The following is a 115,343-nucleotide window of genomic DNA, read 5'->3' on the forward strand; positions in this document are numbered from 1 at the left end:
TTTAGAAAACAGGGGCTCTATATTTAAAGAGTAAGATTGAATATACGGGTAAAAAGCCGGCATTAGGGCTTTTTACAAAACAACAAACTTTACGAAAACAGCCTTTTATTATTTTCTATTGTAGTTACATATAATCATAAACTGAATCATCAAAATAGAGCCAGTTGTAATATTCAATCTGTGAATCTGTCATTTTAGAAATTTCTTTCTCATTGAATTTTTGTAGCTCCATTAATTTCTGCACTTTTGTATTTCTTTCAACTTGGCTCATTTTAAATCCTCCCTATAATGTGAGAAGTAAGTATGTATTTGAATATTGTTGAAAACGTTTTCTTTTCTTGTTTTTATTATATATCTAAATATTAGATTAAACCAATATCAAATTTAGATTGTTTTTTAGAAAATAATATAGAAATATTATTTATCTACTTACTTTGAAGATGAAAAAGGGTATGAGTTGCAGGCTGTGGATGGTTAAGGGGGGTGAAGTAATGTCAATAAGTTGCACTGGAGAAAAATTAGGGATCAAAAAAACAACTCAGATGAGTTGACAAAAAGTACATACATATAATAGAATTATCTCAGGTTAAAGATATTTGGTTTCGAAATAAAATAAACACTTTATTTTTTTGGTTGTATATCTCGAAATCAAGATAACTGAAATAGAGGAATAATTCATGTGCATATAGTAAGTTCTACATCCTGTCACAGCAATGATCCATATTTCAGAACTTAAAAGGAGGTGAAAGTAGGAAATGGGATTATTAGATAAATTATTTGGAAAAAAACAAGAGGAGGAAGAAACAATGACAAAATTAAACATTGGGATTATTTTAGGTTCTACACGTGAAGGTCGTGTAAGTCCACAAGTAGCTGCATGGGTAAAAGAGATCGCTGACAAACGTGATGACGCAAACTATACCATTATTGATATTGCTGAATACAAATTACCATTACTTGGTGAAGCTGGCGGAGATGCTTCAGGAGCTGCTGCTTGGTCAGAAATAATCGCTAGTCAAGATGGATTCGTATTTATTGTTCAAGAATACAATCACTCTATTACTGGAGCACTTAAAAACGCATTAGACTATCTACGTGTAGAGTGGAACAATAAAGCAGCTGGAATCGTTTCTTACGGTTCAGTAGGTGGAGCTCGTGCGGCTGAACATTTACGAGGCATTTTAGGTGAATTATTAGTGGCTGACGTTCGTGTACATCCAGCACTATCGTTATTCACTGATTTCGAGAATGGAACTGACTTTAAACCACAGGCAGTTCAAGAGGATTCTGTCAATCAAATGCTAGACCAATTAATTCCTTGGTCAAAAGCATTATTCACGATCCGATAATTTACTAGGAAATCTACCTGAAGTATAAAATATGTACATGAGTATTTTCTAATACCCATGTACATATGACCAATCATTAAAGGAGTATGAAGGTTGAGCAGGTCATATTAAGCAAAATTGATAGATGTGCTCAGTAGTTATGCTAATGTGATCCTAATGGTAGGATCGGCAAATAGGTTATTCATCCATTCAACCAAGCGTACTATTAAATCTGAATTTTCTAGGAGGAAAATACAATGAACCAACTTAAAGGAATACATCACGTAACAGCTATTACCAGTAGTGCAGAAAAGAACTATGAATTTTTCACCTATGTATTAGGGATGCGTTTAGTTAAAAAAACAGTCAATCAAGATGATATTCAAACCTATCATTTATTCTTTGCTGATGATAAAGGCAGTGCTGGCACAGACATGACATTCTTTGACTTCCCAGGCATTCCAAAAGGTATACATGGTACAAACGAGATTTCTAAGACATCTTTCCGTGTACCAAGTGATGCAGCATTGGAATATTGGGTAAAACGATTTGATCGTTTAGACGTCAAGCATACGGGAATTAAAGAGCAATTTGGCAAGAAAACTCTGTCTTTCGTTGATTTCGATGATCAACAATATCAATTAATTTCAGATGAATTAAATAGAGGGGTAGAATCTGGTACAGCTTGGCAAAAGGGTCCTATCCCATTGGAGCATGCCATTACGGGTTTAGGTCCTGTCTTTATTCGAATTGCCAACTTTGATTATTTTAAAGAAATGTTGGAAAAAGCGCTATTATTTAAAGAAACGGCTCAGGAAGGATCCTTCCATTTATTCGAAGTAGGGGAAGGCGGTAATGGAGCATCCGTTATTGCAGAGCACAATACGATTCTCCCTCAAGCTCAACAAGGTTATGGCACCGTCCATCATGCTGCATTCCGCGTAGAGGATCGCTCCGTATTGGATGAATGGACAGAGCGATTGAATAGTATGGGATTCTCGACATCTGGTTATGTCAATCGTCACTTTTTTGAGTCATTATACGCAAGAGTTGCTCCACAAATTTTATTTGAGTTTGCGACAGATGGCCCTGGTTTTATGGGGGATGAACCTTACGAAACCCTTGGGGAAAAACTATCTTTACCTCCGTTCTTAGAGCCTAAACGAGCTCAAATAGAAAAATTAGTACGCCCCATTGATACAGTGAGAAGTACAAAGGACATCATTAAAGAATAGTATCGTTTCTTCTTTTTAATGCTCCGTTTAAAAGGAAAGTGTTCTGTTTGTTTGAACAGGATGCTTTCCTTGTTTGTTTTTTTTGCTATACCTTTTTTAAAATTCCTAATGTATCTTCTTTAGTCTTTCTCAATTAAAAGCGTTATAATGTCTTCGTTTGCTTCACAATTGTTTTTAGGTGGTTGATTATTTCTTATTGGTAAAACAACAATTAACCAAGTCTCTTAAGAAATAAGAATGAAGAGAGCGTAAAGGGTATGGCAATTCTAGTTAGTAGTATTGTAATCAAAGGATAATGGATGAGTTCACGCTGTCGATGGAGCAAGAAAAATCTATACCTTTACTAAATAAAATGGTTATATTATTATTAACATAATTAACTAAACATCTTCTACTAGGGGTGCCCTATCTTCGGGCTGAGAGAAAAACGTCAAGTTTTTTAACCCTTTGGACCTGATCTGGATTATACCAGCGTAGGAAAGTAGCCAAGCAGTGAATGAATGTAACCATTCTATAACTAACAAGGCTAGGTCCATTTATTATTGGAGCTGGCTTTTTTGTGTTTGATAGTTTCAGAGTTTTCCTATGTAAAGCTCATCACGTGTTCGTAATAATGTAAATCTGGTTGTTCAGGTACTACATGGTATTGCCTTAAGAAAAACATTGAGTGCTTATTAATAAATAGGAGGATTTTGTAAATGAGAAACACACACAAACTTACATTAACAGCCATGATGATTGCCATTGGGACACTTTCGAGTAATATCTTTTATATTCCAATTGGATTTATAAAGGTATTTCCCATTCAGCATTTTATCAATGTGTTGTCAGCGGTTCTATTAGGACCGTTTTATGCAGTTGCTCAAGCACTATGTGTTTCCATATTGAGAAACATCATGGGAACCGGCTCAGTTTTTGCTTTTCCAGGAAGTATGGTTGGAGCGTTGTTGGCTTCTCTTTTCTTTTTGAAAACAAGGAAGATTTATATGGCCTTTTTAGGGGAGGTAATCGGTACGGGAATCATTGGGGCCATTCTTGCCTACCCAATTGCCATATTAATGCTGGGGCAAAAAGCGACCTTGTTTGGATTTGTCCCTTTATTTATTTTTAGTTCTCTTGTGGGCGCATTTTTTGCTGCTATCATTCTAGCTATCTTTTTAAAGAAAAATATAGCTGTTTTTTTGACAAAGTGAATTAGAAAAAGAATTTAGTAGGGAGTTGTTTACTATAGGTATGGGGGAATTTGCTCTTTTAGTAGCGGCTGGGTTAAAAGAGTTTTCTTCACACTTAATGCCACAGGAAACGGGAAGTCGTCCACTATGTGCTGGAAGGATTACCAAACCTAGACATTGCCAAAAGGCTTTTTATCAGTGAGGTGACAGTAAAAAACACCTAAGCTCCATCTACAAAAACCTCGAAGTGAAAAATCGGAACGAACTACTTATGCTTTTGGTTAGGAAGAATGGGAAGTGAATGGTTATATGGAAGTAATTTTTCTCCACTGATAACGGAATGGCGGGCTAACCTAATTCGCTGAAAAAACCATCCTATTGGATGGTTTTTTACATCTATGTTTTTCCTTGTATCTGTAAGGAATCTCCAGAAACAATTCTTTAAATGTATTATAGAAAATAGCACGTTTAAATAGCCTGCTCTTGCATTTTTGTATTAACATTTTTATCAATCATGGTAATCTATACATAAATGATGTTTCCCTAAGGGAGGAAGAGAACGTATGCGTAGAATTGGAGTCATTGGACCTCCTCCGTCTATCGACCGTATTTTTGAGGTTGCCAATGAATTTGAACATGACATTGAATTTATTCCTTTTCCATATGAGGAAGCACGAGATGCAAAGAGGATTGTAATGGAGAATAATCAGAAGGTCAACGGGTGGTTCTTTTCTGGGCCGATTCCTTATGTGATGGCAAAAAATGTGTTAGATTCTAGTATAGATTATGTGTATTCACCGAATACAGGTTCAAGTTTATATAAGTGCCTTTTGCAATTGCATTACGAGGTGGGTCATGCCTTAGATGGTATTTCAATTGATATGATTGAGACAGAAGATGTTCAACGGGATCTTGACGAGTTAGGTGTTTCAGTAGGAGATGTGTTTATTAAAACATTCAATCATGACTATCTTCCACAAGAATTGATTGATTTTCATTTGGAAAGATACGAGGCTGGTAGTACAAGCGGCGTACTCACCTGCTTAGATTCTGTGTATACTTCATTGAAGGAAAAGGGTGTCCCCGTTATTCGAATTCTAATCACCAAGATGGAAATCAAACAAGCACTAACCATCATTTTGGAAAAGGTCAAAAGCTCCTATTTTAAAGATTCACAAGTCGGTGTGGAAATTATAGAAATTCAGGAATATGAACGAATTGCTGAGAAAGTGAACACGAGAGTGCAACTACAACAGGTAGAGCTGAAAATCAAACAAACTCTTCTTGAATTATGTGAAAAGTTGGATGGATCTTTTTTAGAAATTGGAACGGGACGTTATCAAATTTTTAGTTCTCGTGGAGCCATTGAAAGAGAAATTCTTGTGCTCGGACAAACAATTAATAGGTTAAAGCTGGAGGCGGGTGTCCCAGCAATTGTCGGAATCGGTTACGGGGAAACAGCTGCATCGGCAGAAAATAATGCTTATAAAGCCATCCAGCACTTACGAGAACATAAAGATCATGAGATAAGTATTGTTCAAGAAGATGGAGTCTTCACCGAATCAGTAGGTAATGAAGATGAATTAACCTATTCCTACCGGACAGAAGATAAAGATCTGTTAGATCGAATTCACCAAGCGAATATTAGTATCAAAACGTATCGGAAAATGGAGGCAGTTGTCCAAAGAATGGGTTGGAACGGTTTTACAACGGCCGACATAGCTACTCATCTGTCCATGACCAAACGGAACGCACAAAGAATTGTTGCAAGCCTATGTGAGGTGGGACTTGTGGAATACAAGGGAGAACAGTCCCATATTACTAGAGGAAGAGCAAGTAAGATCTATCAGCTTACTCAATAAATCAAGTTTGATCAGGTGATGGGAACCATCGAGTGGACCCTGTAATAAATAAGAAAGTACTTCAATAAGATGGACTTCTATTAAGGAAGAGATACCTTTTTTATGAGGTGTCTTTTTTTGTTTTGTAAAATAATCTCACAATTCTGTTGATTAAGTCTATTCTGATAGATATAATAACACTAATTACGAAAATGTCGTTTTATATTCGTTAAATAAAGGGGGAGGAAACAACCGATGAACCAACAACTTATCAGTGAGCGGGTACAGTCAGTAATAGATGATGTCATTTCGTGGAGACGACATCTACACACATATCCTGAACTTTCCTTTCAAGAGGAAAAAACGGCACAATTTGTGTTCGACACCCTCCATTCTTTTGGAGACTTTGAGTTGTCACGACCAACTAAGACAAGTGTTATTGCGCGCTTAATTGGACAAGAGACAGGGAAAGTGGTTGCATTACGTGCGGATATGGATGCATTGGCTATTCAAGAAGAAAATGATTTTTCATTTACCTCTAAGTTTCCAGGGGTCATGCATGCATGTGGACATGACGGGCATACGGCGATGCTACTGGGAGCTGCAAAGATCCTTTCACAATTTAGAGATGAGCTAAAGGGGGAAATTCGTTTCGTCTTTCAGCACGCGGAAGAAATCCACCCCGGTGGAGCACAAGAGTTAGTGAAAGAGGGAGTATTAGATGGCGTAGACTGTATGATTGGTACTCACTTAATGTCCAATCTAAAAGTCGGACAAATGGGGGTTATTTATGGACCCGTGACAGCAAATTCTGATCGTTTTGACATTACGATCAAAGGCAAAGGCGGACATGCCTCCACACCTGAATCTGCGATTGACCCGTTACTCATCGGAGCCCAAGTTGTCACCAATCTCCAACAAATTGTCTCAAGAAATACTTCACCACTAGATCAGGTGGTCGTATCTGTGACCAATTTTCAGGCTGGAACTGGAGCTTATAATGTCATTCCTGACTCGGTAAAGCTAAGTGGGTCTGTACGGAGCTTTGGATCAGAGGTAAGGGAGAGTACGGTTGAAGCAATCGAGCGAATCATCAAGGGCAATACACAAGCCCATCAAGCAACATATGAATTGGATTACCGATATGGATATGGTTCCGTTGTCAATGATGAAGAAGTAACAAAGCTTTTAGAAGAAACCATTTTACAAGAATGGGGAGAAGAAAGAGTGAGCTATTTACCTCCGCTCATGGGAGGTGAGGACTTTTCCGCTTATTCTCAAACAGTTCCTAGTTGTTTCGTACTGATCGGTGCCGGTAATGAAGAAAAAGGAATCGTGTATCCTCACCATCACCCTCGTTTTACGGTTGATGAAGATGCGCTAGAGGACGGGGTATCTCTTTTTGTTCATGCTGTCCACAAGATTCTAGGATAAAAATAGATAGATATCATATTTAGGGGGATTATCATGACGAAACATTCATTAGGTGATGGAGTGGTCGAATCAAATGTAGAACAAAAAGGAATCTTGAAATGGATAGAAAAAGCAGGAAACAAGTTGCCTCATCCCTTCATGTTATTTGTATACTTATGTGTCATCTTTATGGTTCTTTCCGCTATTTTAGCAGCTATGAAGATATCGGTTATTCATCCGGGTACTGGTGAAGATACAGCGATTAAAAGCTTGTTAAGTCAAGAAGGAATCGGTTGGCTCCTTACCAATATGTTAGGCAACTTTACTAGTTTTCCAGCATTAGGTCTTGTACTTGGAATGACACTAGGAATTGGTTTGGCAGAAAAGGTAGGTCTAATTCAAGCGGTTCTTCGTGGTACGGTAGTAAAAGTACCGAAACGATTTGTTAGCTTTGCTGTTGTGTTCGTTGGAACACTTGGAAATATCGCCTCTGATGCTTCCATTGCCGTTATTCCGCCAATGGGAGCACTTATTTTCTTAGCCATGGGGCGCCATCCTCTAGCTGGTTATGCTGCAGGGGTAGCAGGTTGGGGAATTGGATTTACCGCTAACCTGTTTATTGCTGGAACAGATGCCTTATTATCAGGTATAAGTACACAGGCAGCAAAGATCGTGAATCCAGAAACTGTGGTCACTCCCGTTGATAACTGGTTCTTTATGTCAGCTTCTGTGTTTATTTTATCGTTTTTAGGTGCGTGGATTACGGATAAAATGATTGAACCGCGGCTTGGAGTATATAAGGGTGATAAAACGATCACGATGGAATCCTTTTCTTCAAAGGAGAAGCGGGCATTAAAGTTCACTGGTATTACCGCACTTATCTATTTAGTGATTATTGCTTTACTTGTAGTACCTGAAGGGGGACTATTACGTGATCCTGAAACAGGGGGAGTTCTTACCTCACCATTTCTAAAAGGAATTATCCCTATTATTCTCTTATTTTTTGTTCTTACATCATCTGTGTATGGAAAAATAGTAGGGGTCATTAAGACTACATCTGATATACCAAAATTAATGGCCGAATCGATTCAAATGATGGCCGGATTTATTGTACTTGTGTTTGCAGCCGCACAATTTGTAGCTTTTTTCAATTGGAGTAACATGGGAATTGTTTTGGCTGTGAATGGTTCCGACTTTTTGAAAAGTATTAATATGACAGGCTTCCCTATTATTGTTCTCTTTATATTATTTGTTACAACCATGAACCTGTTTATTGCCAGTGGTTCCGCCTTATGGGCGATGTTGGCACCTGTATTTATCCCGATGTTTATGCTTTTAGAATTCAACCCAGGCTTTGTCCAAATCGCCTTCCGGATTGCGGATTCTTCTACCAATATGATTTCACCGGTCAATCCGTATCTTCCGTTAGTGTTAGCTTTTTATCAACAGTATAAAAAAGACGCAGGTCTAGGAACGGTCTTTTCAACCATGATGCCGTACACCATTCTGTATTTAATTGTATGGATCATACAGCTGGCCATCTGGTACGCATTAGGCTTACCTATTGGGCCAGGAGTATTTGCTAGATAAACATTTTATCATAAAACAAAAATAGGAGTGGCTAGGATTGGATGTAATTGCATTAAGAAGAGACTTGCATAAGCACCCCGAGGTGGGTTTTACAGAATTTCGAACAGCATCAAAAGTGGTAGAAGAGTTAACTAAATTAGGATTTGATATTATATATGGTCAAGATGCGATGGATGGAGAGTCCAGACGAGGGGTACCCTCCGACGAGGTATTACGTGTGGCTTATGAGAGAGCGATACAAGATGGGGCACCCATTGATATTGTCGAGAAGATGAAGGGCGGTTTTACCGCGGTAATTGGTGTATTAAAAGGAAACCAAGAGGGTCCTACCGTTGCTTTTCGATTTGATATGGATGCTTTACCGATACTCGAAAGCAATCAAATCGAGCATTTTCCAACTCAGGAGGGATTTGCCTCCATGTATCAAGGAAATATGCATGCTTGTGCTCATGATGGGCACACGGCAATTGGATTAGGAGTAGCGGAAAAACTGGCAAACCAAGATTTCTCAGGAACGGTTAAACTGATTTTTCAACCAGCTGAGGAGGGAGTTCGAGGAGCTTACGCCATTGTCCAAAAAGGATTACTAGATGATGTCGATCACATTTTTTGCCATCACCTTGGGACGGATGTTCCTTCCGGAGAATTGTATGGTGGATCAACAGGCTTCCTAGCCAGTACGAAATTAACGGCACATTTTCATGGGGTCTCCTCACATGCGGGAGCTTCTCCTGAAAAAGGGAGAAATGCATTAGTGGGAGCAGCAACGGCCTTGCTAAATATACACGCCATACCAAGGTTCAGTACGGGAGCCACTCGAATCAATGTGGGTGTATTAGAAGGGGGGACGGCGACCAATATCATTCCTCAATATGCAAAAATGATGGTTGAAACTCGTTCCGTATCAGAAGAAACCAACCAAGAGTTGGAAAAACGCGTCCGAAAGATCATCGCACATAGCGCGGCTATGCATGAACTAGAGCACGAAATTGAAATTATTGGCGGGGCCATTCCGATTACATGTGACCAAGAACTAGTCGATTTAGCCATGGAAGAGGCGAAGAAGATTGAAGGGTTTTCTTCCATAAATGGTATTCGTCATTCTGAAGCTCTAGGAAGTGAAGATGCCAGCTTTATGATACGTCGAGTTCAGGATAATGGGGGAAAGGGTACGTATATGGTTATAGGTAGTGATATCCCTGCCCCACATCATAACCCCAAGTTCGATATTAATGAAGAGGATTTGCCGAGAGCAGTAAACCTATTGCACTCTATTGCCAAACGAATACTGAAGTAATCGTATATTCATCCACCTTTCACACAAGTTGAAGGTGGATTTTTTTTAGTAGCATATTTTCAAATAATTTAAGAGGGATATTGGCAGAAACTTAAGTGGCTACCGCACTTGGAACTCTAATGTCATTGTTACTGGAAACAAACAAAAATCCCAAGGAATAATGGTTAATCCTGCTGAAAGCCAATTAATATACTTTATACAAAGTTCCCCTGAAAACATGCAAAAAGCAGTGTGATTTTATACGAGAAACACATTTGATGAAACGATTACAATGTCATATGTACCTTTTAACATTATGGCTGGTTATTTTTCTCGCTATCTTAACACTTGTATTCTTCTATCTGGTTTTATAACAACCTTACCTTATTGATGGTTGCATCACCTGACGAGTGGCTAACTGAAATTTTCTTCCTTAGATGGTTAGGTTACTTTGCGATTGCATTTGTGATCACAACGTTAGTAAATAACAATTGAAAATTACGATTCGGGGAACAGATACTCAATAATGTATTGAAATCTTGTTTGTTAAGTACATGGGCATTCCTTTAATTGGGATGCTTTTATTATTGTAAAATGAGGCTACTGTTGAAGGTGCGCCACATCAATGTTATAAAAATTATACTGTTTATAATGATAGGTTAGTGCATGAACGATTACATATAATGCTATTTACTGGATATTTTAAGAATGGAGAAAACGAACAAAAGGGGATGATGAAGCTATGACAATAAAAATTCAAAGGTTCCTAAATGTTGCTAATATATTACTATCTTGGGCCACATTACCTTTTTTGGGGATACGAAATATAAAAAGATTTCTTACTGCCTCATTACTTATTATCCTAATAGAATTTATCACTACGCTAGTTGGTAAAAGAAGAAAATGGTGGGATTTTTATAATAAACCGAATTCCGTTTTATTCGATGAGTTACCTTTTCTCATTGGACCGTTTTTTGTAGGTTCCCTTTGGATATTAAAATGGACATATGGAAATTTCAAACGGTTTGTATTACTTAATGCAATGGTGAATGCTTTCTTTGCTTTTCCAATGGCAAGATTTGCAAAAAAAATAAAACATTATAAATTAGTTCGGTTAAATGAATTTCAGTTTTTCCTCTATTTTTTTCCTAAAGCATTTTTACTGTATTGGTTTCAGTACGTTATCGAAAATAAAAGAACTAAATTCTAACGAACTAACCCTCATCAATTTTAGGGTTTGATTCTTCAATATTGAAGGAGCATTTTTTTGTCTCACTTAATGAAAGCAGATTGTACCCATGGTTGGTTCACTGGTTATATTAGAGAAAAATTAGGAAACAATTCTTCTTAAAAAATTTATTGATGAAACGAAGAAAGATAGTTGAAATTAACCGCCATTTCTAAGGTCTTCACCAATCGGGCGGAATGTCAGAAGATCACTAGCCAAATTCCTCAGTGAAAATTATTAGGAATTTGGCTTTTCACTTCCCAAAGCCTTGACGTTACATTCATAAAAAGACTCTATTTTGTAGAAAGATTGATTAAAAGGTAGTGGCTTTTATAGAATCATAAATAAGAAAAATGGAAAGGTGGCTATTTTTTGCTCCGTCTATCTGATTTTTACTATGATTTTCCCTTTCGCCCTTCCTGACTCCGCATATTCCATCGCTTTTTGAGCATCTTCAAAAGGAAAAACTTGATCAATGATAGGTTTGATTTTACCAGTTTCAATAAAGTTGGCGATTATACGTAATTGCTCTCCACTTGGCTTCATAAACAAAAACGAGTATTGAACATTATGCTTTTTTTCAAGCTTAGTCAGTTTATGGCTTGCTGCTGAAAACAACAACGTTTTAAAAAATCCAGAACCATATTCTTTGCCAAAACGAGCATTCGGTAATCCAGAAACGGAAACCAGTTTTCCTCCGCTTTTTATCACTTCGAATGATTTTTCGAGTATCTCGCCCCCAAGTGTATCAAATACAGCATCATAGTTTTTCAGTTTCTTTTCAAATTTTTCTGTCTTGTAATTGATTATTTCATCTGCACCAAGAGATTTTACTAAATTCGCACCAGCTTCACTAACAGTTGTTGCAACAGTGGCACCCATCAATTTGGCCAGTTGAATAGCAAAGGTACCAACACCACCAGCCCCAGCTTGGATAAAAATTTTTTGTCCGGTTTGTAATTGTAAAATGTCTGTTAGGGCTTGATAGGAGGTTAACCCAACCAGAGGAATCGAAGCTGCTTCTTCAAAGCTCAAATTATTAGGTTTTAAGGCGATGTCATCTTCATGTATAGCGATATATTCAGCAAAAGTACCGATTTTAGACTTACGTGGACGGGCATATATTTCGTCACCAACTTTAAAACGAGTCACTTTTGCGCCAACCTTTGCAACGACACCAGAAAAGTCATTCCCTAAGATTAGAGGCATTTTATATTTAACTAACAATTTTACTTTCCCATCTCGTATCTTAAAATCAACAGGATTAATACTCGCAGCATGAATTTCTGCGAGTACCTCATATTCACCTATTTCAGGTGTGGGCATTTCTGCCAAACGCATGGGTACTTTTCCATACCTATCAATAACCATTGCTCTCATAGCCTGTACCTCCAATTAATGTGTGTGTAAATTCCATCATTTCTATAAAAGTTCTGCATGAACTTATCAATATCCAGCACGAGTGTTCTTAATAAACTTAATTCGGTTCGTACATTAATATAGTAAAAGTTTTTTGTCCCTTCTTTACGCATTAAAATAACACCAGCATCGCGTAAAACCTTAAGATGATGGGACACAGCAGGACGAGAAAGATGTGTTTGTTCAGTGATTTCTCCCACACGTAATCCCGTTTGACAATCCGTCGCCATTAGAACTAACAAGATTGATTGACGTGTTTCATCACCAATTGCCAATAGTACTTTTTGACAATGAATAAAATCTTCTTTGATTATATTAAGTTGGTCCTGTTTATTCATTCAGTAAAATACCTCCCATAATTAGTTTAATGGTTTAAGTTGATGAACCATATCAATGAATACAACAATATACGATTATTATGTTAGCTGCAATATTGAGAAAGCAAATCGAGACGAATACATCTTAGAGGGAGGCATCGCTGAACAAGACATTTTCCTGGTTTATAAAACTCTTTGTATGTAGCTAGAAAGAAGGGCATTCTAATGATAAAAAAAGGGGGTGCTTTTCTTGTTAGCTCGAAAAATTCTATTGCTACTATTTTGCTCATTTATCTTTTCAAAAGTAACAAGCGCAGAAGTACCATTAACCGCTGCGTTTATTCGTGACAATCAATTATGGGTAAAACAAGGAGACCAAGAAACGCAACTGACTCATTCACGATATGTGCATTCGCCTCAATGGTCCTATGATGGCAGATTCATTGCTTACATTGATGGTGATGAGCAGGGGGAGAAAAATGATTTATACATATATGATTTGGAGAAAAAGGAAAGTTATCAGCCTTACATAAAAGTGGAAGCAATTGATTTCAAATGGTCACCTATACGAAATCAACTAGCCTATAATGATAGGGGCTTACTAAATGTGACCCATATGGAAGATGGACGACCAATGGGTTTTGAAAACGTTTCATTAGGTGTGAGTGGATTTGAATGGTTTCCGAACGGGAAAGAATTTATCGTTTCCTCACAATCTAATTTGCTTCCAACAGGTTGGGGACCAATCGATTTGTATAGGATTCCAGGATGCTAATCTAAAAATTGACAAGAGGAATCATTTGTATACCATTCATACCAATGATGATTTATTTGCGATTAGGACGGATTACTTTAAATGGAGCCATGATGGAAAGTGGATTAGTTTTCTTGGAGAGCCTACGGCTTCGTGGTCTATGGATAGTAATCCGTTGTGTGTAATTTCATCAGAAGGAAAAAACTTTAAAGAAGTAGGAAAAATGCTTGGATATAGAGATTGGTTCAAATGGGCTCCATCTAAGAATCAGTTGGCTTATATTTCTGGAGAAGGAAGATTCTTTGTGGAAAATAAAAGAACAAAGATTGCCGAGATGCCAGTTACTTTGCAGCAGAAAGAATATACCCCAAAAGGTTATGTGGATCTAGACCTGGAATGGTTTTCACCAGAGAAGGTGATTGTGGCGCGTACAAAGGAACATCTGGAGTGGAAAGAAGGACCCGTTCCAACCATGTTTACCAGTCTTTATTTGATTGATATAAAATCTGGAGAACAAAAACTGATTACTTCACCTGGAGAAAATAAGAGAGATGTAAGCCCCCAAATAATCAATGACCGTGTAACGTGGGTTCGCCATAATGGAAGGGAAATAAAAGGGGATGTCTGGATACGGGAGGGATTAAAAGGAAAAGATCAGTTGTGGATCAAAAATGTTGAATATTCACCAGTATTTTATAAAGGGATATAGGGAGCAACCAATCCAAGGATGATTGGTGTTTTCTGATTGCATTTCACTAAATATAGAATAGGGTTTCCTATCCTTGTATGCAGCTCAGTTATTGGATAGATGGCTTCAGTTCACTTATAGGTAACATCAAACCAAGTTGATAAGTCCAACGTAGGGCGAAAACAAGCTGCAAATAATTAGCAGGTTTAGTCCCAACCAAAAAACTTAGTCTAAAGAAAATAATGATGACCTGTTTATAAGTTCTCTTACGATTTGTTCATCAAGCTATCTTATAAACATTGTTGCGCGCGTTTAGGTATTCTTGGAATGCCTCTACCTTGGCGCGATCCACGTTCGCATGTAATCGTTACACAAAGATTTAAACGTTTTTTCATTTTCTTTATAGAAACTTTACCCTCCCTTTATTCAGGTGTAAAAGTCTTAATTTACCCTAAGAGTATATTTGAAGGGAGGGTTTGATATTGTCAAAAATTCAAGTCATGATTCCTCTACTTATCTTGACCCTCTTGATCGTGGGGTCTTTTAAATTGGCAGAAACCAATGCGACTCCATCGTCAGCGAACCAGTATATTGACGTACAGCTTTTAGGTGTGAATGACTTTCACGGTCAACTTGACAAAAATGATACACTCCAAGGGACCCAAGTTGGTGGTGCTGAATACTTGGCAGCCTATTTAAAGAAATATAGGGCACTAAACGAAAACACTCTACTTGTCCATGCTGGTGATATGATTGGAGGTAGTCCTCTTCTTTCTTCTCACTTTCAAGACGAACCCACGATTGAACTACTTAACCTATTAAAGTTTGATGTCGGCACACCTGGAAATCATGAATTAGACGAAGGAGTTAAAGAGATGAAACGTCTGATTTATGGTGGCTTCCATGAAAAAACAGGTATGTTTCCAGGTTCCGTTACCACTTATATTTCTTCAAATATGATCGACAAAAAAACGAACACCCATCTTTTGCCACCATACGTCATTAAAGAATTGAACGGAATAAAGATGGGGTTCATCGGCGTTCTTACAACCGAGACCAAACAAATCGTCCTCCCGGAAAACCGAAAAGAAATTGAAATCATCGATGAAGTACAGGCAATTAATCAAACCGTTGGCCTTTTAAAAGAGAAGGGAGTAAGATCCATCGTTGTTCTTGCTCATGTTGCCGTTACATCTGATTCAAACGGAATGAATGCAGAAGGGGTTTTAGCAGAGATGGCCACAAAGATCGATCATGAGGTCGACGTCATCCTTGGTGCTCATAATCATCGATACGCGAACACGGTAGTGGATGGGAAACTAATCGTTCAATCGTATTCTAACGGGAAAGCCTTTTCTCAAATTCTATTAAGTATTGACCAAACAACAAAGGACATCGTAAAGAAGGAGTCAAACATTGTTCTTACCTCACATGACTCGATCGAACCAGATAAAGAAACATTGGATCTTCTTCAAATATACAGAGATAAAATGAAGAAGTTCTCACATGAAATGGTTGCTGAAATTCCTGAAGGGTTTTCTCGAAAGAAAAATGATAAAGGAGAATCCCCTCTGGCAGAAATCATTGCTGAATCTTCGAGGAATGCCATGGATACACAAATAGCATTTATGCATCACGGAGGAATACGAGCTAGTTTAAGCAAAGGGCCTATCACCAAAGAAGACCTCTACACCGTTTTGCCCTTTGATCATAGATTAAGTAAGCTAACCATGACTGGAGACCAAATTAAGAGAGTACTAGAACAGCAGTGGATGAAGGATAAGGATAATATTTTACAAGCAGTAGGACTCACGTATCTTTGGGATCCGGCTGCTCCGATTGGTAGCCGGGTGGTTGAGGTGAAGGATCGAGAGGGGAGGGTTCTTGAGCCAAACAAGGAATATCATGTCGCCGTGAGTGACTATCTTGCATCCGGGGGAGACGGATTTACGGCATTTAAGCAGGGGCGAGTGGTGGAATCGGGTCCTAAGGTGGTTACAGCTTTTATGGAGTATATTCAACAGGAGTATTCGTATTGATTGTTGGGGTGTTATAAGTATTTGAATAGTTAATCATGAAGAAGGATCCTAATATGGCTCCTTCTTATTTATGTATCTGAGGAAACACGTTAGAGAAGTATTACTAAATAATTTACTCGATGTAAATTTACCATTAATAAAAAAATGCACTATATCAGTGTTTTAAAAAAATGAAATCATATAAATTTTTAGAAAAGTTAGTTTTTATACTTGTAAGCCCTTCCAAATGATGTTATGATTCGAATATAACCGTAAATATTTTAGTAATTGATAGGTAAAATATTTACGGGAGTTGACAAGAACATGAAGAGGGTTATGAGATGGCTACTATCAAGGATATTGCGGACAAGTCCAATGTGTCGGCATCTACGGTTTCACGGGTCTTAAATAACGATGATACGATTTCCGTTCAGGATGAAACGAGGGAACGTATTTTCCAGGTGGCTAAGGAGCTTGGATACGAAACGATTCTAGAAAGACGATTGAAACAAAAACAGCAGACTTCGAAACATGTCGGGATTATCGTTACCCAATCATTGGACGAGGAGATCAATGATCCCTATTTTTTATCCATCCGCCAAGGAATTGAAATGGAACTTGCGAGTCATGGGATCAGAACCGTTACATTTCGTTTACATGAAACGGAGACCAATCAAATGATTGACGGCCTTGATGGACTCATAGTCGTCGGCAGGGTAAAAGAGATGGCGCTCAAGGCCATCTGTAAAGTGGAAAATGTGGTGTATATTAACCATTCGCCTAACGAGGATTTGTATGATGCGGTGGTGATTGATTTTGAAAAGGCCACAGAGAAAGCGATCAAGCACCTATTAGCCACCGGCTACCAGAACATCGGGTATATCGGTGGAAAGGAGAAGGAGCATGGCAAAAATCAAAAGTTCAACTCTGAAGATAAACGTCTCACCACCTTTGAACGCTTGATGAAAGAACAAAAAATGTTCGACCCGGAGAGCGTATTTATCGGTGAGTATACCATGGCACAGGGGTATGAATTAATGAAAAAAGCGATTGATAGGAGGAATTTCCCCGAGGCGTTTTTTATTGCCAGTGATCCGATGGCGATTGGGGCGTTACGAGCATTACAAGAAGCCAATCTCAATGTTCCTGAGGATGTAGCCATTATTGGCTTTGACGATATTGAAGCTGCCTCATTCGCAAGTACACCTTTGACGACCATCAGAGTGCCTACGAAGGAGATGGGGAAAACAGGAGTAAAACTTTTACTAGATCGCCTGAATGGGAGAGAGATTCCATTAACGGTGACCCTGCCGACCACTTTGGTGATCCGGGAGAGCTGCAAGAAACATAAATAACTTTTTAGGAGGTGGTTCTCGGAAATTACGACCATGTATATCTAGTTCAGCGTTTTCATGCCCACCCTGCACAGCATGAAAGCTTACAGGGTGCAAAGTGACTGCCATCACATTGCATTGGGCGAAAACTAACAAACTACTCCACCTATGAACGGGAGCTAATTCTATTATATAGTTGCTCCCAAACGTCAGCAAGAAAATGAACTCATTTTAATAGGTAATTTTACTTATTGTTTAAAAAATGACTAAGGGGGCGTTTATTTTGAAAAAGCTTTTAAAAACGGTGGCGGTTGCAGCCGCATTGACAACGATTGTGACTGGTTGCAATAAGGCTTCCAGTGGTAATGAAGCAAACAGTGACATGACGGTTGTGAACTTGTATTCGACGGTAACAAATGAAGCAGATAAAATCACGCTGCAAAATGTGGTAAAAAAGTTTGAAAAGGAAAATCCTGATATCGATATTAAAGAAAATTATCCTGCTGACGGGTATGAAGGAATGCTGCGAGTCAAAATGGCGGCCAATGATATGCCTGACTTATTCGATACTCATGGCTGGGCGATTCACCGTTACGGGGAATATGTAGAAGATTTAAAAGATATGGACTGGGTGAAGGATCTTGATCCAGCACTGGAGCAAATTTTAAAAGATGAATCTGGAAAAGTCTATGCGTACCCTCTAAATCAGGCAAAAGACGGACTTACATATAATGCAACACTGCTAGAGGAATATGGAATTGAGCCGCCGACCACCTTTGATGAGTTCGTGACAGCACTTGAAACCATCAAGAAAAAAGGAAAGGGCGAAGTGACGCCACTTTGGTTTGCTGGTGCTGATAAATCCGCATTCGGACAGTATTTTGATCAGTTTTCTACACCACTATTAATTACTGGAGAACAAAACTTCCAAAAAGAGTTGCTAGATGGGACGTTTGATTGGTCAAATTATACGTTTTTAGCAGAAAAACTAAAGGAAATGCACGAGAAGAAGCTCCTGAATGAAGATATATTGACGGCCCAAAATCATCAGATGGTCGACTTAATGGTGCAAAACAAAATTGGATTTATCGTTGGCGGCGGAATGCTTGGTCCTTCTGTTGAAGAGGTAAACCCAGAGGTCAAGCTTGGAGTCATTCCCATGCCTGTGATCGAGGAAGGCGACGAGCCGAGCTGGATTGGCGGGGAGCGTCATACCTTAGCAGTTTGGAAAGATTCTAAAGTCAAAGAAGAAGCGAAAAAGTTCTTAGAATTCATTTCGCAGCCGGAGATAGTGAAAGAGATTGCGGAGGGGACGTCTCTTCCAAGTGGTCTGACGAATACGGAATCGAAAAACTATTACTCTGAATACTACGAAAAGTACGCGGATGTGAAAGTGGAACCTTACTTCGACAGAATCTATCTGCCAAGCGGTATGTGGGATCCAATGGGTACTACTGGTCAGGAATTATTGTCCGGAACGATGACACCGGACGAAGTTTCGAAAAAGATGGAAGAGGAATATAAGAGATTGCTAGCGCAGAAGAAATAGTTTTGTGAGGGAGGAAGGTGTTATCGCCTCTCCTCCTAATCTAACATTCTAGGAGTTGGTGACGGTGATAGGAGTGGAGACAAGAAGCAAGTCGATGGCCGGCTCTTCTATAGAAGTGAAAAGGAAGCGTAAAAAGCGGAAGGAATCCTCGCTTTGGTGGATGTATCTTCCCGCTCTAGCTGCTGCCTGCTTTTTCATCCTTTATCCATTTTTAAACGGAATTAAAATTTCTTTTACAAACTGGAACGGGTTTTCACAAACGTACGACTACGTAGGGTTCAGTCAATATACGAGGATGTTGAAGGATCCGGATACGTGGCTGGTCGTAAAAAACACCTTGCTGTATGGTGTGGGCAGTACCATTTTGCAAAATGTGATTGGTCTTGGGTACGCCCTTTTATTAAACCAAAGAATTTACATGAAAAATTTTACGAGGACCATTGTATACCTTCCGGTTATTATCAGCCCGCTGATTATGGGGTATATTTTCTACTTTTTCTTTGCCTTCCAAGGCGGGGCACTGAATGATCTGCTTGTATTTTTCGGATTGGATAAAATTAATGCATTAGGCGATCCAAAAATTAATATTTGGTTGATCGTTTTCGTTAATACCTTCCAGTTTGTCGGGATTGCAATGATTATTTACCTGGCTGGATTACAAAGTATTTCAAAGGATTATTACGAAGCGGCACAAATTGACGGAGCGTCTAGTTTTCAGCAATTTAAAAATATCACCCTGCCAATGTTAATGCCTTCGATCACCATCAACATGGTTATTAACATTATTGGGGGATTGAAATTGTTCGATGTGATCATCTCGCTGACAGGCGGCGGACCGGGTTATGCGTCGCAATCCATGTCTACGTTTATGTATGACCTTTATTTTAATAGACAAGATGCGGGCTATGCAGCGACGCAAGGTGTATTTATGGCTATCATCATTTTGATTCTTAGTTTGGCAGCGCTTGTGTACTTCAAACGGAAGGAGATTGAGGCGTAATGGACTATATGGGTAAAAAGAAAAAGTGGTTACTCTCAGGAGTCGCGCTTTTGATCTCAGCCTTTCACCTAATTCCTTTTTATATTTTGATTACGACCGCGTTAAAGGAAAGGGGAGATTTTAGTTCAAAATGGGTGTTTCCCAAGGTCCTTGCGTTTGAGAACTTTGCGGAGGCGTGGGAAACGGCGAGTCTTGGCAATGCGCTTTCGAATACTTCGATTATTACCTTTGTAAGTGCTTTATTATTGATTGTTTTTGGCTCGATGGCCGCCTATCCCTTGGCCAGAAGGCAGACGAAACTAAATAAATTTGTTTTCATGATATTTATTGCGGTGATGGTGATTCCGCCTTTAACCGCTTTAGTTCCATTATATAAGCTTGTGGTCGACATCGGAATGATGAATACGCTCGAAATTGCCATCTTGAATAATGTGGCGTCCTTCCTTCCATTAACCATATTCTTGTATTCAGGCTTTATTCGCTCAACGATCCCTAAGGAATTGGAAGAAGCCGCAAAAATTGATGGTGCTAGTACACTGGGAATCTTTTTCCGAATTGTATTTCCTTTGTTGAAGCCGGTTACGGCATCCATTTTAATCATTTCATGTGTATTCATCTGGAACGATTACCAATTCGCCATCTTCTTCCTTCAAGCAGAGGAAGTGAAGACCAGTACCGTTGCGCTGGCAGGATTCTTTGGCGAAAATGCCAACCGAATGAATCTTGTTGCTGCCGCAGCCATTATGGCTGTCCTTCCAATGGTCGTTTTGTTCCTACTATTGCAGAAGCACTTTGTTAAAGGGTTGGCATCTGGATCGGTTAAAGGATAATTTATGGGAAAAAGCTTCATATATTTAAACTCACTTAAAAAATTGGAGGTTCACTTATGTCTAAAATTACTTTTCTTGGCGCAGGTAGTACCGTATTTGCAAAAAATGTGTTAGGAGATTGCATGTTTGTTGACGCGTTGGACGGCTTCGAATTTGCCTTATTTGATATTGATGAACAGCGTTTGCGTGATTCCGAGCAAATGCTGAACAATTTAAAGGAAACACTCGGGAAAAACCTAACGATTAAAGCGTATACGGATCGGAAGGAATCTTTAAGAGGCGCGAAATATGTTATCAATGCGATCCAGGTTGGAGGCTATAAACCGAGTACCGTGATCGATTTTGAAATTCCGAAAAAATATGGCTTACGGCAGACGATTGCCGATACAGTTGGGATCGGGGGGATCTTCCGTAACCTACGGACGATTCCAGTTATGCTTGATTTTGCAAAGGATATGGAAGAAGTTTGTCCGGATGCCTTATTTATGAATTACACCAACCCGATGGCTGTCTTGACTGGGGTTATGAATCGTTTTACAAATATTAAAACGGTTGGCCTATGTCACAGTGTGCAGGTTTGTACCAAAGATTTATTTGAGGCATTGGGCCTGGACCGTACAGGTGTGAAGGAGAAAATTGCCGGGATCAACCACATGGCGTGGCTGCTTGAAGTTAGCAAGGATGGCGTGGACTTGTATCCTGAAATTAAGAGAAGAGCCCGTGAATTGCAAAAAACAAAGCATGGCGATATGGTTCGATTTGAGCTAATGGATAAGTTTGGATATTATGTGACGGAGTCATCTGAACACAATGCAGAATATCACCCGTACTTTATCAAATCTCGTTACCCTGAGTTAATTGACCGTTTTAATATCCCGCTTGATGAATATCCACGTCGCTGTGAAAAGCAAATTAATGACTGGGTAGCTATGAGAGAGGATCTGGTTAACAATCATTCCTTGAATCATGTTCGTTCTCGTGAATACGGATCGCGCATTATTGAAGCCATGGAAACAGATGTTCCATTTAAATTTGGTGGGAATGTCTTAAATACCGGAAGACTGATTAGTAATCTTCCAGAGAAAGCTTGTGTCGAGGTGCCTTGTATCGCGGACCGCAGCGGAATTACTCCAACCTATGTGGGAGACCTTCCAGAGCAGCTTGCAGCATTAAACCGTACGAATATCAACACGCAACTCTTGACCATCGAAGCAGCAGTCACGTTGAAAAAGGAATATATTTATCAAGCTGCTATGCTAGACCCACATACCGCCGCTGAGTTATCCATGGACGACATTATCTCTCTATGTGACGACTTAATTGAAGCACATGGTGAATGGCTGCCTAAATTTACAAGTGAGAATGGTGTAGCGATTACATTATAGGTCCTAGTCGAAGTTTGTCTATCATAAAGGAGAGGGTGTCCCAAAAGTATAACTAATGGGCACTCTTTTTTTAGTATAAAAAAATAAGAAAATCGCTCTCTTTCTTCCTCGCATGCAAAAATATACCCCTTAGGATATTTGTCATCAGGTTTGCCTTTATCAACCGAACTAATTAAATCATTTAAAGAGTCAAAAGAGAGCGGTTTATCTAAAAGTAGATGTAATTATGGCAATATAGAGGCTGAATGAAGAAAACTGCACTTCTAAACAAAATATTTACAGGGTTATATAATATTGGAACCTCGAAGGCCATGAGGTCGACTTCAATCTTCTTGGGTAATCCAAAATTAAACAAAAAGATCTTACTTCTAAATTGAACAAAAGCCCTACTAGATCCTATTCGCTAGTAGGGCTTTATCACGCGCAAAACTTCCGATTGTCCCCTTAAAGAACCGTCCACTTGGTCTCCCCAACAATTGAATTTTTATTAATAAGTAAAGCGTCTTGTTACTGTTAGTGACCATATTTATGACCTTCAGACACTATTTAATATGACTTTTCATGATTAATGTAAAGGGGATAGAAAAATTAATGATAAGGAAGGGATTACGTATGAAAAAATATTGGATTCTGTCACTGCTTATTGTCTTTATAATTACAGGTTGCTCGGTTGAAATTGAGACTTCATCTTCAAAGTCTGAGGAGTTTGCCTCCACTGCCGATGAACTCTCAAGTACTTTCGTGGATGTGAAAGATAAAATGGAGTCCTTGGTTGTTAAAAAAGAATTATCTTCCGAAGATCAAAAACTAATTGTTAAACATGTAAATGACCTTACTATGGAAATCCAGAAATTTAGAGATGAAGAAGCGCCATTTATGGCAAAAAGAATAAAGAAAATGGCATTAAACGAACTGAACAAAAAAGAAGATATCCTAGTAGATGTCAAGGAAAAAGCCGAAAATGATATGGCTACTGTGGAAGATGTAGAAAAGATCATAAAAACAATTTCCGATGATTTTGAAATTAATCTATTTAAATAACTATACCTTTTGGAGGTTTATAATGAGTAAAAAAATTAGTTTGTTTCTTTTGGCTATTAGTTTTTTCATCGGTCTCTTTTCCACTAATGTAACAGCAAAAGCTGAAATTTCGAAGGAAAATCTAAATAATGTTAAAGCGTATATAACGCAACAATTTCTAAACGCAGGAATTGTTGGTGGGTCCTATGCGATTGTTTCGAACGGTCAAGTAATTGATTCTAGCGGGGTAGGTTACAGTGATGTGAAATTAGAAAAAAAGGCAACTGCTGAAACGATATACGCAATCGCTTCTGTAACAAAGTCATTAACAGCAACAGCAATCCTTCAACTTCAGGAACAGGGAAAGTTAAATGTGAATGATCCTGTTCAAAAATATCTACCCTGGTTTACTTATAAAGATAGAGAAAAATCAAAATCAGTAACAATCCAACATTTATTAACACATTCAGTTGGTGTAAATCGAATAGATGCCGATGGGGCGATATTTACAGATGAAAAGAGTAATAGAAATTCATTAGATGATTCGATAAGAGCTTTAAGAAACGTTGAAATGATAGCGGATCCTGGCGAAAAAGGTCAATACTGTAATTCCTGTTTTAACACACTGGGCTTAATTATTGAGGAAATCACCGGGATTAGCTATTACGACTATATGAAAAGCAAAGTATTTCAGGTATTAGGGATGGACCATACAGCTTTTGGTCAAGACCTTAAAACGATTGATTCCCAAGATATTGCCAAAGAGTATAGCTGGTTTTTTGGTTTGCGAAATACGAATTTATTAAACCATCAAACATTTGGGAAAAGTCAGGACCCTGAAGGCGGGATCTATACAAATAGTGTAGATCTAGCTAAATATGTTTCTTCCATTTTAGGCAATGAGCCCAACCCACTTTTAAGTCAAGCAACCTTAAAGATGTCTTATGATGGGGTAGTTGCAACTGAGCATAAATCCTGGGAGTATACAAATGGGGGTTTAGAAGTAGGTGAGCTTTCGAATCAAACACTTCTTTACAAAGGCGGGGATGGAATTGGATCATCTGCGGTGATAATGATGTTACCTGATGAGAACTTGGGTGTTATCCTCATGATTGGAGAGTCGAATTCTGAACCTAAAAAAGCAATTGCAATGGGTATGCTGCAAATTTTAATCGGTGAGGAGGCAACTCTTTCCGATTTTCCTCCGCCCCCGTTTAAGATTATTGGGTTCATGATGTTATTTTTGGTAGTTGCTAGTATTGTAATATTAGTTTATTTAGGATGGGCTATTACAAAAAGGCTGAATAGAAAAGATAGAACCATTAAATACCGTTGGCTTAAGATTTGCATTGGTTTATTATGTTTACTTTCTTCCATTATCATCGGTTATTTGCTTTTATTTGTAAGGCCGACTCAAATTGGTTTTTACGGTTTTTTATACGATTGGGCAATTGGTTTAATTAGCTTAGAGATTACTTTATTAGTAGGGGTTTGTTATAATTTTTATTTAGGTATCTTCGGTAAAAAAGGAAATAAAAGGGAGAAGTCTGCTGATGGAAAAAAAACTAGGAATTTATAAGAAAATTACCATGATACATCTTTTATTCTTACTAGTTATGCTTGTTTTTGCAGGTGGATATGCCATGTTTGGATTGCTGGATCATATAAGAACGGATATTACCTTACTACATTTCAACAACATCTTAATGGGAGCAACCTTAACGATCCTTGTATTATACGTATTTAGCAAAAACAATAAGGTATCTGTAAAGCGTTTAGGCTGGCATCTAACTTTAAAGGATCTTAATTTTATACTAGTTGTGTTTTTTGTAACATTGTGCACCTTGGGGTTATTTATAATAGTACTAAAACAAAACAAAACACTAAATGTTACTTTACGATTAGATAGATTCAAAGAGTTTCCTTATTATTTACTGTTACTTTGGGCTGTGTTAGGCTGGATGCTAGCAGCCCTAAAAGAAGAGGTCCTCAGTAGAGGATTTGTTTTATTTAACTTAACACAAATGAACATAGGGAAGATGATTCTGGTATCAGCCGTGGTTTTTATGGTACTTCACATCCCGACGAATGGGTTTGACGTATTTAAAATGTTTAGCTGGTTCATGGGAGGAGTAGTGTATGCCTATATTTATATAAAAAGCGGTTCACTCTCTGTGGCTACGATCATACACATGATCCATAACTTTTTAAATGATTGGGTAATAGGTAACAATAGTCAATTTGCAATTGTTGAACTTAGTCAGAAACTAGCTCCTGATGATAAATTAATTTATGAGTTAATACTAAAGGTAGTCATCCTCATATTTACCATTGCCTTTTATGGAAGAAGTGGATTAACTACTCCTGCACCGAATCTTAAAGAATTGTGGTTCAAAAATGACCGTAGTAAAGTTGATGCAGAAAGAAGCATAAACCCATCTATCTAAAAGGTTTATCAATGGCGAGGTTATAAAAGCCTGCACATATATGCGTTTCAGCTTGTAGGCAAAAGGCAACCGAATGATCCGATTCAGTTGCCTTTTGTCATTTTTTAATCTATTGATATTGAATTTCTATTAAACTAGATTAATCCGTTATTTTCATCACATTCCTTCACATTCCTTGATAAATATTATTATAAAAGGATGGATCATTGCGATCCATCCTCAAAAATAGCTTTTCCTAGACGTGGAAGGTGCCTTTTTCTTCGACACTAGATTGAACATTATTACGATAAAATACATTTGTTAGAAGGATTGTGATGATGGAATAGAAAAAGATAAAGATTAAATTATACACTCCTAAATCACTGTTGTATTTCAATAGTGCAATATCGCTGTTTCCCACAAGATGTGACGTAGTAAAATTAAAGATCAAATGGGCGAACGTACCAGGAAGCAAGGAACCACTTCTTAAATAAACATAAAGGAACACACAACTTATAACCATTAAAATCAAGATACTAAAAATATCTAATCCTTTAAAAATGTGAAAGATCATAAAGATGAAACTCGTCATAAGATACAATTTTTTTGTTGGAAGGAAGCCTAAATTGGCTGTAAAATAACCTCTAAATAAAAGTTCTTCATAGAAAGCAGCGATAAACCAGGTTGCAAATACCAATATAACTGAAAAGTAAAAACTCACCTCTGTAAATGCTCTCGTATTCCATTCCGCCGATATCAATCCTATATTGGATGCAATCATGACGACTATTATCATTAGGACAATCGTCCCTGTGATAGAAGTAATCGAGAACATAACGTCTTTTCTTCTAAACTTGAAACCTAACGTTCCAAATTGTTTCCGATCAATTAATTTATAAAATAATAGGGTAGCAAGGGCAGGGATTCCACTTACCACGATCCCAACAATTCCAAACATTTTAAAATCTGGTGTAGCAATGTACTTAAATAAGCCCAACGGGAAAAGCAATAAATAATTTAGTACAAAATTGATCACGCAAATGCTAATAATTCGAATTAAACCAGTTTTCATTTTCATCATCCTTTTTGTAAATAAGATATTTCTAATTTTATCTACAAAAAGTAATGCTCATAAGTGACATATGGATAAAGAAAAGTAACATTCTAAACATTGCTTGAACATTAAGTTTAGAATAAAATTACTTTTTTTCCAAAAGTCACTTTATCATGTGACTTTTTACGTGTAGATTATAAATAGATTGCGAGCCAAGAAAAAACTTGGATGAAAGAAGATGATAAAAAGTGTTATTAGCACGAGATAAACGAACCTGGAACTGGTTGGATACCTTTTTGTTTTTCATGCGCACGTTATGGATTTACTATAATGCAAGTTGGGTTTTGGGGGTCACGATTAATAATTCAAATAAATGGTTTTTATTTATATGGTTTATCGCTATTTACCTAGTTCCGCTTATATGTTATCGCCCAGGATATATTAATCTCGTATATTTTTTTATTTTAGAAACAGTGTTGACGGGAAGTATGTTTTTTTTCATGATGAAGCAATTTCAACTAATTGGTGCCTATGACTTCATATATTTACCGCTTATTATGATTGCATACGTCTGCCAGGTTCGACCATTAATATGGCTTGGTCCATGCATAAGTCTAATCATTTTCCTCATTGGTACATGGTTAGGAAATCAATTCACAAATAATTTCATAGATATCCTGATTAATACACCTCTGTATTATATGATTGGAATCTGCCTAGGCAGGGTAACATTCGTAAACAATAAAAAGAAAGAATTAATAGTATCGATACAAGAAAAAAACAAAGCCTTAGAACAATATTCTAAACGAATTGAAGAACTTACGATAATGGAAGAAAGGAATCGTGTATCACAGGACTTGCATGACACTGTCGGACATATTTTAACTTCTGTCATTACAAGCTTGGACGCACTTCCATTCATTATGAAGGCCAATCATGAAGAAGCAGAGACTAGTATAAAGGAAATTTCTAATCTTGCTAGAAAAGGGTTGAGCGATGTAAGAATAACTATACATCAGTTATCACCTATTGAAGACCATCTACTCTTATCTCAATCCTTTCAACAGGTAATTGACGAATTTAGGAAGCACACCAGTACAAACGTTGAATTTTTGATGGATGGGAAAGAAAGAAATCTTGGAGAGAGGACTAAATATGCATTGATTCGATGTCTACAGGAAGGGTTGACGAATGCAAAAAGGCATGGACAGGCAACTCATATATCTGTGAAAGTAACCTTTAAGGCAGAAGAGCTTGCCCTACAAATAAAGGATAACGGGGTAGGAGTAGATTCACTCCATCTAGGATTTGGCTTAGAAACCATGAAGGATCGGATAACATCACTTAGCGGGTTATTAAGCATTGAATCAGAATTGAATGAAGGAACGGTAATTCGTTGTTCAATCCCTTTAGCAAAGGAAGTGTTAGCATTATGATTAAAACCATTATCGCGGAAGATCAAGAGTTGATCCGCAAAAGTTTAAAAATTGTTTTGGAGAGTATTTCGGATATTGAAATTATCGGGATGGCTGCGAATGGGGTAGAAGCAATTCGATTATGTGAACAAGAAAATCCTGAAATTGTATTAATGGATATTCAAATGCCAGTGATGGATGGGGTAAAGGCAACTGAGGAAATAAAAAGGCGTTTTCCTGATGTTAAAGTGATTATCTTAACCACCTTCCAAGATATCACACATGTAATGAATGCTTTAAATGCAGGTGCAGAAGGATATATATTGAAAGCAGTAGACCCTCAGTTTTTAGTAAATGGTATTAAGTTGGTCTATCATGGAGGATCCCTAATCCCACAAGACCTAGCAAAAGAGGTTTTTCAATCGACTCATTATCAGCCTGTCAAGGAACCAGAATTTATGGTACTATCTCCCACAACCAACCCTTATGAATTAAATCAACAAGAATTGAAGGTATTGAAATATTTGGCACAGGGACTTTCCAATAAGGCAATCTCTGAAAGAATGTTTTTATCGCTAGGAACTGTGAAAAATTATATCTCGAATATTTATTCCAAACTAAATGTAAAAAATCGTACCTCAGCTATTATGAAAGCAATTGAAGAAAGTATCATCAAGGATAAATAATGACTTTTAGTCACTTTCCGATATGACTTATTATCAATACCATTATAAGTAATAAGGAGGGCTGATTTTAGTTGAAAATACAAGTGTTATATTTTCTTAAAGGTTTAGTATTCGTGTCTCTAGGTTCTATAATTTCGGGTTTTGGTTTTGTGGGAGTTGTGTTGCTTGGAAAAGTAACATCCCAATTATTGGGGGGGAGTACCGCTTCTCTGATTGAAGTAATGTTTACACTAATTTATGGATCGTATTTATTCCTTCTGTGTTGGTTGGCAGGGAAATATATTGTTCCTCTTTATACTGTAAAGATAGCAAAATAGATGGGCTAAAACCACTTGCAAATATGATAATGCTGGTAAGAGATCATATCTTTATATCTTTAATAGATTGCCGTACTGAGTGGACAGTTGAACAGGCATCAGATGAATTGAAACAAGCAATAAAGGATAAAGTGGAAGTTCAATATTCATAAAAACATATGATCCTTTATTAAATGTTTACCTATAGAATGGTGGTAGAATTGTTGGAAATTCTACCACCTTATTTTTTGCTGTCCGTAATAATTACAGAGTCTTTTTAAAAATTAAATATCCACCTTGCAGGTCTATCGAAAAGGATGCACCTTCAAAAAGTTACTCGCATGATTCTCAATCTCCTGAAGGCGGAACTCCAGTACACTTTCTGTGGTGCCAAATTCATCCGCTAGAAAGAATAACTCAATGTTTAATAAGAAATTGTAAATTTGTAACGAAACATTCACATATTTTCCTCGCGAAAATCGCTTTAAAACCACCCAATATTGAGAATAACATCCTTTTAAAAAGATAGAGATAGAAAAAATTTTAATTATTCCCTTTACAATAAATTTTCAAAATATTAGTGGTCCGTATAAGGTTGCTTAATATCGATCTTTTACACTTACTTTAAGAGTTTGGAGAGGTGGTTGAGATATTGGGATTTACATATCCACTCTGAGTATTTGGACGAGCAGTTGTCACCAGAGAGAAAGATGAGCTTCAATCATTAACAAACCTTTTAGATACGAATGATTATGGGAAATTAAATCAAGGATATGTCAGGATTTCTCCTATTACACTTCGAAGCTTTGAAAAAAGAAAAATCGACCAAATAAGAACGATGGTTTAAACATTTCAAAACACAAAAACAACATTCTTAAGGAGGAAGTAAACATGAATAAAGTAAAAGGTGGACTACTATTAGGTCTAGTATCATTTGTACTTGCTGGCTGTGGTAGTGAGGAAAGTAATACAACTAGTGAAGGTACGGCTGGAATTGAAGGAGATTTATCTTTTTACACCTCACAACCAGATGAGGATGCTCAAAAATTAGTAGATGCGTTCACAGAGAAATATCCGGATGTAACTGTTCAAACGTACCGTTCAGGAACAGAAGAGGTCATTAGCAAAATTAAAGCGGAGCAGAAAGCGGGAGATGTTCAAGCAGATGTCTTACTAGTAGCGGATTCGGTCACCTTTGAGGATTTAAAGGAAGAAGATCTATTGCTTGAGTATAAGTCAGAGGAGCTCAGTGAAATACCTTCTAATCTAGTCGATCCTGATGGCATGTATGCTGGGACAAAGGTGATGGCCACAGCCTTAGTAGCAAACACAGCAAATGTATCGGAAATGCCAGACTCATGGGATGTTTTAACAGATGAGAGTTCTAAAGGGGAAAGCATCATGCCAAGTCCCTTTTATTCAGGTGCTGCTGCTTATAATTTAGGTGTGTTTACACGAAATGACACCTTTGGCTGGGATTATTTTAAGAGTTTAAAAGAAAATGAAATGACGGTGACAAAAGGGAATGGAGCGGTTCTTCAAGCGGTTGCAGGTGGTGAAAAATCATATGGGATGGTTGTTGACTTTATCGTCGCACGAGCAAAAGCGGAAGGATCTCCGGTTGAACTGATCTATCCAAAAGAAGGGGTACCAGTGATCACGGAGCCTATTGGAATTATGAAGGATGCGGAAAACGAAGCAGCAGCCAAGGCGTTTGTTGATTTTGTTTTATCAGAAGAAGGTCAAGAATTAGCTGCGGAAATCGGCTATACACCTATCCGCAAAGGGGTGGAAGCTCCAGAAGGCTTACAAACGATTGACGAAATGAAGGTGATGGATGCCGATATTAGCGAATTATATCAAGCAAGAGAAGATGATAAAAAGGAATTTGAAACTATTTTTGGACAATAAAGTTCTTCATATCGATAAGGCTGCTCTAATACTTACATTGAGCAAGCCTTATTTTATAAGGTCATAATCATCTAAGGAGAGAAATCCTGAATGTTGCAAAATGTTATCAGTCGAGTTCCAAACCAAAATAAATGGTGGTTTTTCATTGGTGTCGTATTCGTTGTGGTCTTTTTTGTTCTACCTATCTTTAGACTGGTTTTTCTAAGCTTTTCTTCCGAGGGTGGCTTAACAGTAGGAAATTATACGACCGTCCTTCAAGATCGTTCCACATGGAAAACAATTGAAAATACGTTATATGTGGTTGGAGGTTCGTCAATTATAGCAATCATCTTAGGGGTGATCATGGCTTGGGTTGTGGCGTACACCAATATTAGGTACAAAAAGCTGCTTCAATTATTCATCTTTTTGCCTTTTATCATTCCGTCCTATATCACGACATTAGCATGGACTCAGTTCATGAGCAAAAATGGATTTCTCGCTTATCTGTTAAGTATGCTTCCGGGATCAGTCGAACCATTGAACATGTATAGTTTACAAGGAATCATCCTGGTCATGGGATTCTCCCATTATCCACTTGTCTATTTATTAACGGTGGGTGTTCTTAGAAAAATTCCTCGTGATCTAGAATATGCAGCAAGGATTTCAGGATCAAGCAAGTGGCAGTCTTTTCAAAAAATCACCCTTCCGCTAGCATTACCTGGAATAGCGAGTGGTGGGTTTCTAGCCTTTATTGCTAGTTTAGATAATTTTGGTATTCCTGCGTTTCTTGGAATCCCAGGTAATATCAGAGTGCTAAGCACGTATATCTATGAGCAAATCGTAGGGCTAGGGCCAAATTCCTTTGAACGGGCAGCGACTTTATCGGTTATATTAGGAGTCATTGCCTTAACAGGTACTTTTATTCAGTGGTTGCTGTTAAAGAAGTCTAAACATACGGAAACAGCGGTCGAGGATAAAGAACCAAGATTACTGTTAACTAAAGGGCCCCGACTTACGATTGAACTGCTTTTATGGAGCTTTTTGCTAGTAACAACCTTGGTACCGCTTATATCTATGCTTTCTGCCTCACTGATTAAAGCGTATGGGTTGCCGTTTGCTCCAGAAAATATAAGTTTAAAAAACTATCAATTTGTGTTGCTAGAGAATCAAAAGGCCATCACTTCTTTAAAAAATAGTGCCAATTTGGCGATCATCACGACTGTTTTTTGTTTGGTGATAGGTACGGGAATGGCTTATGTTAGGACAAAAAAGCCCTCTATGATCTCAAAAGGTTTAGAAATGATCATTGGAATTCCTTATGCATTACCTGGTACGGTTTTAGCGTTAGCGATGATTTTTGCTTGGATGGAACCCATCCCGGGTTGGAATCCCGGAATATACGGAACCATCACGATTCTATTCATCGCTTATGTGACACGTTTTTTAATTTTACAGGTTAGGGGAAGCATTACCGCGTTTATGCAGGTTGACCCTTCGATTGAGGAAGCAGCGAGAGTAAGTGGTTCGAATGGATTTTTTAAATGGAAACAAATCTTGATGCCATTGATTTTCCCTGGAGTCATCAGTGGTGCGTTTCTCGTCTTTTTAACCGCATTAACGGAACTAACGGTTTCCTCCCTTTTATGGTCTAGTGGAACGGAAACGATCGGACTTGTGATCTTTAATTTTGAACAAGCAGGTTATTCCACTTATTCCACTGCTTTCTCAAGCATCATTGTTTTATTTATTTTGTTAGCTTTTATAATGGTAGCTGTTTTGCAAAAGGTATGGGATAGGAGGGTGCTGCATCATGACCACTCAAATTAAGAACGTAAATAAAAGCTTTGGTTCATTTCAAGCCTTGCGTCAAATCAACTTGGATATAAAAGAGGGTGAGTTTGTTGCGATTCTTGGTCCATCAGGCTGTGGGAAAACCACATTGCTTCGATTATTAGCTGGTTTTGATTCACCCACTTCAGGAGAAATTTTGATGAATCATAAAGTAATCGCTCATTCAACCTCCTTCTTGCCACCTGAAAAGCGGAATATCGGGATGGTGTTTCAATCCTTTGCTTTGTGGCCGCATATGAATGTCAGGGATCATATTCGCTTTCCACTAAAACATCATCAATTTTTAAGTGAAGAAAGTAAAACAAGCATCGATGATAGAGTGGACGAAGTGTTAAAAATGGTAGATATGCTTCATCTAGGAGAAAGAATGCCAAGTGAACTATCAGGAGGTCAAAAACAAAGGGTGGCTTTAGCACGTGCAATCGCTCCTAAACCCGCCTTATTGTTAATGGACGAACCACTTAGTAGTTTAGACGCTGAATTGCGAATGGGGATGCGAAAGGAGATTCAGCAACTACACGAGGTGACAAAGGCTTCGATTGTGTATGTCACACATGACCAAAGTGAAGCACTGGCCATGGCGGATAAAATCGTTGTCATGAATAAGGGGGAAATTGAACAAGTAGGGACGCCAAAAGAAATTTATAGCTCCCCAACCTCACCATTTGTTGCCTCTTTTGTTGGGCAAGCGAATTTAATAAAAGGGAGATGGGAAGGTGCAACCTTTTATCCTTTTCATCATCATTCCATTAAATGGGATGGAACTGGGGTCACCTCAGAATTAAGAGCGAAAAACATCTTTCCAGCTCGTCCTGAACAACTAGAAATCTCATTTAGTGACGATGGTGTAAAAGGAAGGATCACGAATGTGCAATATCAAGGAAAAGAAATTCACTACACGGTTACGGTAGAAGGGGAAGAGTGGGTGGTTCATCAAGATATTTTTGCTGAATTTTCCATCGGGGATGAAGTGTATGTTCATTTGAAGGAGTGGACATATGGAAAGAAGATGGATGAGAAAAAAGAACTTCATTTTGCATGAAAGAAAAACAGGGCTGACTTAAGAAACCGAATGAGTCTGGCCTTGTTTTATTTTTTACCCTAATCAGAAGATGAACAAATTTGAATTTCAAAAGATAGGTCTAAATGTAAGAGAGATTTATAGTTTTTTTGGGCACATCCTGTAATAGATAAGGAATATAGTAAAAGAAATGAATGTCACATCGAGCGAGATCACAGGAAGAGCAATCTTTCTGTGCAAAGTGCTAGATTTAGAGAATTCATAAAATAAAAGTGACTTTAGTCATTGTGTGCGTTTTCAAACACTGGTATTGTGTAGGTGTATAGAACCACGGGAGGGACCGACATGATATTACAAGAATTAATTCAATGGGCCAAAGATGAATATGAATCAGCCAGAAAACAGTATATGAAAAATGGAGATGATTACTGGTTTGGTCGTATGAACGCTTTTAAAGAAATACTTAATCATCATCGTGTCGAACTTTCAGACACGTCTAAATATTGTTGCAAGGTGATTAACTAACAAATATTTTAATTTTAAATATGTAGGAGAACGATCACTTGTTATGTTTAATCAGCTATAGACATTATTAGAATTTAGCTGAATTTCCCACTTCAATAACTCAAATGTAAGACAATATACATAGTAAATAACCATCGATAATGGCAAAAATACTGAAAAATAAGGACGCAAAGCTACGGGTCTAAAGCTTTAGTTTAGCAATGACGGCTGGGTTTCCGAAAAGGGTTGGAATAATTTTACGGGGAGTCTGCTCCATTCTATTAAAGTTCACCAATTTTGGTGAGCTTTTTTACTAAATTCCTAAATCTTAAACTTTTCGAGAACTATTAATAAATTTAATACTGTATAGGTGAGAAAAATGGCTATGGTTTTTTTACCAACTTAGGATAAAATATAACTTTATTCATAGTCATTCATATAAAACACCTATGAGGACAATGATAAGACAAACGATTTATAACAAACATAGAATTTAAAGATTTTCATTAATAAATTTAGAAGGTGTAGTCATGCGATGGTCCACTAATTATACATACCTAGTCTTATTTATATACTTTCTGATGATGTTTCTAACTATCTTTCTTGACCACATAATCATTTACAACCTATCCCTGGCTCTAGATATCCATTCTTGGATATTTCAACTTGTTTTGATGTTTATGTCTAAATTCCGTTGTATATCTTTTTAGAGTATGTGAAGAAACAACAGTTAAAATATTTTGCTTACGAAGTGGAAATCGAAAAGTATAAACTAACACTAGAAAATTCGACCATAGCTGCTTATATCTATAAAGATAATGCTTTCCTATACGTTACTCCTGCTTTTGCTGAATTATTCGGTTATACACGAAAAGAAATCTATGAAAAACCAATAACCTCGTACGATTTATTGACTGAGGATTACCACGAAATAGTTTCTACAAATGTCAAAGATAGGCTTGATGGAAAAAAGGTAAGTAGCAATTATCAAGTGAAAGGGAAAAGAAAGGATGGTATTGAACTCTACTTGGACCTTTATCCTTCTTTACAACCCTTTAATGGGCAAAATACAATTGTGGGAAGTGCGGTTAACGTCACAGAAAAGCGTCAAATCCAGAATGAATTGGAAAAGCGTGAAAAAGTGTTATCACAGGCCCAAAAGATTGCAGGCATTCTCTACTGGGAATTTGACAATGTGAACAATAAGTTAACCTGGCCCCCCCAGACTTACAAACTCTTCGGGTTGTCTCCAAATATCAATCCTACGTTTGAGTATTTATTGTCTAAAGTTCATTCTGAGGATAGAGATACTTTAATAAATAGTAGAGAAAAGGAAATAAAAGGGGATAACGTTACGAATATCTACCGCATAATATTAGAGGATGGAAGTTTAAGAACACTACATTCAATCTCTCAATGCCTTCTCAATGATTATGGGCAGCCCATTCAAACAATTGGAACGATGCAAGATATTACAGATCGCCTTGTAGAAGAAAATAAACTAGAACTAACTGAAAATCGCTATAAATCTCTATTTGATAACAACTTAGATAGTGTGTTCTCACTAGATCTTGAAGGAAATATCATCACTGTTAACGAGATGGCCATTCGAACATTTGGGTATTCAAGGGAAGAAATGATTCAACAATATAATTGCACCTGAATTTAGAAATGAGGCAGAACAATTATTTGTACAAGTTTTGTCAAGTAAACCACAACGAATACAGATTCAAGCATTTCATAAAGAAGGCCATACGGTCGACCTTGATGTCACGGTAATGCCTATCATCGTCAAATCAATCGTAACAGGTGTATTTTGCATCGCAAAAGATGTTACCAAGGAAAAAGAACATATAAAAACCATTGAGCAACTGGCCTATAATGACTATTTAACAGAATTACCAAACCGTAGAAAATTATTAGAACTTATGCATTGTCATATACAAGAAGCCAAAAAACATGGATCCATGATGGGGATCTTGTATATTGACTTAGATGACTTTGGTGATGCAATGTTCATCGAAGCAGGAAACCGAATAGTAAGCTGTATAAGAAATGAAGATACACTTGCCCGAGTAGGGGGGGACGAATTTGTCCTGATTATTCCGAATATCAGCGAGTTTGATTTCACAATTAACATTGCTAAAAGAATTATAGAGGCTTTTAAACCCGGATTTTATCTCGAAGAAAAATTATTTCGTACGACAGCTAGTATGGGAATTAGTGTATTTCCTACTCACGGAGAAGATATTTACGAATTACTTCGCAAAGCAGATAAGGCTATGTACTATGTTAAAACAAGGAAAAAAAACGATTACAAAGTTTTTGAAGAATCCATGGTAGAGCAAGAAGAACGAAAATTCCTAATTCAAAATAGCATCGAATCGTCTTTATCTAAAGGAGACTTTTTTCTTGAGTACCAACCAAGAATAGATGTGAAAACAGGAAAAACGTCAACCTTTGAATCATTGCTAAGGTGGAAACATCCTGATTTGGGTTTGATTAGCCCAGAAGAGTTTATTCCTTTGGCGGAAGAATCGGGAGACATTGTTCTCATTGGTGAATGGGTACTTAAAGAATCTCTACGAACCCTTAAGCATATTCACTTAATAGGAAATACAGATATTCGAGTCTCTGTTAATGTCTCTGTTAAACAATTGTATAAATCGACTCTAGACCAAGCCATTAATACTATGTTACAACGATATAAACTTCCTCCCAAAACTTTAGAACTAGAATTAACAGAAAGTATTTTGATTAGTGACGAACAAAAAATACTTGATATACTAAAGAACTTGAAAAGCTTGGGTGTTCTTTTGTCCATTGATGATTTTGGTACAGGAAATTCTTCAATTACTTATCTAAAAAAATTGAATATGGATATTATTAAAATTGATCGCTCCTTTGTGAAGGGCGTTCCCGAAGCAAAAGAAAACGCAGCAATCACCTCAGCAATGATTAATTTAATACATGACCTTAATATGAAAGTTGTTTGTGAAGGAATTGAGACAGACGAAGAACTTAAATACATTATTGAAAAAGGGTCGGATGAAATCCAAGGTTATTATGTTTCCTACCCACTACTAAAAAATGACCTCTTTCAATTCCTGCAAAGAGAAGCTATAAACGGACCAAGGCTACAATATCAATCCAAAACAAGTTGGAAATAGACGATAGACAAATTGATAGAATTAATGTTAGCTATAAAGAGATACAGATGCAGGCTTCTTCGCGAAAGTGGAAGTCTCCAAGATATAAACTCCCCCCCTTATTGTCAGATATTTATCTAACAATAAGGGGGGGTTATATGGCTGAATTTACAAAAGATGATAAATTCACAGCTGTTTATTTGTCCTTTTTTTCAAATACTTCTGTTTCTTAGTGCCTCTCTGTCTACATTTTGAGGAGGTTGTTCTAACCAATTGTTTTCAATCATTAATTTAGTACCGTCGCTAGCATACTGCATTATTTCTGCCATTAACCTCGTATAATGACCTACCAGGTCTTTTCTAAGGCTCAATCCCATTGCCACCCCATAACCCCCGACGCTCACTGCACTAAGATTCATAACATGGAACATCATAAGTTTATCAGAAAATGGTGCATCGATGGATTGTGAAATGGTTGAATCCCATGTGCTTGGCATTGGTACTCCCTCTTTCTGCAATAGATCCCTAAAAACCGCTTCCTGCTTTAAAGCTATTTCTGCTCCTCTCTCCATATATTTCCTAACATTAGATGATTGAGCTGTTTGTGAAAGCCCAGACACAAATGTTCTTCCAATTGAATTCGTTTCAGTATTTTTTGAAATATGTGCAAGTTCAACAGCGGTTAAAGGTCGATGTGTCCCAATTAGTCCCGATAAAAACGATTCGCTATGTATATATTCCGCCTTTTCCATCGGTGGTATAGTAGGGGAACGGACAAGAACACCTTTTTTCAAAAGTAAATCACATGAATCATTGAAAAGCTTCAAAAAAATCTCTGATATTTTACTGAAAAGTTTTCTAATATCATCCCTTGCTAAAACTCCCATCAAAAGTGAGGCTGCGGCGGTGCCTGCTGCTCCCATATATTTAATATATCTTAGTGCAAATATATCTGAATAGACTCTTTTTGCTTTTAAATTCACATCTTCTTCCGTAAATCCAATGGGAACTGCATGATTCTCCAATTGAAATATTCTTTTCACTTCATTCATTACAAATTCACAATTTGATAAAGCTAATTGAGTAATCTTTGCAATATCGTGGTCTTCATTTACCGATTGCATATGTTGAACAACGCAGTAAGTCATTGAATTTTCCATATATGCGGCCCATAGTGCGGCTATCTCTGATGAAGTAAGATTTGGATTGTGTGCCATATTTTATGTCATCCTTTTTTTCTTTTATTATCTGTTTTATTAATGTTTGATATACTAAGCGATAATGATATGTGCAATTAAATACATATCACTGATCTATTAGAAAGGAATCTAAACACAGAAGAATTAGTAACTAACAAGTAGATAGATGCTTACTAGAATATTCAAATTTCTCTGTCAGAATTAAGCGTTATATGGTGCGATTTTGTGATATCGTTTGTACATAAACAAATCTTTTACTACTGTACTTAGTTGAATTATCAAATTCGTTAATATGAAATGAAACTAGAAAAAGGAGATTGCTTAGCAAGATAGTGAGATTTATAGTAGATATAATAGATAAACAAAGTAATAGTTAGATATTGTCTAGGAGGGTATATGAAGCGATTTCTTTCTATCAGTTCCATTCTTATCATTCTCTTGTTAGCGGGGTGTACAGGAAATGAATTAGATCAATCTCTCAAAAAAGAATATAAGATTGAACTTGAATTTTTTTCACCGAAACCTGAAACAGAAGTGATCCTTAATGAACTCATTTCAGAATTTGAAAAGTTGCATCCTAACGTTACGATTAAGCAGGTCATTGTACCTGAACCGATGACCGTGTTAAAAGCAAGAATTGCAAGAGGTGATATTCCAGATCTATTTAATACTTATCCGATCGAACAAGATTATAAGGTAAGAGCTGAAAAAGGATATCTGCTTGATTTATCAAATGAACCCTTTATTAAAAATATCCAACCCACTATCCAAAATCGTTATCTTATAAACGGAAAGATGTACGGTGCTGCCATAACTCAAAATGCAGTAGGTGTTCTATATAATAAGGATCATTTCGAACAATTAAATTTATCGGTTCCTAACAGTTGGAATTCGTTTGTGCAAGTTTTGGAAGAGTTACAGTCTAATGGAAAAACAGCTTTACTCATGCCAAACAAAGATGCAAATCAGGCGAGTATTTTTAATCTAAACTTAGTAGCAAATGAATTTGAAACGAGCTATTGGGAAAAGGATGAGTTTTCAATTGTATCTGATCCGAGGTGGAGGGAAATATCAGAAAAAACCATTACTATGCTGTCATATGTGCAGCCAAGTTCTTTTGAAGACAGCTATTATGATTGTAATAAAAAATTTGCAAACGGTGAAGGTTCTATGTACATTATGGGAACTTGGGCGTTAACGATGATCGAAAAGTCGAATTCCTATTTAAATTATGGTATTTTTCCATTTCCAGCATCAAATCAAAAGGATCAAAATGTATTGGGAGGAGTTGATATCGGTTTTGCCATTTCAGCTGATACAAAACATCCTAAAGAAGCGAAAGCGTTTTTAGCATTTTTAATAAAAAAGGAAAACGCTCAAAGAATTTCTGATTTTGAAGGTTCGATCAGTGCTGTTAAAGGAGTTACAAACACCCATAAAGAAGGTCATATAATAAGAGAAAAAATTGCAAGCGGGCAAGTAGTAAATTGGCCAAATCATTACTGGGCAGGAGGAACTGCTGCAGAATCCGAGTTTCGAAAATATACGGCACAGTTTTACTATGATCAAAATATGGATGTTTATCTTAAGAATATAGAAAAGATGTTTAACCGCTATTCGAATGCTAATTAAAAGAACTAGGTGCCGATATGATAAAATTTCAGCATAAGTTAATTATAGCCTTTATCTGTTTTGTATTAATTCCGATTATCATACTAGGGATTGTTTCTTACAAAATTTCATCCACCACATTACAAAAAAATATTAGTGAGCAAATGATCCAAACGTTAAAGGCGGTTGATCGAAATTTATTAGCCGCTGTTTCTGAAGTGGATTCCTTTTCTGACTACGTTGTTTCATCAAGTGCCATTCAGGATTATTTAAATATACAAAATACGTCCTCAATCTATGAATTTTACAGCGATCAGCAGGAAATCGCCGGAAAGATGTATGGAAATTCACAGATTGATAATCTTGTTCTTTATACGAATGATGGGAATGTGATTACTTATACCGATGATATGGTTACAAGCTTAGAGGCGCTTCGCTCAAGTTTGTTTTTGGATGAAGTTTTACAGCAGAAAGGTCGTCCGGTTTGGTTAACTCCATATGAAAATCAAAATCTTTTTTTTAGTCAGAACTATATTCTAACACAATCAAGAGTCGTAAAGGATCTTAACACGCTTGATAATTTAGGGTATTTAATACTACATGTAAAACTAGATTTATTTGATCCGATTTTTAAAGATATTTATGGAGGTCCCAGCCATGAATTGATTGTAAATAAAGCGGGGACCGTGCTTTATTCATTAAATCGAAATTTCATTGGTAAAACTCTGGACATTCAAAGTTTTTCTGAATTTCCAACAAATAAAAGTGGTTACCTCACTGATGAATGGGACGGTGAAAAAAGTTTGATTACTTATATGCCGTCTAGTTTTGAAACGGGAGGTAACTCACAGCTCATCCTAGTATCAATAAAGCCTATGAAGGCGATTTCCAGTGAAATCGTTAATATCCGAAACACCATGTTACTCGTTGTAGGGTTTACGGTGTTAACCGCCGGTTTATTTAATTTTTTGTATTTAAAAAGAATTTCTCGTTTTATTCATGAACTGTTAATTAGCATGAAACAAGTCGAAAGCGGCAGGCTGAGCAAACGAATGGGGAGATTTGAATTTCAAGAATTACAAAACATTTCGCAGGGCTTTAATAACATGATCGGAAAACTTCAACAATTGATGAGTGACATTGAGACAGAACAGGAACGCAAGCGTGAGGCTCAGTTTAAAGTGCTACAGCAGCAGATCAATCCTCATTTTTTATACAATACACTTGAATCTATTAATGCACTCGCCGCTTTGAACGGGCAAAGGGAAATTAGTAAAATGACAATTAACCTCGGTAAGCTGCTGCGCATCAGTATTAATGGAGGTTATGAAGTGAAAGTAAAAGATGAGATCCGTCATGTGATCAGCTATCTGGAAATACAGAAAATAAGATATAATAATCGATTTTCTTTTGAAGTTGATGTAGTGGAAGAACTGAATCATTATCCCGTCCTTAAACTAATTCTACAGCCACTCGTAGAAAATATTTTAATCCATGAGTTTTCAAAAAGAGATGATGAAGAAGGGTTGATTAAAATTAGAGGTACGGTTTCAAACGGCCAGGGCGAGTTATGGATTGAAGACAATGGTAAGGGTATTGATGAACGTGTACTAATGGAATTAAATAAGTGGAAACTAGAAAATCATCATACTCAGATAAGTAATGGTCACGGTGTACGCAATGTTGATGAGCGGATAAGACTTTTTTATGGAGAGAAATATGGTCTCATCATTTGTTCGACGAAAAATGAGGGTACATTAATTAAAATTTCATTTCCGATTAAAGGTGATTAAATGAGATATAAAGTAGTAATTGCGGATGACGAAAAGTTAATCTTAAAAAATCTTGCACAAATCATCGATTGGCACGGATTAGACTGTGAAATCATTGGGACAGCTGAAAATGGACAAGAAGCCCTGGGCATCATCGGAAATCATGGTGCAGATCTTCTATTAACAGATATTTCAATGCCTGAAATGAGCGGGATTGATCTGTTAAAGACATTAAATCAGATCGATCATAAACCAATGGTTATTTTAATAAGCGGTTATGATGATTTTGAATATGCAAAAGAAGGAATTAAAAATAACGCGTTCGACTATATTTTAAAGCCAATTGATTATGACGAATTGGAAGATTGCGTTAAAAGAGCGCTTAACAAAATAAAAGAGCAAAAAGTAAGTATGTATGAGCATGAGAAATATGCGATTTATAAGCTGATTACATCAGGGAAAGTGGACGCACAAATCAAGAACAAACAAGCTCTTTATTTCTCAGTGATTGTAAAAAACTATAAGGAAGACATTGAATTAATTTTTACAAAAAATGCAGAGTTCCTTTCTAAATGGAATGCGAACCTATTTGTTTACAAGCTGTCAGATAGAGAAGGGATGGTAGTCGTTGAAATGGCAAAACACTTCATCAATCAAGCAACAGATATTACGGATGCATTTTCACATCAGCTTCTTCATGCAGTCTCTGATCAATGCATCATCTCGGTTGGTAAAGTCGTTGAACAGTTATATGAAATAAAGCATTCCCTTGATGCTGCCAAGGAATTACTAAAGTATGAAAACTATATAAGTGGCAATGTTTTAACAGAAGAGCGATTAAAGAAAGAATATAAGCCCAGCCAATCAGCAGCCGATATGATGGAAGAGGCGCTCGACTATATCCGAAATAACTTTCAATCAGATCTTGGTATGGAACAGACAGCCGAACAAGTAGGATTAAGTGTTAGCTATTTCTGCCTGCTTTTTAAACAAAAAACCGGTCTTACATTTCTTGATTATTTAACAAATGTCAGAATGGAATATGCCTGCCTTTTCCTGCAAAATACAGATCTTAAAACATATGAAATTGCCGAAAAAGTCGGCTATACCGATCAGCGCTACTTCAGCCAAGTATTTAAAAGGAAAATGAAAAAAACACCAAGTGAATATCGTAAACTAGTAAAAAATAAGTAAGCCCTCTCCCTACTAGGTGATGAGGCTTTTCTTTTTCAATAATAAGAATTTAAACATTTTTTAGAGAAATGCCTCATTTTGAAAGCGCTTTAAGCACTATATTATTAACTTATGAAAGCGCTTGATTATATATTAAGAGAACGAGGGGGAGAAGTATGAAAAAGTTAATATTGTTTGTTTCAATACTGTCTTTAGTCTTTTCGTTAGTAGCATGTAGTTCAGACAAAACTAGCGGCAGTGACAAAATTGTAGTTTGGACACAAGCCGCAGCAGATCATCCAGAAGGAAAGATGTTTGCTGACCGAGTAAAGAGCTATAATGAGGCTCATCCAGACGGACCTAAAGTCGAAATACAAAACATCACTCGTGCAGGAGCTGGTTCAGGATACATAGATAAGCTGAATGCAGCAATTACAGCAAATGACATGCCTGATATTTTTACATTAGACGGACCTGATATTGGGGCTTACGTTGATTCAGGATTACTTGGTGAACTAGATGGATACATGAGCGAAGGATTCAAAGATGGATTCACGCAAGCGATCATCGACCAAGGAACAGTGGACGGGAAATTCTACGGAATGGGTTATTCAGACTCAGGCGTAGCCATCATGTATAACGAAGATATGATCAATGCACTACCTGAAGATGTAAAAGCATTAGTTCCTTCACTTGATCAAGACTGGACATGGGATCAATTTATTGAGTTATCAAGAAAAGTGGACGAGTTTGCAAAAACGTCAGATGATCCAGTGTTTGCAAATTATGAAGCGGCTGTAAGTTTATTACTAACAGATATTACTGCAGGTGCCTATGAATTAGGAACATACTATTTCACACCACTTCTTTGGGGGAATGATGCAAACATCGTCGATGAAGATGGTGTCACAGTTGATGGCGTCTTAAACAGTGACAAGAGTGTAGAAGCATTAACAAAGTATGCGCAATTATTTGCTGAACCAGCACTTGCTAGTGCGACAGAATCTGAAAAAACATTCCATACAGGAAAATCAGCACTATCAGTTAGCGGATTCTGGTATGTAAATGAACTGATCAATAATTATCCTGACTTAAAATTCAAAACCGTTCGTTATCCGAAAATGAGTAAAGACTTTGATGGGTTATACACACCATCAGGTTCTTGGGCATTTGTACGTAACGGACAAGAAGAAGACGAAGAACGCATTAAGCAAATCGTTGAAGTCATGGAATGGTTAACTAACGACGAAGCATCAAAAGAATATTTCGCTAAAAACGGTTCTATTCCAACGAGAATCAATTCTGTTGACGCGATTGATACAAATACAGACAACCCATCTCACAACGATGCTTGGACCGTATTAAAGTATCAAGTGGAAAACACAAACAAATCTCGTCCGGTATCACCTGGATATCCTTATCTTTCTGAAACCTTTGCAAAAGACGTTATTCTAAAAATCGCTCAAAACAAGGCGACAGATGAAGCAACGATCAAGAAATATTTAGACGATGCAACGAAGAAAATCGAATTAGAATTTGCAAAGTACAAAAAATAATCGTTTGTAAAAAGTAAGAGGTGAGGCAATGACCTCACCTCTTACTCTTTTTTTAAAAGGGGTGTGAACCATGAAGAAATTGATCAAACGTATTGTAAAAGTGAGAAATACAACCGAACACCTCAGACAAAGTGAACATTATAAAACAAAAGATATCGTGACAGCTTATGGATTTTTGACACCTGCTTTAATTCTTGCGATTCTCTTTATTGTATTACCAATTATTCTAGCGTTTACGTACGGGTTTACGGATTACTATTTATTGAAACCAAACGACAAAGAATTTATTGGACTTGAAAACTTTAAGCGAATGATAACAGATGAAGTGTTGATCCAAAGCTTTAAAAACACGATTAAGTTTGTGGTATTTGTTGTTCCTCTGCAACTGTCGATGGCACTTGGACTTGCGCTCATTGTTAACAAAAAAATCAGAGGCGTAGGGTTCTTCCGTACCGCGTATTTTTCACCAGCTGTTTTATCTCTTGTTGTCATCTCCATTCTATGGACGGTCATGTTAAACCCAACATCGGGATTAATTAATGAACTCCTTGCGAATGTTGGGATTTCTAAGCAACCTTTCCTCTCAAGTGCGTCTCAAGCCATGTATACGATCATTGCAATCTCTGCATGGTCAGGGTGTGGGTATCAAATGATGATCTTTTTAGCAGGACTAAAAAATATTGATGGCAGCCTTTATGAAGCAGCGGACATTGACGGTGCCAATGCATTCCAAAAGTTTTTATTTATTACCATTCCGTCATTAAAACCCATTCTGATGTTTTTAGTGATTACCACCACGATTCAGGCGTTTAAACTCATTGTTCAACCGATGGTTATGACAGGTGGAGGTCCAGATTACTCAACGATTACCATTTTGCAATACATTTATGAGTATGGATTCCGTCACCGAAACGTAGGATATGCAAGTGCCATTACATTAGTGTTCACGATTTTCTTAGTCGTGATCTCAATCATTATTAAAAAGCTATTTAGAGAGGAGAAAGTAGCATGAAAATTGTAAAGAAAACCTTGTTCTATATCTTGGCCTCTCTTTTGGCATTACAATTTTTACTTCCTCTTATTTGGATGATTCTTTCCTCATTTAAGATCGATGAAGTGATCTACAAAGATATGGATACAATCTTTGCGTTTGTTCCAAGATTTTCTGATCTTTCGTTTGATTCTTATGTGGAGTTATTAGGTTTTTATAACATTTTTAAGAACGTAGGAAATAGTTTGATTTATGCGTCTATTACAGTGGTTGTAGGACTAACCATCAATTCATTGGCAGGTTATGCTCTAGCAAGATTTAAATTTCCATTGAAGGATTGGATATTAATTTTTATTATTGCACTTATGATTGTGCCGATTGAAGCGACTATTCTTCCATTGTTTTTAGTGGTAAATGAGATGGGATTAATCAACACGATTCCAGGTTATTTGCTGCCATTTATCATCAATGTGATGAACATATTCTTATTCAGACAACATTTCTTATCCTTCCCTGGTGAATTGATTGAATCTGGAAAAATTGATGGACTAAGTGAAGTAGGATGTTTCTTCCGAATCGTCATGCCGTCAAGCTTAAATATGTATATTACGGTTGGGATTTTAACGTTCTTGGCTTCGTGGAATGATTTTTTATGGCCGGTTATGGCGTTATCAAACGCAGATTTGATGCCAATTCAAGTTGCCCTTAATGCGGTTTTTGCAGATACGTATAACATTTTCACAAGTCACATGATGGCAGCATTAACCATCGTAACGATTCCAATTGTTATTCTTTATATCATTTTTCAAAAATACATTGTGGAAGGTTCCATGCAAAGTGGAATTAAATAGAAGAGGTGCCCTATGAATCGACTACAAAAAGCAAACAACTATATCAAAGAAAACAAACATAAAACAAATAACCGCCCCCTTTTTCACTTTTCACCAGAAATCGGATGGATCAATGACCCAAATGGTTTTTCCTTTTACAAAGGGAAATACCAGCTCTTTTATCAGTATTACCCGTATGACATCGTATGGAATGACATGCATTGGGGTCATGCAACAACAAATGATTTTGTCCATTGGGAATACCTCCCCGTAGCGATGGCCAATGACAAAGCGTATGATGCAAACGGATGTTTTTCTGGAAGTGCGATTGAAAAGGATGGGAAGCTCTATCTCATTTACACAGGCCATATTGATCCTAACTTAGGGTTTGATAAAGATGAATCACAAATTGCTGAACGTCAGTGTGTGGCAGTATCAGAGGATGGTATCCATTTCGAGAAATCCAAATTAAATCCCGTGATTGGGGAAAAAGAATTGCCAGAAGGGTATCTCATTTGTGATTTCAGAGACCCTAAAGTGTTAGAGCGCGACGGGGTATATTACTGTGTAGTAGCGGTAAGAAATGCGAAACGTCGTGGTGAAATCATCATGTTCCAATCAAAAGATTTACTTCAGTGGAGCTTTCATTCTTCAATATTTCAAATGTCATTTGAAGAAAATACGTTACTAGAATGTCCAGATCTCTTTCACTTAGACGGGAAAGATGTGCTCATTTTCTCAGAAATGCCATGCGACCCTGAATTTGAGGGAGAAGTCGAGAAAAAGACGTCTTATGTAATTGGGCACATGGACTTTAAAGACGGAGCATTCACTCCTGAGGCAAAGGGCTTGTTAGATTATGCAACGTTTTACGCACCTCAAACAACGGACGGTCCAAACGGAGAGAGGCTGTTAATTGGATGGATGCATCGCTGGTCAAAAGCAACACCACCAAAAGAGTACGGCTATAACGGCATGATGAGTTTACCAAGAAAGTTACACATCAAAAACAACACTTTGATTCAACAAGCTTATATTAACCATGACGATTATTTCACACCCGTTGCTTTCCATGCACATGTTTCATTACATGAGGACTTGCACATTGAAAGCGGAAGAACAGGATATTTATCCCTATCACTATTATCTAAGAGTGAATCGTTTGTTGTTGAATTAAACAAGGAAGATAAAACAGCAACACGCGTGAGTGTGGATCCATCATCCAATTCTGTTGTGATTACTTCTGATTATGGAGATAGTGAACCAATTACCGTACGTGACTGTTTTAACAATGAAGAAAACACACTAGAAATTTATTTGGATCTTCATTCAGTTGAAATCTTTGTGAATAAGGGGGAAAAAGTCGTAACATTTACGGCATATGAAAAAGAAAAAGGAACAAGCATTGTCCTTTCAGGAAAAGGAGCCCAATTAAAAGAAGTTCGTTATGAGGCGTTTCGTTCTTAATAAACGAAAAAACATAGCTCTGTTTAACAACAGGGCTGTGTTTTTACTTAAATACTATCTTCTTCTCCCTGTACGTGATAGATTCTATTTAAAAAGGATTTTAGAATATGATGAAAAAATATTTATCCTATATTGAAGAAATCGTACCTTTATACTTCCCAAATGAAAAATGGGAGATTGTTCCCGGGCCAAGTGGGGAAAACAATACAACCCTATTTATTCTGGCAAACGATGAGAAACACGTACTGAGAATTTACGAAACCCATCAAGATGAAGAGAAGGTACACTTTGAACATGCTGTTTTACTAGCATTAAAAGAACGACCTCTTTCCTTATCCATTCCAGTACCGATAAGAACAAAAGATGGGGCAACTACTGTCAAAACTGGGTCCGGATTTCTTGCAGGATTGTTTCAATTTATCGATGGGACAAATCCTCCCCTAGTGGACTTTGAACAAATCTATTCATTTGGTATGGCAGCTGGTCAACTTACTGCAGAACTTGCCGAGGTCAGAGTAAATCTACTTCCCGTATATAGACCGTATTATGATATGGATCATACGCACCCAAGATGTTCATTGGATCAGATTAAAAATTTTTCCCTAAATCCATCTGAGGACTTTGTGGAATTAGCTCAAGAATTATTAATTATCTACAAACAACTAGTTTCATTTCAATACAGAGTTCCATTTTTAAAAAGACTTCCTCACCAGCTTGTCCATGGAGATTTAAATGCTTCCAACATTCTTTCGGCTGGGGATGGGAAGATTTCCGCCATTCTTGATTTTGAATTTGTTACCCATGATTTACGAGTCATGGAAGTTGCGGTTTCTATTTCCGATTTTATAGATGATGAAGAGGATGAGACCATTATTTTTAAAAAGATTTCTGCTTTCCTAACAGGATATGGAAGTAGAATTAAGCTGACAAAAGAAGAAATTCATGCCCTTCCTCTCCTCATTCAGCTTCGAAGTTTAGATGTATTTATCCATTTCCTTGGCCGTTATTGGGACGGGGTGGACTCGATTGATACAGTCAAAAAGTATATTCGAAAGGCTGCACGAAGAGTTTCATGGATTTTAAACCATCAAGAAAAGTTTATCAAATACAGTGAAAAATAGTTTGATGTCCGCAATTTTGTTGGCCCTGCGGAAGATGGATTTACTTTTTCTAAACCACATAGAAGATCCTTCTTCATCTCAGGTTAATCCTACAAAATGGTGCACAAATTGTCGGGTGGATACATTCATTTCCTGCTAATCTATTGGTAAAGGAGGGGTATAGTAGTGGATTCTCTTAAGAACATGAATGATGCAATGAAGTATATTGAGGAAAACCTTACAAACGAAATTGACTTCAAAGTGGTGGCAAGGTTAGCTCATTGTTCCGAATATCATTTTAAAAGGATGTTTTCTTTCCTTGCGGGTATTACCTTATCAAAATATATCCGCCGTATAAGACTTAGTTTAGCAGCATTTGAGCTTATAAATAGTAACATAAAAATAATTGATTTTGCGATTAATTATGGTTATAATTCGCCGGACTCTTATACTAGAGCTTTTCAAAATCTACATGGTGTAACACCATCCGAAGCAAGGAATAATGGTAAGCAATTAAAAGTCTATCCACTCATGTCCTTCCAATTATCAATTAGAGGAGGAAATGAAATGAATTATCGAATTGAACAAAAAGAAGCATTTAACATTGTTGGAATTATGAAAAGAGTACCAATTATTTTTGAAGGAGAAAACCCAGAAATCACACAGATGTGGAAGTCCTTGTCAATGGAGAAGATCATTCAATTAAAAAACCTCTCTAACGTTGAACCAAAAGGGATGATCCAAGCATCTATAAACTTTTCAGAAGGACGTATGGAGGAAAAAGGAGAGCTTGATCAGTATATCGGAGTTGCAACAACACAAGAATGCCCTGAAACCTTTTCAAAACTTGAGATTCCAGCATTAACCTGGGCGATATTTGAATCAATAGGTGCCTTTCCTAGTACGCTACAGGAAACTTGGGGAAGAATCTATTCTGAATGGTTTCCATCTTCCAACTATCAATTAACAGAAGGACCCGAAATCTTGTCGATTAAAAGTAGAGATTTAACTGCACCATCAGTGAAAAGCGAAATTTGGATACCTGTAATAAAAAATAATCCTTAATTTTATTTTAGATTTAGACTCTATGCGCCTCAATCTGAAACGGTTCTCATTTTGGACCAATTCTTAGATCAAAATAAAGTTTCCATAACCTCATTAAGAGTGTTTAATACAAAAAAGGATCGATCGAGCAACTTTACTTGCTCTTCGATCCTTTTAAATTTATAAAGTTATACGAGTGTTTTCATTGATTCTTATTTCGCAGAAAGCTCACTTTCTGTTACCCATTGATGATTGGTTACTTTTTCTCCACCTGATGTCGGAGTGTAATCCACCATGTATACAGTTGTTTGTTCAGCTGAATCAATTACTGCAGTTGCACCTTCCATCCCTTCCATATGGTCAGCTTCTACGGTAACCTCATCACCAGGTTGATAAGGTTGGTCACCAGCATCTTTAATTTCTTCGTGAATAATCCATTTGTGATTCGTTACTTTTTCTCCGCCAGTTGTAGGTGTATAAGATATAGTATAGACGGTTGTATCATAAGCACCAACAATGGTTGCTTCAGCGCCGTCCATCCCTTCCATATGGTCTGCTTTCATAATCGCTTGACTACTCAGTGCAAACGTTGGATTTTCAGCATCTTGTAGGCCTTCAGGAATTTCCCCTGATCCAGAATGATCCATTCCTTCATGACCTCCGTGACCTTCACTGCTAGTATCTTGTTCTTGTCCTGTTTCCTCATTGCTGTTATTCGAATTGTCTTGTTCATTCTCCTGATTATTGGAACATGCTGCTAAAAAAACTGCGAAAATCAAGGAAAATAGAAAAAAGATTGTACGTTTAATACTCACTATAGCAACCTCCTTTATATTATTTACAATCATACTACGATAAAAATTTGCAGAAATTGTGGAGAATGCCAAACGATATTTGCGATCTCCTTAAACCTTTAAGGAAGTTACATCATATTTTCATACCTTATTAAGTTCACAAAGCTGTCAAACTCTTAGTCGGATTCCGCAAATTTTCTGCACGAGTATTTACTATAGTGAACTTACCAAAGATAAGGAGTGTTTAAAGATAAAAAAAACTATTTTTATAAGCTTTTTATTATTATTTAGTATTACTCTAGCTGCATGTGGTAATACAGCAAATAATGTGGTGGAGGAGAAGAGTACCGACACGATAAAAGATAATAAATCCAATCAGGAGGGAAATGAGCAAGAGAAAGCTTCGTTCTACTATACCGCGGAAAAGGTAGGCATCACAAAAATCGATGCTACAACTAACAAGTCAGTGAAATCAATTGAAATTGAGGGTTCGGTTCATAATGTTCAACTTTCACCAAACGGAAAAGTAATAGGAGCTACAGTTGTTCCTGAAACTGGTGAACATGGGGGAAACGATAGTGGACATGAAGTAAAAACAGCAGGACTGGCGCTGTTTTATGATGCGGAAACAGATGAATTAATCAGTCAAGTGGAAGTCGGATCTCATCCTGCTCATATTGTGTTTACTGAGAATATGAACTATGCATTAGTAACAAACAATGATGATAATCATGTATCTGTAATAGATGTAGCAACATATAAAGTGATTCAAAATATTTCAACAGGAAATGGACCACATGGTTTTAGAGTAGCAGCCGATAGTAAAACAGCTTATATTGCAAATATGGGAGAGAACACGAATCGAACTACAAACCAGAAAAAGTGGTGGCAACCATTGAAGTGGGCGAAGGTGCCCATGAGATTGTGACGAGTGAAGACAACCAGTTCGTTTATGTAACCAATATGTATGATCATACAGTAAGCGTAATTAAAAATGATGATAACCAAGTAATTGCAACGTTAGAAGTTGGAGAGGAACCAAATGGGATTACCATAAAATGATGATTTTTTATATTAAAGCAAATTCACGTCTAATGAAATCGCTCTTTTAGGTGAAACCGATATAGGTGGTGTTAGAAACGAATCACCATCACTCTCAGAATTAATTACCAGGTCTGTATCGATATTCGGCACATAGATATAACAACGAGAGTTGACAACCAAGACATATCCAGCAAATCGATGCTGCTTGAGTTTAGCGGTGTTAAAACTGATGCATTTTATATTAAGTTTTAATAGAAAAATATAAACATGGTTTATATTTTCTTGGAAACAAAAGACCTCTCTTATTTGTCAAAGCCACATGCTTTGCAGGAATTAGCACCTTTTTAACAAATCTGTTAAATGGTTGCTGGGCTTCATAGGGCCAGTCCCTCCACCTCTCTGAATAAGAGTATTTTATATTTATATGTTTGTACTTGTTAATCATATTAGTATGTTAAATTCAGCCTGTAAAAAAGAATTTTGAAAATTCTTTGAATCAACCATTACACTAGAACTGTCAATCGATTTTTATTTATTTTAGCATTATCTTCCTTTTAAGTGAAAAGGGCATATTAATATTAGTCTTATAATAAATCACTCTATGACTTTTATCGCTTTGGGAAATTTTGATATTTGTTATAATAATCACAAATAAAGTGAAAGAAGGATAACAAATGCCAAAATGGACATTGGTGGTACTATCTTTAATCATTCTATTCCTGCTGTTATTAATTGTTGTTCCAAGAATAGCTAGGGTTTTGTTTGTAAAGAATGGTGAAAACCAAGTTGCTACTTTGTTTAAAGATATTGATAAGCAGAGTACAAAAACAATTGTAAGAGAAGACATTAAAAACCTTCCCTCTCCCGTTCAAAAGTGGTTAATACATTCCAATGTAATCGGAAAGGAAGAAGTAAAAACTGTTCGTCTTAAACAACAAGGTAGAATGAGGACAGAAAAAGGTGGCAAATGGATGCCTTCCAAAGCAGATCAGTATTTTACCATTAATGTACCAGGATTTATCTGGATTGCGGATGTTCAAATGGCACCTCTAGTGCAGTTATCTGGAATCGATTCTTATAAAGAGGGAACAGGTAAAATGAAAATTAAGCTCTTCTCTTTATTCCCAGTTGTGGATGCAGAGGGTCCTGAAATGGATTCAGGCACTATGATGCGTTTTCTTGCTGAAATGATGTGGTTTCCATCTGCTGCATTAAAACCTTATATAAAGTGGGAAGAAATTGATGAGGGCTCCGCAAAAGCTATCATGGAATATAAAGGTATTTCCGTCTCTGCTATCTTTTATTTTAATGAGGAAGGCGACATCCTCCGTTTCGTTGGAAAAAGATATAGAGAAGTAAATGGTAAGTATGTATTAAGCGATTGGGGAGGAATAAACAAAGAATTTAAAGAATTTAATGGAATTCGAATACCTAGTAAATCGGATGTTACATGGTTCGAGGAAGAAGGAGAATTTAGATGGTTTGAGGTGGAGATCACCCAACTCCAATACAACGTTCCTTCAATGTATAGGTAACTATAGGAATTATTCATTTAAATATTTTAAATTGAGCCCTTACTCAACCAGTAAGAGGCTCGTTTTGTTATGCTTGCGAGAATACAACTCTATCACAAAGATGCAAAAAATGTTAATAGTGGGCACCTTTTGAACTTTCGATTTTTTTTATTACTGTAATTTTAAATATGATGTTAAGTGACCTTACACGAATAATGAATTTTGTTAATTGTTAGATTAATATTTTTTACAACAAGGATTTCTGTATTGTCGACAGTCGACAATGCAGAAATTTATCTCAAGGGAGGATTAAGAATGAACAATGAGTTATTCAATAATAACGCATTATCAAACTTGATTAAAGAAACAATTATGAGAGATATTCTTTTAGGTAGCTTGATTCCAGGTGAAAAATTGGTAGAAGCCCAATATGCTGAAGCGTTTGGTACCAGTAGGGCACCAGTTCGTGAAGCATTCTATTTGTTAACGCTTGAAGGAATTGTAAAAAGAATTCCTAGGAAAGGAACCGTAGTCCGGGGGTTTTCTTCTGAGGAAACAAAGGATTTGATCGAGATTAGATGTTTCCTAGAAAATATGGCTCTCGAAAAATTACGGAATAAAAATAATGAAAACTACCTCCAAACTATGGAGGATATTATCATTAAAACAAAGGATAAACAAAGTTATGAGTATGCGGAACTAAATTACCAATTTCATCAGCAATTGATAGTAGCAAGTGAAAGTGAAGTTATTAAATTGAATTACGAACGTTTAGGGAATATCTTGTTATCTATTCAAAATGTAGCATTTATGAAAGAGGAAGATGTTAGAAAATCGATTAGTGAACATGAACAATTAGTTAAATATCTTTATGAGAAAAATATCGATGATGCGAAAAAGTTACTTGATTCTCATAACCGAAGTGTCTTTGACAGAGTCGAAAGAAATGTTCAGGGTTACAAAGAACATATTGAGAGCTAATCAATTAATTACAATTAAAAAATTAGGAGAGTAGAATGGAGAATATCTTATTGCTGTTAATTGGTATGATTGCAGCTATTTTTGGTTCACTGGTTGGGCTTGGTGGTGGTTTTATTATTGTCCCTAGTTTAGCACTTTTATATAGTTATCCCGTTGCGGACATTGTTGGAACATCCATGGCTGTTTTAGTGTTTAGCTCCCTCACGAGTACGTTTGTATTTGCTAAGCAAAAAAGAATCGATTATAAAAGTGGTGGCTTATTTGCATTCGCTATGATACCGGGTTCAATCCTTGGAGCTTGGATAACCGATTTTATTACAAGTAAAGCTTTTTTTATATCTTTTGGTGTATTCATGTTATTGATGGCGATCAGCTTAATATTAAAGCCTAGTAAGGGAATATCCTTCAAGCCGACAACGAATAGAACAATAATAGACTCAACAGGTAAGGAATATTCATTTTCTTTTAATCTAAAGGTGGGTACCTTTATTGCCATCTTGGTTGGATTCTTATCGAGTTTATTTGGTATTGGTGGGGGATCGGTTATGGTTCCAACGATGGTTTTATTACTTACCTTTCCTGTGCATATTGCGACTGCAACCTCGACATTTTTTATTTTGATTACAGCGGTGATTGGATCCATATCTCATATGATGTTTGATCATATTTTATGGGGAAAAGTTATATTTTTAGCACTTGGTTCATTAGTAGGGGGACACTTTGGAGCAAAGCTAGCAGCCAAACTCCCAGAAAAAACAATACTAGGTGTTTTATCTACTTGCTTGATCGTTGTAGCGATACGATTGATGTTTAATTAACTATGGTAGCCATGGGATAAAACCTAACAAGATATTGACAAGAAAAGATGGATTTATAGAAAAATATGTAATTTAATCTTACAACTATGTAGATGGTAAAAAAAATATCTGCTAGTCTAATAACAAGTTAAAGGAAAGCTGAAGTTATTCAAAAGAATTCGCTTGATCTCTAGACAGTAATAATGACTCGTATGATTAAGTAGATTAGTCAAATAAATTGTCGACAATCGACATTCTTAAACCAAGTTTGAGTTTAATAAAAGAAAGGGGCTGCTCATGTGACAAAGGACATTTGTTTTGAAAGTGCACGAAGTCTAGCGAGTAAGATTCGTGAGCGAAAGCTTTCCGCTCGAGAAGTAGTCGAAGCTCATCTGGAACAAATTAAGCAGATAAATCCTACAGTAAATGCCATTGTTTCACTTGATGAAGAGCAACCGTTGAAGTCAGCTATGGCTGCAGATGAAAGGTTAGCTTCGGGAAAAGATATTGGTCCCCTACACGGTTTACCTATTGCCATTAAAGATACCCACAATGCAACAGGATTTCTCACTACATATGGATCTCCTATTTTCCGTGAGAACATGGCTTCTGCAGATGATCTTATTGTTGAACGATTACGTGCAGCCGGAGCTATAGTGATTGGAAAGACAAATGTCCCCGAATTTGCTGCTGGCTCTCACACTTTCAATAAAGTCTTTGGTGTTACTCGAAATCCCTACAATCCTAAAAAAACAGCGGGAGGCAGTAGTGGTGGCGCAGCCGTAGCCGTAGCCTGCGGAATGATTCCGTTAGCAGATGGAAGCGATATGGGAGGATCCTTGCGATATCCGGCTTGTTTTAATAATGTTGTAGGCCTTCGAACCTCTCCTGGGAGGATTCCATATCCTAAGGCAGCGTTATACTCGCCGTTAGGAGTACAAGGCCCTATGGCAAGAGATGTGGACGATGCTGCTTTCATGCTGTCAGTCATTGCTGGACCGGATTATCGTTCACCTCTATCCATTGAGGAATCGGGAAGCGTATTTTCAACCAACTTTAATCGTGATTTGAAAGAATTACGAATTGCTTGGTCAGCCGATTTAGGTGGTATTCTCCCCGTTGACACTGAGGTGAGAAGAAACCTTGAACAACAAGTTCGTATTTTTGAAGAAATGGGTTGTTATGTTGAAGAAGCTTGTCCGGATTTAGCGAATGCTGAAGAAGTATTCCAAGTCTTACGTGCATATGAATTTGAGCTTACCTATTCAGATCTTTTTGACCGCTTCAAAGAAATGATGAAACCAAGTTTCATTTGGAATGTGGAAAAAGGCCGTAGCTTGAACGCCATTAAGATGGGTCGCGCCGAAAACCTGCGCTTCCAACTTTACAATAACATGCGTGCTTTCTTTGAAAAATATGATGCGTTATTATTACCGGTCAGCCAAGTTCCAGCCTTTGATGCTGACCTTGAGTACCCAGCAAGTATTGATGGCGTTCAAATGGAAAATTATATTGATTGGATGCGGTCTTGTTATTATATTTCTGCTACCGGGAACCCTTCATTGTCCGTTCCTAGTGGTTTTACAAAAGAGGGACTTCCTCTTGGGATTCAAATTGTTGGCCCACATAGAGGAGATTACGAAGTATTGAGAATAGGGGCTGCTTATGAGCAAGCAACCGGATACGGGAAAAAGCGTCCTGCACTGGCTTTAAGGCAGGATGTAGAAATAACTTAGGTAATATTGAATTGAATAGAAAAAATATCTTTTTTATTTTCTGATAACTAATAATATTCAGATTAATGAATGTTATTGGTTTAAATAAATTTTTGATAAAGGGAAGGTGCATTCATATGTTAGATAAGCTTTTTGACAGATTACAAGAATTATATCCAGAAATGGTGAATTTTCGCCGAGATCTTCATATGTATCCCGAGCTATCACATCATGAAGTCAATACACCTAAAAAGGTTGCAGAGTACCTGACCAAATTAGGAATAGAGGTCAGAACTGAAGTTGGAGGAAGAGGAGTTGTTGGGTTATTAAGGGGAGGAAAGCCAGGAAAAACCGTTGCGCTTCGTGCTGATTTTGATGCTCTCCCCATCCAGGAGGAAACGGATGTTGAGTATAAATCACGTGTTCCTGGAGTCATGCACTCTTGTGGCCATGATATACATACGGCTGCATTACTAGGGGTGGCGACCGTGTTAAGTGAAATCAAAGAACACATTCCAGGAAATATCGTATTTCTCCATCAATTTGCTGAAGAAGTCATTCCTGGCGGGGCAAAGGCAATGATTGAGGATGGCTGTCTAGATGGGGTAGATGTGGTATATGGTGCTCACGTTTCTTCCATTCAACCTCTAGGAATCGTAGGAATCAAAGAAGGGGATGCAATGGCGGCCGGAGATACGATTGAAATAGATATTTTCGGACGAGGGGGACATGCGGCAACTCCACATTTAACAATAGATCCTATCACAGTTGGAAGCCAGTTGATTGTGAACTTGCAGCAAGTAGTAAGTAGAAAAGTAGACCCTGTGAAACCAGCTGTTGTCTCTATTGCTGCTTTCAACGCGGGTTCAGGATTTAACGTAATTCCAGATAAAGCGAAGATTACAGGAACGGTTCGAACATTTGATGAAGATGTCCGTGATATGATTGAACAATTGATTGGCGATATCGTCGAGTCAACTTGTAAAGGGATGGGTGCGACAGCTTCGTATCGATATGTAAGAGGCTATCCAGCTGTTAAAAATGATCCAGCTGAGACAAAAAGGCTGGAAGGGTTGGCCAAACAGCTATTTGGAGAAGACAATGTTCATGCATTACTACCACAAATGGGGATGGAGGATTTCGCGTATTATTTACAAGAAAAACCAGGGACCTTTGTTTACGTTGGCGGTGCTTCAGAATTAATTGAGGAATACCCGCATCATCACCCGAAATTTAATGTTGATGAGCGCTCGATGATTGATATTGGAAAACTGTTTATCTCTGCTGTATTTGATTATTTAACAGAAAGGGAAAGTAGCCAAACAGAATTAGTTCAAACCTCAGCAAAGTAAATCTTAACAGATATTGAGAAAAGGCAATTACTATTTTTTTTAAAACGTCAAGGTAAATGGATAGCTTCCGATTACCTTGAAGTATCAAACAGAAACTAGATTGCAAAAAAGTAGTTTACTATTAAGGAGGTCATAGAATGGAAGAGGTATTAACTTTAGCAAACAGTACCCCGGTATGGATTATAGCTAGTGTATTTGCTTTCATTGTCATTTTCCAAGCACTGATCTTTTTGCGTATAACATCAAAAACAGCTCCAAGTATTGGAATGACCTCGCTTGAAACGAAAAGAGCGATAAGGACCGGATTTATAAGCAGTCTTGGTCCATCGTTTGGAATTGTTGTTGTTATTATTTCGCTTATTGCAGTCCTCGGCGGTCCGATGACTTTGGCACGAATCGGAATCATTGGGTCAGCGGCAACTGAATTAACGGCTGCCGGGATTGGAGCGAATGCCTATGGTGTGGAGTTAAACTCATCTGAATTTGGGCTAGTAGCATTTACTAATGCAGTTTGGACGATGTGCCTCGGGGGAACGGGTTGGCTCATTTTTACTGCACTTTTTACAAAATCCCTAGGGAAAGCACAGAAAAAGATTGAGAAGAAGAATGCGACCATGATAACAGTTGTTTCTACTGCAGCCATGCTTGGAGCCTTTGGTTATCTTGCCAGTCAACAAATGGCAAATGGTTTTAGTGAAACCTTAACAGTTATTATCTCAGCGGTCATGATGATGATGATCTTAACGTTAGCGAAGAAAATGAATATTCGGTGGCTTTCTGAATGGGCATTGGGCATTTCACTTGTGGTCGGTTTGACCATTGGTTATCTATCTACGCTTATTTAATAATAGGAGGGATGTAACAAATGGCGGTTACAAGGTCTGTAGAAGTTGAAGTGACGAGTAGAAGTGTTGAATTTAGTTCTGACACAATGGGGATGGAAACCTTTCATAAACAGTCCGATTTTTGGGGACGGCTAACTTTATGGACACTTATTGCCGTGTCGTTTGTTCCCCCATTATATTTTTCCTTTATACTAGGCTATCATCCGGGGTGGTCAGCTATTCTTGGAGGTTTAGTCGGTTATGCTGCCTTCGTGGGTGTTATGTGGTTTTTAGAACCAATCACCTACTACCCAATTTTAGGGAAATCCGGTACGTATATTGCATTTCTCACAGGAAATATTGCCAATATGTGTCTTCCTTGTGCAGCAGCGGCTCAAGAATCTGTTGGTGCTGAGCCTGGAACGAAAAAGGCGGAACTCGCAGGTACTTTAGGGATCGCGACCGCGTCATTAACCAATATTATCGTGGTCATTGTATCCGTTTTAGGAGGAACGTTCCTTCTATCTATTATCCCGCAATCCGTTCAAGACGCTCTTCAGTTTATCCTTCCGGCTATCTTTGGGGGCGTTCTTGGTCAGTTCGCTATGAAAAAACCATTATACGGCCTTATTGCACTTTTGATTGGGATGGCCGTTTTGTTTTCTCCAATCATGGCTTTATTTAAACTCGTATTATGCGTTGTCTTAACGGTAGCTGTTGTGCTTTTCATGGAAAAATTAAAAGGCACTAAAAATGCCTAAAAAAGTATTTTAAGAGGTCTGTCATTTTGGCAGATCTCTTTTTATAGGTAACATTACAGATGTCTTATTTTAGAAATTCCTAGTGCTCCATTTTTCCATAAAATGTTTTCAACTATATGCCACTGATGCTGTTCGCACCGTATCATTAAAACAATTTCTGATGAAAAAGATTTTGTTTCGCTTTTAGTTCTTTTTATTAATAACATTTTTATTAAAAATCCTATAAGTAAACCGCTAACTGCGCCGATAATGCCCCATATAATGGGACCCCATTCTAAGACATAGCCATATATCGCTCCTAATAGCATCAAACATGTACCTAATATGGCGGCACCATCAAACAAACTAAATCCATCTGCTTTATGAATCGTATCAAACAGTTGTCCAGGTTCCATTTTTTTATCAAGTGGTACTGCTAAGATCTTATCATTTGTGATTTCATTTTGTTCCAATTCCGTTATAGTTAATTCAATAATAATTGAATTTTCAAAGGTAGCAATGACAAACAAAATTTTCACACTCCTTTTATATGGGAGGTTTAAAATTCTTATTTTGGTATTTATTTCGTAAGAATAAGGACATTTCTTTTTCAAATAGTTTGTTGTGCTCAACTGCCGAAACATAAGAATCATAAACGACAAAAAGGTATATCGATGGAAAGTATAGTGTCCATTGCATATTAAGGACCTCTTTAGCTTGTACAAAATTCCCCAACATTGAAAGGTGGATGGCATGCAGAATATGTCCAAAATAACATATTGCTACAGTATAAATAAAAATGAAAAAACCAGATATGACATTATGAAGGTAAAGATGCCCAAGACCTGGGAATAGAACTGACCATACTAAGGCAACCCATGGTTTCCGTTTATCTAAATAGTTCATGTCCCAAGTACCCATTTTAATAGGTAAAATAGGTGCATCTTCTCGGTCTGCTAATATATATTGTTTATTTAAATCGATGGTTGTACGATAACTATCCCATATACCAAACATATAAATAGACACATATAGCATTAACCAGCGTTCATCTAATACTTCTTTTGCTTTGTCAAAGTTACCTAATAATGAATATAGGATACCAAGGTTTACATTAGCCATTTGATTGATGAATGTTTCCCATAAAATCAAAATAAAGGCAGCAGCATACCGGTGGTGCATTAGATGCCCGAATCCTGGATAAGAAAACGAAAAAAAAGCTACAACCCATGGGTTTTTTAAATGAATTTGACCCGTTGTTAATTGAGATAAAAAAGCCCTTTGTCTTCGGTAGGGGGGGATTTGATTCATAATATAATTCTACCTCGCTGGTCTTTGCATATTCGATAAGGATAACTGTAAATTTAACCCCTTATATGAACTGATTTATTCTTACTCAATTTCTCTATATTTTTCCATTTTCTGTTTCTAAAATACTCCGTTTTTAACTTTCCCTACTAATAAATTCCTAGTCAGACAACGTTCAATTAAATTTGATAACAAAGTGGGCGATATCGATAAAAGAAATCGATTAGACGAAGCTCCATTTAGCTACAAAATTACTAAAAATAATACTGTTCTATCGATTATTATGGAAAACAAGTAAAATTATTAAAAAGGGAAAGATACTGAAACAATTTTAGAAAAAATTAAAATAGCTGAAAATGTAAAAGCAGTGCAGCTTATATTTGGCAAAGATAACAGGGAATTTTAAAAGAGGAAATAAACGTATGATGAACTCTAAGAATTTGTGAAGATGATGAACAAGTTATTTAACAAATGATATCGTTTGTGATTGCAGGAGCACCTTACCTCGTGGTGCTCTTTCTAAAATTAACGTTCCGGGCTTTCTCAAGCCGATTGTCTTTTCTTATAATGGTTTATAATATACTGCGCCATCCCATAAGCAATCATTGAAATGGTAAAATCTAAAAAGAATAGGTGAACAATGGTAAGCCCCTTTGTGATGGAGACAAGACCTACTAAAATCTCAATAGGTGCAAAACCAAAAGCAAATAATGCACTAAGTCCAGCCGTCCATAAAATGAAAGGTTTTTCTTGATTTGTACAATATTGATAAAGAAGCATAAAGGATACAGGTAAAATGGATGCTGTTATCCCAAAAGCTTGTGGCAAAAAGGGCATGAGGAAATAATAATGGTCAATATAACCTTGTCTTATAAGTGCTAGATCTGTATAGGTCCATAACATATGTACGGTATAACCAAAGAAAAGAATTTTAAAAGTTCTATTTCGGTCAAGCTTAATCAGAAGCACAACCAGTGGAACTAGTAAGCAGAGTAGTAAGACCCAGAACTGCCAGTTTCCCCAGTCAGAATGCTCATGCCAATAAGAATACATTAAAGAGGTAACACTCTTACTCGACTCGTTTATTTCCTTCCAATATTGCATAACTGGCACACTAACACCTCATTTTAAGCTGAAAAGCTACAATATCCGAGTTACGGGGAGCCTTTCCAATTTCCTGCTTCAATCACATGTTATTAAATTAGCCAAGGACTTTCTTTTTATGCAAAAATACGGTAAAAGCAGAGGATAATTTATTTAAGATCAGTTCTAAACAAACGGAGAGTGTTGTGAAAGGGAACTTTTTACATAGTAGTTCGTAGTAATTAAATATAGGAATATTTTGGGAGGTGCATGAATGTTTAGAGTAAAACCTCAATGCTCAAATTGCAATAAAGAAATAAAAGGAAATGAAGTAGTTTATGTGAAAATGCGTTACCCAGAGAGAAAAGGTATGACGGAGATAACGGCCTTTTTACGAAATGAGGGACAATTAATTTGTGAAGATTGTTTTAATAAGAAACCTTATTAATCAACTATCCGACTATTGAAGGTCGATGTTATAAAGGACATTGAAGAGATCTGGGAAAGGTGTGGGATAAACATTGTCTTATCACATTTGAGTTAGAGCAGGTGCAGTAATAATACAAGATGATTCGATTCTCTTAATTGAATTTATTGACGAAAACGGTCTACATTATAATTTGCCAGCAGGTGATGTTGAACCGAACGAAACGATTATAGAGGCTGTTCAAAGAGAAGTACTCGAAGAAGCGTCTATTGATGTAGAAGTTGGTCCATTAGCATTTGTTTACGAGTATGCACCACACCTCAACTCTAATAGATACGGAAAAACGCACTCACTGAGTTTAATGTTTGAATGTAAAATGAAAAAAGGCTCAAGTCCGAGATTCCCAACTAATCCAGATCCAAATCAGACTGGTGTCAAATGGGTTAAGCTAACTGATTTAAAGAATGTTGTTTTGTACCCAAACATCAGTGAACATATCATTAACTACATGGAAAATAAAAAAACTTTAGAGATAATTGAAGAACATTGCTTAGAAGAATACGTTTGATCGACTGGTACATACAGCTGCTTAATGCAGCCTTTTTTTTTCGCCTCCTATATAGAGTATAAATCTCCTGCTATTCAAAATAATAATTAAAAAGGACGGTGCATAGGTGAAAAATGAACAATTAGACTTGCTTGATAAAATCATGAATGCCGAGATAAATCAGAACACTGGATGGATAGAATATTGGGAGACATATTCTCATTTTTTCACCTGGCAATTTTGGGTTGCCCTCGCTATGTTTATATTTCCATTGATCATAGTCATCTTATTTATTGACCGAAGAAAAATATTCCAAATTGGCTTTTATGGATATAGCGTTCATGTATTTTTCACCTATACGGATATAATAGGAACGAGTAATGGGCAATGGATATATCCTTATAAACTTCACCCTTTTATCCCAGCAAGTTTGACACTTGATGCTTCATTAGTACCAGTAATCTACATGATGCTTTATCAGTATACATTAAATAAAGGGAAAAATTATTACATATGGATAACAGTTCTATGCCTAACTTTAGCCTTTATATTTAAACCACTTTTGGTGGGAATTGGTCTATTCCATTTTCGTAAGAAAGAAAATTTCTTCATTCTATTTATAGGTTATGCTGTTGTTGCTCTTATTTCAAAATGGATCACAGACCTATTTATCTTTTTGAAGAAAACATCAAAATTTAGTTTGTACCGAGGGTAGTAATTCAATAGGTGTTATTGATTTCCATATATAAAGAATTACAACGGGAATAGACTTTCTTAATCGCTTCATTTGAGGCGATTATTTTATTTTCTTCTATACTAGATGTGAAAGCAGGAAGTTCATGGAAAATATTCTTGCGTAGGACTTCCACTTTTTTGCTGGAACAGGTCCATACGTCAGTTATAGCTAAAAGTTATAACAAGAGATAGATATATAGTGTTACGTTATAGTGATTATCCTATGCTACACTTACCTTAGATCAGAAAATTAAGAGTATTTAAAAGAAAGAGGGAGAGCATTTATGACAAAAACACTAGTTAAAGCACCATTTCGAGCGGATCATGTAGGTAGCTTATTACGACCAGAGAGAATTCATCAGGCAAGAAGAAATTTCCAAGCAGGCCATCTTACTGCACAAGAACTACACGAGATTGAAACGGAAGAGATTAAACACATCGTTGACAAGCAAATTGAAGTCGGGCTACAAGCGGTTACAGATGGAGAATTTCGTCGTAGATTTTGGCATACTGATTTTCTTGAACATTTACATGGGGTAGAGGGATATGTTCCGGACCATGGTTTTGCCTTCAAAGGGGAGGAAACGGAAAGATACGATGTGCGTGTGACCGGGAAAATCTCGTTTAATCCAAATCACCCTCATATCAAAGAATTTATCGAATTTAAAGAAATCGTTGGGGACCGTGCGGTGGCGAAACAAACGATCCCAAGTCCAAACCAATTATTTAATGCCGGTATTCGGAATCTAGACATTTATCCAGACCTTGAAGAATTTACAAATGATGTGATTCAAACTTATCGTGATGCCATCAAAGCGTTTTATGATGCAGGCTGCCGTTACTTACAATTAGATGATGTATACATTGCGGGTCTCAATGCACCGAACATTCCCTTTAATGATAGTGGGTATTCTCGCGAGGAATTGATAGATTTAGCTCTACGTGTGGTGAACGGAGTATTAGAAAACAAACCGGAAGATCTCATTGTAACCACTCACCTTTGCCGTGGAAACTACCGTTCAAAATGGGCCTTTGAAGGTAGTTACGCAAAAATTGCCCCAACCTTATTTGCAAAAGAAAAAGTGAATGGGTTTTTCTTAGAATATGATGATGATCGTTCAGGTGATTTCGGACCCTTGGAATACATCCCAAATGGTGGAGCACAAGTCGTGCTAGGTGTATTCACCTCAAAACATGGGGAATTAGAAGATAAGGAAAATATTAAAGCACGTATAGAAGAGGCGACAAAATATGTGCCATTAGAACAATTATGTATCAGTCCTCAATGCGGATTTGCTTCTACGCATCATGGAAATATTTTAACAGAGGAAGAGCAGTGGGCGAAGCTGAAATACATTGTAGATATTTCTAAAGAGATCTGGGGATAAGATTTAAACGAACACCTTTTGGCGGGTGTTCGTTATTTTATAATATCGGAAAGGGCATTTAGTTCATCTTATCTATGCTTGGACCTGTAATTGTCGATGTAAGAATTTACAGTCAAGAATGAACCGATCAAGAATAATATTATTCCCGATATACTAGTAGGATACAAGAGTTCCCACATTTTAACCCCTCCTTGTTTATATCGTATTAAGATGCTTTGTTATTTAAAATCATATCATGTTGAGATATAATTAACAACATAAAAAGAGTGGATTCCCTGTTATCAAAAAATGCTTTGATTCGGGTAATCTCAAAGGGTTTAGAGTGATTAGAGAAACGGCAACTAATGGTGCATTTCCAAATTTGAGGAGGATATATTGATGAAACATTTAATTGATGAGTATAAAGAAAGTTACAACAAAATGGTTACAGAAATTGAAGGGTTAACACAAGAGCAAATCTTATATAAACCATCTGAGAATAGCTGGAGTATAAGAGAAATCGTCATACATGTTACGGATGCAGAGTTAGTACATGTTCATCGAATGAAGTCCGTTTTATCAGAAAATAATCCCATACTGACTGCCTTTGATCAAGATGCATGGACATCTAAATTGCAAACACAATCCCTTGATCATCAGCTGTATATTTCATTGTTAGATGCTATGATTAACAGTTTTGTCCCTATTTTAACTAATCTAGGCGAGAATGATTTTTTGCGCGTAGGTACCCACAATATAGAAGGAGAATTTACGTTTAAAGAGTTGTTCGAACACTCGATAGAACATATCCAAAACCATGTGGAGCAGATTCGAAAGATAAAGAAAGAAATTCTGTGAAAATTTGATTCTAATCAAATCCCTTTTTAAAAGAAAGGTATAGAATATAGCTATTAACATAAAAGGAGGTACAACAATAGGGAGAAAAAACTATAAATAGACCCGAGTAAAGTCCATTAATTAGAGTCTTGTAGAAATGCATCCCTCACATTTTTACAGTAACTGCCTTGTAAGTTTAATGCTTTCAGGGCTTTTTTAAAAATTTTGTGAAAACAGAGATTCATTTCTTTCTAATAATTCAAGGGTGGTGTGAAATAATGTTATATCAAGTAACTTTATATGTTCTAGGAATCTGCTGTTTAGATAAGTTATCATCCATTCAGAAAGAAGTGGAGGGATTAGTGGGGGTAATTTCCTTTAAAGGGTATTCTCCAAAGGGAAAGATAGTTATTGAATTCAAACCTCACTCCTTATCCACTTCGGAAATTGTTGGTAAGGTCGAAGATCAAGGTTTTGCGGTAATCAAGAAAGTGCAGAGAGAATTTTTCCAGGAAATATATAATTAATTGAAGTTTGTCTTATAATGAAGTAACTAATGCTTCTTTTTTAAATAAATGGAAGGAGGCTACTTTCATGCCATTAGAAATAGTCCGCAACGATCTGACAAAGATGAAGGTTGATGCGATTGTAAATGCTGCAAATACCGAATTAAAAATGGGTGGAGGCGTTTGTGGGGCGATTTTTCGTGCCGCTGGTGTGAAAGAGTTATCACTAGCCTGTGATGTTTTAGGAAGATGTTCCGTTGGAGAAGCAGTCCTTACAGAAGGATTTAGGTTACCGGCAAAATATATCATACATACGCCAGGGCCCATTTGGAAAGGGGGGGTTCATCAAGAATCCAAGCTGCTAAAGAATTCATATGAACATTCTCTAAAGTTAGCTAAGAAATATCAATGTAAATCCATTGCCTTTCCACTCATTTCGACAGGGATCTACGGATATCCAAAAGAAAAGGCCTTACAAATGGCTGTTTCTACCATTAGTCAATTTCTCTTACATCATGACATGCTTGTTTATTTAGTCGTGTTTGACAGAACTTCCTTTATGTTAAGCCAAAAGCTTTTCTCATCTATCTATGAATATATTGATGAACATTATGTGGAAGAAGTAGAACTGACTTTTCATCGCCGACAAGACCGCTACATATTTGAACAATTGCAAGAGTCTGTGACTTTACCAGAAGATTTTTACGAAAAAAAGAACGAGCCCCTACTAGAAAATAGTCTAGCGCATCTCGTAGATGAACTTGATGAATCTTTTTCGGAACGATTACTTCGCCTGATTGATGAAAGAGGGATGACGGATGTGGAGACCTATAGAAGGGCGAATATGGATCGACGCTTATTTTCAAAAATACGTAATAAAGTAGATTACACTCCTACCAAAAAAACAGCCCTTGCCTTATCCATTTCTTTGCATCTCAATGTACACGAAACCAACGATTTGCTGTCAGCAGCCGGATATACATTGTCGAGGAGCAGTAAATTAGATGTTATAATTGAATTTTTTATCCAACAAGGCAATTATAATATTCACGAAATCAATGAAGCACTATTTGCTTTTGATCAACCGTTACTAGGTGCGTAAAGGTCGCTTTCGAAGCGACCTTTTCTTTTTCTAAACTTGATATCCTTCATATATAAATCATGAAGTGGAGGATTCTAAGAATGAAAAAGCATGTAACAGAAGTAGTGTTTATCCTAGACAAAAGTGGGTCAATGGCAGGGCTTGAAACAGACACAATCGGTGGATACAATTCGATGCTAATTAAGCAAAGAAAAGCGGAAGGAGAAGCTTTCGTAACAACTGTATTATTCAATCATCAGTATGAACTCTTACATGATCGAATCAATGTAAGAGGCATATCTCCCATCACCGAACGTGACTATGAGGTAGGGGGAACGACAGCCTTACTCGATGCCATCGGTTTTTCCATACAAAAAATCGGTAATGTCCAAAAATACACAAGTAAAGAAGAGCGCGCTGATAAGGTCCTATTCGTCATCACAACAGATGGCATGGAAAATGCCAGTCGGGAATTTACCCCTGAACAAATCAAGAAGATGATCAAACATCAAAAAGAAAAATATGGATGGGACTTCATCTTTCTAGGGGCGAATATCGATGCCATTTCAACGGCTGCACAGTTTGGAATTGATGAAGACTTCGCGGTAGACTACCATGCCGACAACCTTGGAACAAAATTAAATTATGAGATGGTAAGCGAGGCCGTAGTGAAGGTTCGAAGCGGGAAGAACATTGATCGGAGCTGGAAAGAAGGGATTGAGAGGGATTATCAGGGGCGATTGAGAAAGAATTAGGGAAGTTCTAAAATTGTCGTTTTTTGCATAACCTTATATAAATTTTTCCGGGGTAGGGACAAAGGAGAAATCTGAGACTAAGTCCCTACTGATTTTAGGTTTTTACTAATTTCTTAGAGTTAGACATAGTTAGGAGCGGTTATTCATTTTACATTACAAATTGTTAATAAAATCAAGAGCCTCTTCCAGCTTAGCTTCCAATACCATATTCTTTAAAGTGATTGATTCGATGAGATTATTGGTGTTCTCGTTGGCTTGAATTAAATCGTTAATAATATCTGTAGACATGTTTGAAATATTGCTAATTGAAGAGTTTAAGCTAAATGATACTAAGACAATTAGATTACCCATGGCTTCCTCTTCAGATGCGATTGAATTTATAATATTGCTCAAGTTTGTTTCGATTTGTAGAATTTGAGTTTCATTTAATTCAACTTGTCGTAATAAGAAAAGAACATCTTCTAGTTTTGCTTCTAAGATAATGTTTTTCTGAACGATTGCGTCAAAAATACTACTTACACTATTATTCATTTCGAATCTTTGGGCCGTCGTAGGTCCAAAATTGCCGGCTCTATTTATTTTTTGAGCTTCACTATCAATTAGAGTAGCCAAACTTGTTTCTTCATTGCTTATAGCATTAATTAATAATATTAAGTTATTGATAACATTTACAATGGTGACCGGTAAAACAACCCCTACTGAAATTAGAAATTCGATAAACTGAATAACATCTCGGAGTTTCCGTTGTAACACAAAGTTTTTCTGAACGATTATTTTTATGAGGGCCCTTACACTTTGATCCAACTCTAATAATTCCTCTACAGAAGTGGCAATTGGAAGAGCGGTATTTATCTTTGTTGCTTCTGCATCAATTAAATCAGCTAGTGCATTTTCTTCATTAAATATACTACCAATAATATTGGCAAATTCAATTAGTAATTGTTGTACCGAATAAGATCCTACATCTTGTTGTCTCAATGTATTTAGTACATCACGAAGTTTTCTTTCTAATATAACGTTTTTCAATAATACATTTTTCATTGTTCTGGTTACAGAGCGGTTAATTCTTATCAAATCGTTTATTGTAACACTTTCAACCTCAACGGCCGCTTGTATTTTATTAACCTCTGACAAGATTAAATTCCGCAAACCAATTTCTTCAGTTGCAATTGATCCAATGACATTGATTAGAGTTGAACTTTGTAATTGGTTGATTTGAATAGGCTCATCATTTTGACTATTGGTCATAGTAAACACCCTTTCGAATTTATTACTATAAAGTATTCAATTTATAAAAATATTGAACGGCGCTTGTCCTACTTATACGGTATTTTTGTTAATTCATTAAGTTTTATTATAAAACATTTCATCCGAATGAACTTTAAGTGATCAGTGGGTGAATATTTCTGCTTAAAAGTTGGATATATTGTGTCAAATACAGGAGTAAATATCTATAAAAGAAAGTAGGATGGTATAATCAAACGTGTAGAAAGAAACAAGGGAGTGAAACAATCATTGAAGATCAGTAACTATCTAGCGATTCTACTAACCATAGCGGTATTAGTTGGATGTAATAAAGCTGGCACAAATGAGGAAGCTTCTTTAAAAGAAAAAGAGCTTGAACAGATTAAAGAATTGGTGCGTGATTATAGTTTAGGCACCATTAAAAACGAATCTGCTTCGATTACTTCTGAACATCTGATTGTGAAGAAAAGTAACGGAGATGAGGAAATCTATGACTTGCCCGAAGATGAATTTTTCGTTTCAATTGCTCCTTACGTGAATGAAACCCATCCTTGAACGAATCATAGCTTGACAGGTTGTCAAGGTGAACTAGTTGAAGAAACGTTTGATGTATTTATCGAAGATATGGACGGCAATGTCGTTTTAAATGAAGAAGTACTCTCTCAAAGTAATGGTTTTTTCGATTTATGGCTTCGGCGTGATCAAACCTATAAAGTGAAAATTGAACATGATGGAAAAATAGTAAAATCCGAAATATCTACTTTTGAGAATGATGGTACTTGTATTACAACGATGCAGTTATACTAAGTCACAAAATTTGATACTTCGCACTGAAAATTAGAGAGCAGAGGATAATCCTCTGCTCTTTCCGTTTCTATTAAGACATCTTCCGTGTGTTTTAATCCTGCATGGCTCCTGCCTCTCTGGAAGTCATTGCACCTTTCCCTTGACTTACATCTTTTTGTATTTCTTCTTTCACTTTGTGTGCATCTGTACCAGCGTATTCTGGTCTCATAATATTTTTAGACTGTTGGTTCTGTTGCAAAAAAGTTCCTCCTTTATATGTTTATTATTGGGAAAGTCTTAAGCCATATTATGTTGTGCATTTAGGGATATACTACTTCTGAGAATCATTGGAATCGAGGCTCTAACCAAAATCTGCGTATTCTTTATGGTGATGATGAAATTCTTCAAAAAATTTATGTATTCTAATCATTTTTTCGCTTTTGTCTTTACGTATCACCTGTCATAAATTTGGTAACTTTATTGTGTAAAAAAATAAATAATTCTCCTATTCTGGGACATACTCTTTTTGTTATCGTTTTTCCCGTTCAAGCTATTTTTCCATTAATCATGCTACATCAATTGATAGAGGTGGGACTTTTTGAAATGTTCACAATGTGATTACGCCAATCCAACTGGTTCGAAGTTCTGCTTAAGCTGTGGCGAAAAGTTCCTTAAAATGAATACACCACAGGATGAAAGCAGCTTTTTTTATGAGTTTGCTAATTATGTAAATGTGGTACCAAAGGTGGAACGGTCGGTTGAACCAAAATTTGTCAATATCTTTTCCCGTGTTTTTGCTGATCATAGTGAACTAGAAGCGGAACGCTTGTTTATTGTGGGAACAGCACTTACTACACCAAAAATATCGGAAGTAAAAGATACATGGCCCAAACCTTGGCTATTTGCGAGGTTATTCATTATTGCACTACTAGTTTTTGCGGGATTTTACGTAGGTGCGAGTTACTTTGGAAATGCAAACTTTCTTCCGGGCCTGATCATTGTTGGTGCATTTGGGGTTCCGTTGACCACGTTAATTTTCTTCTGGGAGATGAATGTACCGCAGAACATTGCAATTTACCGTGTGATCTATGTGGTGTTAGTTGGCGGTATTCTCTCCATGTTAATTGCACTCGTGTTTTTCGACATTCTGAAGAAAACCATCAATCCGATTACCATTGGAATCATTGAAGAGCTTGCCAAAACCATCATCGTTATTACGTTTGTTCACTACAGAAGGTACAAATATATTTTAAACGGTTTGCTTATCGGTGCTGCAGTCGGGGCAGGTTTTGCCGCTTTTGAAACAGCAGGGTACGCACTTAGAGCACTGCTTTCGGGAGATGCAGTCAGTCTGTATGGAACGATCCTATTGAGAGGCTTCTATGCTCCTGGTGGGCATGTTGCGTGGGCGGCTTTGACCGGTGCTGCGTTCTGTAGAGTACAAAAGGACCAACCTTTTCAATTTAACATGCTATTTCATTATCAATTTTTACAAGTGTTTATTTTAGTAGTGGGGATACACGCTTTATGGGACACATCGATTCCTGGAATGTTTCCCTTTGGACATGTCATCTTAATGGCTATGTCATGGCTTGCTGTTTTTTTGTTCATTCGTGCTGGTTTGAAAGAGATAGGCGAGAGAAAATTAATGTCTTCTAAGTAATTCTTAATAAAAAATGCTGATTTCATCTTAGAAATCAGTATTTTTATTAAGAATTTCTGTTTCTGTAAACGATTTTAAGCTTATTTTAAGCTTTAAATCTGAAAATGGACAAGGATGGTCTTAAAACAGATATAGAGCAGGAGGAAATTCATTGTCCATTTCAATTTCAACAAACGGTTATTCCAATTACATGGTTAAAAACCAAACGGCTAACAAAGTACAAAACCTTCAGTCAAACAACAACCTATTAGGGGTCAATTCAGATTCCCTCATGATTAGTGCAGAAGCGTTAGCCAACTTGTCTTCTACCGCAAATACAACGATTCTACCTTCAGGAAACTACACCAATACCATACGTACCGAACCACTGACAACCGAAGAAATGAGTTCATATTTATCTAGAATGATAGAAAGACTTAGCACAAGAAATTTAGAATCTGAAGAGAGTGAATCAGCAAGTAAAGGAGCCTCTACTATTTCTACATTGAAGGAAACGCTAGCAGGGGTTGATTTAACGTCTGCAAAAGATGAAGAAATCGAAAGCCTTTTCACCAATGTCACAAATATATTTAAAGAGTCTCGACCTCCGAAAGAACCTCATGACCTACCACCAATCGAAATTATGGAGGGAGTGACTTCAACATTATCTAATGAAGAAAATAGCAATTTACTTTCAACTATTCTCAACTATTAACTTCTTCAGAGGACAATGCCGAATCTACTTTACTCAAACTACAAGAGGCACTAACAGGAGTTGACGTTTCAACAGATGAGGATGTTGAGTCTGTTTTTAATATTGTAATGGAAGTGTTGGATGAAAATATGCTAGTAGATAATCAGGCAGCAACATCTACTATATTTGAAAGTGCAGCGGATTTAACTACTGAAGAGAAGAAGTCTTTCTTAATGGAGATTATCAATAGTTTCCAATTGAGTGAAGAAGAAACAAACACAGTGTTATCTGTTTAAAGTTTATGATAGATGTCCCTCTAGAACAAAAAAAGTACTGGCCAAATATCATTTCGGCCAGCTTTTTTTAATAAACTTCTATTTATATTGTTCCAACCTATTAAAAAATTCAATAAGAAACTGATAAAAATTCCTCTCAGCCGGAGCGAGGTCCCGGTGCTTCGGTATAATCACCCCAACCGTACGCATTGCTTTAGGTGTCTCAATCGGTACTTTAACAGTAAACCGGGGAGTAGAGTCATAAAACGTGCTCTCAGGTAAGAGACTGACCCCAATTCCAGCAGAAACCAATCCTTTTAGTGCGTCCATGTCCTCACCTTCGGACGTAATTTCCGGTTCAAAGCCTGCTTCGCGACATGCTTCCACGGCAAGTTTGCGAAGAACATATCCTTTAGGAAATAAAACGAACTTGTCTGAGCGCAAATCACTTAAAGGAATCCTTTTTTTCTCAGCCAACGGATGTAGTGAAGGAATCAAGGCCACGATGTTTTCCATAAATAAAATCTTCGTGTCTAAGTCTGGGTCATTTGTTGGAACTGGGCCAAGAAACGCTAAATCAATTTCCCCGTTTTTTACGGCATCAATTAAGTTCGCATAAGATCCTTGACGCAGATGGAAGGATACATTTGGGAAATCATTCTTATAGGCAGAAATCACCGTTGGAAGCCAATATCGGGCGAGGCTGGTTGGATAGCCGATTTTAATCGTGCCTGCTTGTGGATCAAGATATTCATCTATTTTTTCTTTTGCTTCATCCAACTTTTTTAAGGAACTTTTGACATATTTCAAAAAGATATATCCAATCTGTGTGACCTTAATGTTTCTACCCACTCGTTCAAGTAGTTTTACCCCTAGCTCCTCTTCAAGCTTGGTTATTTGATAGCTCACTGCTGATTGGGCGACATTTAAATTATCGGCTGCTTCGGTCATATGTTCTCGTTCAGCTACTTCTATAAAATATCGCAATTGTCGAAGCTCCATTTTTGATTGTCCTCCCACTCATATTGATTTACGATTAATTTAATATAAATTATATATTGTTTATATGATTTTGAAAACATAAAATGTTGTTATATGAATTTTTCGACAACAATCGGCAGGGAGAGAAGAATATGACATATCATCAACTACCAAAAGCACAAGGTCTCTACCGTCCTGAATTTGAACATGATGCATGTGGAATCGGCTTATACGCTCACATAAAAGGGAACGCCACACATGATATAGTGGCAAAAGGACTATCAATGCTTTGTCAATTAGATCATCGCGGAGGACAGGGAAGTGACCCGTTAACAGGTGATGGCGCGGGACTAATGGTTCAAATACCGGATCTGTTTTTCAGACAAGTATGTTCTGACATGAACTTACCTGAAAAAGGGAAGTACGGTGTAGGAATGCTATTTTTCTCAAAGGATGACAAAGAACGGGAAGAAATAGAAGCTTATATTAATAAATGTATCGAACAAGAAGGTCAAACGGTGCTAGGCTGGAGAAATGTTCCAGTCGATGCAGGAAAAATCGGAGTTACCGCACAGGAAAGCTGTCCGGTTGTTCGCCAGGTATTTGTAGGGGACAACGAAGGTGATTCACTAGCGTTTGAAAGAAAATTATACGTGATTCGTAAACAAGCAGAAAACTGGGCAAAGGGTTCTGACTATCGTTTTTATTTTGCAAGCTTTTCAAGCAGAACGATTGTTTATAAGGGACTATTAACTCCTGAACAAGTGGATCAATTCTATTTGGATTTACAGGATGAGAGCTTTGTGTCGGCGTTCGCTTTAGTGCATTCACGCTTTAGTACAAATACATTCCCAAGCTGGGAAAGAGCACATCCAAACCGTTATTTGATTCACAATGGTGAAATCAATACGCTTCAAGGAAATATTCATTGGATGAAGGCACGTGAAACACAATTCATTTCTGAAGCATTTGGATCTGATTTAGAAAAAGTATTGCCGATCCTTGATACAGATGGAAGTGACTCGTCGATTTTAGACAATGCGCTTGAATTCATGGTTCTTGCCGGCAGAAAGCCAGCGCATGCTGCCATGATGTTGGTGCCTGAGCCGTGGTCTAATAATCCGCACATCACAGACGAAAAGAGAGCTTTTTATGAATATCACAGCTCATTAATGGAGCCATGGGACGGACCATCAGCGATTTCGTTTACAGACGGAAAACAGATCGGTGCGATCTTAGACCGGAATGGACTTCGACCAGCTCGTTATTATGTAACGGAAGATGATTATATTATTTTCTCATCTGAGGTTGGTGTCATCGATGTAGAACCGGAAAAGGTGTTATATAAAGAGCGCCTTCAACCAGGGAAAATGCTTTTAATTGATTTAGAAGAAGGACGTATTATTTCAGATGAGGAAGTTAAATCTGAGATGGCTCAAGCCCAGCCTTATCAGCAATGGTTAAATGAAGAGCTTGTTCGATTGGAAGATAGTGTAGAGTCTGAAGGAGAAGTTCCAGAAGATTTTATCGTTCGTCAAAAAGCTTTTGGATATACGTATGAAGATATTCAAAAATACATTATTCCAGCAGTGAGTGAAGGCAAAGATCCACTTGGAGCGATGGGGAATGATATGCCACTAGCAGTCTTATCTGATAAGCCGCAGAATTTGTTTAACTACTTTAAACAATTATTCGCGCAAGTAACGAATCCTCCGATTGATGCGATTCGTGAAGCCATTGTTACTTCAACGGTTTCTTATTTAGGAGCAGAAGGGAATTTGCTTCATCCATCAGCAGAAAATTGTCGTCGCATTCAGTTAGAAACTCCGATTTTGACAAACAGCCAGCTAGAAACATTAAAAGATGGAAAAGAGTTCAAAACTGCTGTTATTAACATGGTGTTCGAGGACGATTTAGAAAGCAGTCTGAAAGATATTTGCCGTCAAGCAGAAGAAGCGATTGCAGGTGGAGCGAGCTTACTAATTCTATCTGACCGTCATATAAATGAAACTACGATTGCGATTCCATCTTTGCTTGCAGTGAGTGCCCTTCATCAGCATTTGATTCGTGAAGGATTACGTACGAAGGCAAGTATTATTGTGGAATCTGGGGAAGTAAGAGAAGTTCATCACTTTGCTGTGTTGATCGGATATGGAGTGGACGCGATTAACCCTTATCTTGCGTTCTCGATTTATCAGCAAGCCGTTTCTGAAGGATCATTACCATTCACATACCAAGAAGCGGTGAAAAAGTACATTGTTTCTATGAATGAAGGCGTCGTGAAGGTTATGTCAAAAATGGGGATTTCAACGGTGCAAAGTTACCGCGGGGCTCAAATTTTTGAAGCGGTTGGAATCAGCTCTGATGTGATCGACCGTTACTTCACTGGAACGGTTTCACAGCTTGGAGGAATTGGCTTAGATACGATCGCGGAAGAGGCGAAGCTGCGTCACGCAGAAGCTTACTCTCCATTAACAGATGATACGTTAGAATCTGGAAGTAACTTCCAATGGAGACATGACGGCGAACACCATGCCTTTAATCCAGGAACGATTCACACGTTGCAATGGGCTTGCCGCAACGGCGATTATGAACTATTTAAAAAATATTCGACACTTGCCAATGAAGAAAGACTAGGATTTTTACGTAACCTATTCTCTTTCAATGGTTCTAGACAACCATTACCTATTGAAGAGGTAGAAAGCGTGGACTCAATCGTTCGCCGTTTTAAAACAGGCGCGATGAGCTTTGGATCCATTAGTAAGGAAGCACACGAAACCTTAGCAATTGCCATGAACCGTTTAGGTGGAAAAAGCAATAGCGGTGAAGGCGGAGAAGACGCTAGCCGATTTGTACCTGATGAAAATGGTGACAACCGAGGAAGTAAGATTAAGCAAATTGCTTCTGGTCGTTTTGGCGTAAAAAGTCATTATCTGGTGAATGCTGAAGAGCTGCAAATTAAAATGGCTCAAGGAGCGAAGCCTGGTGAAGGCGGACAATTAATGGGTAAAAAGGTGTATCCATGGGTAGCAGATGTTCGTGGTTCAACACCTGGTGTGAGCTTAATTTCACCTCCACCACATCATGACATCTACTCGATTGAAGATTTGGCTCAGCTGATTCATGATTTGAAAAATGCTAATCGTCAAGCTCGCATTAGTGTGAAGCTTGTATCGAAGGGCGGAGTTGGAACGATTGCTGCTGGGGTGGCAAAAGCGGTAGCGGACGTGATCGTCATTAGCGGATACGACGGCGGAACAGGTGCATCACCAAAAACAAGTATTCAGCACGCTGGATTACCTTGGGAACTTGGATTAGCAGAGGCACATCAAACGCTTATGTTAAATGGATTGCGTGACCGTGTGGTACTTGAGACAGACGGAAAGTTAATGACAGGTAAAGATGTAGTAATGGCTGCTTTACTTGGTGCCGAGGAATTCGGCTTTGCTACTGCACCATTAGTAGTTCTTGGCTGTGTCATGATGCGTGTGTGTCATTTGGATACATGTCCGGTTGGGATCGCTACTCAAAATCCAGAGCTTCGTAAAAAGTTCACAGGTGAAGCAGATTATATCGTGAACTACATGCGCTTTGTGGCACAGGAAGTTCGTGAGATGATGGCGGAGCTTGGCTTTAGAACAGTGGAAGAAATGGTTGGGCGTACCGATGTGTTAACGGTAAGTGATCGCGCTAAATCACACTGGAAGGCACAGCATTTAGATTTAACAGCACTACTGCACAAGCCTGAAGGAGCAACAACCTTTAAACATCCACAAAATCATCGAATTGACGAAAGTCTTGATATAAAACACATCTTACCGGCTGTTCAAAGAGCATTAAAAGACGGAACACCAGTAGTAGCAAGCTTCCCAATTACAAACGTGAATCGCGTAGCGGGTACGATTGTTGGAAGTGAAATCTCAAAACGTTATGGTGAAGTGGGTCTTCCAGAAGATACGATTACGTTAAAGTTTGACGGATCGGCTGGTCAAAGCTTTGGTGCGTTTGTACCGAAGGGAATGACACTTGAATTAACGGGTGATGCGAATGATTATGTTGGAAAAGGTCTTTCTGGTGGAAAAATCGTCGTGAAAGCGGATGAACATACAAAATTCGCTTCAGGTGAAAATGTAATCGCAGGAAATGTTGCCTTCATTGGAGCTACTAGCGGTGAAGCCTATATTAACGGACGTGCCGGAGAACGTTTTGCTGTTCGTAATAGTGGCGTACATGTAGTCGTAGAAGGAATTGGCGACCATGGCTGTGAATATATGACAGGTGGACGTGTCGTTATTTTAGGCGATGTAGGGAAAAACTTCGGAGCTGGTATGTCCGGTGGAATTGCCTATGTATATACAGAGAACGAGGAAGTATTTAAAAATCTAACCAACCAAGAATTGATTGAATTTGAAGCAGTATCTTCTCCTGCTGAACAGGATGAGCTAAAAACATTAATACAAAACCATTACCGCTACACAGAGAGTGTGAAGGCGAGTTGTATTCTAGAAGACTGGGCAAAATGTGTCAGAAAATTTGTCAAAGTCATTCCAAAAGATTACAAACGAATGATCACTTTGATCGACGAGCAAAAACTAGCAGGGTTATCGGAAGAAGAAGCCGTCATGAGCGCCTTTTTAGCGAATTCCGGAGCAACATCAAAACCATCGAAACAGCAGGAAGCTGCCATCCGCTAAGAAAGGGGAGTAAAAAAATGGGAAAAGCAACAGGATTTATGGAATATGCTCGCGAAAAAGCAGCAGAAAGAGATCCATTACAAAGACTAAACGATTGGAAAGAACATAAACTTCCTATTTCAGATGAGAAATTAAGCACACAGGGGGCGCGCTGTATGGACTGCGCCACTCCCTTCTGTCATATCGGTATGGAGATTGGGGGAGCTACTTCTGGGTGTCCAATTCATAATCTGATTCCTGAGTGGAATGATCTTGTGTATAAAGGGCGTTGGAAAGAAGCGCTCGATCGCCTGTTAAAAACAAATAATTTCCCTGAGTTTACGGGAAGAGTTTGTCCGGCACCATGTGAAGGTTCTTGTACAGTGGCCCTGTACGACCCGGCAGTTACGATCAAAAATATTGAACAAGCGATCATTGATAAAGGTTTTGAAAACGGCTGGATTACTCCTCGTATTCCTGCTTCTCGCTCTGGAAAGAAAGTGGCAATCATCGGTTCGGGCCCTGCTGGTTTAGCAGCAGCGGACCAGCTGAATCAAGCCGGCCACTCGGTGACTGTATTTGAACGTGCAGACCGTCCAGGAGGCTTGCTCATGTATGGAATTCCAAACATGAAGCTTGAAAAAGAAGTGGTTGAACGCCGCATTCGTTTATTAACACAAGAAGGAATTGACTTTGTAACGAATACTGAAGTGGGGAAGGACATTCAAGCGTCTGAACTTCAAGCACAATTCGATTCGGTCATCCTTTGTACAGGAGCACAAAGACAACGCGATTTAGTCATTGAAGGCCGTGAAGCAAAGGGCATTCACTTTGCGATGGATTATTTAACACTTGCGACGAAAAGTCTATTAGATTCAAATTTTGAAGACGGGAATTTCATCGACGTGGAAGGCAAAGATGTCATCGTGATCGGTGGTGGAGATACTGGTGCCGACTGTGTGGCAACTGCTCTTCGTCAAAAATGCCGCAGTGTTGTTCAATTTGGTAAGCATCCACAATTGCCATCTGAACGTACGTCTGATAACTTATGGCCTGCATATCCCAATGTGTTTACGATGGATTATGCGTATAAAGAAGCAAAAGCAAAATTTGGCGAAGATCCACGTCAATATTCCATTCAAACAACAAAAATCATTTCTGATGAGAATGGAAATTTGAAAGAGCTCCACACGATTCAAATGGAAAAACTAAAAGATGAGAACGGACGTTTCTATTTTAAAGAAATTCCAGGTACGGAAAAGGTGTGGCCAGCTCAGTTTGTGTTTATCGCGATCGGCTTTGAGGGAACAGAAATGCCTCTGTTAAGCCAATTCGGAGTAGAATCGGTTAATCAAAAGATTAAAGCTGCTAAAGGTGATTACAAAACAAACGTTGAAGGCGTATTTGCTGCAGGTGATGCAAGAAGAGGACAAAGTCTGATCGTTTGGGCAATCAACGAAGGTAGAGAAGTGGCTAGTGAAGTCCACAAATACTTGATGGTGTAAAATCGTAAACAGGTAGGCTGCTTTGGCAGCCTATTTTTTTCTATCATTCCTGTAATCAGTTAATCTAATAAACTACTAATTCCTTGCATTATGGAATTCGCTTATGTTAAAACTATCAGTAAGCAATTTTAGAATTGCTAGAACATGATTAATAGAGGTACATCATATGAACAAAACAGATTTAATCTACTCGATAGCTAAAAAATGTGACATGCCGAAAAAACACTCAAGAAAAGTAGTAAACATTATAATAGATCGAATTTCCTCCTCATTAGCAACTGGTGAACAGGTACAATTATTAGGCTTTGGAAGCTTTGAAACGCGTGAACGAACGGAGAGAAGAGGAAGAAACCCGAAAACGGGGGAAGAGATAACGATTCCAGCAACCAGATATGCCGTTTTTAGTCCTTGTACTGAGTTTAAAGACGCCTTGAAATAAAAGTAACCACACAGGGAAAACACTGTTGATGATTAATCTCCTCAATCTTTTTGGTGTGCCACCATTTTTAAGAGAAGCATTTAAGGGGATTATCGTTATCACGGCTGTTCTTTTACAGAAAAAGGAGAAAACCTCTTATACGATCACAACATAATCGTTCGAATCCAACCTCTACCTTTGGCTAGAGGTTTTTTGTTATATTCATCCTTCCATTGCCTGATGATTTAGTAGTGAATAGATAGAACTAGTTACTAAATAATAAAAACAATAATAATAAATAATTACAGATACAACTAAAAAAATACAGAACAATAATCAGCGGAATATTCTGATTTTATTTAATATTAATGTAAGCGCTTTAATTAAACTTTGAAAAGAAGAAGGGTGTGTGGGGGAAACATGTTAAAAAAGCTCAAGAAAAACAAAAGAAAAAAGTTATTAGCATTGGCCATGGTATCAACGATCGCGTTATCGGGAATCTCAACCATACCGATTAGTGCAGCAGAGAATAATTCGAATACGGTTCAATCTTCCGTCATCGCAGCAACACCCAAACTAGTGGATGAAAAATCAATTGATGCAGTTATTGCTGCGATGACACTTCAGGAAAAAGCATTTATGGTTGTAGGGGGGAATAAAGGTGGTTTGGTAGCGGAAAACGGAGAAGTCATCGGCGGTCAGTCTACTAAGGTACCGGGGGCAGCCGGTCAGACACAGGAGATTGAACGTTTGGGCATTCCGGCTATTGTCATGGCAGATGGACCAATGGGAGTTCGGATCTCTCCGACAAGGGAAAATGACAGCAATACCTATTATGCTACTAAGTTCCCTTCTCCAACCGTTCTTGGTGCCTCCTGGGACAAGGAGTTAGCAAAGAAGGTCGGCGAGGCGACGAGCCAGGAATTGAAGGCTTTCGGAATTGACCTTCTGCTTGCACCAGGAATGAATATTCAAAGTTACCTTCTTAACGGCAGAAACTTTGAATACTTTTCCGAAGACCCTGTCGTTACGGGAGAAATGGCTAGTTCGTTTGTTAACGGGGTCGAAGATAATGGAGTGGGAACAGCAATCAAACATTTTGCCGCCTTTAATCAGCGGACAAACAACAATGGAAATATGGTCGTTAGCCAGCGCGCACTTAGAGAAATTTATCTAAAAGGTTTCGAAATTACAGTAAAAGAATCTGATCCATGGTCGATCATGGATTCGTATAACATGATCAATGGAACGTACGCGACTGAAAATAAAGAGCTCTTAACCGATGTGTTAAGGAATGATTTTGAGTTTACAGGGTTTGCTATGACAGACTGGGAGTTTGGCCTGAGAGATATTGCTAAGCAAATGGAAGCTGGGACAAATCTATTGATGCCTGGGAGTGCCGCCCAGTCACAAAGAATCATAGATGCTGTGAATAGCGGGATCCTTGATGAGGCTATCCTTGACCGAAATATTAAGGAAATTCTAAAAATAGTGGTCAATACTCGAACATTCAAAGGAGAAACGGCTACAAATAAACCAAATCTCACGGAAAATGCCAAGATTTCAAGAAAAGCAGCGGCAGACGGAATGGTACTTCTGGAAAACAATAAAGCCGCCTTGCCAATTAGCAATAAGCAAAGTGTTTCCTTATTTGGGGTACCTGTGAGTGAAATCAATACGGGTGGCAGAGGAAGCGCCCTCGTCTATGCACCTTACCATGTAGGGGTGGCTGAAGGACTCCGTAATGCCGGCTTTACACTCAATGAAGAATTGATTCAAAAGAATGACCAATATGTTGCGAAGATGAGGGCCTTAGACGAATACAAAGGCACACCTGGAACATTCGGCTCGGTCGGACCGAAGCTACCTGAAATGGATATCAGTGAAGACGTTATTGAAGCAGCCAAGAATACAGATGTAGGAATCGTGGTTATCGGAACTGCTCCAGGCTCCTATGCGAACGATCGGGCAAAAGAAGACTTCTATCTCTCTGATTCTCAGAAGAAAATGGTCGAGCAAGTATCAAAGGCTTACCGAGCGCAGGGCAAAAAAGTGATTGCTGTGTTAACGGTTGAAGGTCCAATTGAAACCGAAAGCTGGAAGGATCAAGTAGATGGAATCCTGCTTTCTTGGCAGCCGGGACAAGAACTTGGAAATGCGGTGGCAGACGTCCTTACTGGGGAAGTCAATCCTTCCGGAAAATTGGCTCAGACCTTCCCGAAAGACTATGAAGATCTTCCTTACGCAGACCGTTTCCCTGGATCAGCAGACGGTTTCCCTTATGAAGAGGATATCTATGTTGGATACAGATATAATACAACCTTTGACGTCGAGCCTGCTTATGAGTTCGGTTATGGATTGTCGTATACAAAATTCAATTACAGTGGCATAAAAGTTACAGAAGGAAAGAAATTCGATGGAGAAATCAAAGTGACTGTCACAGTGAAAAACACCGGAAAGACATCCGGAAGAGAAGCTGTTCAACTCTATGTGAACGCTCCGGACGGAAAGCTTGAAAAACCTGAACTAGAATTAAAAGATTTTGCGAAAACAAAAGAATTAAAACCTGGAGAAAAAGAAGAAATTACCTTTGTACTCAATGCAAAAGACTTAGCTTCCTTTGATGAAGAGTCCTCCTCCTGGATTCTTGAAAAGGGAACCTATAAAGTAAATATAGGCGCTTCTTCTGAAGATATTAAAGGATCGGCGGTATTCAAGGTGGATAAAACGATGGTCGTTGAAAAAGTAAGTAACGTCCTAGCTCCGCAGGTTGAATTCGAGAGATTGTCACAAAGATAGTATAACCAGTGAAATTAATATAGAGGGAAAATCTAAAAGTAAATACTAATTTTCGGAGACCTCCCAGGGGGTCTCTATTTTTTTAGATGGAATGAATAAACCACCAGGCCAATGGTATAAAACATTTTAGTGAAGTATAATGAAATTAAATGAAAGGGAGGTGAGAAAGATGGAACAAATCCTACAACAAATACTTGATAAACTCCAAGTGGTTGAAAACAGCCAACTAGACATGAGAAAAGATATACATGACATCAAGACTGAGCAAGCAGAGATGAAAGCAGAGCAGGCAGAGATGAGAAAAGAACTTGGTGGATTAAAAGAAGAGCAAGCAGAGACGAGAAAAGAACTTGTTGGATTAAAAGAAGAGCAAGCGGAGATGAGAAAAGAAGTAGCTTTTTATTATGGGACAATGATGAAAAAGCTTGACGAAGTAAAAACAGAGTTAAGCAGTGAAATCAAACACATATCTTCGGTTCAAAAACAACATCAACATGTACTTGAGATTATAAACGAGAAGCAATAACCCTCATTACCTAGACCCACTTTTTCTATAACCTCTAAGTGGCTAAATTCCATATTTTATAAAGAACCCTCTGGACTCTACTAGTAATCAAAGGGTTCTATTTTATACAATTTTTTATTTTTGTACACCTACAATATTTTTAATATAAGTTTACCAAAACTTACAAAGTATTATAAACTCAAGTAAAGAAACTATCGAATGATTTGTTTTTGCTAACAAGTGAGGAGTGTTTATATGGAAAAAATGAACCTGTACTTCGACACCGCCCTTGAAGCTTGGTCCATGATGCAGAAGACGGAAGGCGATGAAGGAGCAGAATGGGCTGAGAGATTTGAACGATACTTTTATGCATTTTTTGATGAATTAAAGGTATGGTGGAACGGTCTGGATGAGAAGCCTGAAACGGTTGAGGAAGCAGAGGAATTACCAGAAATTAAAAGCTTTGCTGAAAGAATTCCTGGTCCTGTTTATATCACCTTTTTAACGGAATTAGAAGATATTTTGGATGGATTTGAGACGACTAGGTTTGATTGAAGATTAAAATATCTATAATATTCTAATGTAAACAATACCGACTTAAATTTACTGGGGAATTCAGGTAGATAAAAGTGTAATTTAACTAGATAAGGTGTGAAAAGATGAACTCAGTAAAAGCGAACAGAACGGAAAATTGGAAAAAGAACATAATATTATTTTTAAGCAGTCAGACCATCTCTCTTTTTGGATCAGCCTTGGTTCAATATGCGATGATGTGGCAGATCACATTACACACAGAGTCTGGAATGATGATGACCCTATTTATCATATGTGGCTTCATTCCAACTTTTATTTTATCGCCATTTGCTGGAGTGTGGGCGGACCGTTATAACCGAAAAATCCTGATCATTTTATCAGATGGGTTAATTGCCACAGCCACATTAATCTTAGCCATTGTCTTTTTAACAGGTTATGATGCCGTTTGGTTACTCTTCCTAATGGCAGCGATCCGTGCTATAGGAACGGGCATCCAAACTCCCGCAGTGGCAGCGATCTTGCCTCAAATCGTTCCAAAGGAAACCCTGACAAAGGTGAACGGAATAAACGGGAGTCTTCATGCAGTCATTATGTTTGTCGCTCCCATGGTGAGTGCCGCTTTATTAACTATGGCTACACTTGAAGTGATTTTCTTTATTGATGTGATAACGGCAGTGATTGCCATATTCACCTTACTAGTCTTCCTTAAAATCTCAGCTCATGAGAAAGCAATTGATCAACAAGCAACTAGCTATTTCGAGGATTTTAAGTTCGGTGTCACGTATATTAAAAGTAACCCATTTTTGAAACAGTTTTTTCTGTTCTTTGGCGTATTTTTTATCTTGATGGCGCCGGCCGCTTTTTTGACTCCGCTTCAAGTCACACGAAGTTTTGGCGACGATGTTTGGCGACTAACGGCCATTGAAATAGCATTTTCGGTTGGGATGATGGTGGGAGGTGGGCTCATTGCCTCTTGGGGCGGTTTTCCAAACAAAATTCATACCATGACATTTGCAAGCCTTTTGATGGGGATCTGTACTCTTGCCCTAGGGATTGTACCGGTTTTCTGGGTGTATTTACTGTTCATGGCTATATTCGGAATTGCTATGCCGATCTTCAATACTCCAACCACGGTTTTATTACAGGAGAAGGTAGATGAAGGGTATTTAGGAAGGATTTTCGGTGTATTTGGGATGATTTCTACTTCGATGATGCCAATCGGAATGCTGATTTTCGGCCCTATGGCAGACGTGATCAAGGTGGAATGGCTATTGGTTGGAACGGGAATATTGATTTTTATCCTTTCCTTTTTCTTAGGAGCGAATAAAGTTTTACTCGAAACGGGGAAGCCCGTAGTAGAGGAACTGGCAAAATAGGAAAATCCTATAAGAAAAAGGCTAAGAGTGTTTTAGCTAAGTGGTTCAGTTTTGTGGAGAAACATTAGAAATAACCTATCAAATCATAACCCCAATCCCATAGTGATTGGGGGCTTAATAAATCTTATTAAATCAACGATTATTGAATTATTCTACATGAATTGACATTTATCCGGATGACAATCTCTATTGTCAACTTGTTTATTAAAGTGCGAATTCTTCTGTTAAAATACTCCTGTTTTGAATAAACCACTTATTCGGACAACTAAAGGTATTCTTCCGTTCTTCCTGTCCGAATCGACCTCGTATTCGGACAAAAATAGGTAATCTCCCGTTCTTCCTGTCCGAATGAACCCCGTATTCGGACAACTATAGGTAATCTCCCGTTCTTTCTGTCCAAATCGACCTCGTATTCGGACAACAATAGGCAATTTCCCGTTCTTCCTGTCCGAATCGACCTCGTATTCGGACAACAATAGGTAATCTCCCGTTCTTCCTGTCCGAATCGACCTCGTATTCGGACAACAATAGGTAATCTCCCGTTCTTCCTGTCCGAATCGACCTCGTATTCGGACAACAATAGGCAATTTCCCGTTCTTCCTGTCCGAATGAACCCCGTATTCGGACAACAATAGGTAATTTTCCAGGTCATCCCGTCCTAATGAACCTCGTATTCGGACAAGAATAGGTGCTAATTAATATGTTCATTCAATTGCTAGATTTACTGTTATTTACTATGTGATTTATAATGTTTGTTTAGTATTTCTCCACGTTATCGGAACTACTTATGTTTAAGCTCTGAGCCTTTTTTTATTTTTATCGATGTTGATCTAAAAGAATAGGATTCCCATCTGGGTCTTCAATAGTAAAGTGTGCCGGCCCTTCACTTGATTCATTCACTCCAGAGATAATCTGGATTCCTTTTTCTTCAAGCTTTTTTCGAAGTTCTCTTACGTCCGTAAAGGATTCTAGATTTTGTGCATTTCCATCCCAGCCAGGATTAAAAGTAAGGATGTTTTTTTCAAACATTCCTTGGAAAAGCCCAATTATACAGCTATCATTCTTCATAATAAGCCAATTTTGAGAAATATCTCCTCCTAATGCTTCAAATCCAAGTTTGGTATAGAACTCCTTTGATTTATGTATATCTTTTACATTTAAACTAATAGAAAAAGCGCCAAGTTTCACTTTTCCGACCTCCTTTTAAAATCATAATTGTTAGATTTATACATTTCCTATATTCAGTATAATGGAGAGGTTGCGAATATACAATTTTTCACTAAGTTATCTAAGATGGTTTTAAGTTTTGGGGAGGTTAAAAAACTAATTAGAGAAGTGATTAGAATGGGGTCGAAATAAGAATAAATGAGTCCAATTGTAACCATAATGAAGGAGTACCCAATTTTTAGTAGAATACTTATTAGATTCGATAAAAAATTCTTTTCAAAATAGGAGGAAATCATGGGAAGACCAATTCATTTCGAAATTCACGTAGATAACATGGATCGCGCGACCAAGTTTTATGGAGAAGTATTTCGGTGGACTTTTCAAGACTGGAGTGAGTATGCAGGAATGCCTTATTTTGGGGCTGTGACCGGCACGGAAGACGAACCTGGAATTAACGGTTCCTTAATGCAACGTCAAGGTCCTCCTCCAGAACCCAACCAAGCGTTGAATGGTTCTGCTCTTACATTGGGAGTGGAAGATTACGATAGCATTGAAGCAAAAATTCTTCACAATGGTGGCAAGGTGGCCTTGCCAAAACACGCACTTCCTGGTATGGCATGGCAGGGTTATTATTTGGATACGGAAGGGAATATTTTCGGAATTCATCAACCAGACGTGAATGCTAAGTAATCGAAATTAATAGGGAACCCTACATGAGGAGAAATGTTCAGAATACCATTTGGAACCATGTTCACTTTTTATGATCAAGAAGATAAATAAGGAATCAATTATTAATAAAGGACAGGAGAAATTTTCCTGTCCTTTACAACCTTTTATACACTTATTCCTTTATCTTCTAAAATACTTGCAGATTTTTCTTTTCGAATCCCAACTATAAGTAGAACTGTTCCCCCTATAACAAACAAAGGCTCCAGCCAATTCGCCTCCGGACCACTAGTAATTCGGTGAAGCTGAAAGATCCAATGAAACACGACAATATCAAAACTCAAGAAAAGACCTGTTGCTACGATAAACCCATGGAAAAAGGATTTTGAAAACAATCGGTAAAACAAAGTCATTAGTAAAAGAAGAATGAGAATCCCGAATCCAACCGCACCAATCCGCTCAGGTCCGGTATCGGCTTTCAATCCAAATGCTAACGCATCTATAATATGAAATAGAAAATCCACTGTAAAAAAACCGACAACTGCTCCTAAAATTCTCATAAGAAAACTCCATTTCTATCCAAAAGTCAAATTTATTATACCTCTTTATCTATTAAGCTGTTAAGGGGGGAAGAAATTAAGTATCAAATGTTCTTTGTCAGAAAATATTACTAGCTTATAGATGAAACGAAAAACATATTTTTATAATAAGGCATAAGCCTAGGAATTTAACATTATGTTAAAAATAACCCCATAAAAAATTAACAATGTGACTAAAGCTAATCACAGCATCAGAAGATATAATTACATCAAGAAAAGTCAGATTAATCAAACAATTAGATAAAGGTGGGAAGTCTATGAAAGTAGCTTTAGCACAATTGAAGCCTGTTCTACATGACAAATCAAAAAATCTCAAAATGATGCTCCACCATATTCAGAAGGCATCCCAGCAGAATTGCCAGCTTATATTGTTTCCAGAGTTAGTGTTAACGGGTTATTTTACCCGGGAGAAAACGAAGGAACTCGCTGAGGACCTCAATGGAGAAAGCATCACCTTACTAAAAGAATGGGCACGTGAATACAACCTAATGATCATTGCTGGTTTTCCCGAAAAAGTACAGGAAGAGGTGTTTAATTCAGCGGTCATCATTGATCACAATGGTGAGGTAGCAGGTACATATCAAAAGGTCCATCTATGGGACGAGGAAGAGAAGTATTTTTCTGCTGGGCAGGAGTTTCCAGTCTGGAAAACCGATTTCGGTACGATTGGGGTTATGATTTGTTATGATACCGAATTTCCGGAAACTGCTCGAATACTAGCGGAAAAAGGGGCAGAAATCATCTTGGCACCAACCGCGAATATGACACCACTAGAGCATTTGCAAAAGACATATATACAAAGTCGTGCAGCGGAAAATCAAGTGTTTGTCGCCACAACCAACCGCATTGGAGTGGAGGAGACCACCCACTTTTTTGGACAAAGTGCTGCGGCCAATCCATTTGGGAAGTTGTTGGTTCTAGGAGATGGCGAGGAAAATCAATACTATGTCGAAGTAGATGTTTCTCAAATTCAAGCAGCTAGGAATGAGTTCTGTTATTTAGCGGACCGAAGACCTCATGTGTACCAGTCGGCCATGATACGAAAGGGGGAAACAATATTATGAACAGTCCAATCATGGGATACTCTGTAATTATTCTCTTTGCCGTTATGATGACGGTCATTACCCTTTTCATCAATAAAAAGGATGGCAATCAAAATGTCGATGATTTGTTAACGGCGGGCCGAAGAGTTCCGTTTGGCCTCGTTGCTGCCAGCGTTTGTGTGGCCTGGATCTGGACGGGCACGATTATGGCTTCTGCGGAAGCGGGAGTGTGGTTTGGAATTAACGGCGGTTTTAACTATGCTTGGGGTGCTGTTGTTCCTTTTATGATTTTTATCCCGATTGCGTTACGCTTACGAAAAATCATGCCAAAAACCACCACGTTTATTGAATTCATTCGTGAGCGCTTTGGTACGAAATTAGCCAATGTGTATTTATTATTTGGAATTGCCTTGGTGTTATATGTTTGTGTCATGCAGGCGGTAGGAATTGCATATGCCTTCGAATATACCTTTCATCTAAATTTTAAGGTCGTTGCTTTTTTATCAGCGGTCCTCTTCTCAAGCTTTATTGCCATGTCTGGGCTAAAAGGCTCCATCTATAATTCTGTCTTCCAATTTTTCATTATTATGATTGTCATTTTTGTCACGATTCCTCTGATTATCAAAAGTGTGGGGTTAGAAAATATGTACGAAGGAATGCTACGGGCAGCGACGGATACGAGTCATCCACAACATAACCCAGACGCTCTGAACTTTTTTGGCTCCGCGGGTTGGATGTATGGATTATCTGCCGTTGTGATCGCGATGGGGCAGGTTGTACTTAGTCAGGGCTATTATTCAACAGCAGCAGCTGCTTCTAGTTCAAAGGGATTGTTCTGGGCGTATCTCATCGGAACCATCGTCGCTTGGCTGCCAATTCCGATGATTTTTGGAAATGTAATTGGAGGAAGTGTCTACCATTTAGGTGTCTCTTCAGATGAGCTCGGTGTATCGACGGGAGCGGCTCCGTATATATTCGATTATTTTCTCGGTAGTGGAGGGGCGATCATCTTTGTTGTAATGATCTTTATGGCAGGATTAACGACAGGCGGAAATGGTCTCGCCGGGCTTCAAGCCATGCTAACGATCGATTTTTATAAAAGATACGTAAATAAACAAGCAACCGAAAAACAACAACTCACATTCGGTCGAGGGATTATCTTCGTACTAGGAATTACCATTGGAATTTGTTCTCTATTCTTAGATGGGGTGTCCCTATTAACCATTGATATTTTTAGTGGAATTTTATTTGCTGCTCCAACGGCGTCGTTAATCATTGGCTTATGGTCTGGTCGATTAAACCCAAAAGTATCGATGTTTTCGATTGTCATTGGATTGGCTTCAGGCTTAACGGCTTACTTTATGATCGCTAATGATGATCTCAATTGGTTTGTTGGGAATATGCTATCCCTCTTTTTACCATTTCTCATTATCTTGATAAGCCTTCCATTTACTAATAAAAAGTATGACTTTAAAAAGCTGAAAAACTATCAACCGGAACATAAAATTAACCTGTAAAAGGAGGCGATCAAATGTCATTTGGTGCATTTCAGTTTTTTAATTGGCTCATTTTTATTTGGTGTGGACTGGGTATGTTGTTTATTGGCATTGCGTCGATTCGGGAAGTTTTTTTTCAGTTAAAAAAGACAGGGAAAACGAAGAATCAGAATTCGGGGACGGATATGAAGCTGTAGGGAGCAGGGGCTAGCACCTCTGCTTTTTTTCGCTATAGCCTTTAAGATTTATCTTCTTTGTCTTGTTCGAGAAACACATGTTCGGCATGAATTCCATTCGTAACAGTGATGATTCCGTATGAATACTTTGGCTGCCTCCTTTTTTCAGTGCAGGACCCAGGATTAAATAATAGGATGCCGTTTGTTTCTTTCAAAACGGGAATGTGAGAATGACCAAAGATGATGCAATCCACAAGATCATCCGCAAAAGCTTCCATTGCACGCCTCTCCGTTGTCCAGCGTTTTCCATGACCATGAACGACCCCAATCCGAATACCTTCTATATCTATTATTTGCTTTTCAGGAAGAAGTGTCTGCAATTCACTAGAGTCTACATTTCCAAACACTCCCTTTACTTCTCCAAATTGTAATATCTCCTGATAAACCTCTAGAGTTTGCCAATCTCCAGCATGGATGATTAGATCACATTGCTGTAACTCTGTAACTACCTGGGGAGGGAATGTTTTTGCCTTTTTAGGGATATGTGTATCAGAAATGACGATAATTTTCATGATGTACCTCATGTATTTGAGTAGAGTTCATTAATATTTCTACATTTATCATAAAGCTCAGTAAGTTCTATTTTCCCCTCTAAGTATAAATTATTACAAGTCATTTGATAATAAACGTAAGAGTTTATATTAGAAGAGGAGTGTTTCTAAATTGAACAAAAAAGACCCATTCGAATGCCAAGAAGACATGGATCAAGTCCATCACCAGCTCATTGAACAAATCGCTCGAATCAGCGTGGATGAAGAGGAAGAGCGAATGAGAGATGAATTGGAATTGCATAAAGCAGAGAAGGCTGACTGAACTGATGTCAGCTTTTTTTCATATCAACTTACTTTCAATCGAAAAAGAATGAAGCTATTTATAATGGGTGATTTACAAGATGTAGAAGACGTGTTAACTGATAATTCAGATGGATGTATCTAGTATCGAAATTAAAGTTGATTAACTATATTAAAACTTGCGGGATTTCTGCCAGTTTTTTTGTTTATATTTAACAAATCACACTAAATCGTATCCTTTCCCACTAAGCGCAAATAATAACGGTACATCATTAAGAAAATGGGTGAAAAGTGAATGAAGAAAGAACGAAGAGGGTTGTCTGCTTGGCAGCTGACGATGATGGCGTTAGGAAGTGTTATCGGAGGTTCCTTTTTCCTCGGATCATCGGTTGCCATCAATGCGGCAGGACCTGCGATTTTAATATCGTTTATACTAGGGGGAGCACTTGTTTATTTTATCCTTTATGCATTGTCTGAAATGACAGTAGGAAGTCCGACGATTGGATCGTTTAGTACGTTTGCTGCACGAGAGCTTGGAAATGGGATGGGTTTTGTCGTTGGCTGGCTCTACTGGACAGGTACGATTCTCTCGATGTCCAGTGAAGCGACAGCAATCTCGATGCTCATCAGCAATTGGTATCCGAACGTGTCGATCGCCTGGCTTGGTGGATCGATCATCGTCGGAATTACGCTGATCAATTTATTAGGAGTAGACAAAATTGGGAAGCTTACCAGTGGATTATCGGCGATTAAGGTATTCGCGATTATCTTTTTTATCCTTACCGCCCTAGGATTGATTTTCGGAGTATTTCCTGGGGCTTCAGCGATTGGATTAGGCGAAGTCACGAGACAACCCCTCATGCCAGGAGGAATCAGCGGAATTGCAGGGAGTATGTTACTGGTCATTTTTACATACGCTGGGTTTGAGATAATTGCTCTTGCGGCAACCGAAGCTGACAACCCTACTGACACCATTCCAAGAGCCATTCGTAATACGGTGTTGTGTTTGGTAGGGTTGTATTTATTATACGTGCTTGTGTTGCTTCCACTTATCCCAACAGCCCTTCTAAGTGAAAACGTCAGTCCAATGGTCGCATCACTCACTCGATGGGGAATCGGTTGGGCAGGGACGGCATTGAATCTTGTATTAATTTCGGCCATTCTTTCAGCCATGCTGTCAGCCGTATTTGGGTTAGGAAGAATGATTCGGTCTCTCGTAATTGAAGGTCACGCACCACAAAGATTAAAGGATAGTACTGATGTTCCTTATCGGGGGATATTATTTTCAGGGTTAGCCATGCTCGGGGGCTTATTATTCGGTCTTTTGTTTCCGAGAGCCTATCTAGTGTTAATTACGTCAGGTGGATTTGCCTTAATTTTCACTTATGCCGTAATTATGGCCAGTCATATTCGTTATCGAAAAAGAAACGGCTGTCCTCCAGGTGGCATTTGTCAGATGCCAGGATTTCCGTATACGTCTTGGATTGCTTTGGTCAGTTTGATTATTGTACTACTCAGTATGCCGTTGATTCCCGGACAAACGGCGGGCTTAGTGACCGGGATAAGTATGGTGGTGTTTTTTTCTTTAACGTATTTTGTCGTGAGTCGCAGAAGTGGACTACAAGGAAGCGACAAGCAAGTACGAGGAACGCTTCAATCGAATTTTGCGACGGAGTTTTCTGAGGAACTATATGGAGATAATAATAAGGATAAAAAATAAATGATTGAGCTCTTCTTGCAACCATTCAAGAGGAGTTTCTTTTTGTATAATAAAGGTAAATATTACATAAAGGAGGGCAAGTATGAACAAGTTAGACACACCTTCATTGCTTCTTGACTATCAAAAGCTCTTAACAAATATAAACGAAATGTCATCCTTTGCAAAGGAGCAAGGAATCGCGTACCGTCCACATATTAAAACACATAAGGCAATAAAAATTGCCCAATTACAAATGGAAGCGGTTGCCGTTGGGATTACAACGGCAAAAGTCGGTGAAGCTGAAGTGATGGCTTCTGGTGGAATCAAAGATATATTGATCGCTTATCCCATCTCTAGCCCGGATAAAATCAAGCGATTAGTCAAAATGCTTGAACAAGGAGTTCAACTAAAAGTATCGGTTGATAACAATGAATCATTATTGTATTTACAAAAGGGATTGGAGCATACACCCTTTACACTTGAGGTTTGGATCAAAGTAAACTCAGGATTAAATCGTTACGGGGTAGATCCAGGGAAGGAAGTTGTCACCTTAGCAAAGGCTATTAGTTCTCAGTCCAAGTTAAAGCTGGGCGGAATTTTTACGCACGCAGGTCATTCCTATGCTGTAAAAACAATGGACGAAATTGAAAAGATTGGACATCACGAAGGCCTGAGCGTTGTGGACAGTGCCAATGCGTGCGAAAAAGAAGGTATCATAATCCCTGTTCGAAGCGTTGGTTCAACACCAACCTATAAGAAGTCTGGAAAAATAGCAGGGGTGACCGAAATCCGTCCTGGAAATGCAGTGTTTTTCGATGCTATACAGGCTGGATTAGGTGTGACGCCAATCGACCGTTGTGCGCTCACACTGCTTGCTTCCGTAGTGGGAGTCTACAAGGATCGCGTCATTTTTGATACAGGAAGCAAATCACTTTGCTTAGACAAAGGAGCACATGGAAACCAGACCGTTACTGGCTTTGGACATGTAATGGGACACCCAGAAATCGTCATTGAACGTCTGTCGGAGGAACATGGAGTTGGGGTTTTGTTACAGGAGACAACATTAAAGCTAAATGATAAAGTGCAAATTATTCCGAACCATGCGTGTACAGTGGTTAATCAGTTTGAAGAATATGTGGTACACGAGAATGGTCGTGTGATGGATATTTGGAAGATAGATGCTCGAGGGATGGTTAAATAATTGATAAGTAATACTATGTTAAAATAAGTTAATTATTCTTATTCAAGAGGTGAAGCCATTGTCCGTAGAAAACATCGTCCAAAAACAAATACAATTCTACAACGCCAGAGATCTTGAAGGCTTTGCGAGTACATACGCAGATGATATCACTGTATACACTTTCCCAGACAACCTGGTCACAATAAACGGAAAGCAAGCCCTGATCGAACGATACACAGAAACCTTTAAAAAGAACATGCACGCAGAAATTAAAAATCGCTCTATTGTCGGAAACAAAGTGATTGATTGGGAGTTTGCGACCAACGGGTTAACAGGTGAAACGGTGAGCTTAATGGCCATTTACGAGGTGGATAACAACCTTATTTCAAAGGTCTGGTTTATCAGAGAATAAGCTTTATATAAATAAACTTTATTTTTGCACAAATGAAAATTTTTCAAAAATCCTGTTGACTTATCCCATCACTCGTAATAGAATTAAGAAAATTTAAAAAGTTGAAACACAGTGAATGGGAGCATTAAGGATCATTTATTGTTTAGAGAGCTGTCGGTTGGTGAAAGACAGTCAATAAATCCCCCAACTCGCCCAGAAGTGGTAAGGCTGAAGTAGTAGTAGGCCTTAACGGATGACAACCGTAATCAAGTCATAAAGTGGGTTTGTTGCGTTTATAACAAACCAAAAAGAGTGGTACCACGAAGGCAAAGCCTGTCGTCTCTTATGAGATGATGGGCTTTTTATATTTTCTGAAGAAAGGTCGTTGTGACGATGGAAAAATTTGAGAAGTACTCTAGAAGTTATTTTATGCCACCTGTGAAAAGTATGAAGTGGATGGAGAAGGAATACATTACAGAAGCTCCTTTATGGTGTAGTGTCGATTTAAGGGACGGAAACCAAGCGCTGGTTGTTCCGTTGACACTTGAAGAAAAGCTAGAGTACTTCCAATTGCTCGTGAAAATTGGATTTAAAGAAATTGAAGTAGGCTTTCCAGCAGCGTCTGAGACCGAGTATACATTCTTACGTACATTGATTGAGCAAAACTTAATCCCAGACGATGTGACGATTCAAGTGCTAACACAATCCAGAGATCATATCATTAAGAAAACGTTCGAATCACTTCAAGGGGTAAAAAAAGCAGTTGTTCACTTATATAATTCAACGTCTGTTGCTCAAAGGGAACAGGTGTTTAGAAAATCAAAAGAAGAAATTATTGATATTGCCGTAACAGGTGCGAAGCTACTTCAGAAGTATGCGGCGGAAACAGAAGGAGAGTTTGTTTTCCAATATTCACCTGAGAGCTTTACTGGAACGGAAATGGAGTTTGCGCTAGATATATGTAATCGAGTCCTTGACGTATGGCAGCCAACAGCTGAGAACAAAGTAATTATCAATCTGCCTGCAACAGTCTCTCACTCGATGCCACATGTGTATGCTAGCCAAATCGAGTACATCAGTGATCACTTAAGCTACCGAGACAACGTAATTCTATCGATTCACCCGCATAATGACCGAGGTAGCGGAATTGCTGATGCAGAATTGGCGGTATTAGCGGGAGGACAACGAATTGAAGGAACATTATTCGGAAACGGTGAAAGAACAGGGAATGTCGATATCGTGACACTAGCTCTAAACCTATACTCACACGGGGTGGATCCAAAGCTAAACTTTGAAAATGTCATCGAAATCATGGAAATGTACGAGCGATTAACAAAGATGAAGGTTCATGAAAGACATCCGTATGCTGGGAAGCTTGTGTTTACGGCGTTCTCTGGTTCCCATCAAGATGCGATTACAAAGGGCTTTAAGTGGCGGGAAGAAAAGGAAAATGTAGTGTGGAATGTTCCATACTTAGTCATCGATCCAAAGGACATTGGAAGAGAATACGAAGGAGATATTATACGGATCAATAGCCAATCAGGTAAAGGTGGTATTGGGTATCTTCTTGAACAACAATACGGCTTTGATCTTCCACCTAAGATGCGTGAACACTTTGGTTATGCCGTCAAAAATGTTTCTGATCATGAAAACAAAGAGCTTATGCCAAATGAGATTTATGACATCTTTATCAATGGCTATGTGAATATTACTGATCCAATTCAATTCATTCAGTCGAAATCAGCTAAAAATGAAAACTATGATACGATCCTCACCGTAAAATATGAAGGAAATCATCTGGAGATTCCAGGTGCAGGTAATGGGCGTTTGGATGCAGTGAGCAATGCTCTCCAAACGAAGTTCGGGATCGAGTTTGCTGATTTAGAATACAAACAGCACGCGCAGGAAATGGGTTCTAAATCAAATGCCGTCTCGTATATTGGAATAAAAGATCAAAACGGCACCGTCCATTGGGGCTGTGGAATTGATACAGATATTATGACTTCATCCATCCGTGCATTGTTTAGTGCCGTGAATTCTTTGGTGAAAAGCAATCTTAAAATTGAGGCCATTGCCCATAAGTAACAGATAAGCTAGCCTAAATCGTATCCTGATTTAGGCTTTTTTTGAATTTTTTACCACCATTTTATGTTATTGAATATTTTGAAAGAAGGATACACAAGCAAGGTCTCTTGGGACTAAAATTTCCCTACTAAGGAAAAAAAAGCCTGTCCGATGTGGTATAATAGAGTAGACAATTGCATATAGGCAGGGTGGGGCGGTTGAGCCTTCCGTAGGGAAGGTGATAAATATCGTTGATTTGAATACCGGAATGTTTATGATAGCGCTGGTAACTCTTATCGTACTTTTAATTGATAAAATTAAAAAGTAAAACCCACCCTAGTCTTGGCGGACAGGTGGGCTCTACTCAGAAAACACTCATGTACAAGCCAATCGCTGCATTCTGCGATTATGCGTTGTCAAGGTAAGCGTAGTGTTTCGAGCACTGCGCTTATTTTTATTATTTGGAATATCTACCCTTATTATAGACTAATATTACAAAAAAATAAATGAATATAAATGGAATCTTATAACAATTTACTGACCGATTGATGAAATTTTTTGAAACGTTAGGATTTTATCTATCATTAAAATGGAACCATCTGTATTGATTTCCCTATCCATTTCTTCATATTCCTTGAGGAATAAGAAAATCATTAGGCAATGATTTAGGCTTTTGCACTTGACATGTTTTACTGTAACGAATAATATTACAGTAAGATTTAAAACCAATTCGAAGGAGGCAACCCATGAATAGTGATTTCACCCTTGCGATTCACAGTTTAACTCTTCTGGCGTTGCAGCCGGACCGAATGTCAACCAGTGAGTACATCGCGGAGAGTGCAGGAGTACATCCCGTACGTATTCGCAAAGTGCTTAGCTTGTTAAAGAAGAATGGTTTTATCACATCAAAAGAAGGTACAGGTGGCGGATTTATTTTTGCCTTGGACTTGGATCAGGTTAATCTTTGGGATATTTATCAAATCACATCTGAAGGTGCTCTCCAGCCAAAATGTACAGAGTCTAACGGTCAGTGCATAGTAGGAGCGAATATGAAGAGTGTTCTATTCTCCATCTTTATGGGGGCAGAAGAACATCTAGGTGTATATTTAAAAGAATACACAATAAAAGAAGTAGTTGAATTAGTGAAACAAAAAGAAACATAACTAGCACGTTTCTTTTTCGAATAAATGTAATAAAAATCATTACAGATAAAAAAGGAGACCTACCCATGAAAGTGAAAATCAATCGTAATGCGTCAAAGGTATTAAAGAAGATGCTGGAAACTGAAGAGGCACAAGGAAAAATGGTTCGCGTATATGTGACAGAAAATCATGTGAATCACGCACACTTTGACCTTAAGTTGGACACACCAACCGAGCATGATGAAATTGTAAAAACAGACAAAGATATTGAAATTCTATTAGATCGTCGTGAAAGCTTTTTAGATGGCGTATGGATTCAATATTTCTTTTTACCAAAAGAAGAATTTATGATTACGAATCCATCCACAGGATTTCACCAGCATTAATCACTAGGTAAAATGTAAAATAAAACATTACAGTTAAGGTGGTGCAACGTATGAAACCTTTCCAAGTGGGAGATTGGGTAAGAGGGAAAACAAACTATGGGGAATTGTTTCATGGTTATATTCATAGCGATGAACCATTCTCACAGAACATGAAAGTCAGAGTCATCAAGAGTGATAATGAAGAGATGGAGGGAAAGGTGATCTCAGCGAATTCTATTAAAATGAGACGCTTAGAAACATCCGCAACCTATTCCAAGGATTCAATCCTTGCATTAATTGATATTGCCCTTTTGATCAAGGACAAAGAATGGTTTATGGAACTTACCTCCTTGTTAACGAAGCCAACCAAACTTGAAGCACAAATGATTAATAAATCACCGTTCAATCTCATAGAAAAAAGACAGAACATCTAAAGAAAGAGGGATAAACATGAGCATTGTGAAGATTACTGATGATACGTTTAAAAATGAAATCAGCAACGGGTTAGTCCTTGTTGACTTCTGGGCACCTTGGTGTGGACCATGTAAAATGATTGCGCCTGTTCTAGAAGAAATCAACGAAGAAATGGGAGACCAAGTAAAAATTGCTAAGCTAAATGTAGATGATAACCAAGCCACAACAGCTGAATTTGGAGTTATGAGTATTCCAACCCTGCTTTTATTTAAAGACGGAGAAGTGATCGAAAAGGTTATAGGATTCCAGCCTAAGGAAAATCTAATAGAGGTAATATCTAAACATCTTTAATAAAAATCGTGCCCTGCACCAAAAAGGAGTTTACTGATGAATCATTTATTCACCCCTTATGAAATCAAAGGATTATCCTTAAAAAACCGTGTTGTTATGCCACCTATGTGCCAATATTCTGTTACGAATAAGGATGGTATTGCTACGGATTGGCACTATGTGCATTATGTAAGCCGCGCCATTGGTGGTGCCAGCCTAATCATTATTGAAATGACAGACGTAGAGCCAGACGGCCGCATTAGTGATTACGATTTAGGATTATGGTCAGACGAACAAATCCCTGCGCTCGCACGCATTGTAGAAGCTTGTCATCAGTATGGTGCAAAGGTAGGTATTCAAATTGCCCATGCTGGACGTAAAGCACAGGATGCTTCTGAACCCGTTGCGCCATCTGCTATTCCGTTTGATGAGAAATCAAAAACACCAAGAGAACTTTCTACAGAAGAAGTAAAAGAAATGGTAGAAAAGTTCCGTCTAGCCGTTCGTCGTGCGGTTCAGGCGGGAGTTGACGTGATTGAACTTCACGGGGCTCATGGATATTTGATTCATCAATTCACTTCTCCATTCACGAATAAAAGAACTGACGAATATGGTCAAGAGCTAACCAAGTTTGGCCGTGAAGTCATAGAAGCTGCAAAGAGTGAAATGCCAGAAGAAATGCCGTTAATCATGCGAATCTCTGCTAGGGAGTATGTGGAAGGTGGATATGGCATTAACGAAAGCATCGAGTTCTCAAGAGTATTCCAACAAGCGGGCGTAGATATGTTCCACGTAAGTGCTGGTGGAGAAGGACCAATCGCTGCTGCCGGTCAACCTGGCACACATGTCGCGTATCAAGTACCATTAGCAAGAGCCATCAAAGAAGAGCTGAATGTTCCTGTGATTGCCGTGGGCCGATTAGAAGAACCAGCACTTGCTAATTCCGTAATTGGAAATGAAGACGCCGATCTTGTTGCGGTGGGAAGAGGAATGCTAAGAAATCCTTATTGGGCAATCGAAGCAGCAACGGTATTAAAGAAGGAAGTAGCATTGCCGAAGCAGTATGAATTCGGTTTTCCGAGAAATTAACGCTCATATTAGTCCACTTAGCTATTGCTATGTGGGCTTTTTATTTTTTACATTTATTTTTGTATGATGTGATAGATGAGGAGAGATTTGATGACAAATATATATATTGTGAGACACGCTCACTCGTTTATCCTATAAATTTAATTCCATAATGGTTGAGATTTTTTTAAACCCCAGTGATTTATACAAGGCTTTAGCTGGATTTCCGGTGAACACATTGAGCTGAATAGTTTGTATTTCTTGCTCATAAAAATTTTGAATTGCTGCTTTCATTAAATTTTTACCTATCCCTGTCTTTCTATAAAAAGGAAATACATATAACTGGTCAATATGTCCGATTGCCTTACCTGTCAACCGATTCCAATCTATCGTTAACAAAATCCAGCCTTTTAGAATCCTATTCTCCTCTTCAATCAAATAATAGCCCCCGTTATGAATAACTGGGACAAACATGGTATAAGAATGTTCAATATTATTAGGTAAATACCCCATAGAGCTCTCGTTAAGGACAGTTCCTGAAAGCCTAAGAATATAGTCAGTTTCTATTGCATTTCCTTTTCTTATTGTCATAAGTGCACCTCAAATTAAACATATAATTAATAATATATATTTAAAGAAGTTTAATGGTGCTTGATTAACTCACTGAAAAGTAAGAAATAACCGGGAAAGAATGAGGATAGGAGAATTCCTAATGGTAAAAGAAAAATGCACTCTTTAATTAGAATGCATTTTTCTACTAAAATATTATTTCGACTGAGCAGCCATCCATTCCATAATGGTTGTTTTTTTTCCGTCGATCATCGTAGTTGGTTCGTTGTTGTATACATAGATCCAAGACCAATGTCCAGGGTATTGGTATGGAGTACCATCTGCGTTTTTATATAATCCTGATGTGTCATGTACATCTTCAAACAATGACAGATGAACATTGGTCGCACCGGCTTCAAGTAAACGGTTATACGTTGGTATAGTATTTTGTTCAGGTCGAAGAGTGGTGTCGTTTTTCGCGTGTACAAACCAAATTGGAGTTTGTTTCAGAGCCTGAATATCTTCGTCCGTGATTAACGAGTTATTTAAACCTTCACAGACAGGGTAGGCTGCCGCAAAGTATCCTGGATAATCACGAGCCATTAGCATGGTCATATATCCGCCGTTCGAGGCACCACCAATGTAGATGCGATTTGGATCTACATCTTTATGATTGGCCACATAATCTTCAATTAAAGCCATAAGAGCCTCTTGATAGATAGAGGTTCCATCAGCAGAGCCTGTAACACCTTGCATCCATCTAGTTGGTGTTTGAGGTGCTAACACATGAGCGCCATCAAAGTAGGCCTGGATTTCTTCGGATGCAAAGGCAGTAGCTTTATTAGCTGAAAGAGGGATAGTGGTATCTGTTCCACCTTCACCACCACCGTGCAACCAAATAACTAGTGGATTCTTTTCTTTTCCTTTCGTTTTTTGAGGTTCATAGTTTGCATAAGTTAAAGTCGTATCTTCATGTGTGAAACTTCCGGATGAGAAATCGTCAACTAACCCTCTCGTTCCTCCATCACTTGAAGTTACAACTAATCCTGAAATCTTTCCTGAATTGTATACAATATCCTTCACTTGCGAAATTGTATATTCACTATCAACCCAGTCGTTAAATCGATAATAATTCAGAGCGGATCCTAATGTAACAGTTGGTCCTATCTCCATTTCTAATACAACATATTTCCCTCTCACAGCAGGGTTTCCTTTCTCATCGGAAACGAAAGCGTTGGTGACCGTTCGATAGCCTTCCTCTAAAAAGGGATTGGCCAATCTGTCGTCACTTCTTTTCACATGAACGTTAAACGTATCTTTTGTGACCGAATTCTGGGGGATAGGGGTGTTAAGGTTGACGATGACCTTTGTAATAGCGGCGCCCCAGTCTTCAATTTCTGTGACGGTTCGATAAGTGGACGAGTTTGTGTCTAATTGCTTAGCGGCGGATGCATCAATGGTGAATGAAAAAGTCATGGCAGCAGCAAAAGTTACCATCATAGCGGATTTCACACGTTTTTTCATTGTTTTTAACATGTTCTTCTTTTTCCTCCTTTGTGTTAACAAGTATGGGCACAGAAACACTACATTAGGAAAAAAGATGATTCCTCCTCTATCAGATGTTATGTAAGCCCTTACAAATAAAGATTATCATGAAGAGGACGATAGGATAAGGGCTGATGTATAGCAATTTTTTGTGTTTACGAGTAATTTTTTTTACATTCAGAAAATTAAGATAAATATTAAATTAGCAAGAGTCGTATTACCTAATAATGAAGATCAACAGCGAATTACTTTCTCAAAATCCCTAAATAATCCTTCCACGGACCAACATCGGTTTGGTATCTTTTGGCCATCACACGTACAATTTGTGCCATATGGGTTAGATCATGTACGACCCATGCGGAAATCAACTCTCTTACCTTTACCACACCAAAAGCAGGATGGATGCCAGTTAACTCAAGATGTTCCTCTGGATCAACCAATTCTTTCAGCTTTTTGATATTTTGCTCTCTCAATCTTTTATACTCTGTAAACTTTTCCTTCAAACTTTGCTCAGACTTTTGGTCTAAGTGGGCAAAGCGGTCAAATGGGGGAAAGGGTTTGCTTTTACCGTCTTCTAGGATCATTTGTAAACGAGGAATCCAATTTGTTTTTTCTCCCTCAATCAGATGATCAATGACTTCTACGGCATTCCATGTTCCTTCTCCTTCACAACTTACGAGCCAGCCCTCCGATAAATTAAGAAGGAACGTTTCTAGGGTGTGGGGTGTTTTTTCCAATACCTCTATCGCTTCTTCGAGTGTAAAATTCATAACTTTTCTCCTTTCCGAATATACCAGGAATCTGGGAACATTGTATAATTAAAATATATACTTTTACATAGGGAGAGACTTTTATGGCAGCAATCACGTTCAAAGATATTCATAAAGTAGGTCATAATATACACGAGACAGAGACATTCACGCATATCCATTATCCAGAAATGCTATCAAGATATAATAGTAATTTTATCGAATACAAAACATGGGTGTCACAAGAAGAGTTCTTGCGTGATATTAAATATTTACGAGAGTTTCATACCAAAAATGGTCAAAAGCATGTGAAGTTTTATTTTCCAACTGGGGGAGAAATCCCTGACCACATAAAGAGTGTATTAACTGAAAATGAATTTGATGTAGAAAAAATGGAATTATACTCCTTGCAACCAAGCTTGTTTCCTCGTGTAGAAAATCACCCGGATATAAGCATCAAACCAGTAAACAATACGAATGTTGAAGACTTTTTATCCTTACAATACCAGCAGGATATTCAATTTGGAACAAACTTTGCCGAGCAAAAGATTGCATTATATAAGCGATTCTTAGAAGATCCTAAAATCGTCCAGTTGCTGGCTTATTACAAAGGAATACCAGTGGGTTCTGTACATGTAATTTTAACTGAAGGCACAGTTGAAATCGATGATTTTTCGGTAAAACCTGATTATCAACGAAAAGGGATCGGTAGTAGGCTGCAAAAATATGTCATGGAACATTATTCAGATAAAACGGTTATTTTAGTGGCGGAAGGTAGTGATACGCCCAGAAACATGTATCAAAGACAAAATTACCAATTGATTGACTTCCAATATGAAGCAACGAAAGTGTACAAATCATAAAAACTTCATCTATGACATTATACTGAAATATTTGTTAAAAATGGAACCAAATCAAATAGTAGTCAACCCTAATTTCTAGTATATATGTTGGTAATTTTTCAAGTATTTGGTAGATTTATAGAAGAGTATTAAATAATATGAAATCCCTTATGAAATCAAGTATTTGAGGAATAAATAAGGAAAATTGTAAGATGATTTTGAATACCTTCCAAATCCTTCCTGAAATATGACAAAAATCGTATGATACGATGAATTTGTCATGAACGACCAATAGATTTTAGGAGGAAGAACACATGATGAAGAAAAAAATCATTCTTACAGTGGCAGCAGCGGCAGCATTAGCCGTAGCAAGTCCAATGGCAGAAAAAGCAAGTGCGGCTGAAAATACAACGAACGTTCAAAAACAGAAGGTTTACGTGTATCAAGGTTCTAATTTAAATGAATTAAATAGTTACTTACAAAAGTATTTTGCTAATCTTGGAATCAAGTTTAATACAAATACAACGACAACGACAACGACTGAAACAGAACAGCCAACTCAACCAACAGTTGAGACGCAGCAACCTACTACCGAAACAACAACACAACCGGCTCAACAGCCAACGACAACCACCGAACCAACTCAAACTACTCAAACAACAAGCGGATTAAGCGCGTATGAACAAAAAGTAGTTGATCTGACGAACCAAGAGCGTGCGAAAAACGGCTTAGCGGCTTTAAAAGTGGATACAGCTTTGAGAAAAGTGGCTCGTGAAAAGTCATTGGATATGTCAAAGAATGGCTATTTTAGTCATACAAGCCCAACGTACGGTTCACCTTTTGATATGATGAAGCAGTTTGGCGTTTCTTATCAATATGCAGGTGAAAACATTGCGATGGGACAAAGAACTCCAGAAGAAGTGGTACAAGCATGGATGAATAGTGAAGGTCATCGTAAAAATATCTTGAGTGCAAACTTCAACTACATTGGTGTGGGATATGTAGAGTCTGGGAATTATTGGACACAAATGTTTATCGGTAAATAAATGATGATTTGTCGAGCGTATCTGAATGATACGCTCTTTTTAGTGCACCTTCGTTGACATAAGATAGATTGTCCTTAACATACAATGTAAGAATTGATGGTCATTCAGACGAGTAGTTAATATTTAGGAGGGTGTTAACATGTTAAAGCATGTATGGAAAAGCTATCGAATGATTCAAGAATTGCTCAAAGAATTTCCGGTTAATCATACCCCTATAGAACAACAAATGACCCCTCTGCTGAATGGAGCAAACATAGTATTATACTCAACACTATCAAACTTGCAACAATCCCCCCTGGCAAAAAAACAACTACAATACTCGTTGTCTGCGATTTACCAAAACATCGAAGAGTTAGATCGACTTATGCGTTCATGGGTGCGAGCATCCACTTGGATGGACAGCGCAGACAGCGATGAAATCGAAAGACGCAAACAATTACTGTATCAACTAAATGACCAGCTAAAACAGATGGTCCCTTATATAGAAGATATTTATGGAATCGAGGAATCTCATACTATCGTTCCAGCGTTATATCGGAGTAAGAAAGGGTTGATGTCTGGGTAATGGGTGGTTTGGCCGAAAAGAAGGACGTTCATATCCAAAATAAAGACCGTTCTTGTAGTTCCTAACCTTGGGAATAGTCTTCAAAATTCAGATGAAGACCATTTGTCTAAATAGAAGCCACCGTTACGGTCTTCATAACGCCAATGAGGACCATTTCTCGCTTCTACGAACAATCCTTAGGTAGTCATCAACCTAATCCCGGTATAAATGAATAGATTACTATATAATGTTAGGGAATAGCTTTAATACCAAAAGGAAGTGACCTTACATATGAATCCTATCCTATTCGGTAGCCTTGTCATCCTTACTACTTTTCTAATGGGTTCCTCTTTTACAGTGGGAAAAATCGGACTCGCGTATGTATCTCCACTCTTGTTAGTGGGCCTACGGTTTACGATCGCAGGCATGATCATGGCATTATTTGTAATGAAAAAGCCACTTCCACGCAAAACTCTCGACTGGGCTCGAGTGATTCTAGTAGGTTTTTTCCAAACTGCGGGAGTCATGGGTTGTATTTTCCTAAGTCTACGAACGATCACAGCAGGTGAATCATCCATTCTCACCTTTAGTAATCCGTTAATGGTAGTCATTCTAAGTACACTTTTCTTAGGTGGAAAATACGAAGTGCTACAGTGGCTTGGGGTTATTTTAGGTTTTGCCGGTGTGTTTATTACCCTAGGCTTTCATTTACAACTACAGGAGGGCACATTACTTGGACTTGGAGCGGCCATCTCATGGGCCACAGCTACAGTACTAATCAAAGCGTGGGGACAACGTTTTAATGTATGGGTCTTAACGGCTTATCAGATGCTGTTTGGAGGGATTCTTCTATTAATTATGGGGGTAACGATGGAAACTCCTAAACTCGTCTTTCATCCGACGTCCATCTTTATCATCCTATGGCTAGCGATCATGGCATCGATCGTCCAGTTTGCCGTCTGGTTTTACCTCTTAAACCAAAGCGATCCAGGCAAGACGAGTGCATTTCTGTTTTTAGCACCGTTTTTTGGAGTGCTCACAGGTTGGATGTTATTGGACGAGGTAGTGGATTGGTACGTTTACATCGGTGGTGGTTTAATAATACTAGGCATTTTCTTTGTGAATTGGTCTTTTAAACCAAAGGATATGCCCAGCTCTCAAAATGGTTATCAAGGGACTTAATCAATGAAAGGTTAGGTCTTTTTTACATGTAGAAAAAATCCCTCGCATATACATAAAACTGTGAGACTATGAACGGACCACAGGAGGCGATGAATTTGGGATAATTTCAATCATGAATTATAAGGGTGGAGTAGGGAAGACAACGGTTACATCAAACCTAGCGGCGGAACTCGCGCATCAGGGGAAGAGAGTGTTACTGATTGATTTAGATCCGCAAGCGAACTTAACACTTTCGTTTGTAAGTTTTGAAGAGTGGCGGAATTTGGACCAACAGAAACGAACGATCAAGGACTGGTATGATGAATTTTTAGATCACAACACAAACGCTCCCTTGAGAAATTCGATTATCACTCCTTATCAAGTGAACAACCGGCTGCATTCATTTTTTAATCCAGATGGAAAAATAGATCTTATTTGTTCTCACTTAGAATTGATTCATGTGGATATGGAGTTATCAAGTAGACTCGGTGGACCGACGGATCGGGCGATTCGAGGAAATTATTTACGTGTGTTATCGCTTTTAAAAAGGAATCTAGATTCTCTTAGAGAGGAGTATGATGTGATCTTAATCGATTGCCCACCAAATTTTAATATTGTGACGCAGAACGCAATGGTCGCAAGCGATTATTATATAGTTCCTGCGAAAGCAGATTATTTATCAACGCTTGGAATTCATACTCTTATCCGGCATATTCATATTTTAAAAGATAAATATAATCACCATCTTCGCCAAGGGGATGCCAACCTGTTGACGGAAATTTCTCCAGAGATGCTTGGCGTGGTGTTTACGATGATCTCCACCAATGGGAAGAAACCGATTACCATTCAACAAGAATACATGAGGCAAGTGAGAAATGACTTTCATATATTTACATCTTATCTGCGCGAAAATAAAACATTGTACGCGGATGCACCTGAGTCTGGCATTCCAGTGGTGTTAAAGAAGGTCACTAAGCAGCAGGAAGATGTGATTAAAGAGATTCAAAATCTTGCGATAGAAGTACAGCAGCTGGCTAATTTATAGGAGGAGAATATGTCGAAAAAGAATGTTGAAGAAATACTTCAGTTGATGTTAGATACCATGAAGCATTTGTCTGATGAGCAGATTGAAAAGCTTAGTACAGGTAAAGCAACCCTCCAATATGTAGAACTGTCAACCGAAAGCCATCCTTATGAGCAAATTAGAGAAGAGATTCATAAAGCAGAACATTTAAAAGACATTGAACAGATTTTTAAAACTCATACGAAAAAGTCTCTCCTATCCATTTGTAGATACTTTCAAATTTCTACGAAATCAACTGATACAAAAGCGATAATTACGAATAAAATAGTCGACTATTTTGGGATTTCAACTGTAAAAGTTCCAGAGGAGTCAACGGAGTTCCTAGAAATCCAGCAGCGGCTTGAAAAAATGGACACCATTAAGGACGGTAAAACATTTATTAATAACCATGGCACTCTTAAAACCAAAGTAAACTTAATAAAGTTAGCCAAATCACTAAATGTGTACGTCGATCCGAACAATAAGAAGAAAGACATTCAATCAAGAATTGTGGAGTCTGTAGTCGGAGCAAGATTGAGGGGGAAGGGAATAAGAGATAGATAAAAAAAGGGCTGGAGCGCTTATCTGTCCAGCCCTATACTTGTATTCATTTGATCTTGAACCTCTTCCATCTCTTTCGAAGAGTTTAACAGTACAACCCCGCCAATAATAAAAACTATTCCCACTAGCATAAGGATCGTAAGAACTTCACCCCAAAATATAACACCAATCAAGGCAGTCAAAGCGGTCCCTACACCAGACCAAATCGCATAAGCCAAACTGAGAGGTATTGTCTTTAATGAAAGGGATAAAAAATAGAATGCTAGACCGTAACCGACCGCAACACCCACTGAAGGGAGCAAAACACTCATTCCATCTGACAGTTTTAGTAAGGAAGTAGCCACTAGTTCAGAAATAATGGAAATGGATAAGAATAAATAACCTTTCATGAATGAGTACCTCCAATATTTAATAGGATTACTCCACCGATAATGAGCAGGATGCCCCATGCTTTTTTCCTATTAAAATGTTCTTTATAAATGAAGACACCAACAAGTGCAGTCAGGGCGGTACCTAAACCGGCCCAAACGGCGTAGGCCACACCGAGTGATAAGGTTTGTAGTGAAAGGGATAAGCAATAAAAAGCCAATCCATAACCAATCACGAGACCAAGGGTAGGGAGGAGTTTTTTAAACCCATTGGTCGCTTTAAGCATAGAACTACCAAACACTTCGAAGAGTATTGAAACGATCAAAAGAACATACGCATTCATAGTAGTTACTCCTTCTTTTCCGTCATCGCAAATAACTGTTGAAACACTTCATCTTGACGTTCTTTTTCTAATGGAGCAATGTTAAGCATTTTTGAGTAATACAGACCGTCTAAGGCTAAGCGAATAATGGTGGTCGTTACTGGATCGATACCGTCGTTTTCTATTTTTGTTAGAATCGACTGATACCCTTTTGAAATGTCGTTTGCTAAATGGGGATCAAGGTAAGATGCGGCGAAAACCCCTACATTTAACTCAGCATTTTGCTCTAAATCCGTTTTGGACGCTTCAATCAAGGCACGAGTCCATTTTCCAGATTTCTGTAAATCCTTTTCCGCAAATTGATCAAAATTCACATAAAGCTCCTCAAATACAAATTTTGCTAAACCCTTAATTAAACTTTCTTTATTTGGAAAGTGGTATAACAAACCGCCTTTACTAATACCCGCTTCTTTTGCCACCGCGTCTAACGTGAGGGCATTAAAGTCATGTTCAAGAATGATTTGAATGGCAGTTTGTAAGATCAGCCGGCGCTTTTGATTCGCTTTTGAGTCCATTGTTATTCTCTCCTTGGAAAAAATTCATTACATTTATTGTACCGTCTGGACGGTTTTATTGTCAAAGTAAAATTTAACAAAAAAAAAAACCAAACCCATAATAGGTTTGGTGTCAAAAAACTACTTCCAACTAGTAACCGTATCTACCGGTAATCGATAAGAAGGGCGACCTTCGACTGCTGCTTTTCCGATTGAAATAAGCATCACTGGAACATAACGGTCTTTATCTAAACCTAATGCTTCAGCAATCAATTCTCTATCGAAACCACCGATTGGGTTTGTGTCATATCCGTGGGCACGGGCAACAAGCATGATTTGCATCGATACAAGACTAGCATCTATTAATACCAATTCTTTCATTGATTGAGCCGGCATGTTTTTATAAAGAGGAGCGTACATAGCTAGAAGCTTCTCTTTCACATCTTCCGGCATAAACCCTTGTTCTACTTGCTTTCCGTAAATTTCTTCCGCATACTCGATACTGTTCATATCTCCAAATACGGCAATTACTGCTGCAGAAGTCGTTACTTGAGATGAATTAAATTGAGCAAGCTTTAACATTTGTTCTTTTCCTTCAGGCGTATCCACTACAACAAATCTCCATGGCTGCATATTGATCGAAGATGGAGCAGTAGTTGCTTCTGTTAAAATATCTGTCATTTCCTCGTGGCTGATTTTTACATTAGGGTCATAAGTTTTTACCGAACGACGTCCGTGTAAAATTTCTTTAAAATCCGTATTTTTCATGATGAAATCACTATCCTTTTTTAATATTCTTTTATGTTCTTTTGAATCCGGGTTAGCATGGTTACTATTGAACGTAATTCTGCCTCCGAAAAATCATGGAACATTTGATTGATAAAGCTTAGCTTATCTGATTGGCAGGTAACTATGCGTTCGCGCCCTTCATGGGTTAATTGGACAAATGTTTCTCGATTGTCAGAGGGATTTCTTCGTCTAGTAACCATTCCTTCCGATTCCAACTGTTTCAAATGTCTTGTGATGGCTGCATGATCAATATTAACCACCTTTTGCAAGGAAGACTGTTTGATCTCATCCACCTGATACAATTGATGCAACAATTCATATCTAGATAAGCTAATCTGAGTATTACGCTCAAACTTCGGGCCCATATGATTACTAAGCTCTTTTAGCAAAAACAAAATATGCTCTTGATCGGGTATGGAATGAGTCATTTCCAAGCCTCCATTACCAGAATAAATTCGTTGAGGTATCAATTATTGACCAGTCAATCATAATATGAACATATTTTGAAATCAAGACATATGCATTTTTTCAGAAAATACAAATTTTATTTTATAACAGCATAGGTAAGAAACCAAAGAGCAGGAATAGTGAACGGAATTGTAGAAAAGTTACAAAAGGAGGGGAGTGATATAGCGATTGGTAGTGGACTCATCGTTGAACCAAAGCATTGGGTTTCCGTTTCAAAAGCAAACGAAAAGGGCATTCCTTTTTATGAAGCGAGGAATTTTCATTTTGTGAAAGAACAAACTAGCTATGGAAATACTGAAAGAATTAGGGTCTGAGCAAACCAAGAGGATTTATGAATACCACGGGGTAAAGGAGCCCTATTTCGGAGTAAAGATAGGAGATTTAAAAAAATTAGTAAAGTTTGTGAAAAAAGACCATGAATTGGCACTTCAATTATACAATTTAGGGAAACATGATGCGATGTATTTGGCTGGTCTTTCCATCAACCCGAGGATGATTACAAAAGAAACCATATAAAAATGGGCAAAGAAAGCCTATTGGTATATGATTTCAGAATATACTGTAGCGGGTGTAGCTGCTGAAAGTGATTTTGCAGTTGAGCTAGCAAGAGAGTGGATGAGAGCCGAGGATGAAATGATCGCAGTTTGTGGATGGAGTACGTACGCGAACTATTTATCTATCACTCCTGACGAGAAATTAAATATATCGGAAATCAGAGAGTTATTGAATCAAGTGAAAAATACCATTCATAGCGAAAGAAACCGTGTTCGTTATGTTATGAATGGATTTGTGATTGCAGTAGGTACATATGTAACCGAATTAAAAGAGGAAGCAAAGCAGGTAGCCGAGCATATTGGAAAGGTGCATGTAGATGTGGGAAATACCGCATGTAAGGTACCCATGGCTTTTGATTATATTGAAAAGGTGGAAAATATGAATCGAGTCGGTATGAAGCGGAAGACCTGTATTTGTTGATAATTATTTTAAAGGAGAAATATTTATGTATAGTGAAAATGATAAGATGATCTCCAACCGATATCCAAAAGATTTCTTTGACAATAAAGTAGGTTGGAGGCTTCAAATGAAAGGATACAAAAAAAACCTCTAAAAGAAGGACTCCCAGGAGAGATGATCCTACATCCATTTACCGGCCAGATGGATTATTATTCTTGAATAGGAACAAGGCTGTTTGATTTGTTGGCTTTGAAAATTATCTTGATCATCCATTGCTACCTGTTATTCAAATGGAAGACGGGGTTGTAATAAATTTATATAAAAGAAAATGGCCAGTATCACTGTATACTGGTTTTTTGTATTAATAAAAAAGCAACTCTCCTTGACATTGATAATCATTATCAATTAATATGTAGTTAAGTCAATGTTAATGATAATCATTTTCAATTATAACTATATCCTATAACCGGAGGGAACAAGATCAATGACTATCCTCACGTGTGAATGGTGCGGTTTTATAGAAAAACAAACAGATTTAAGTGACCACATGGAACCTTGTCCATGTTGCGGTTTATTTGAAGATGAGTTAGAAAATTAAAAAGGAGGACTTCTTTATGACCAAACGTCTATTAGAGTCGTTTATTCATAGCCCCTATCATGTAAATGATTCTAGTGTAAAGCCCTGTTGGAGACATGGAGTTCAACTTATGATTAATCAGGTCGTTCAACATTATTTTCAACTGCCTAGAAACATACAAAATTCTATTAGCATTATGAAATTGATTGATACATACCGAAAGAATTTGAACATAGAAGGATTTGAATCTGTCACTCATTACTGTGTCGTAATGGAAAAGATTACCGATCACTTACTTACTTTCCTCTCAAGTGAGGCTAAACAAGTACCACAGCTCTATTTATACCATCATCAAAAAGGGGTAATAGAGGAAGGGGAATATTCATTTTTCGTAAATATAGAGTTGACAGAATATTCGAGTAAATTATACAGTATGAAGAAATATTTATTAATGGCAGTTGATCATTTGATTAAACTTTATCAATTAATGATGTCCGTTCATTCGGTAAATGTTTACGGAAAACTACCTGACAAGGTTCAAATTGTAACATTGTTGGACGGCAAAGAGTATGAATATTCTCCGACGATCGAGGATCTCACTCTCGGTCAACAGTATGTGAATGATTTGAAGGAAACTAAACATGAAAGCTGGGAGAGAAGATTATGAAACCAACACCTTATATTGCTGTAAAAACATTTGACCATCAAGTTGACTGCTTCTGCCCAGATGAGGACCATAGCGAGGTAGTCACCATTCACAGGGGCGACATTATCGAAATTACTCCTGAGCGGAAATACACCGTTATCAATGGATGGTATGCATTAGTGATCATCAATCAAAGCTTCTCATTTTACATGGCTGTGGAAGATATAGAATGGTACTTTACAAAAGAACAATTGATTTCCTTGTTAGATGTGGATCTTAAGATAAATTATTTTCAATATAAAATCAATCAAGCTCTCGATGAGGGAGACGAAATATCTTTTATGAATTTCACAGAGAAAATGAACGACTCGAATGAAATGAAGAAAAAATTGCATATGTATCTGCAGAATGTAGCTGTTTAAGTGTCAAGGTGGTAGTCCCGCGGTGAAGTTGTGAGAGGCTATTCTAATTATTGGATAATGATGACCGTTATCAAAAGGAATCTCCTTGCTAGTGGTCTTCATACGGTTGATGAAGACCACTTTTTAATAATAACTGAATTCTAACGGTCTTCATCCACGCTATGAAGACCGTTATCTTAAGAATGATTTAGCTAATGGCCTTCATCTAGGGTCTGAACATCATTTTATCAAGAATCCCCCATCCAAATGACGTTCATCAAGGATATGAACATCATTTCCTCTAAGATTCCGCAAGTAAATGAACTTCATCATATGAAAAACCAAATGATCCCAAAACCAGCCATCAAAACCTTCATTCTCCAGTAAAACTTTCGTCATAATTTGTTCATATTTTCACGATATCATACACGTATGAATGATAAATTGGGGCACGATTCCCTTTTTTAGGAAAGGAGCACTTACAAGCAGTTATGAGGGAGAAGAGGAAAAATAAGATACTGTTTAGTCGGATGAATATGCTCTTTTTTGTGGTCTTTTTATTGTTTTCGACTTTGATTATTCGCCTGGGGGAAATTCAAATTGTTCAAGGAGAGGAATACGCGAAGGAAAGTGAAGAGACGACGACCACTGTTTATTCCTGGACGACTCCTCGCGGAAAGATATATGACCGTGATGGAAATGTTTTGGTGGAAAACGAGGCCATTTTCACATTAACGTACATTAACCCTTCCAACGAGCACAACCAGCAGGAACGGCTTGAATTGGCACAAAAGATTGCTGGATTAATCCAAGTAAGTACAGAAAATGTAAAAGAGCGAGACCAAAAAGATTATTGGATTTTCACTAGAAAAGAAGAAGCATACGCGAAGGTGACCGCAGAAGAACAAGCAAACTTAGATGACAATGAAGAGTATCAACTGATTTTGGAGCGAATTACGGAAGAAGAGTTAGCGACCATCACAACTGAGGAAATGGAAGTTCTTGTGATTAAAAGAGAAATGGATGTGGATAGTTCTTCAATCAAACGAATTAAGATGGGATTAACGACGGAAGAAATGGCCATCATTAATGAACGTCTTGAAGAACTTCCTGGTTTCGAGGTCAAAGTGGACTCGACCCGAAAATATGTATACGAAAATACGCTTCGTCAGCTTTTTGGCAATGTGGGACAGATTCCAGAAGAAGCAGCCGATACGTATAAAAGTAACGGGTACGAATTGAGTGACCTTGTTGGTACAAGCTTTATTGAGCAACAATAC

General features: G+C 37.8%; 108 protein-coding genes, 5 pseudogenes, 3 riboswitches and 1 other annotated feature (1 of these 117 running past the window's edge). Of the genes and pseudogenes, 89 read left to right on the forward strand and 24 right to left on the reverse strand.

What is annotated here, in order from left to right:
* Positions 1-124: 124 nt before the first annotated feature.
* Positions 125-271: a BH0509 family protein gene (locus ACQ5H4_RS05995; RefSeq protein WP_430774061.1), complete on the reverse strand. Its 147-nt coding sequence runs from the start codon at positions 269-271 to the stop codon at positions 125-127.
* A gap of 484 nt (positions 272-755) precedes the next feature.
* Between ACQ5H4_RS05995 and ACQ5H4_RS06000 the strand changes: the two genes are divergently transcribed.
* The 9 genes and pseudogenes from ACQ5H4_RS06000 to ACQ5H4_RS06040 all read left to right on the forward strand — a co-directional run bounded on the left by ACQ5H4_RS06000 (position 756) and on the right by ACQ5H4_RS06040 (position 11,065).
* Positions 756-1,349, forward strand: a complete 594-nt coding sequence (locus tag ACQ5H4_RS06000; RefSeq protein ID WP_430774062.1) for an NADPH-dependent FMN reductase — start codon at positions 756-758, stop codon at positions 1,347-1,349.
* A gap of 236 nt (positions 1,350-1,585) precedes the next feature.
* Positions 1,586-2,563, forward strand: a complete 978-nt coding sequence (locus ACQ5H4_RS06005) for a ring-cleaving dioxygenase (RefSeq protein ID WP_430774063.1) — start codon at positions 1,586-1,588, stop codon at positions 2,561-2,563.
* Between the two features lie 386 nt (positions 2,564-2,949).
* Positions 2,950-3,060: riboswitch (TPP riboswitch) on the forward strand.
* A 201-nt stretch (positions 3,061-3,261) separates the two neighbouring features.
* The gene (gene thiW, locus ACQ5H4_RS06010) at positions 3,262-3,756 is read left to right on the forward strand and encodes an energy coupling factor transporter S component ThiW (protein ID WP_430774064.1); all 495 of its coding nucleotides are present in this window, start codon (positions 3,262-3,264) and stop codon (positions 3,754-3,756) included.
* Between the two features lie 116 nt (positions 3,757-3,872).
* A pseudogene (locus ACQ5H4_RS06015) lies at positions 3,873-3,959 on the forward strand (LuxR C-terminal-related transcriptional regulator); the annotation flags it as partial.
* Between the two features lie 339 nt (positions 3,960-4,298).
* Positions 4,299-5,597: a helix-turn-helix domain-containing protein gene (locus ACQ5H4_RS06020; protein ID WP_430774065.1), complete on the forward strand. Its 1,299-nt coding sequence runs from the start codon at positions 4,299-4,301 to the stop codon at positions 5,595-5,597.
* Positions 5,598-5,831: 234 nt separating this feature from the next.
* Positions 5,832-7,010 carry an amidohydrolase gene (locus tag ACQ5H4_RS06025; protein ID WP_430774066.1) on the forward strand — a complete coding sequence of 393 codons (1,179 nt, stop codon included), beginning with the start codon at positions 5,832-5,834 and terminating at the stop codon, positions 7,008-7,010.
* A 33-nt stretch (positions 7,011-7,043) separates the two neighbouring features.
* Positions 7,044-8,579 carry an AbgT family transporter gene (locus tag ACQ5H4_RS06030; RefSeq protein ID WP_430774067.1) on the forward strand — a complete coding sequence of 512 codons (1,536 nt, stop codon included), beginning with the start codon at positions 7,044-7,046 and terminating at the stop codon, positions 8,577-8,579.
* Positions 8,580-8,616: 37 nt separating this feature from the next.
* Complete coding sequence (locus tag ACQ5H4_RS06035) at positions 8,617-9,876, forward strand: amidohydrolase (RefSeq protein ID WP_430774068.1); 1,260 nt, start codon at positions 8,617-8,619, stop codon at positions 9,874-9,876.
* Between the two features lie 721 nt (positions 9,877-10,597).
* On the forward strand, positions 10,598-11,065 hold the full coding sequence (locus ACQ5H4_RS06040; RefSeq protein ID WP_430774069.1) for a hypothetical protein: 468 nt from the start codon (positions 10,598-10,600) through the stop codon (positions 11,063-11,065).
* A gap of 399 nt (positions 11,066-11,464) precedes the next feature.
* On the opposite strand, the gene ACQ5H4_RS06045 is transcribed toward ACQ5H4_RS06040, so the two are convergent.
* Both ACQ5H4_RS06045 and ACQ5H4_RS06050 read right to left on the reverse strand, forming a co-directional pair.
* Positions 11,465-12,463: an NADP-dependent oxidoreductase gene (locus tag ACQ5H4_RS06045; RefSeq protein ID WP_430774070.1), complete on the reverse strand. Its 999-nt coding sequence runs from the start codon at positions 12,461-12,463 to the stop codon at positions 11,465-11,467.
* Positions 12,460-12,840: an ArsR/SmtB family transcription factor gene (locus ACQ5H4_RS06050; RefSeq protein WP_430774071.1), complete on the reverse strand. Its 381-nt coding sequence runs from the start codon at positions 12,838-12,840 to the stop codon at positions 12,460-12,462. The genes ACQ5H4_RS06045 and ACQ5H4_RS06050 overlap by 4 nt, the downstream gene beginning before the upstream one ends.
* Before the next feature lie 229 nt (positions 12,841-13,069).
* Between ACQ5H4_RS06050 and ACQ5H4_RS06055 the strand changes: the two are divergent.
* The 10 genes and pseudogenes from ACQ5H4_RS06055 to ACQ5H4_RS06100 all read left to right on the forward strand — a co-directional run bounded on the left by ACQ5H4_RS06055 (position 13,070) and on the right by ACQ5H4_RS06100 (position 25,844).
* Positions 13,070-14,282, forward strand: a pseudogene (locus ACQ5H4_RS06055) (TolB family protein).
* Between the two features lie 461 nt (positions 14,283-14,743).
* Positions 14,744-16,300, forward strand: a complete 1,557-nt coding sequence (locus tag ACQ5H4_RS06060) for a bifunctional metallophosphatase/5'-nucleotidase (RefSeq protein ID WP_430774072.1) — start codon at positions 14,744-14,746, stop codon at positions 16,298-16,300.
* 320 nt (positions 16,301-16,620) lie between these two features.
* A complete protein-coding gene (locus tag ACQ5H4_RS06065; protein WP_430774073.1) occupies positions 16,621-17,634 on the forward strand; it encodes a LacI family DNA-binding transcriptional regulator in 1,014 nt (337 codons plus the stop codon).
* 262 nt (positions 17,635-17,896) lie between these two features.
* Positions 17,897-19,162: an ABC transporter substrate-binding protein gene (locus ACQ5H4_RS06070; protein ID WP_430774074.1), complete on the forward strand. Its 1,266-nt coding sequence runs from the start codon at positions 17,897-17,899 to the stop codon at positions 19,160-19,162.
* 94 nt (positions 19,163-19,256) lie between these two features.
* Positions 19,257-20,162, forward strand: coding sequence for a carbohydrate ABC transporter permease (locus tag ACQ5H4_RS06075; protein WP_430774364.1), 906 nt, complete (start codon positions 19,257-19,259; stop codon positions 20,160-20,162).
* On the forward strand, positions 20,162-20,992 hold the full coding sequence (locus ACQ5H4_RS06080; RefSeq protein ID WP_430774075.1) for a carbohydrate ABC transporter permease: 831 nt from the start codon (positions 20,162-20,164) through the stop codon (positions 20,990-20,992). Before ACQ5H4_RS06075 ends, ACQ5H4_RS06080 begins: the two co-directional genes overlap by 1 nt.
* A 56-nt stretch (positions 20,993-21,048) precedes the next feature.
* Positions 21,049-22,377 carry an alpha-glucosidase/alpha-galactosidase gene (gene melA / locus ACQ5H4_RS06085; protein ID WP_430774076.1) on the forward strand — a complete coding sequence of 443 codons (1,329 nt, stop codon included), beginning with the start codon at positions 21,049-21,051 and terminating at the stop codon, positions 22,375-22,377.
* 612 nt (positions 22,378-22,989) lie between these two features.
* Positions 22,990-23,418, forward strand: coding sequence for a hypothetical protein (locus ACQ5H4_RS06090; protein WP_430774077.1), 429 nt, complete (start codon positions 22,990-22,992; stop codon positions 23,416-23,418).
* 22 nt (positions 23,419-23,440) lie between these two features.
* Positions 23,441-24,976 carry a serine hydrolase domain-containing protein gene (locus tag ACQ5H4_RS06095; RefSeq protein ID WP_430774078.1) on the forward strand — a complete coding sequence of 512 codons (1,536 nt, stop codon included), beginning with the start codon at positions 23,441-23,443 and terminating at the stop codon, positions 24,974-24,976.
* Positions 24,951-25,844 (forward strand): CPBP family intramembrane glutamic endopeptidase, encoded by an 894-nt coding sequence (locus ACQ5H4_RS06100; protein WP_430774079.1) that lies wholly within the window; start codon positions 24,951-24,953, stop codon positions 25,842-25,844. Before ACQ5H4_RS06095 ends, ACQ5H4_RS06100 begins: the two co-directional genes overlap by 26 nt.
* Before the next feature lie 235 nt (positions 25,845-26,079).
* Here ACQ5H4_RS06100 and ACQ5H4_RS06105 read toward each other — a convergent pair whose 3' ends face one another.
* Positions 26,080-26,895, reverse strand: coding sequence for a CPBP family intramembrane glutamic endopeptidase (locus ACQ5H4_RS06105; protein ID WP_430774080.1), 816 nt, complete (start codon positions 26,893-26,895; stop codon positions 26,080-26,082).
* A 482-nt stretch (positions 26,896-27,377) separates the two neighbouring features.
* Between ACQ5H4_RS06105 and ACQ5H4_RS06110 the strand changes: the two genes are divergently transcribed.
* The 7 genes and pseudogenes from ACQ5H4_RS06110 to ACQ5H4_RS06140 all read left to right on the forward strand — a co-directional run.
* Positions 27,378-28,313, forward strand: coding sequence for a sensor histidine kinase (locus ACQ5H4_RS06110; RefSeq protein WP_430774081.1), 936 nt, complete (start codon positions 27,378-27,380; stop codon positions 28,311-28,313).
* Complete coding sequence (locus ACQ5H4_RS06115) at positions 28,310-28,978, forward strand: response regulator transcription factor (protein WP_430774082.1); 669 nt, start codon at positions 28,310-28,312, stop codon at positions 28,976-28,978. The genes ACQ5H4_RS06110 and ACQ5H4_RS06115 overlap by 4 nt, the downstream gene beginning before the upstream one ends.
* Before the next feature lie 1,187 nt (positions 28,979-30,165).
* Positions 30,166-31,185 (forward strand): ABC transporter substrate-binding protein, encoded by a 1,020-nt coding sequence (locus ACQ5H4_RS06120; RefSeq protein ID WP_430774083.1) that lies wholly within the window; start codon positions 30,166-30,168, stop codon positions 31,183-31,185.
* Positions 31,186-31,275: 90 nt separating this feature from the next.
* Positions 31,276-32,991 (forward strand): ABC transporter permease, encoded by a 1,716-nt coding sequence (locus ACQ5H4_RS06125; RefSeq protein WP_430774084.1) that lies wholly within the window; start codon positions 31,276-31,278, stop codon positions 32,989-32,991.
* Entirely contained in the window at positions 32,975-34,057 is a 1,083-nt protein-coding gene (locus ACQ5H4_RS06130; RefSeq protein ID WP_430774085.1) for an ABC transporter ATP-binding protein, read from the forward strand. The genes ACQ5H4_RS06125 and ACQ5H4_RS06130 overlap by 17 nt, the downstream gene beginning before the upstream one ends.
* A 324-nt stretch (positions 34,058-34,381) precedes the next feature.
* Positions 34,382-34,561 (forward strand): hypothetical protein, encoded by a 180-nt coding sequence (locus ACQ5H4_RS06135; RefSeq protein WP_430774086.1) that lies wholly within the window; start codon positions 34,382-34,384, stop codon positions 34,559-34,561.
* Between the two features lie 132 nt (positions 34,562-34,693).
* A riboswitch (cyclic di-GMP riboswitch) is annotated at positions 34,694-34,781 on the forward strand.
* A gap of 526 nt (positions 34,782-35,307) precedes the next feature.
* Positions 35,308-37,707: pseudogene (locus ACQ5H4_RS06140) on the forward strand (PAS domain-containing protein); the annotation flags it as partial.
* A gap of 194 nt (positions 37,708-37,901) precedes the next feature.
* On the opposite strand, the gene ACQ5H4_RS06145 reads toward ACQ5H4_RS06140, so the two are convergent.
* Positions 37,902-38,906: a DUF3231 family protein gene (locus ACQ5H4_RS06145; RefSeq protein WP_430774087.1), complete on the reverse strand. Its 1,005-nt coding sequence runs from the start codon at positions 38,904-38,906 to the stop codon at positions 37,902-37,904.
* A 378-nt stretch (positions 38,907-39,284) separates the two neighbouring features.
* Here ACQ5H4_RS06145 and ACQ5H4_RS06150 point away from each other — a divergent pair, with 378 nt between their 5' ends.
* From ACQ5H4_RS06150 to ACQ5H4_RS06190, 9 genes are all read left to right on the forward strand, one after another.
* The gene (locus tag ACQ5H4_RS06150) at positions 39,285-40,520 is read left to right on the forward strand and encodes an ABC transporter substrate-binding protein (protein ID WP_430774088.1); all 1,236 of its coding nucleotides are present in this window, start codon (positions 39,285-39,287) and stop codon (positions 40,518-40,520) included.
* Positions 40,521-40,537: 17 nt separating this feature from the next.
* Positions 40,538-42,292, forward strand: coding sequence for a sensor histidine kinase (locus ACQ5H4_RS06155; RefSeq protein WP_430774089.1), 1,755 nt, complete (start codon positions 40,538-40,540; stop codon positions 42,290-42,292).
* Positions 42,293-43,465, forward strand: coding sequence for a response regulator transcription factor (locus tag ACQ5H4_RS06160; protein ID WP_430774090.1), 1,173 nt, complete (start codon positions 42,293-42,295; stop codon positions 43,463-43,465).
* A 155-nt stretch (positions 43,466-43,620) separates the two neighbouring features.
* On the forward strand, positions 43,621-45,000 hold the full coding sequence (locus ACQ5H4_RS06165; RefSeq protein ID WP_430774091.1) for an ABC transporter substrate-binding protein: 1,380 nt from the start codon (positions 43,621-43,623) through the stop codon (positions 44,998-45,000).
* A 70-nt stretch (positions 45,001-45,070) separates the two neighbouring features.
* The gene (locus tag ACQ5H4_RS06170; protein WP_430774092.1) at positions 45,071-46,012 is read left to right on the forward strand and encodes a carbohydrate ABC transporter permease; all 942 of its coding nucleotides are present in this window, start codon (positions 45,071-45,073) and stop codon (positions 46,010-46,012) included.
* A complete protein-coding gene (locus ACQ5H4_RS06175; protein ID WP_430774093.1) occupies positions 46,009-46,842 on the forward strand; it encodes a carbohydrate ABC transporter permease in 834 nt (277 codons plus the stop codon). Before ACQ5H4_RS06170 ends, ACQ5H4_RS06175 begins: the two co-directional genes overlap by 4 nt.
* 12 nt (positions 46,843-46,854) lie before the next feature.
* A complete protein-coding gene (locus tag ACQ5H4_RS06180; RefSeq protein ID WP_430774094.1) occupies positions 46,855-48,288 on the forward strand; it encodes a glycoside hydrolase family 32 protein in 1,434 nt (477 codons plus the stop codon).
* Positions 48,289-48,395: 107 nt separating this feature from the next.
* Positions 48,396-49,409 (forward strand): phosphotransferase, encoded by a 1,014-nt coding sequence (locus ACQ5H4_RS06185; RefSeq protein ID WP_430774095.1) that lies wholly within the window; start codon positions 48,396-48,398, stop codon positions 49,407-49,409.
* 165 nt (positions 49,410-49,574) lie between these two features.
* The gene (locus tag ACQ5H4_RS06190) at positions 49,575-50,453 is read left to right on the forward strand and encodes an AraC family transcriptional regulator (RefSeq protein ID WP_430774096.1); all 879 of its coding nucleotides are present in this window, start codon (positions 49,575-49,577) and stop codon (positions 50,451-50,453) included.
* 191 nt (positions 50,454-50,644) lie between these two features.
* Here the strand turns inward: ACQ5H4_RS06190 and ACQ5H4_RS06195 are convergent, their stop codons facing one another.
* On the reverse strand, positions 50,645-51,280 hold the full coding sequence (locus ACQ5H4_RS06195; RefSeq protein WP_430774365.1) for a YdhK family protein: 636 nt from the start codon (positions 51,278-51,280) through the stop codon (positions 50,645-50,647).
* Positions 51,281-51,557: 277 nt separating this feature from the next.
* Here ACQ5H4_RS06195 and ACQ5H4_RS06200 point away from each other — a divergent pair, with 277 nt between their 5' ends.
* The 9 genes from ACQ5H4_RS06200 to ACQ5H4_RS06240 all read left to right on the forward strand — a co-directional run bounded on the left by ACQ5H4_RS06200 (position 51,558) and on the right by ACQ5H4_RS06240 (position 60,214).
* A complete protein-coding gene (locus ACQ5H4_RS06200) occupies positions 51,558-52,154 on the forward strand; it encodes a YncE family protein (RefSeq protein ID WP_430774097.1) in 597 nt (198 codons plus the stop codon).
* Positions 52,127-52,288: a YncE family protein gene (locus tag ACQ5H4_RS06205; protein ID WP_430774098.1), complete on the forward strand. Its 162-nt coding sequence runs from the start codon at positions 52,127-52,129 to the stop codon at positions 52,286-52,288. Before ACQ5H4_RS06200 ends, ACQ5H4_RS06205 begins: the two co-directional genes overlap by 28 nt.
* Positions 52,289-52,569: 281 nt before the next feature.
* A riboswitch (SAM riboswitch) is annotated at positions 52,570-52,680 on the reverse strand.
* A 264-nt stretch (positions 52,681-52,944) separates the two neighbouring features.
* On the forward strand, positions 52,945-53,805 hold the full coding sequence (locus tag ACQ5H4_RS06210; protein WP_430774099.1) for a DUF6544 family protein: 861 nt from the start codon (positions 52,945-52,947) through the stop codon (positions 53,803-53,805).
* Between the two features lie 294 nt (positions 53,806-54,099).
* Positions 54,100-54,765 (forward strand): GntR family transcriptional regulator, encoded by a 666-nt coding sequence (locus ACQ5H4_RS06215; protein ID WP_430774100.1) that lies wholly within the window; start codon positions 54,100-54,102, stop codon positions 54,763-54,765.
* A gap of 35 nt (positions 54,766-54,800) precedes the next feature.
* The gene (locus tag ACQ5H4_RS06220; RefSeq protein WP_430774101.1) at positions 54,801-55,583 is read left to right on the forward strand and encodes a sulfite exporter TauE/SafE family protein; all 783 of its coding nucleotides are present in this window, start codon (positions 54,801-54,803) and stop codon (positions 55,581-55,583) included.
* A 278-nt stretch (positions 55,584-55,861) separates the two neighbouring features.
* Positions 55,862-57,298 (forward strand): amidase, encoded by a 1,437-nt coding sequence (locus tag ACQ5H4_RS06225; protein ID WP_430774102.1) that lies wholly within the window; start codon positions 55,862-55,864, stop codon positions 57,296-57,298.
* 116 nt (positions 57,299-57,414) lie between these two features.
* Positions 57,415-58,629 carry a M20 metallopeptidase family protein gene (locus ACQ5H4_RS06230; RefSeq protein ID WP_430774103.1) on the forward strand — a complete coding sequence of 405 codons (1,215 nt, stop codon included), beginning with the start codon at positions 57,415-57,417 and terminating at the stop codon, positions 58,627-58,629.
* A gap of 137 nt (positions 58,630-58,766) precedes the next feature.
* Complete coding sequence (locus ACQ5H4_RS06235) at positions 58,767-59,474, forward strand: DUF5058 family protein (RefSeq protein ID WP_430774104.1); 708 nt, start codon at positions 58,767-58,769, stop codon at positions 59,472-59,474.
* A gap of 20 nt (positions 59,475-59,494) precedes the next feature.
* The gene (locus ACQ5H4_RS06240; RefSeq protein ID WP_430774105.1) at positions 59,495-60,214 is read left to right on the forward strand and encodes a small-conductance mechanosensitive channel; all 720 of its coding nucleotides are present in this window, start codon (positions 59,495-59,497) and stop codon (positions 60,212-60,214) included.
* Between the two features lie 53 nt (positions 60,215-60,267).
* Here ACQ5H4_RS06240 and ACQ5H4_RS06245 read toward each other — a convergent pair whose 3' ends face one another.
* The 3 genes from ACQ5H4_RS06245 to ACQ5H4_RS06255 form a co-directional block, all read right to left on the reverse strand.
* Positions 60,268-60,723 (reverse strand): hypothetical protein, encoded by a 456-nt coding sequence (locus ACQ5H4_RS06245; protein WP_430774106.1) that lies wholly within the window; start codon positions 60,721-60,723, stop codon positions 60,268-60,270.
* A 16-nt stretch (positions 60,724-60,739) separates the two neighbouring features.
* Entirely contained in the window at positions 60,740-61,504 is a 765-nt protein-coding gene (locus ACQ5H4_RS06250; RefSeq protein ID WP_430774107.1) for a hypothetical protein, read from the reverse strand.
* 540 nt (positions 61,505-62,044) lie between these two features.
* Positions 62,045-62,605: a hypothetical protein gene (locus ACQ5H4_RS06255; RefSeq protein WP_430774366.1), complete on the reverse strand. Its 561-nt coding sequence runs from the start codon at positions 62,603-62,605 to the stop codon at positions 62,045-62,047.
* Positions 62,606-62,858: 253 nt separating this feature from the next.
* Between ACQ5H4_RS06255 and ACQ5H4_RS06260 the strand changes: the two genes are divergently transcribed.
* From ACQ5H4_RS06260 to ACQ5H4_RS06295, 8 genes and pseudogenes are all read left to right on the forward strand, one after another.
* Positions 62,859-63,032, forward strand: coding sequence for a Fe3+ hydroxamate ABC transporter substrate-binding protein (locus ACQ5H4_RS06260; RefSeq protein ID WP_430774108.1), 174 nt, complete (start codon positions 62,859-62,861; stop codon positions 63,030-63,032).
* Between the two features lie 73 nt (positions 63,033-63,105).
* Positions 63,106-63,579: pseudogene (locus ACQ5H4_RS06265) on the forward strand (NUDIX domain-containing protein).
* A gap of 106 nt (positions 63,580-63,685) precedes the next feature.
* A complete protein-coding gene (locus tag ACQ5H4_RS06270) occupies positions 63,686-64,273 on the forward strand; it encodes a CBO0543 family protein (protein ID WP_430774109.1) in 588 nt (195 codons plus the stop codon).
* Positions 64,274-64,577: 304 nt separating this feature from the next.
* Entirely contained in the window at positions 64,578-65,681 is a 1,104-nt protein-coding gene (locus tag ACQ5H4_RS06275) for a 5-methyltetrahydropteroyltriglutamate--homocysteine S-methyltransferase (RefSeq protein WP_430774110.1), read from the forward strand.
* Between the two features lie 378 nt (positions 65,682-66,059).
* Positions 66,060-66,518 carry a DinB family protein gene (locus ACQ5H4_RS06280; RefSeq protein WP_430774111.1) on the forward strand — a complete coding sequence of 153 codons (459 nt, stop codon included), beginning with the start codon at positions 66,060-66,062 and terminating at the stop codon, positions 66,516-66,518.
* 257 nt (positions 66,519-66,775) lie between these two features.
* Positions 66,776-67,024 carry a hypothetical protein gene (locus tag ACQ5H4_RS06285; RefSeq protein WP_430774112.1) on the forward strand — a complete coding sequence of 83 codons (249 nt, stop codon included), beginning with the start codon at positions 66,776-66,778 and terminating at the stop codon, positions 67,022-67,024.
* Positions 67,025-67,091: 67 nt separating this feature from the next.
* Positions 67,092-68,105 carry a macro domain-containing protein gene (locus tag ACQ5H4_RS06290; RefSeq protein ID WP_430774113.1) on the forward strand — a complete coding sequence of 338 codons (1,014 nt, stop codon included), beginning with the start codon at positions 67,092-67,094 and terminating at the stop codon, positions 68,103-68,105.
* 80 nt (positions 68,106-68,185) lie between these two features.
* Complete coding sequence (locus ACQ5H4_RS06295) at positions 68,186-68,839, forward strand: vWA domain-containing protein (protein WP_430774114.1); 654 nt, start codon at positions 68,186-68,188, stop codon at positions 68,837-68,839.
* 153 nt (positions 68,840-68,992) lie between these two features.
* Here the strand turns inward: ACQ5H4_RS06295 and ACQ5H4_RS06300 are convergent, their stop codons facing one another.
* Positions 68,993-70,087, reverse strand: coding sequence for an alpha-helical endospore appendage domain-containing protein (locus tag ACQ5H4_RS06300; RefSeq protein ID WP_430774115.1), 1,095 nt, complete (start codon positions 70,085-70,087; stop codon positions 68,993-68,995).
* A gap of 267 nt (positions 70,088-70,354) precedes the next feature.
* Between ACQ5H4_RS06300 and ACQ5H4_RS06305 the strand changes: the two genes are divergently transcribed.
* Positions 70,355-70,891: a CueP family metal-binding protein gene (locus ACQ5H4_RS06305; protein WP_430774116.1), complete on the forward strand. Its 537-nt coding sequence runs from the start codon at positions 70,355-70,357 to the stop codon at positions 70,889-70,891.
* 91 nt (positions 70,892-70,982) lie between these two features.
* Here ACQ5H4_RS06305 and ACQ5H4_RS06310 read toward each other — a convergent pair whose 3' ends face one another.
* Entirely contained in the window at positions 70,983-71,129 is a 147-nt protein-coding gene (locus tag ACQ5H4_RS06310) for a hypothetical protein (protein WP_430774117.1), read from the reverse strand.
* Between the two features lie 339 nt (positions 71,130-71,468).
* On the opposite strand from ACQ5H4_RS06310, the gene ACQ5H4_RS06315 reads away from it, so the two are divergent.
* The 3 genes from ACQ5H4_RS06315 to ACQ5H4_RS06325 all read left to right on the forward strand — a co-directional run bounded on the left by ACQ5H4_RS06315 (position 71,469) and on the right by ACQ5H4_RS06325 (position 73,502).
* Complete coding sequence (locus tag ACQ5H4_RS06315; protein ID WP_430774118.1) at positions 71,469-72,533, forward strand: PrsW family glutamic-type intramembrane protease; 1,065 nt, start codon at positions 71,469-71,471, stop codon at positions 72,531-72,533.
* Between the two features lie 151 nt (positions 72,534-72,684).
* Positions 72,685-73,227 (forward strand): hypothetical protein, encoded by a 543-nt coding sequence (locus ACQ5H4_RS06320; RefSeq protein ID WP_430774119.1) that lies wholly within the window; start codon positions 72,685-72,687, stop codon positions 73,225-73,227.
* A 128-nt stretch (positions 73,228-73,355) separates the two neighbouring features.
* A complete protein-coding gene (locus ACQ5H4_RS06325; RefSeq protein WP_430774120.1) occupies positions 73,356-73,502 on the forward strand; it encodes a hypothetical protein in 147 nt (48 codons plus the stop codon).
* Between the two features lie 78 nt (positions 73,503-73,580).
* Here ACQ5H4_RS06325 and gltC read toward each other — a convergent pair whose 3' ends face one another.
* The gene (gene gltC / locus ACQ5H4_RS06330) at positions 73,581-74,483 is read right to left on the reverse strand and encodes a glutamate biosynthesis transcriptional regulator GltC (protein WP_430774121.1); all 903 of its coding nucleotides are present in this window, start codon (positions 74,481-74,483) and stop codon (positions 73,581-73,583) included.
* A 131-nt stretch (positions 74,484-74,614) separates the two neighbouring features.
* On the opposite strand from gltC, the gene gltB reads away from it, so the two are divergent.
* The 8 genes from gltB (at position 74,615) to ACQ5H4_RS06370 (ending at position 86,272) form a co-directional block, all read left to right on the forward strand.
* On the forward strand, positions 74,615-79,156 hold the full coding sequence (gene gltB / locus ACQ5H4_RS06335) for a glutamate synthase large subunit (protein ID WP_430774122.1): 4,542 nt from the start codon (positions 74,615-74,617) through the stop codon (positions 79,154-79,156).
* 17 nt (positions 79,157-79,173) lie between these two features.
* The gene (gene gltD, locus ACQ5H4_RS06340; RefSeq protein WP_430774123.1) at positions 79,174-80,640 is read left to right on the forward strand and encodes a glutamate synthase small subunit; all 1,467 of its coding nucleotides are present in this window, start codon (positions 79,174-79,176) and stop codon (positions 80,638-80,640) included.
* Between the two features lie 166 nt (positions 80,641-80,806).
* Positions 80,807-81,079, forward strand: coding sequence for an HU family DNA-binding protein (locus ACQ5H4_RS06345; protein ID WP_430774124.1), 273 nt, complete (start codon positions 80,807-80,809; stop codon positions 81,077-81,079).
* 28 nt (positions 81,080-81,107) lie between these two features.
* Entirely contained in the window at positions 81,108-81,233 is a 126-nt protein-coding gene (locus ACQ5H4_RS06350; RefSeq protein WP_430774125.1) for a hypothetical protein, read from the forward strand.
* Between the two features lie 245 nt (positions 81,234-81,478).
* A complete protein-coding gene (locus ACQ5H4_RS06355; protein ID WP_430774126.1) occupies positions 81,479-83,857 on the forward strand; it encodes a beta-glucosidase in 2,379 nt (792 codons plus the stop codon).
* A gap of 169 nt (positions 83,858-84,026) precedes the next feature.
* Entirely contained in the window at positions 84,027-84,383 is a 357-nt protein-coding gene (locus ACQ5H4_RS06360) for a hypothetical protein (protein ID WP_430774127.1), read from the forward strand.
* Between the two features lie 234 nt (positions 84,384-84,617).
* On the forward strand, positions 84,618-84,917 hold the full coding sequence (locus ACQ5H4_RS06365) for a hypothetical protein (protein WP_430774128.1): 300 nt from the start codon (positions 84,618-84,620) through the stop codon (positions 84,915-84,917).
* A 104-nt stretch (positions 84,918-85,021) separates the two neighbouring features.
* Positions 85,022-86,272, forward strand: a complete 1,251-nt coding sequence (locus ACQ5H4_RS06370; protein ID WP_430774129.1) for an MFS transporter — start codon at positions 85,022-85,024, stop codon at positions 86,270-86,272.
* Positions 86,273-86,496: 224 nt separating this feature from the next.
* On the opposite strand, the gene ACQ5H4_RS06375 is transcribed toward ACQ5H4_RS06370, so the two are convergent.
* Positions 86,497-86,859, reverse strand: coding sequence for a hypothetical protein (locus tag ACQ5H4_RS06375; protein ID WP_430774130.1), 363 nt, complete (start codon positions 86,857-86,859; stop codon positions 86,497-86,499).
* Between the two features lie 229 nt (positions 86,860-87,088).
* Positions 87,089-87,460 (reverse strand): VOC family protein, encoded by a 372-nt coding sequence (locus ACQ5H4_RS06380; RefSeq protein WP_430774131.1) that lies wholly within the window; start codon positions 87,458-87,460, stop codon positions 87,089-87,091.
* Between the two features lie 273 nt (positions 87,461-87,733).
* Between ACQ5H4_RS06380 and ACQ5H4_RS06385 the strand changes: the two genes are divergently transcribed.
* The gene (locus ACQ5H4_RS06385) at positions 87,734-88,129 is read left to right on the forward strand and encodes a VOC family protein (protein ID WP_430774132.1); all 396 of its coding nucleotides are present in this window, start codon (positions 87,734-87,736) and stop codon (positions 88,127-88,129) included.
* A gap of 143 nt (positions 88,130-88,272) precedes the next feature.
* Here the strand turns inward: ACQ5H4_RS06385 and ACQ5H4_RS06390 are convergent, their stop codons facing one another.
* Positions 88,273-88,665, reverse strand: coding sequence for a DUF2243 domain-containing protein (locus ACQ5H4_RS06390; RefSeq protein WP_430774133.1), 393 nt, complete (start codon positions 88,663-88,665; stop codon positions 88,273-88,275).
* 296 nt (positions 88,666-88,961) lie between these two features.
* Between ACQ5H4_RS06390 and ACQ5H4_RS06395 the strand changes: the two genes are divergently transcribed.
* The 3 genes from ACQ5H4_RS06395 to ACQ5H4_RS06405 are packed head-to-tail and all read left to right on the forward strand — an operon-like array spanning position 88,962 to position 91,440.
* Complete coding sequence (locus tag ACQ5H4_RS06395) at positions 88,962-89,768, forward strand: carbon-nitrogen hydrolase family protein (RefSeq protein ID WP_430774134.1); 807 nt, start codon at positions 88,962-88,964, stop codon at positions 89,766-89,768.
* A complete protein-coding gene (locus ACQ5H4_RS06400) occupies positions 89,765-91,264 on the forward strand; it encodes a sodium:solute symporter family transporter (RefSeq protein ID WP_430774135.1) in 1,500 nt (499 codons plus the stop codon). The genes ACQ5H4_RS06395 and ACQ5H4_RS06400 overlap by 4 nt, the downstream gene beginning before the upstream one ends.
* A gap of 14 nt (positions 91,265-91,278) precedes the next feature.
* The gene (locus tag ACQ5H4_RS06405) at positions 91,279-91,440 is read left to right on the forward strand and encodes a hypothetical protein (RefSeq protein ID WP_430774136.1); all 162 of its coding nucleotides are present in this window, start codon (positions 91,279-91,281) and stop codon (positions 91,438-91,440) included.
* A gap of 41 nt (positions 91,441-91,481) precedes the next feature.
* On the opposite strand, the gene ACQ5H4_RS06410 is transcribed toward ACQ5H4_RS06405, so the two are convergent.
* A complete protein-coding gene (locus tag ACQ5H4_RS06410; protein ID WP_430774137.1) occupies positions 91,482-91,991 on the reverse strand; it encodes a metallophosphoesterase family protein in 510 nt (169 codons plus the stop codon).
* A 151-nt stretch (positions 91,992-92,142) separates the two neighbouring features.
* Here ACQ5H4_RS06410 and ACQ5H4_RS06415 point away from each other — a divergent pair, with 151 nt between their 5' ends.
* From ACQ5H4_RS06415 to ACQ5H4_RS06460, 10 genes are all read left to right on the forward strand, one after another.
* On the forward strand, positions 92,143-92,292 hold the full coding sequence (locus tag ACQ5H4_RS06415) for a hypothetical protein (protein ID WP_430774138.1): 150 nt from the start codon (positions 92,143-92,145) through the stop codon (positions 92,290-92,292).
* A gap of 273 nt (positions 92,293-92,565) precedes the next feature.
* Positions 92,566-93,990 (forward strand): amino acid permease, encoded by a 1,425-nt coding sequence (locus ACQ5H4_RS06420; RefSeq protein WP_430774139.1) that lies wholly within the window; start codon positions 92,566-92,568, stop codon positions 93,988-93,990.
* 82 nt (positions 93,991-94,072) lie between these two features.
* Entirely contained in the window at positions 94,073-95,170 is a 1,098-nt protein-coding gene (locus tag ACQ5H4_RS06425) for an alanine racemase (RefSeq protein ID WP_430774140.1), read from the forward strand.
* Between the two features lie 58 nt (positions 95,171-95,228).
* A complete protein-coding gene (locus tag ACQ5H4_RS06430) occupies positions 95,229-95,561 on the forward strand; it encodes a nuclear transport factor 2 family protein (protein WP_430774141.1) in 333 nt (110 codons plus the stop codon).
* 102 nt (positions 95,562-95,663) lie between these two features.
* Positions 95,664-95,887, forward strand: a binding site (T-box leader).
* A 46-nt stretch (positions 95,888-95,933) separates the two neighbouring features.
* Positions 95,934-97,625, forward strand: coding sequence for a 2-isopropylmalate synthase (locus ACQ5H4_RS06435; protein WP_430774142.1), 1,692 nt, complete (start codon positions 95,934-95,936; stop codon positions 97,623-97,625).
* A 725-nt stretch (positions 97,626-98,350) separates the two neighbouring features.
* On the forward strand, positions 98,351-98,767 hold the full coding sequence (locus tag ACQ5H4_RS06440) for an RrF2 family transcriptional regulator (protein ID WP_119708296.1): 417 nt from the start codon (positions 98,351-98,353) through the stop codon (positions 98,765-98,767).
* 65 nt (positions 98,768-98,832) lie between these two features.
* Positions 98,833-99,132 (forward strand): iron-sulfur cluster assembly accessory protein, encoded by a 300-nt coding sequence (locus tag ACQ5H4_RS06445; protein WP_430774143.1) that lies wholly within the window; start codon positions 98,833-98,835, stop codon positions 99,130-99,132.
* A 50-nt stretch (positions 99,133-99,182) separates the two neighbouring features.
* Positions 99,183-99,545 (forward strand): IDEAL domain-containing protein, encoded by a 363-nt coding sequence (locus tag ACQ5H4_RS06450; protein ID WP_430774144.1) that lies wholly within the window; start codon positions 99,183-99,185, stop codon positions 99,543-99,545.
* Between the two features lie 16 nt (positions 99,546-99,561).
* Complete coding sequence (trxA, locus tag ACQ5H4_RS06455; RefSeq protein ID WP_430774145.1) at positions 99,562-99,876, forward strand: thioredoxin; 315 nt, start codon at positions 99,562-99,564, stop codon at positions 99,874-99,876.
* A gap of 36 nt (positions 99,877-99,912) precedes the next feature.
* On the forward strand, positions 99,913-100,944 hold the full coding sequence (locus ACQ5H4_RS06460) for an NADH:flavin oxidoreductase/NADH oxidase (protein WP_430774146.1): 1,032 nt from the start codon (positions 99,913-99,915) through the stop codon (positions 100,942-100,944).
* A gap of 132 nt (positions 100,945-101,076) precedes the next feature.
* Here ACQ5H4_RS06460 and ACQ5H4_RS06465 read toward each other — a convergent pair whose 3' ends face one another.
* From ACQ5H4_RS06465 to ACQ5H4_RS06475, 3 genes are all read right to left on the reverse strand, one after another.
* The gene (locus ACQ5H4_RS06465; protein WP_430774147.1) at positions 101,077-101,514 is read right to left on the reverse strand and encodes a GNAT family N-acetyltransferase; all 438 of its coding nucleotides are present in this window, start codon (positions 101,512-101,514) and stop codon (positions 101,077-101,079) included.
* A gap of 174 nt (positions 101,515-101,688) precedes the next feature.
* The gene (locus ACQ5H4_RS06470; protein ID WP_430774148.1) at positions 101,689-103,008 is read right to left on the reverse strand and encodes a prolyl oligopeptidase family serine peptidase; all 1,320 of its coding nucleotides are present in this window, start codon (positions 103,006-103,008) and stop codon (positions 101,689-101,691) included.
* Positions 103,009-103,262: 254 nt separating this feature from the next.
* The gene (locus tag ACQ5H4_RS06475) at positions 103,263-103,787 is read right to left on the reverse strand and encodes a DinB family protein (protein WP_430774149.1); all 525 of its coding nucleotides are present in this window, start codon (positions 103,785-103,787) and stop codon (positions 103,263-103,265) included.
* Positions 103,788-103,870: 83 nt separating this feature from the next.
* Between ACQ5H4_RS06475 and ACQ5H4_RS06480 the strand changes: the two genes are divergently transcribed.
* The 6 genes from ACQ5H4_RS06480 (at position 103,871) to ACQ5H4_RS06505 (ending at position 108,986) form a co-directional block, all read left to right on the forward strand.
* Positions 103,871-104,629, forward strand: a complete 759-nt coding sequence (locus ACQ5H4_RS06480; protein ID WP_430774150.1) for a GNAT family N-acetyltransferase — start codon at positions 103,871-103,873, stop codon at positions 104,627-104,629.
* Positions 104,630-104,925: 296 nt separating this feature from the next.
* Complete coding sequence (locus tag ACQ5H4_RS06485) at positions 104,926-105,654, forward strand: CAP domain-containing protein (RefSeq protein ID WP_430774367.1); 729 nt, start codon at positions 104,926-104,928, stop codon at positions 105,652-105,654.
* Positions 105,655-105,793: 139 nt separating this feature from the next.
* Entirely contained in the window at positions 105,794-106,219 is a 426-nt protein-coding gene (locus tag ACQ5H4_RS06490) for a hypothetical protein (RefSeq protein WP_430774151.1), read from the forward strand.
* 270 nt (positions 106,220-106,489) lie between these two features.
* Complete coding sequence (locus tag ACQ5H4_RS06495; RefSeq protein ID WP_430774152.1) at positions 106,490-107,380, forward strand: DMT family transporter; 891 nt, start codon at positions 106,490-106,492, stop codon at positions 107,378-107,380.
* 112 nt (positions 107,381-107,492) lie between these two features.
* Positions 107,493-108,404, forward strand: a complete 912-nt coding sequence (locus tag ACQ5H4_RS06500; protein ID WP_430774153.1) for a ParA family protein — start codon at positions 107,493-107,495, stop codon at positions 108,402-108,404.
* 9 nt (positions 108,405-108,413) lie between these two features.
* Positions 108,414-108,986, forward strand: a complete 573-nt coding sequence (locus ACQ5H4_RS06505) for a hypothetical protein (RefSeq protein WP_430774154.1) — start codon at positions 108,414-108,416, stop codon at positions 108,984-108,986.
* A 17-nt stretch (positions 108,987-109,003) separates the two neighbouring features.
* Here ACQ5H4_RS06505 and ACQ5H4_RS06510 read toward each other — a convergent pair whose 3' ends face one another.
* From ACQ5H4_RS06510 to ACQ5H4_RS06530, 5 genes are all read right to left on the reverse strand, one after another.
* On the reverse strand, positions 109,004-109,372 hold the full coding sequence (locus tag ACQ5H4_RS06510; RefSeq protein WP_430774155.1) for a DMT family transporter: 369 nt from the start codon (positions 109,370-109,372) through the stop codon (positions 109,004-109,006).
* Complete coding sequence (locus ACQ5H4_RS06515; RefSeq protein ID WP_430774156.1) at positions 109,369-109,695, reverse strand: DMT family transporter; 327 nt, start codon at positions 109,693-109,695, stop codon at positions 109,369-109,371. Before ACQ5H4_RS06515 ends, ACQ5H4_RS06510 begins: the two co-directional genes overlap by 4 nt.
* Positions 109,696-109,700: 5 nt before the next feature.
* The gene (locus tag ACQ5H4_RS06520; RefSeq protein ID WP_430774157.1) at positions 109,701-110,249 is read right to left on the reverse strand and encodes a TetR/AcrR family transcriptional regulator; all 549 of its coding nucleotides are present in this window, start codon (positions 110,247-110,249) and stop codon (positions 109,701-109,703) included.
* A gap of 120 nt (positions 110,250-110,369) precedes the next feature.
* Entirely contained in the window at positions 110,370-110,999 is a 630-nt protein-coding gene (locus ACQ5H4_RS06525; protein ID WP_430774368.1) for a nitroreductase family protein, read from the reverse strand.
* Positions 111,000-111,016: 17 nt separating this feature from the next.
* Complete coding sequence (locus ACQ5H4_RS06530; RefSeq protein WP_430774158.1) at positions 111,017-111,445, reverse strand: MarR family winged helix-turn-helix transcriptional regulator; 429 nt, start codon at positions 111,443-111,445, stop codon at positions 111,017-111,019.
* Between the two features lie 159 nt (positions 111,446-111,604).
* Here ACQ5H4_RS06530 and ACQ5H4_RS06535 point away from each other — a divergent pair, with 159 nt between their 5' ends.
* The 5 genes and pseudogenes from ACQ5H4_RS06535 to ACQ5H4_RS06555 all read left to right on the forward strand — a co-directional run.
* Complete coding sequence (locus tag ACQ5H4_RS06535; RefSeq protein ID WP_430774159.1) at positions 111,605-111,799, forward strand: hypothetical protein; 195 nt, start codon at positions 111,605-111,607, stop codon at positions 111,797-111,799.
* Positions 111,771-112,460: pseudogene (locus ACQ5H4_RS06540) on the forward strand (DNA alkylation repair protein). Before ACQ5H4_RS06535 ends, ACQ5H4_RS06540 begins: the two are co-directional and overlap by 29 nt.
* A 593-nt stretch (positions 112,461-113,053) precedes the next feature.
* Positions 113,054-113,683: a hypothetical protein gene (locus ACQ5H4_RS06545; RefSeq protein ID WP_430774160.1), complete on the forward strand. Its 630-nt coding sequence runs from the start codon at positions 113,054-113,056 to the stop codon at positions 113,681-113,683.
* Complete coding sequence (locus tag ACQ5H4_RS06550; RefSeq protein WP_430774161.1) at positions 113,680-114,084, forward strand: hypothetical protein; 405 nt, start codon at positions 113,680-113,682, stop codon at positions 114,082-114,084. Before ACQ5H4_RS06545 ends, ACQ5H4_RS06550 begins: the two co-directional genes overlap by 4 nt.
* A 539-nt stretch (positions 114,085-114,623) precedes the next feature.
* A protein-coding gene (locus ACQ5H4_RS06555) for a peptidoglycan D,D-transpeptidase FtsI family protein (RefSeq protein WP_430774162.1) crosses the window boundary here: on the forward strand, positions 114,624-115,343 show its 5' portion. The gene runs 1,170 nt beyond the window's last position; 720 of the gene's 1,890 nt are visible here — the first part of the coding sequence; it begins with the start codon at positions 114,624-114,626; the stop codon falls past the right edge of the window.

The sequence above is a fragment of the Bacillus coreaensis genome, assembly GCF_050586445.1.
GTDB classification, from domain to species: Bacteria; Bacillota; Bacilli; order Bacillales; family Cytobacillaceae; genus Robertmurraya_A; species Robertmurraya_A coreaensis.

Excerpts from the sequence above, each read along its gene's own strand:
- ACQ5H4_RS06395 (WP_430774134.1), top strand. The coding sequence starts at position 88,962 with ATGAAAGTAGCTTTAGCACAATTGAAGCCTGTTCTACATGACAAATCA.
- ACQ5H4_RS06420 (WP_430774139.1), top strand. The coding sequence starts at position 92,566 with ATGAAGAAAGAACGAAGAGGGTTGTCTGCTTGGCAGCTGACGATGATG.
- ACQ5H4_RS06215 (WP_430774100.1), top strand. The coding sequence starts at position 54,100 with ATGAACAATGAGTTATTCAATAATAACGCATTATCAAACTTGATTAAA.
- ACQ5H4_RS06325 (WP_430774120.1), top strand. The coding sequence starts at position 73,356 with ATGCTAGTAGATAATCAGGCAGCAACATCTACTATATTTGAAAGTGCA.
- ACQ5H4_RS06160 (WP_430774090.1), top strand. The coding sequence starts at position 42,293 with ATGAGATATAAAGTAGTAATTGCGGATGACGAAAAGTTAATCTTAAAA.
- ACQ5H4_RS06285 (WP_430774112.1), top strand. The coding sequence starts at position 66,776 with ATGTTATATCAAGTAACTTTATATGTTCTAGGAATCTGCTGTTTAGAT.
- ACQ5H4_RS06545 (WP_430774160.1), top strand. The coding sequence starts at position 113,054 with ATGACCAAACGTCTATTAGAGTCGTTTATTCATAGCCCCTATCATGTA.
- ACQ5H4_RS06425 (WP_430774140.1), top strand. The coding sequence starts at position 94,073 with ATGAACAAGTTAGACACACCTTCATTGCTTCTTGACTATCAAAAGCTC.
- ACQ5H4_RS06105 (WP_430774080.1), bottom strand. The coding sequence starts at position 26,895 with ATGAAAACTGGTTTAATTCGAATTATTAGCATTTGCGTGATCAATTTT.
- ACQ5H4_RS06475 (WP_430774149.1), bottom strand. The coding sequence starts at position 103,787 with ATGAATTTTACACTCGAAGAAGCGATAGAGGTATTGGAAAAAACACCC.
- ACQ5H4_RS05995 (WP_430774061.1), bottom strand. The coding sequence starts at position 271 with ATGAGCCAAGTTGAAAGAAATACAAAAGTGCAGAAATTAATGGAGCTA.
- ACQ5H4_RS06275 (WP_430774110.1), top strand. The coding sequence starts at position 64,578 with ATGACAAAAACACTAGTTAAAGCACCATTTCGAGCGGATCATGTAGGT.
- ACQ5H4_RS06185 (WP_430774095.1), top strand. The coding sequence starts at position 48,396 with ATGATGAAAAAATATTTATCCTATATTGAAGAAATCGTACCTTTATAC.
- ACQ5H4_RS06505 (WP_430774154.1), top strand. The coding sequence starts at position 108,414 with ATGTCGAAAAAGAATGTTGAAGAAATACTTCAGTTGATGTTAGATACC.
- ACQ5H4_RS06220 (WP_430774101.1), top strand. The coding sequence starts at position 54,801 with ATGGAGAATATCTTATTGCTGTTAATTGGTATGATTGCAGCTATTTTT.
- ACQ5H4_RS06355 (WP_430774126.1), top strand. The coding sequence starts at position 81,479 with ATGTTAAAAAAGCTCAAGAAAAACAAAAGAAAAAAGTTATTAGCATTG.
- ACQ5H4_RS06115 (WP_430774082.1), top strand. The coding sequence starts at position 28,310 with ATGATTAAAACCATTATCGCGGAAGATCAAGAGTTGATCCGCAAAAGT.
- gltC (WP_430774121.1), bottom strand. The coding sequence starts at position 74,483 with ATGGAGCTTCGACAATTGCGATATTTTATAGAAGTAGCTGAACGAGAA.
- ACQ5H4_RS06365 (WP_430774128.1), top strand. The coding sequence starts at position 84,618 with ATGGAAAAAATGAACCTGTACTTCGACACCGCCCTTGAAGCTTGGTCC.
- ACQ5H4_RS06125 (WP_430774084.1), top strand. The coding sequence starts at position 31,276 with ATGTTGCAAAATGTTATCAGTCGAGTTCCAAACCAAAATAAATGGTGG.
- ACQ5H4_RS06165 (WP_430774091.1), top strand. The coding sequence starts at position 43,621 with ATGAAAAAGTTAATATTGTTTGTTTCAATACTGTCTTTAGTCTTTTCG.
- ACQ5H4_RS06360 (WP_430774127.1), top strand. The coding sequence starts at position 84,027 with ATGGAACAAATCCTACAACAAATACTTGATAAACTCCAAGTGGTTGAA.
- ACQ5H4_RS06450 (WP_430774144.1), top strand. The coding sequence starts at position 99,183 with ATGAAACCTTTCCAAGTGGGAGATTGGGTAAGAGGGAAAACAAACTAT.
- ACQ5H4_RS06480 (WP_430774150.1), top strand. The coding sequence starts at position 103,871 with ATGGCAGCAATCACGTTCAAAGATATTCATAAAGTAGGTCATAATATA.
- ACQ5H4_RS06490 (WP_430774151.1), top strand. The coding sequence starts at position 105,794 with ATGTTAAAGCATGTATGGAAAAGCTATCGAATGATTCAAGAATTGCTC.
- ACQ5H4_RS06020 (WP_430774065.1), top strand. The coding sequence starts at position 4,299 with ATGCGTAGAATTGGAGTCATTGGACCTCCTCCGTCTATCGACCGTATT.
- gltD (WP_430774123.1), top strand. The coding sequence starts at position 79,174 with ATGGGAAAAGCAACAGGATTTATGGAATATGCTCGCGAAAAAGCAGCA.
- ACQ5H4_RS06100 (WP_430774079.1), top strand. The coding sequence starts at position 24,951 with ATGGAAAAAAAACTAGGAATTTATAAGAAAATTACCATGATACATCTT.
- ACQ5H4_RS06550 (WP_430774161.1), top strand. The coding sequence starts at position 113,680 with ATGAAACCAACACCTTATATTGCTGTAAAAACATTTGACCATCAAGTT.
- ACQ5H4_RS06300 (WP_430774115.1), bottom strand. The coding sequence starts at position 70,087 with ATGACCAATAGTCAAAATGATGAGCCTATTCAAATCAACCAATTACAA.
- ACQ5H4_RS06485 (WP_430774367.1), top strand. The coding sequence starts at position 104,926 with ATGAAGAAAAAAATCATTCTTACAGTGGCAGCAGCGGCAGCATTAGCC.
- ACQ5H4_RS06050 (WP_430774071.1), bottom strand. The coding sequence starts at position 12,840 with ATGAATAAACAGGACCAACTTAATATAATCAAAGAAGATTTTATTCAT.
- ACQ5H4_RS06530 (WP_430774158.1), bottom strand. The coding sequence starts at position 111,445 with ATGACTCATTCCATACCCGATCAAGAGCATATTTTGTTTTTGCTAAAA.
- ACQ5H4_RS06075 (WP_430774364.1), top strand. The coding sequence starts at position 19,257 with ATGGCCGGCTCTTCTATAGAAGTGAAAAGGAAGCGTAAAAAGCGGAAG.
- ACQ5H4_RS06130 (WP_430774085.1), top strand. The coding sequence starts at position 32,975 with ATGACCACTCAAATTAAGAACGTAAATAAAAGCTTTGGTTCATTTCAA.
- ACQ5H4_RS06110 (WP_430774081.1), top strand. The coding sequence starts at position 27,378 with ATGATGAAGCAATTTCAACTAATTGGTGCCTATGACTTCATATATTTA.
- ACQ5H4_RS06000 (WP_430774062.1), top strand. The coding sequence starts at position 756 with ATGGGATTATTAGATAAATTATTTGGAAAAAAACAAGAGGAGGAAGAA.
- ACQ5H4_RS06495 (WP_430774152.1), top strand. The coding sequence starts at position 106,490 with ATGAATCCTATCCTATTCGGTAGCCTTGTCATCCTTACTACTTTTCTA.
- ACQ5H4_RS06400 (WP_430774135.1), top strand. The coding sequence starts at position 89,765 with ATGAACAGTCCAATCATGGGATACTCTGTAATTATTCTCTTTGCCGTT.
- ACQ5H4_RS06440 (WP_119708296.1), top strand. The coding sequence starts at position 98,351 with ATGAATAGTGATTTCACCCTTGCGATTCACAGTTTAACTCTTCTGGCG.
- ACQ5H4_RS06065 (WP_430774073.1), top strand. The coding sequence starts at position 16,621 with ATGGCTACTATCAAGGATATTGCGGACAAGTCCAATGTGTCGGCATCT.
- ACQ5H4_RS06500 (WP_430774153.1), top strand. The coding sequence starts at position 107,493 with ATGAATTATAAGGGTGGAGTAGGGAAGACAACGGTTACATCAAACCTA.
- ACQ5H4_RS06410 (WP_430774137.1), bottom strand. The coding sequence starts at position 91,991 with ATGAAAATTATCGTCATTTCTGATACACATATCCCTAAAAAGGCAAAA.
- ACQ5H4_RS06175 (WP_430774093.1), top strand. The coding sequence starts at position 46,009 with ATGAAAATTGTAAAGAAAACCTTGTTCTATATCTTGGCCTCTCTTTTG.
- ACQ5H4_RS06180 (WP_430774094.1), top strand. The coding sequence starts at position 46,855 with ATGAATCGACTACAAAAAGCAAACAACTATATCAAAGAAAACAAACAT.
- ACQ5H4_RS06040 (WP_430774069.1), top strand. The coding sequence starts at position 10,598 with ATGACAATAAAAATTCAAAGGTTCCTAAATGTTGCTAATATATTACTA.
- ACQ5H4_RS06520 (WP_430774157.1), bottom strand. The coding sequence starts at position 110,249 with ATGGACTCAAAAGCGAATCAAAAGCGCCGGCTGATCTTACAAACTGCC.
- ACQ5H4_RS06045 (WP_430774070.1), bottom strand. The coding sequence starts at position 12,463 with ATGAGAGCAATGGTTATTGATAGGTATGGAAAAGTACCCATGCGTTTG.
- ACQ5H4_RS06255 (WP_430774366.1), bottom strand. The coding sequence starts at position 62,605 with ATGCAATATTGGAAGGAAATAAACGAGTCGAGTAAGAGTGTTACCTCT.
- ACQ5H4_RS06005 (WP_430774063.1), top strand. The coding sequence starts at position 1,586 with ATGAACCAACTTAAAGGAATACATCACGTAACAGCTATTACCAGTAGT.
- ACQ5H4_RS06030 (WP_430774067.1), top strand. The coding sequence starts at position 7,044 with ATGACGAAACATTCATTAGGTGATGGAGTGGTCGAATCAAATGTAGAA.
- ACQ5H4_RS06350 (WP_430774125.1), top strand. The coding sequence starts at position 81,108 with ATGATTAATCTCCTCAATCTTTTTGGTGTGCCACCATTTTTAAGAGAA.
- ACQ5H4_RS06515 (WP_430774156.1), bottom strand. The coding sequence starts at position 109,695 with ATGAATGCGTATGTTCTTTTGATCGTTTCAATACTCTTCGAAGTGTTT.
- melA (WP_430774076.1), top strand. The coding sequence starts at position 21,049 with ATGTCTAAAATTACTTTTCTTGGCGCAGGTAGTACCGTATTTGCAAAA.
- ACQ5H4_RS06145 (WP_430774087.1), bottom strand. The coding sequence starts at position 38,906 with ATGGCACACAATCCAAATCTTACTTCATCAGAGATAGCCGCACTATGG.
- ACQ5H4_RS06510 (WP_430774155.1), bottom strand. The coding sequence starts at position 109,372 with ATGAAAGGTTATTTATTCTTATCCATTTCCATTATTTCTGAACTAGTG.
- gltB (WP_430774122.1), top strand. The coding sequence starts at position 74,615 with ATGACATATCATCAACTACCAAAAGCACAAGGTCTCTACCGTCCTGAA.
- ACQ5H4_RS06445 (WP_430774143.1), top strand. The coding sequence starts at position 98,833 with ATGAAAGTGAAAATCAATCGTAATGCGTCAAAGGTATTAAAGAAGATG.
- ACQ5H4_RS06385 (WP_430774132.1), top strand. The coding sequence starts at position 87,734 with ATGGGAAGACCAATTCATTTCGAAATTCACGTAGATAACATGGATCGC.
- ACQ5H4_RS06465 (WP_430774147.1), bottom strand. The coding sequence starts at position 101,514 with ATGACAATAAGAAAAGGAAATGCAATAGAAACTGACTATATTCTTAGG.
- ACQ5H4_RS06470 (WP_430774148.1), bottom strand. The coding sequence starts at position 103,008 with ATGTTAAAAACAATGAAAAAACGTGTGAAATCCGCTATGATGGTAACT.
- ACQ5H4_RS06460 (WP_430774146.1), top strand. The coding sequence starts at position 99,913 with ATGAATCATTTATTCACCCCTTATGAAATCAAAGGATTATCCTTAAAA.
- ACQ5H4_RS06345 (WP_430774124.1), top strand. The coding sequence starts at position 80,807 with ATGAACAAAACAGATTTAATCTACTCGATAGCTAAAAAATGTGACATG.
- ACQ5H4_RS06170 (WP_430774092.1), top strand. The coding sequence starts at position 45,071 with ATGAAGAAATTGATCAAACGTATTGTAAAAGTGAGAAATACAACCGAA.
- ACQ5H4_RS06370 (WP_430774129.1), top strand. The coding sequence starts at position 85,022 with ATGAACTCAGTAAAAGCGAACAGAACGGAAAATTGGAAAAAGAACATA.
- ACQ5H4_RS06155 (WP_430774089.1), top strand. The coding sequence starts at position 40,538 with ATGATAAAATTTCAGCATAAGTTAATTATAGCCTTTATCTGTTTTGTA.
- ACQ5H4_RS06080 (WP_430774075.1), top strand. The coding sequence starts at position 20,162 with ATGGACTATATGGGTAAAAAGAAAAAGTGGTTACTCTCAGGAGTCGCG.
- ACQ5H4_RS06195 (WP_430774365.1), bottom strand. The coding sequence starts at position 51,280 with ATGATTGTAAATAATATAAAGGAGGTTGCTATAGTGAGTATTAAACGT.
- ACQ5H4_RS06295 (WP_430774114.1), top strand. The coding sequence starts at position 68,186 with ATGAAAAAGCATGTAACAGAAGTAGTGTTTATCCTAGACAAAAGTGGG.
- ACQ5H4_RS06135 (WP_430774086.1), top strand. The coding sequence starts at position 34,382 with ATGATATTACAAGAATTAATTCAATGGGCCAAAGATGAATATGAATCA.
- thiW (WP_430774064.1), top strand. The coding sequence starts at position 3,262 with ATGAGAAACACACACAAACTTACATTAACAGCCATGATGATTGCCATT.
- ACQ5H4_RS06120 (WP_430774083.1), top strand. The coding sequence starts at position 30,166 with ATGAATAAAGTAAAAGGTGGACTACTATTAGGTCTAGTATCATTTGTA.
- ACQ5H4_RS06235 (WP_430774104.1), top strand. The coding sequence starts at position 58,767 with ATGGAAGAGGTATTAACTTTAGCAAACAGTACCCCGGTATGGATTATA.
- ACQ5H4_RS06390 (WP_430774133.1), bottom strand. The coding sequence starts at position 88,665 with ATGAGAATTTTAGGAGCAGTTGTCGGTTTTTTTACAGTGGATTTTCTA.
- ACQ5H4_RS06090 (WP_430774077.1), top strand. The coding sequence starts at position 22,990 with ATGAAAAAATATTGGATTCTGTCACTGCTTATTGTCTTTATAATTACA.
- ACQ5H4_RS06405 (WP_430774136.1), top strand. The coding sequence starts at position 91,279 with ATGTCATTTGGTGCATTTCAGTTTTTTAATTGGCTCATTTTTATTTGG.
- ACQ5H4_RS06230 (WP_430774103.1), top strand. The coding sequence starts at position 57,415 with ATGTTAGATAAGCTTTTTGACAGATTACAAGAATTATATCCAGAAATG.
- ACQ5H4_RS06210 (WP_430774099.1), top strand. The coding sequence starts at position 52,945 with ATGCCAAAATGGACATTGGTGGTACTATCTTTAATCATTCTATTCCTG.
- ACQ5H4_RS06280 (WP_430774111.1), top strand. The coding sequence starts at position 66,060 with ATGAAACATTTAATTGATGAGTATAAAGAAAGTTACAACAAAATGGTT.
- ACQ5H4_RS06025 (WP_430774066.1), top strand. The coding sequence starts at position 5,832 with ATGAACCAACAACTTATCAGTGAGCGGGTACAGTCAGTAATAGATGAT.
- ACQ5H4_RS06240 (WP_430774105.1), top strand. The coding sequence starts at position 59,495 with ATGGCGGTTACAAGGTCTGTAGAAGTTGAAGTGACGAGTAGAAGTGTT.
- ACQ5H4_RS06250 (WP_430774107.1), bottom strand. The coding sequence starts at position 61,504 with ATGAATCAAATCCCCCCCTACCGAAGACAAAGGGCTTTTTTATCTCAA.
- trxA (WP_430774145.1), top strand. The coding sequence starts at position 99,562 with ATGAGCATTGTGAAGATTACTGATGATACGTTTAAAAATGAAATCAGC.
- ACQ5H4_RS06150 (WP_430774088.1), top strand. The coding sequence starts at position 39,285 with ATGAAGCGATTTCTTTCTATCAGTTCCATTCTTATCATTCTCTTGTTA.
- ACQ5H4_RS06435 (WP_430774142.1), top strand. The coding sequence starts at position 95,934 with ATGGAAAAATTTGAGAAGTACTCTAGAAGTTATTTTATGCCACCTGTG.
- ACQ5H4_RS06260 (WP_430774108.1), top strand. The coding sequence starts at position 62,859 with ATGTTTAGAGTAAAACCTCAATGCTCAAATTGCAATAAAGAAATAAAA.
- ACQ5H4_RS06095 (WP_430774078.1), top strand. The coding sequence starts at position 23,441 with ATGAGTAAAAAAATTAGTTTGTTTCTTTTGGCTATTAGTTTTTTCATC.
- ACQ5H4_RS06290 (WP_430774113.1), top strand. The coding sequence starts at position 67,092 with ATGCCATTAGAAATAGTCCGCAACGATCTGACAAAGATGAAGGTTGAT.